The 95,245-nt window shown below is 67.4% G+C and carries 88 protein-coding genes (1 of these 88 running past the window's edge); 40 read left to right on the top strand and 48 right to left on the bottom strand.

What is annotated here, in order from left to right; translation table 11 throughout:
* From M9978_RS04715 to M9978_RS04705, 3 genes are all read left to right on the top strand, one after another.
* Positions 1-303: transposase (locus M9978_RS04715; protein ID WP_254291789.1), on the top strand; the 303-nt coding region annotated here is incomplete at its 5' end.
* Positions 304-940: 637 nt separating this feature from the next.
* The gene (locus M9978_RS04710) at positions 941-1,882 is read left to right on the top strand and encodes an ABC transporter ATP-binding protein (RefSeq protein ID WP_254291787.1); all 942 of its coding nucleotides are present in this window, start codon (positions 941-943) and stop codon (positions 1,880-1,882) included.
* Positions 1,879-2,649 carry an ABC transporter permease gene (locus tag M9978_RS04705; RefSeq protein WP_254291785.1) on the top strand — a complete coding sequence of 257 codons (771 nt, stop codon included), beginning with the start codon at positions 1,879-1,881 and terminating at the stop codon, positions 2,647-2,649. Before M9978_RS04710 ends, M9978_RS04705 begins: the two co-directional genes overlap by 4 nt.
* Here M9978_RS04705 and M9978_RS04700 read toward each other — a convergent pair.
* The 3 genes from M9978_RS04700 to glpX are packed head-to-tail and all read right to left on the bottom strand — an operon-like array spanning position 2,646 to position 6,247.
* On the bottom strand, positions 2,646-4,493 hold the full coding sequence (locus M9978_RS04700; RefSeq protein ID WP_254291782.1) for a CocE/NonD family hydrolase: 1,848 nt from the start codon (positions 4,491-4,493) through the stop codon (positions 2,646-2,648). The two genes, M9978_RS04705 and M9978_RS04700, sit on opposite strands and share 4 nt — an antisense overlap.
* Before the next feature lie 46 nt (positions 4,494-4,539).
* Positions 4,540-5,265 (bottom strand): CPBP family intramembrane glutamic endopeptidase, encoded by a 726-nt coding sequence (locus M9978_RS04695; protein WP_254291780.1) that lies wholly within the window; start codon positions 5,263-5,265, stop codon positions 4,540-4,542.
* Positions 5,266-5,278: 13 nt separating this feature from the next.
* The gene (gene glpX / locus M9978_RS04690; RefSeq protein ID WP_254291777.1) at positions 5,279-6,247 is read right to left on the bottom strand and encodes a class II fructose-bisphosphatase; all 969 of its coding nucleotides are present in this window, start codon (positions 6,245-6,247) and stop codon (positions 5,279-5,281) included.
* 155 nt (positions 6,248-6,402) lie between these two features.
* Between glpX and M9978_RS04685 the strand changes: the two genes are divergently transcribed.
* Entirely contained in the window at positions 6,403-6,732 is a 330-nt protein-coding gene (locus M9978_RS04685; RefSeq protein WP_254291776.1) for a hypothetical protein, read from the top strand.
* A gap of 52 nt (positions 6,733-6,784) precedes the next feature.
* The gene (locus M9978_RS04680) at positions 6,785-7,129 is read left to right on the top strand and encodes a hypothetical protein (RefSeq protein WP_254291774.1); all 345 of its coding nucleotides are present in this window, start codon (positions 6,785-6,787) and stop codon (positions 7,127-7,129) included.
* 4 nt (positions 7,130-7,133) lie between these two features.
* Here M9978_RS04680 and M9978_RS04675 read toward each other — a convergent pair whose 3' ends face one another.
* From M9978_RS04675 to M9978_RS04665, 3 genes are all read right to left on the bottom strand, one after another.
* Positions 7,134-8,426: a homoserine dehydrogenase gene (locus tag M9978_RS04675; protein ID WP_254291772.1), complete on the bottom strand. Its 1,293-nt coding sequence runs from the start codon at positions 8,424-8,426 to the stop codon at positions 7,134-7,136.
* A 136-nt stretch (positions 8,427-8,562) separates the two neighbouring features.
* The gene (locus M9978_RS04670) at positions 8,563-9,513 is read right to left on the bottom strand and encodes an isopenicillin N synthase family dioxygenase (RefSeq protein WP_254291771.1); all 951 of its coding nucleotides are present in this window, start codon (positions 9,511-9,513) and stop codon (positions 8,563-8,565) included.
* A gap of 120 nt (positions 9,514-9,633) precedes the next feature.
* Positions 9,634-10,122, bottom strand: coding sequence for a hypothetical protein (locus tag M9978_RS04665; protein WP_254291769.1), 489 nt, complete (start codon positions 10,120-10,122; stop codon positions 9,634-9,636).
* A gap of 84 nt (positions 10,123-10,206) precedes the next feature.
* Here M9978_RS04665 and M9978_RS04660 point away from each other — a divergent pair, with 84 nt between their 5' ends.
* The 5 genes from M9978_RS04660 (at position 10,207) to M9978_RS04640 (ending at position 13,429) form a co-directional block, all read left to right on the top strand.
* Positions 10,207-11,466: a multidrug effflux MFS transporter gene (locus M9978_RS04660; RefSeq protein ID WP_367305040.1), complete on the top strand. Its 1,260-nt coding sequence runs from the start codon at positions 10,207-10,209 to the stop codon at positions 11,464-11,466.
* A 77-nt stretch (positions 11,467-11,543) separates the two neighbouring features.
* Complete coding sequence (locus M9978_RS04655; RefSeq protein ID WP_254291765.1) at positions 11,544-11,882, top strand: DNA primase; 339 nt, start codon at positions 11,544-11,546, stop codon at positions 11,880-11,882.
* A 55-nt stretch (positions 11,883-11,937) separates the two neighbouring features.
* On the top strand, positions 11,938-12,531 hold the full coding sequence (locus M9978_RS04650) for a YdeI/OmpD-associated family protein (protein ID WP_254291763.1): 594 nt from the start codon (positions 11,938-11,940) through the stop codon (positions 12,529-12,531).
* Positions 12,532-12,587: 56 nt separating this feature from the next.
* On the top strand, positions 12,588-12,995 hold the full coding sequence (locus M9978_RS04645; protein ID WP_254291762.1) for an ExbD/TolR family protein: 408 nt from the start codon (positions 12,588-12,590) through the stop codon (positions 12,993-12,995).
* 38 nt (positions 12,996-13,033) lie between these two features.
* Positions 13,034-13,429, top strand: coding sequence for an acyl-CoA thioesterase (locus tag M9978_RS04640; protein WP_254291760.1), 396 nt, complete (start codon positions 13,034-13,036; stop codon positions 13,427-13,429).
* On the opposite strand, the gene ppc is transcribed toward M9978_RS04640, so the two are convergent.
* From ppc to M9978_RS04620, 4 genes are all read right to left on the bottom strand, one after another.
* The gene (gene ppc, locus M9978_RS04635; RefSeq protein WP_254291758.1) at positions 13,426-16,098 is read right to left on the bottom strand and encodes a phosphoenolpyruvate carboxylase; all 2,673 of its coding nucleotides are present in this window, start codon (positions 16,096-16,098) and stop codon (positions 13,426-13,428) included. The genes M9978_RS04640 and ppc overlap by 4 nt on opposite strands.
* A 279-nt stretch (positions 16,099-16,377) precedes the next feature.
* Entirely contained in the window at positions 16,378-16,758 is a 381-nt protein-coding gene (locus M9978_RS04630; protein ID WP_254291757.1) for a septal ring lytic transglycosylase RlpA family protein, read from the bottom strand.
* Between the two features lie 85 nt (positions 16,759-16,843).
* Positions 16,844-19,396, bottom strand: a complete 2,553-nt coding sequence (gyrB, locus tag M9978_RS04625; RefSeq protein WP_254291755.1) for a DNA topoisomerase (ATP-hydrolyzing) subunit B — start codon at positions 19,394-19,396, stop codon at positions 16,844-16,846.
* An 81-nt stretch (positions 19,397-19,477) separates the two neighbouring features.
* On the bottom strand, positions 19,478-20,158 hold the full coding sequence (locus M9978_RS04620; RefSeq protein WP_254291753.1) for a hypothetical protein: 681 nt from the start codon (positions 20,156-20,158) through the stop codon (positions 19,478-19,480).
* 73 nt (positions 20,159-20,231) lie between these two features.
* Here M9978_RS04620 and M9978_RS04615 point away from each other — a divergent pair, with 73 nt between their 5' ends.
* A complete protein-coding gene (locus M9978_RS04615; RefSeq protein WP_254291751.1) occupies positions 20,232-20,423 on the top strand; it encodes a hypothetical protein in 192 nt (63 codons plus the stop codon).
* On the opposite strand, the gene M9978_RS04610 is transcribed toward M9978_RS04615, so the two are convergent.
* The 5 genes from M9978_RS04610 to M9978_RS04590 form a co-directional block, all read right to left on the bottom strand.
* Entirely contained in the window at positions 20,389-21,135 is a 747-nt protein-coding gene (locus M9978_RS04610) for an OmpA family protein (protein ID WP_254291750.1), read from the bottom strand. The two genes, M9978_RS04615 and M9978_RS04610, sit on opposite strands and share 35 nt — an antisense overlap.
* 85 nt (positions 21,136-21,220) lie before the next feature.
* Positions 21,221-22,282 (bottom strand): DNA replication/repair protein RecF, encoded by a 1,062-nt coding sequence (gene recF / locus M9978_RS04605; RefSeq protein WP_254291748.1) that lies wholly within the window; start codon positions 22,280-22,282, stop codon positions 21,221-21,223.
* A gap of 44 nt (positions 22,283-22,326) precedes the next feature.
* Entirely contained in the window at positions 22,327-23,094 is a 768-nt protein-coding gene (locus M9978_RS04600) for a Coq4 family protein (protein ID WP_254291746.1), read from the bottom strand.
* A gap of 64 nt (positions 23,095-23,158) precedes the next feature.
* A complete protein-coding gene (gene dnaN / locus M9978_RS04595) occupies positions 23,159-24,262 on the bottom strand; it encodes a DNA polymerase III subunit beta (RefSeq protein WP_254291744.1) in 1,104 nt (367 codons plus the stop codon).
* Between the two features lie 143 nt (positions 24,263-24,405).
* Positions 24,406-25,002, bottom strand: a complete 597-nt coding sequence (locus tag M9978_RS04590) for an outer membrane protein (protein ID WP_254291742.1) — start codon at positions 25,000-25,002, stop codon at positions 24,406-24,408.
* Positions 25,003-25,184: 182 nt separating this feature from the next.
* Between M9978_RS04590 and M9978_RS04585 the strand changes: the two genes are divergently transcribed.
* Together M9978_RS04585 and M9978_RS04580 are read left to right on the top strand one after the other, a co-directional pair.
* Complete coding sequence (locus tag M9978_RS04585; RefSeq protein WP_254291740.1) at positions 25,185-25,811, top strand: histidine phosphatase family protein; 627 nt, start codon at positions 25,185-25,187, stop codon at positions 25,809-25,811.
* A complete protein-coding gene (locus tag M9978_RS04580) occupies positions 25,808-26,269 on the top strand; it encodes a hypothetical protein (RefSeq protein ID WP_254291738.1) in 462 nt (153 codons plus the stop codon). The genes M9978_RS04585 and M9978_RS04580 overlap by 4 nt, the downstream gene beginning before the upstream one ends.
* Positions 26,270-26,319: 50 nt before the next feature.
* Here M9978_RS04580 and M9978_RS04575 read toward each other — a convergent pair whose 3' ends face one another.
* On the bottom strand, positions 26,320-26,766 hold the full coding sequence (locus M9978_RS04575) for a DUF4168 domain-containing protein (RefSeq protein ID WP_254291737.1): 447 nt from the start codon (positions 26,764-26,766) through the stop codon (positions 26,320-26,322).
* A gap of 65 nt (positions 26,767-26,831) precedes the next feature.
* Between M9978_RS04575 and rlmN the strand changes: the two genes are divergently transcribed.
* Genes rlmN through M9978_RS04550 form a run of 5 tightly spaced genes read left to right on the top strand, consistent with a single transcriptional unit; the run spans position 26,832 to position 31,579 of the window.
* Positions 26,832-28,040 carry a dual-specificity RNA methyltransferase RlmN gene (gene rlmN, locus M9978_RS04570; protein ID WP_254291735.1) on the top strand — a complete coding sequence of 403 codons (1,209 nt, stop codon included), beginning with the start codon at positions 26,832-26,834 and terminating at the stop codon, positions 28,038-28,040.
* Between the two features lie 46 nt (positions 28,041-28,086).
* Positions 28,087-29,352 carry an SAM-dependent methyltransferase gene (locus M9978_RS04565; protein ID WP_254291733.1) on the top strand — a complete coding sequence of 422 codons (1,266 nt, stop codon included), beginning with the start codon at positions 28,087-28,089 and terminating at the stop codon, positions 29,350-29,352.
* A 1-nt stretch (position 29,353) separates the two neighbouring features.
* The gene (locus tag M9978_RS04560; RefSeq protein ID WP_254291732.1) at positions 29,354-30,109 is read left to right on the top strand and encodes a sulfite exporter TauE/SafE family protein; all 756 of its coding nucleotides are present in this window, start codon (positions 29,354-29,356) and stop codon (positions 30,107-30,109) included.
* Complete coding sequence (locus M9978_RS04555) at positions 30,102-30,833, top strand: cytochrome b/b6 domain-containing protein (RefSeq protein ID WP_254291730.1); 732 nt, start codon at positions 30,102-30,104, stop codon at positions 30,831-30,833. Before M9978_RS04560 ends, M9978_RS04555 begins: the two co-directional genes overlap by 8 nt.
* Positions 30,830-31,579, top strand: coding sequence for a molybdopterin-dependent oxidoreductase (locus tag M9978_RS04550; protein ID WP_254291727.1), 750 nt, complete (start codon positions 30,830-30,832; stop codon positions 31,577-31,579). Before M9978_RS04555 ends, M9978_RS04550 begins: the two co-directional genes overlap by 4 nt.
* A 13-nt stretch (positions 31,580-31,592) precedes the next feature.
* Here the strand turns inward: M9978_RS04550 and M9978_RS04545 are convergent, their stop codons facing one another.
* The 3 genes from M9978_RS04545 to M9978_RS04535 form a co-directional block, all read right to left on the bottom strand.
* Positions 31,593-31,961, bottom strand: coding sequence for an EF-hand domain-containing protein (locus M9978_RS04545; RefSeq protein ID WP_254291725.1), 369 nt, complete (start codon positions 31,959-31,961; stop codon positions 31,593-31,595).
* 27 nt (positions 31,962-31,988) lie between these two features.
* Positions 31,989-32,684: a CDP-alcohol phosphatidyltransferase family protein gene (locus M9978_RS04540; RefSeq protein ID WP_254291723.1), complete on the bottom strand. Its 696-nt coding sequence runs from the start codon at positions 32,682-32,684 to the stop codon at positions 31,989-31,991.
* 68 nt (positions 32,685-32,752) lie between these two features.
* Entirely contained in the window at positions 32,753-33,175 is a 423-nt protein-coding gene (locus M9978_RS04535; RefSeq protein WP_254291721.1) for a DUF1801 domain-containing protein, read from the bottom strand.
* A 48-nt stretch (positions 33,176-33,223) separates the two neighbouring features.
* Here M9978_RS04535 and M9978_RS04530 point away from each other — a divergent pair, with 48 nt between their 5' ends.
* From M9978_RS04530 to M9978_RS04500, 7 genes are all read left to right on the top strand, one after another.
* Complete coding sequence (locus tag M9978_RS04530; protein WP_254291719.1) at positions 33,224-34,564, top strand: MATE family efflux transporter; 1,341 nt, start codon at positions 33,224-33,226, stop codon at positions 34,562-34,564.
* A gap of 33 nt (positions 34,565-34,597) precedes the next feature.
* The gene (locus M9978_RS04525; protein WP_254291717.1) at positions 34,598-35,815 is read left to right on the top strand and encodes an argininosuccinate synthase; all 1,218 of its coding nucleotides are present in this window, start codon (positions 34,598-34,600) and stop codon (positions 35,813-35,815) included.
* A gap of 145 nt (positions 35,816-35,960) precedes the next feature.
* Positions 35,961-36,500 carry a hypothetical protein gene (locus tag M9978_RS04520; protein WP_254291715.1) on the top strand — a complete coding sequence of 180 codons (540 nt, stop codon included), beginning with the start codon at positions 35,961-35,963 and terminating at the stop codon, positions 36,498-36,500.
* 23 nt (positions 36,501-36,523) lie between these two features.
* Positions 36,524-38,242, top strand: coding sequence for a hypothetical protein (locus tag M9978_RS04515; protein ID WP_254291713.1), 1,719 nt, complete (start codon positions 36,524-36,526; stop codon positions 38,240-38,242).
* A complete protein-coding gene (locus tag M9978_RS04510; RefSeq protein ID WP_254291711.1) occupies positions 38,239-39,753 on the top strand; it encodes a hypothetical protein in 1,515 nt (504 codons plus the stop codon). The genes M9978_RS04515 and M9978_RS04510 overlap by 4 nt, the downstream gene beginning before the upstream one ends.
* Positions 39,705-41,276: a hypothetical protein gene (locus M9978_RS04505; protein ID WP_254291709.1), complete on the top strand. Its 1,572-nt coding sequence runs from the start codon at positions 39,705-39,707 to the stop codon at positions 41,274-41,276. The genes M9978_RS04510 and M9978_RS04505 overlap by 49 nt, the downstream gene beginning before the upstream one ends.
* 9 nt (positions 41,277-41,285) lie before the next feature.
* Complete coding sequence (locus tag M9978_RS04500) at positions 41,286-43,004, top strand: hypothetical protein (RefSeq protein ID WP_254291707.1); 1,719 nt, start codon at positions 41,286-41,288, stop codon at positions 43,002-43,004.
* On the opposite strand, the gene M9978_RS04495 is transcribed toward M9978_RS04500, so the two are convergent.
* Genes M9978_RS04495 through sseA form a run of 4 tightly spaced genes read right to left on the bottom strand, consistent with a single transcriptional unit; the run spans position 43,005 to position 47,486 of the window.
* On the bottom strand, positions 43,005-44,138 hold the full coding sequence (locus M9978_RS04495; RefSeq protein ID WP_254291706.1) for a GNAT family N-acetyltransferase: 1,134 nt from the start codon (positions 44,136-44,138) through the stop codon (positions 43,005-43,007).
* 5 nt (positions 44,139-44,143) lie between these two features.
* On the bottom strand, positions 44,144-45,460 hold the full coding sequence (locus M9978_RS04490) for a mechanosensitive ion channel family protein (protein WP_254291705.1): 1,317 nt from the start codon (positions 45,458-45,460) through the stop codon (positions 44,144-44,146).
* Positions 45,457-46,653, bottom strand: a complete 1,197-nt coding sequence (metC, locus tag M9978_RS04485; RefSeq protein WP_254291703.1) for a cystathionine beta-lyase — start codon at positions 46,651-46,653, stop codon at positions 45,457-45,459. Before metC ends, M9978_RS04490 begins: the two co-directional genes overlap by 4 nt.
* On the bottom strand, positions 46,650-47,486 hold the full coding sequence (sseA, locus tag M9978_RS04480) for a 3-mercaptopyruvate sulfurtransferase (protein WP_254291702.1): 837 nt from the start codon (positions 47,484-47,486) through the stop codon (positions 46,650-46,652). The genes metC and sseA overlap by 4 nt, the downstream gene beginning before the upstream one ends.
* A 73-nt stretch (positions 47,487-47,559) precedes the next feature.
* Between sseA and queF the strand changes: the two genes are divergently transcribed.
* The 3 genes from queF (at position 47,560) to M9978_RS04465 (ending at position 51,750) form a co-directional block, all read left to right on the top strand.
* Positions 47,560-48,006 carry a preQ(1) synthase gene (queF, locus tag M9978_RS04475; RefSeq protein WP_254291700.1) on the top strand — a complete coding sequence of 149 codons (447 nt, stop codon included), beginning with the start codon at positions 47,560-47,562 and terminating at the stop codon, positions 48,004-48,006.
* 140 nt (positions 48,007-48,146) lie between these two features.
* A complete protein-coding gene (locus M9978_RS04470; protein ID WP_254291698.1) occupies positions 48,147-50,423 on the top strand; it encodes a glycosyltransferase family 4 protein in 2,277 nt (758 codons plus the stop codon).
* Between the two features lie 46 nt (positions 50,424-50,469).
* On the top strand, positions 50,470-51,750 hold the full coding sequence (locus tag M9978_RS04465; RefSeq protein ID WP_254291697.1) for a glycoside hydrolase family 130 protein: 1,281 nt from the start codon (positions 50,470-50,472) through the stop codon (positions 51,748-51,750).
* A gap of 34 nt (positions 51,751-51,784) precedes the next feature.
* Here the strand turns inward: M9978_RS04465 and M9978_RS04460 are convergent, their stop codons facing one another.
* From M9978_RS04460 to hflK, 4 genes are all read right to left on the bottom strand, one after another.
* Positions 51,785-53,443, bottom strand: coding sequence for a helicase HerA-like domain-containing protein (locus M9978_RS04460; protein WP_254291695.1), 1,659 nt, complete (start codon positions 53,441-53,443; stop codon positions 51,785-51,787).
* Positions 53,444-53,514: 71 nt separating this feature from the next.
* On the bottom strand, positions 53,515-55,032 hold the full coding sequence (locus M9978_RS04455) for a Do family serine endopeptidase (protein ID WP_254291693.1): 1,518 nt from the start codon (positions 55,030-55,032) through the stop codon (positions 53,515-53,517).
* Between the two features lie 130 nt (positions 55,033-55,162).
* Positions 55,163-56,026 (bottom strand): protease modulator HflC, encoded by an 864-nt coding sequence (hflC, locus tag M9978_RS04450; RefSeq protein WP_254291691.1) that lies wholly within the window; start codon positions 56,024-56,026, stop codon positions 55,163-55,165.
* A complete protein-coding gene (hflK, locus tag M9978_RS04445; protein ID WP_254291690.1) occupies positions 56,023-57,180 on the bottom strand; it encodes a protease modulator HflK in 1,158 nt (385 codons plus the stop codon). Before hflK ends, hflC begins: the two co-directional genes overlap by 4 nt.
* A gap of 71 nt (positions 57,181-57,251) precedes the next feature.
* Between hflK and M9978_RS04440 the strand changes: the two genes are divergently transcribed.
* Positions 57,252-58,211, top strand: a complete 960-nt coding sequence (locus M9978_RS04440; RefSeq protein ID WP_254291689.1) for an Mrp/NBP35 family ATP-binding protein — start codon at positions 57,252-57,254, stop codon at positions 58,209-58,211.
* A 2-nt stretch (positions 58,212-58,213) separates the two neighbouring features.
* On the top strand, positions 58,214-58,645 hold the full coding sequence (locus tag M9978_RS04435) for a CoA-binding protein (protein WP_254291687.1): 432 nt from the start codon (positions 58,214-58,216) through the stop codon (positions 58,643-58,645).
* 13 nt (positions 58,646-58,658) lie between these two features.
* On the opposite strand, the gene clpB is transcribed toward M9978_RS04435, so the two are convergent.
* Together clpB and M9978_RS04425 are read right to left on the bottom strand one after the other, a co-directional pair.
* Positions 58,659-61,238, bottom strand: a complete 2,580-nt coding sequence (clpB, locus tag M9978_RS04430) for an ATP-dependent chaperone ClpB (RefSeq protein ID WP_254291685.1) — start codon at positions 61,236-61,238, stop codon at positions 58,659-58,661.
* 74 nt (positions 61,239-61,312) lie between these two features.
* Positions 61,313-62,959 (bottom strand): M28 family metallopeptidase, encoded by a 1,647-nt coding sequence (locus M9978_RS04425; protein WP_254291683.1) that lies wholly within the window; start codon positions 62,957-62,959, stop codon positions 61,313-61,315.
* A 122-nt stretch (positions 62,960-63,081) separates the two neighbouring features.
* Here M9978_RS04425 and M9978_RS04420 point away from each other — a divergent pair, with 122 nt between their 5' ends.
* Positions 63,082-65,901, top strand: a complete 2,820-nt coding sequence (locus M9978_RS04420; protein WP_254291682.1) for a M16 family metallopeptidase — start codon at positions 63,082-63,084, stop codon at positions 65,899-65,901.
* A 16-nt stretch (positions 65,902-65,917) separates the two neighbouring features.
* Positions 65,918-66,217 (top strand): hypothetical protein, encoded by a 300-nt coding sequence (locus tag M9978_RS04415; protein ID WP_254291681.1) that lies wholly within the window; start codon positions 65,918-65,920, stop codon positions 66,215-66,217.
* A 60-nt stretch (positions 66,218-66,277) separates the two neighbouring features.
* Here M9978_RS04415 and M9978_RS04410 read toward each other — a convergent pair whose 3' ends face one another.
* The 3 genes from M9978_RS04410 to purE all read right to left on the bottom strand — a co-directional run bounded on the left by M9978_RS04410 (position 66,278) and on the right by purE (position 68,367).
* Positions 66,278-66,652, bottom strand: coding sequence for a response regulator (locus M9978_RS04410; protein WP_254291680.1), 375 nt, complete (start codon positions 66,650-66,652; stop codon positions 66,278-66,280).
* Between the two features lie 171 nt (positions 66,653-66,823).
* Positions 66,824-67,885: a 5-(carboxyamino)imidazole ribonucleotide synthase gene (locus tag M9978_RS04405; RefSeq protein WP_254291678.1), complete on the bottom strand. Its 1,062-nt coding sequence runs from the start codon at positions 67,883-67,885 to the stop codon at positions 66,824-66,826.
* Positions 67,882-68,367: a 5-(carboxyamino)imidazole ribonucleotide mutase gene (gene purE, locus M9978_RS04400; RefSeq protein ID WP_254291675.1), complete on the bottom strand. Its 486-nt coding sequence runs from the start codon at positions 68,365-68,367 to the stop codon at positions 67,882-67,884. Before purE ends, M9978_RS04405 begins: the two co-directional genes overlap by 4 nt.
* Positions 68,368-68,493: 126 nt before the next feature.
* Between purE and ada the strand changes: the two genes are divergently transcribed.
* On the top strand, positions 68,494-69,528 hold the full coding sequence (ada, locus tag M9978_RS04395; RefSeq protein WP_254291674.1) for a bifunctional DNA-binding transcriptional regulator/O6-methylguanine-DNA methyltransferase Ada: 1,035 nt from the start codon (positions 68,494-68,496) through the stop codon (positions 69,526-69,528).
* A 263-nt stretch (positions 69,529-69,791) separates the two neighbouring features.
* Here ada and M9978_RS04390 read toward each other — a convergent pair whose 3' ends face one another.
* The 3 genes from M9978_RS04390 to M9978_RS04380 form a co-directional block, all read right to left on the bottom strand.
* Entirely contained in the window at positions 69,792-71,306 is a 1,515-nt protein-coding gene (locus tag M9978_RS04390) for a trypsin-like peptidase domain-containing protein (RefSeq protein ID WP_254291673.1), read from the bottom strand.
* Between the two features lie 70 nt (positions 71,307-71,376).
* On the bottom strand, positions 71,377-72,894 hold the full coding sequence (locus tag M9978_RS04385) for a hypothetical protein (RefSeq protein WP_254291671.1): 1,518 nt from the start codon (positions 72,892-72,894) through the stop codon (positions 71,377-71,379).
* 59 nt (positions 72,895-72,953) lie between these two features.
* Positions 72,954-75,119 (bottom strand): primosomal protein N', encoded by a 2,166-nt coding sequence (locus M9978_RS04380; protein WP_254291669.1) that lies wholly within the window; start codon positions 75,117-75,119, stop codon positions 72,954-72,956.
* Positions 75,120-75,187: 68 nt separating this feature from the next.
* Here M9978_RS04380 and M9978_RS04375 point away from each other — a divergent pair, with 68 nt between their 5' ends.
* The gene (locus tag M9978_RS04375; RefSeq protein ID WP_254291667.1) at positions 75,188-75,628 is read left to right on the top strand and encodes a hypothetical protein; all 441 of its coding nucleotides are present in this window, start codon (positions 75,188-75,190) and stop codon (positions 75,626-75,628) included.
* 106 nt (positions 75,629-75,734) lie between these two features.
* Here M9978_RS04375 and M9978_RS04370 read toward each other — a convergent pair whose 3' ends face one another.
* Positions 75,735-76,409 carry a DUF2490 domain-containing protein gene (locus tag M9978_RS04370; RefSeq protein WP_254291665.1) on the bottom strand — a complete coding sequence of 225 codons (675 nt, stop codon included), beginning with the start codon at positions 76,407-76,409 and terminating at the stop codon, positions 75,735-75,737.
* A gap of 115 nt (positions 76,410-76,524) precedes the next feature.
* Here M9978_RS04370 and fsa point away from each other — a divergent pair, with 115 nt between their 5' ends.
* A complete protein-coding gene (fsa, locus tag M9978_RS04365) occupies positions 76,525-77,178 on the top strand; it encodes a fructose-6-phosphate aldolase (protein WP_254291663.1) in 654 nt (217 codons plus the stop codon).
* Here the strand turns inward: fsa and M9978_RS04360 are convergent.
* The gene (locus M9978_RS04360) at positions 77,175-78,575 is read right to left on the bottom strand and encodes a glutamate ligase domain-containing protein (protein ID WP_254291662.1); all 1,401 of its coding nucleotides are present in this window, start codon (positions 78,573-78,575) and stop codon (positions 77,175-77,177) included. The genes fsa and M9978_RS04360 overlap by 4 nt on opposite strands.
* A 152-nt stretch (positions 78,576-78,727) precedes the next feature.
* Between M9978_RS04360 and M9978_RS04355 the strand changes: the two genes are divergently transcribed.
* Positions 78,728-79,543, top strand: a complete 816-nt coding sequence (locus M9978_RS04355) for an LD-carboxypeptidase (protein ID WP_254291660.1) — start codon at positions 78,728-78,730, stop codon at positions 79,541-79,543.
* Between the two features lie 80 nt (positions 79,544-79,623).
* Positions 79,624-81,606: a threonine--tRNA ligase gene (gene thrS / locus M9978_RS04350; RefSeq protein ID WP_254291658.1), complete on the top strand. Its 1,983-nt coding sequence runs from the start codon at positions 79,624-79,626 to the stop codon at positions 81,604-81,606.
* A gap of 10 nt (positions 81,607-81,616) precedes the next feature.
* Here thrS and M9978_RS04345 read toward each other — a convergent pair whose 3' ends face one another.
* A complete protein-coding gene (locus M9978_RS04345) occupies positions 81,617-82,363 on the bottom strand; it encodes a COG4705 family protein (RefSeq protein ID WP_254291657.1) in 747 nt (248 codons plus the stop codon).
* A 282-nt stretch (positions 82,364-82,645) separates the two neighbouring features.
* Between M9978_RS04345 and infC the strand changes: the two genes are divergently transcribed.
* Positions 82,646-83,182: a translation initiation factor IF-3 gene (gene infC / locus M9978_RS04340; protein ID WP_254291655.1), complete on the top strand. Its 537-nt coding sequence runs from the start codon at positions 82,646-82,648 to the stop codon at positions 83,180-83,182.
* Between the two features lie 63 nt (positions 83,183-83,245).
* Here the strand turns inward: infC and M9978_RS04335 are convergent, their stop codons facing one another.
* The 6 genes from M9978_RS04335 to hrcA form a co-directional block, all read right to left on the bottom strand.
* A complete protein-coding gene (locus M9978_RS04335) occupies positions 83,246-83,437 on the bottom strand; it encodes a hypothetical protein (protein WP_254291653.1) in 192 nt (63 codons plus the stop codon).
* Complete coding sequence (locus M9978_RS04330) at positions 83,434-83,820, bottom strand: VOC family protein (RefSeq protein WP_254291651.1); 387 nt, start codon at positions 83,818-83,820, stop codon at positions 83,434-83,436. Before M9978_RS04330 ends, M9978_RS04335 begins: the two co-directional genes overlap by 4 nt.
* A gap of 75 nt (positions 83,821-83,895) precedes the next feature.
* The gene (locus M9978_RS04325; RefSeq protein WP_254291650.1) at positions 83,896-84,918 is read right to left on the bottom strand and encodes an oxidoreductase; all 1,023 of its coding nucleotides are present in this window, start codon (positions 84,916-84,918) and stop codon (positions 83,896-83,898) included.
* A gap of 40 nt (positions 84,919-84,958) precedes the next feature.
* A complete protein-coding gene (locus M9978_RS04320; RefSeq protein ID WP_254291649.1) occupies positions 84,959-87,700 on the bottom strand; it encodes a [protein-PII] uridylyltransferase in 2,742 nt (913 codons plus the stop codon).
* Positions 87,701-87,782: 82 nt separating this feature from the next.
* Entirely contained in the window at positions 87,783-88,331 is a 549-nt protein-coding gene (grpE, locus tag M9978_RS04315) for a nucleotide exchange factor GrpE (protein ID WP_254291647.1), read from the bottom strand.
* Between the two features lie 20 nt (positions 88,332-88,351).
* Positions 88,352-89,395 carry a heat-inducible transcriptional repressor HrcA gene (hrcA, locus tag M9978_RS04310; RefSeq protein WP_254291645.1) on the bottom strand — a complete coding sequence of 348 codons (1,044 nt, stop codon included), beginning with the start codon at positions 89,393-89,395 and terminating at the stop codon, positions 88,352-88,354.
* 106 nt (positions 89,396-89,501) lie between these two features.
* Between hrcA and rph the strand changes: the two genes are divergently transcribed.
* Together rph and rdgB are read left to right on the top strand one after the other, a co-directional pair.
* Entirely contained in the window at positions 89,502-90,218 is a 717-nt protein-coding gene (rph, locus tag M9978_RS04305) for a ribonuclease PH (RefSeq protein ID WP_254291643.1), read from the top strand.
* Positions 90,215-90,844, top strand: coding sequence for an RdgB/HAM1 family non-canonical purine NTP pyrophosphatase (gene rdgB, locus M9978_RS04300; RefSeq protein WP_254291641.1), 630 nt, complete (start codon positions 90,215-90,217; stop codon positions 90,842-90,844). The genes rph and rdgB overlap by 4 nt, the downstream gene beginning before the upstream one ends.
* Before the next feature lie 151 nt (positions 90,845-90,995).
* On the opposite strand, the gene M9978_RS04295 is transcribed toward rdgB, so the two are convergent.
* The 4 genes in view from M9978_RS04295 to M9978_RS04280 are tightly spaced (at most 11 nt apart) and all read right to left on the bottom strand, a layout consistent with a single transcriptional unit that may run on beyond the window.
* Positions 90,996-91,541 carry a cupin domain-containing protein gene (locus M9978_RS04295; protein ID WP_254291639.1) on the bottom strand — a complete coding sequence of 182 codons (546 nt, stop codon included), beginning with the start codon at positions 91,539-91,541 and terminating at the stop codon, positions 90,996-90,998.
* 11 nt (positions 91,542-91,552) lie between these two features.
* The gene (locus M9978_RS04290) at positions 91,553-92,407 is read right to left on the bottom strand and encodes an alpha/beta hydrolase (RefSeq protein ID WP_254291637.1); all 855 of its coding nucleotides are present in this window, start codon (positions 92,405-92,407) and stop codon (positions 91,553-91,555) included.
* The gene (locus M9978_RS04285) at positions 92,404-93,735 is read right to left on the bottom strand and encodes a metal-dependent hydrolase family protein (protein WP_254291635.1); all 1,332 of its coding nucleotides are present in this window, start codon (positions 93,733-93,735) and stop codon (positions 92,404-92,406) included. The genes M9978_RS04290 and M9978_RS04285 overlap by 4 nt, the downstream gene beginning before the upstream one ends.
* On the bottom strand, positions 93,735-95,245 hold the 3' portion of the coding sequence (locus tag M9978_RS04280) for an NAD(P)-binding protein (protein WP_254291633.1). 421 nt of this gene lie beyond the right edge of the window; only the last 1,511 of its 1,932 coding nucleotides appear in the window; its start codon lies off the right edge, out of view; it ends in the stop codon at positions 93,735-93,737. The genes M9978_RS04285 and M9978_RS04280 overlap by 1 nt, the downstream gene beginning before the upstream one ends.

Below are 95,245 nucleotides of genomic sequence, written 5' to 3'. Positions count from 1 at the left end.
CGAAGCCTCTCGGCATGGGTCGGACTGACCCCGCGCCAGAACTCGAGTGGCGGCAAGGAGCGGCTTGGCAGTATAACCAAGGCCGGCAACACCTACCTGCGCGAGTTGCTCGTGGTCGGAGCTATGGCAGTGATTCGGCGCGCAAGGCATGGCAGCGCAAAATGGCCCTGGGTGGGGCAACTGCTGGAGCGTAAGAAGCCCAAGGTTGCCGCTGTTGCGCTGGCCAACAAGAACGCCCGGATCATCTGGGCCATGTTGGCAACCGGCGAGCCTTACCGGGACGCGGAGCTGGCGGCAGCCTGAGAGATCGCGCCCCAGGGCGCCACGCAAGTTGGAAAGGGCAGACTGAACTGACGCAACAAGCCGGTTGAAACCGCCGGAGCAGGATAACCCGAACGACCCCAGCACTTCGAGTGCGTGCAATTGGGAGGGACCTGATCCGCGCGAATGGCATCAGGGCCAGCGGCCATGCAAAGCCGCGCGAACAGGCCGGACACATGGGCGCCTCAACTAGCCAGCGCAGAGCAGAAAACCCCCTTGCCAACGGAGAGCCGTCCACACAGGGGTCGTTTGCGGCCAGTCCGCTTTCGCTCCTTCCAATGTTGGAAATCATCTGTTCTATCCTTGTCGATGGACCGCTGCCGCCACATCGACCACCCGCCACCCGCGCGTAACTGCCGCATCCGTGTCGCCGACATGGCGCGTGCCCGTCGCGCCGATGTCGCGCGATCGTCGCGCAAGTGTCGCGTCGGTGTCGCGTCGGTGTCTCGTATGTGTTGCGTGATGGTCGCGAAGCGGTCACATCCCGTCGCGTCGTCGTCGCAATCGCCCATACACCCCGCAATTGTGTCAACTTCGTCAACCGACGCCGCCGAACCGATCGGCCGCGGTTGCCGTGATGCTCGCCGATACCTACATCCGCGCTCGACAAGGGGCCTTCATGCAACCAATTCTGTCCGTCCGTGGCGTCAGCAAGACCTATGCCTCGGGACATCGGGCGCTCAAGACGGTCGATCTCGAAATCGCCAAGGGCGAGATCTTCGCGCTGCTCGGGCCGAACGGCGCGGGCAAGACGACGCTGATCAGCATCATCTGCGGGATCGTCACGCCGAGCAGCGGCACGATCACCGTCGATGGCCACGACGCGATCGCCGAGCCGCGCGCGGCTCGGATGAAGATCGGGCTGGTGCCGCAGGAATTGTCGGTCGACATGTTCGAAACGGTGCTGGCGACGACACGCTACAGCCGCCGGCTGTTCGGCCGCGCCGGGCATGACGCCTATATCGACGAGGTGCTGCGCGACCTGTCGCTGTGGGACAAGCGCAACTCCAAGATCATGGAGCTGTCCGGCGGCATGAAACGCCGCGTGCTGATCGCCAAGGCGCTGGCGCACGAGCCGGACATATTGTTCCTCGACGAGCCCACCGCGGGCGTCGATGTCTCGCTGCGCCGCGACATGTGGAAGCTGGTCAAGCGGCTGCGCGAGAAGGGCACCACCATCATCCTCACCACCCATTATATCGAAGAGGCCGAGGAGATGGCCGACCGGGTGGGGGTGATCAACAAGGGCGAGCTGCTGCTGGTCGAGGACAAGGCGGCGCTGATGAAGAAGCTCGGCAAGCGCGAGATGGACATCGCGCTGGTCGAGCCGATGGCGACGATCCCGGCCGAGCTCGACGAATGGCATCTGACGCTCACCGACGAGGGCGAGCGGCTGCGCTACACCTTCGACGCGCAGGCCGAGCGCACCGGCATCCCCTCGCTGCTGCGCAAGCTCGGCGAACTGGGGATCGCGTTCAAGGATCTCGATACCTCCAAGTCGAGCCTCGAGGACATCTTCGTCGACCTTGTCGAACGGCGCGACGAGGAGCAGGCGGCATGAAGGGCTTCAACCATCATGGCGTCTGGGCGATTTATCGCTTCGAGATGGCGCGCGCGCTGCGCACGATCTGGCAGAGTCTGGTCACACCCGTGGTCACCACCGCGCTCTATTTCGTCGTGTTCGGCGGCGCGATCGGGTCGCGGATGCAGGCGCTCGACGGCGTCTCCTATGGCAGCTTCATCGTGCCCGGGCTGATCCTGATGGGGACGTTGCAGCTGTCGATCTCCAACGCGTCACTTGGCATCTATTTTCCCAAATTCACCGGCACGATCTACGAACTGCTATCCGCGCCGGTGTCGGCGATGGAGATCGTGGTGGGGTTCGTCGGCGCGGCGGCGACCAAGTCGGTGGTGCTGGGGCTGATCACGCTGATCACCGCGATGATCTTCGTCGATGTGCCGATCGCGCATCCGCTGGTGATGCTGGCGATGCTGGTGCTGACCTCGATCGCCTTTTGTCTGGCCGGCTTCATCATCGGCATCTGGGCCAAGGGGTTCGAGCAGCTCTCGTTCATTCCGAGCCTGATCATCACGCCGCTGACCTTCCTCGGCGGGGCGTTCTACACGATCAACATGCTGCCCGAGCCATGGCGCACGGTGAGCCTGTTCAACCCGATCGTGTATCTCATCAGCGGGTTCCGCTGGAGCTTCTTCGGCAAGGGCGACGTGTCGATCGAAGTCAGCCTGATCGCGCTGGCGGTGTTCCTGGCGGTGTGTTTGGGCGTAGTGGGGTGGATTTTCCGTACCGGGTGGCGGTTGAAGAACTAACCCGCCACCGGCAGGCTGACGAACGATCCGGTACAGACGCGCTGCGTCGCCTTCACATACTCGCTCCGCTGCGCCTTGTAGATGTTGGGGACGAATTTCTGCGGGTTGCGGTCGATCACGGGGAACCAGCTCGACTGGACCTGCACCATGATGCGGTGGCCTTTCTTGAACACATGGTCGCGGTCGTGCAGCGGGACGTCCCAGGCGCGGACCTTGCCCGGGACCAGCGGCTTCGACACTTCATACCCGTCGAGCCAGCGGCCGCGGCGCACCTCCATCGCGACCGGCAACTGATAGCCGTTCAAGGAGCGCGCATAGTCGCCCGGCTTGGGGCTCTCCGGCGGCTTGGCATAATTGTCGGGGAAGACGTCGATCAGCTTGACCACGAAATCGCTGTCGGTGCCGCTGGTCGCGGCCATCAGCGTCGCGGCGACGCGGCCGGTGACGGTGAGGTCGGCGTCGAGCTGCGCGCTGGTCCAGCTCAGCACGTCGGGGCGGCCCTGCAGGAAACGCTGGTCCTCGGTCTCCCACCACGGCCAGTCGGGCGAGCCCCAGGTCGAGGAGATCGGGCGCTGGCGGTAAGGGACGGGATTGGCCGGGTCGGACACATAGTCGCGGCAGGCAGCGCCGGTGGGCGCAGTGAAGGACAATGTGCCGTCGGCGGTGAGGTAGAGCTTGCGCGCCTCCGCACCCTTGGGCGGCCAGCTGGCATAGCGTTTCCACGTCCATGAGCCGGACTGGAACAGCGCCGCCTCGAACGCCGGCTTGTCGCCCTTGCCGTGGAGCCAGTGGCGGAAAAACGGCGCCTCGATCTCCTGCTGGAACTGCGTGCCGCTTTCCGTCCCCATCGGAATGCGGCCGAGCGACTCCGCCTTGCCGCGCCAGCCGCCGTGATTCCACGGCCCGGCGACGATCACGGCGAGGTTCTGCGGGTCGTCCTGCTGCTGCTTGCGGTGGATCTCCCACGGCCCCCACGGGTCCTCCTGATCCCACAGCCCGGCGACGTTGAGCGTCGCCACGGTGGTCTTGCCGAGCCGGGCGGTCCACACCTGCTTCTTCCAGAAGCCGTTATAGTCCGGGTTCTCGATCATCGCCCGGAATAGCGGGACACGGCCCTTGAGATGCTTGCGCTCGATCTCGTCGGGCGACCCGGCGTTCAGGAACCAGTCGTAGCTGTCATAGCCGTCATATTTGGCCGTCTCGTTGGTCTTCTCGGCCTGAAGCAAATGCAGCCAGTCATAGGCATAGGTCAGCCGCATCGCGCCATAGCGGTGCAGGTCGTCATGCATGAAATAGTCGGTCCACGGCGCCTGCGGACTGACCGCTTTCAACGCCGGATGCGGGCGAGCGAGTGCGATCGCCGCGGTAAGGCCGGGATAGGACACGCCCCACATGCCGACGCGGCCGTTGTTGGCGGGGACGTTCTTGAGCAGCCAGTCGATCGTATCATAGGCGTCGCTCGCCTCGTCCGTGCTGCCGTCGCGCAGCTCGGTCGACAGGGTAAACTGCGCCCCCTCCGATCCGAAGCGGCCGCGCATCGACTGGAAGACGAGGATATAGCCGTCCTTCGCCAGCGCGGCCCAGCTGGCCGGCATGGTCGATGGCGCTGCGCCGAACACGCCATAGGGCGTGCGCTGGAGCAGGATCGGGAGCGGGCCGCTGGCATCGCGCGGGGTCAGGATCACCGTCTCGAGCTTCGTCCCGTCGCGCATCGGCACCATCAGCTTCTGATAGGTGAAGGGCGATGTCTGAGCCGCGGGGGCGGCTTGCCGGCTGGCGGCGGGCGCAACGAGGGTGGCAAGCAGCAGGGCGGCAGCGGCGCGGCGCAGGGTCTGGGTTCGCATGATGGCGCGAGTAGAGCCTATCCCGCCCTCGCGACACAACCATCAATCAGGCGCGGGCGGGACCAATCAGCGCGGGGCGGATGACGAGGCCGTTGAGATTGAGCAGCGCGTGGACGAGCATCGTGAACCAGAGCGAGCCGGTGGCGAGGTAGAGGATCGCGAGCAGTCCGCCCGCGATCACTGAAAACGCCATGCCGGTGCGGCCCTGGTAGCGGTGGGCAAAGGCGAACAGTGCAATCGCCAGCGCGAAGCCGAGCTCGGCGCTGCCGCTGGCCAGCGTGGCGAATAGCGGGAGCGCGAGGCGGAAGAACAGCTCCTCGACGATCCCCGCGACGATGGCCAATATCGTCGTCCAGCCAAATTCGCCGGGCGTTTGCGGCAGGATGCGGGTGAGGTTGCCCGCCATCAGCTGGCGCTTGCCGCGATGCTTGCGCCACCAAGCGATCAACAGGCCGAGCAGCACGCCGCCGCCGAAGCCTGCCAGCACCGCAAACTTGAGTGCGGCGATGTCACCGCCGAAGCCGGCGAGATGGCGGGCATGCGCCGCAAGCTGCGCAAATTCATCGGGCAGCGTGGCCAGCGCCTCGAGCCGTCCGCCTGCAAGCAGCGCCGCGAACGACGCGGCGCCGAAGGCCAGCGGGGCGCGGCGCATCCAGCGGCGATAGCGGGCGATGCGCCCCGATCCGGTCGCGACACCGCCGCCGCGAACGTACCAGAAATAGGCGGCGAGCAGCGCTCCGAACAGCAGCCAGGTCAGCAGGTTCGTGCTCAACCCGCCTGGCCCGTCAATCGAGCCGGTGCTCGCCCTTGACCCAGCGCACCGTGCCCGAGCTGGCGCGCATCACGACGCTCTCGGTGGTCATCCGGTCCTTGCGGCGCTTGACGCCCTCGAGCAGCGAGCCGTCGGTCACGCCGGTCGCGGCGAAGATGCAGTCGCCCTTGGCCAGCTCCTTGAGGTCATACTGCTTGTCGAGGTCGGTGATGCCCCATTTGCGCGCACGGCTGCGCTCGTCCTCGTTGCGGAACAGCAGGCGGCCCTTGAACTGGCCGCCGACGCATGCCAGCGCGGCGCACGCCAGCACGCCCTCCGGCGCCCCGCCCGAACCCATATAGACGTCGATCGTGGTGTCGGGATTGGTGGTGGCAATCACGCCGGCAACGTCGCCGTCGCCGATCAGCACCACGCCGCAACCGATCTGGCGCAACTCGGCGATCAGCTTTTCGTGGCGCGGGCGGTCTAGCACGCAGGCGATGATCTCGCTCGGCTTCACGCCCTTCTGCGCGGCGATCGCCTCGATATTCTGGGTCGGGGTCTTGTCGAGATCGATGACGTCGCCGGTATAGCCCGGGCCGACCGCGATCTTGTCCATGTACACGTCGGGCGCGTTGAGCAGCATGCCTTCCTCGGCGATGGCGAGCACGGCGAGGCTGTTGGGGCCGGCCTTGGCGCAGATCGTGGTGCCTTCAAGCGGGTCGAGCGCGATGTCGATCTTCGGGCCCTTGCCGATCGCCGAGCCGACCTTTTCGCCGATATAGAGCATGGGCGCCTCGTCGCGCTCGCCCTCGCCGATCACGACGGTGCCGTCCATGTAGAGTTCGTTGAGCGCGGCGCGCATCGCTTCGACCGCAGCGGCGTCGGCGGCCTTTTCATCGCCGCGGCCGACCAGCGTCGAGGCGGCGATGGCGGCGGCTTCGGTGACGCGCACCATTTCGAGCACGAGGACGCGGTCGAGAACCTTGCTGGCGGTCTGCATGATCGTGGGGAGCCTCTCAAAATTCGCTTTGCCAGCGCCGATAGGATGCGCGCGCGCCGATGTCGATGGTCAGGTGCAGCCAAAAGCGCGGGGAACTGAAACAAAAACGAGGCGGCCAGCGTTCTTAAGTCGAACAGGAATCGAAGGAATTCGTGATGTTGAGTTTGCTGCTGGCGCTGAGCGCCGCGGTCGATACGCCGCGTGTAGTAACATTGCCCAAACGCGCGCGGCCCGCCGCGGTCGTGGTGCGCAAACGGACCGTGCGCAGGGCGCCGGTGAAGCGGATGCGAAGCGCCAAACTATGCGTGACGGGCAAATGCCTGCCCGCGGCCGAATCGCCTTATCGCCTGACCGGGCTCATCGAGCCCAAGTTCAGCGGCAAGCTGGACGCGGTCGCGAAACAGACCAAAATGGCGTGCGGTGTGCAGGGCGCGCCGGTCTGTCCGAGCAAGGGCGCCGAGCTGGTAAGCGCGCCGATCGATTGAACCAATTCGGCCACAAAGCCATGCGAAAGTTGCGGCTCGGAGGTGCCGGGCCATGGTCGTTGCGTTCGCGTTGCTGCTGCAGGCCGCGCCTGCCGACCTGGTGCTGACCGACTATCGCGCGCGCACCACAGCCGCGATCCCGTGCAAGACCACCGCGGCGAAGGACGAGATCGTCGTCTGCGCGCTGCGCGAGGCGGATATCAAATATCGCGTGCCGTTCGTCACTGCGCGTTCGATCGACAACATTCCCTATCAGACCGAGCGCGTGCTGGCCGATGTGATGTTCCAGTGCGGTGTCAGCGGCCCGTTCCTGACACAATGCGACGGAATGGTCGGTGTGACGGTCGGCGTCGGCTTCGACGGCAAGGTCGTGCGTAAGCGCGAGCCCGCGCCTTAGCCCGTCATTCGCCGAGGATGTGCATCCACATCGGCTCGCCCGACAGGCTCTGCGACCCGCGCAGCTTTTCGAGCGCCTGCGCGACGCAACGCTCCGGCCCTTCGTGCGTGACGATGGCGAGCAGCACTTCGCCATCGGCATGCGCGCCGCGCTGGATCAGCGATTCGATCGAGACGCCGGCATCGCGCATCGCGGCGGCGATCTCGGCCAGCACGCCGACCTTGTCGGGCACGGTGAAGCGCAGATAGGCGCGGCTGCGGCGGTCGCCGGTCGAGGCGGCGGGCTCGTTGGCGAGGCTGGTCGCGGGCATCGCATAGGGCGGGCCGAATTCGGTGCGCGCGATGTCGATCAGGTCGGCGACGACGGCTGAAGCAGTCGGGCCGTCGCCTGCGCCTGCGCCCTGGAACAGCAGGCGGCCGACGAAATTGCCCTCGGCGACGACGGCGTTGGTCGGGCCGATCACGTGCGCCAGCGGGTGCGCGAGCGGGACGAGGTGCGGGTGGACGCGCTGGAACAGCCCGTTCGGGCCGAGATCGGCAATGCCGAGCAGGCGCACGCGATAGCCGAGCGCGGCGGCTTCGGCGATATCGGCCGCGAGCAGATGGCGGATGCCGCCGATCGCGACATCGCCGAACGCCGGCTGAGTGCCGAAGGCGATGCTGGCGAGGATCGAGAGCTTGTGCGCGGCGTCCACGCCGTCGATGTCGAAGCTGGGATCGGCTTCGGCGAAGCCCGCGGCCTGCGCTTCGGCAAGGATCTCGGCGAAGTCGCGCCCTTCGGCTTCCATCTTTGAGAGGATGAAATTGCAGGTGCCGTTGAGGATGCCATAGACGCGGTCGATCTGGTTGGCCGCCGCGCCCTCGCGCAGCCCCTTGATCACCGGCACGCCGCCCGCGACCGCCGCCTCGAACTTCATCGGCGTGTCGGTCTTTTCGGCGGCAATGGCGAGTTCGAGCCCGTGATGCGCGATCATCGCCTTGTTCGCAGTGACGAGGCCCTTGCCCGCGGCGAGCGTCGCGCGCGCGAGCGCAAGCGCCGGGCCGTCCGAGCCGCCAATCAGCTCGACCACGACATCGGCTTTTGCGTGATGCGCAAGCTGGGTCATGTCATCGACCCAGTCGAAGCGGGTGATGTCGACGCCGCGGTCCTTGGTGCGGTCGCGTGCCGACACCGCCACGATCTCGATCGGCCGTCCGGCGCGGCGTGCGATCAGGTCGGAGTTGGCGTCGATCAGCCGGATCACCCCGGCGCCAACGGTGCCAAGGCCTGCAAGGGCGACTTTCAACGGCTCGGGCAAAGCTATTCCCCACTCACATCGTCACCCCGGATTCATTCCGGGGTCCACCGGGCGGACAGACTCGCCCGCGCGGCTCTTTGCGGCAGCGTGGACCCCGGAACAAGTCCGGGGTGACGCAGGAATAGTTGGGCGCGGTTTACTTCTTCGTCAGCCCGATCTCGGCGAGGCGCTCGGCGAGATAGTCGTGCGCAGTGATCGGCGGCTCGCGCTCGGGGTTGGAGGCCGTGACGCATTGCGGCAGCGCTTTGATCAGGAAATCCGGCGCGGGATGCAGGAAGAAGGGCATCGAATAGCGCGAATGGCCGCGCCGCTCGGGCGGCGGGTTGACCACGCGGTGGGTGGTCGAGGGCAGGACATGGTTGGTCAGCCGCTGCAGCATGTCGCCGACATTGACGACCATCGCGCCCTCTGGCGGCTTGATCGGCAGCCACTGGCCATCGCGGTCGAGCAGCTGGAGCCCTGCTTCCTCGGCGCCGAGCAGCAACGTGATCAGGTTGATGTCCTCATGCGCGCCGGCGCGGACATTGGGCGCATCCTCGGTCACCGGCGGATAGTGGAGCAGGCGGAGGACCGAGTTGCCGTCCTTGACCGCCCGATCGAACCAGTTCGGCGCGAGGCCGAGATGGCGGGCGATAGCCGAGAGCAATTTGTCGCCTGCGGTGTCGAGCGCGGCGAACAGCTCGAGAAACGTGTCACGGAAGCCCTCCGGGCGCGACGGCCAGACGTTAGGGGCCATGCTGTCGGAGAAGCGATGGCCTTGGGGCAGTTCGCGGCCGATATGCCAGAACTCCTTGAGATCGACATATTCGGCGCCCTTGGCGATCTCGGTCTTGAAGGGCGTGTACCCGCGCGCGCCGCCGCCGCCCGCGACGAAATAGCCGCGCTTCTTGTCCTCGGGCAGCTCGAAGAACGCGCGCGTCTGCGCCCAGGCGCGGGCGATCAGGTCTTCAGGAACGCCATGGCCGCTGACCATGGCGAAGCCGAAACGCTCGAACGAGCCGCCCAGTGCGGCGGCGAACGCGTCGGGGTCGCGCGCCTGATCGGCCATGTCGATCAGCGGGACCTCTGCGAGCAGGGTGTCGGACATAAAAAGTAGCTCCGGATACGATTCTTGATCCGCAGATATACCTTCGCAAGTCGCTAGAACAGGGGCGGGAAGGGCGCGAGTGCCGTGCGGCCTTCCCGCCATCCACCTACGCAGTGGATTTCAGGTGCCGGTAACCGACAGCGTGCCGCGGGACGTGGCGTCGCCGGCCGGGGCCAGCTTTAGCGTGAAGGGACTGCCGTCGCTGGTCTTGCCGGCGAGCACGCCGTCCTTGAGATCGACGGTGAAGCCCGCACTCTGCATCTGCTCGCGGAACCAGTTCTGCACCTGCGCCGCGGCGGCTGGAGCGTCGAACTGGACCTTGACGCTGCCCTCCTTGCCATTGCCGGATTCGACATTGAGGTTGGCGATGGTCGAGCCGGGGTACAGCTTGAGGCCATCGACCTCGAAATTGTCGGCGCCGAATTCGAATTTGGGCAGCTTGAGCGAGCCTTCGAAGCCCGGCGCCTTGATCGCGACGCGGCCGTCCTTGCCGACGCTCGCGACGGTGTTGCCGTCATCACCCTTGATCGAAACCGACGTGCCGTCGCCTTCGTTGCCGCACGCCGCCAGCGCTGCAGCAAGGGGAAGGATCAGCAACGTTCGCTTCATGACAACCTCCAACCGTATTAGTTGGGCAATACACTAAGATCGCAAATGTAAAAGGTCAATGCGTGGGGTGACGAAGAAGCTGCGATGCGGCATGGGCGCGCCATGCATGCGCGAACGACCTCTCATGCGACCGAAGCGCCCAACCGCTCGCCGATCCCGATGGGCGAATTCGTCGCGCTGATCGCCTCGATCATGGCGCTGACTGCGCTGGGTATCGACTCGATGCTGCCGGCGCTGCCCGCGATCGGCGACGAACTGGGCGTGGCGGAACCCAATCATCGGCAATATGTGATCACCGCCTTCATGCTCGGCTTCGCCGTCGCGCAGCTGTTCCACGGGCCGCTCGCCGACCGGTTTGGCCGCAAGCCGGTGATCGTGGCGGCGCTTTTGCTCTACGTGCTGACCAATGCGTGGGCGGCGTTTTCGAGCAGTTTCGAACTGCTGCTGGCCGCGCGCGCGGCCAGCGGCGCGGCGGTTGCCGCGGGGCGGGTGGTCACGGTGGCGCTGGTGCGCGACTGTTTCGCCGGACGCGCGATGGCACGTGTCATGAGCCTCGCCTTCATGACGTTCATGATCGTGCCGGTGCTCGCGCCCGCGTTTGGACAGGCGATGGTGATCATCTTCGGCGACTGGCGGCTGATCTTCGGCGGCGTGGCGGCGGTATCGGCGGGCGTGCTGATCTGGTTCACCCTGCGCATGCCAGAGACGCTGGATCGTGAAGCGCGCGATGCGTTCCACCTGCGCAATGTGTTCAATGGCTATGGCGTGATGGTGCGCGACCGTTGGGCGGTCGGTTACACACTGGCGTCGGCGGCGATTTGGGGCTGCTTCTTCTCGTTCGTCGGCTCGATTCAGCAGATCGTCTATGATGTGTTCAAACGGCCCGAACTGCTGACATTGGTGTTCGGCGCGATAGCGGGGTTCATGGCGGCGGGGGCGTTCCTGAATTCGCGGCTGGTGATGCGGCTGGGCATGCGCTTCCTGTCGCACCTGGCGCTGGTGGCGACGCTAGGGATCTCGGCGTTGCACCTCGCGGTGATCCTGGCGGGCGGCGAGAATCTGTGGGTGTTCATCGCGCTGCAGGCGCCGATGATGGCAGCGATGGGGCTGTGCAACTCCAACTTCTCGGCCATGGCGATGGAGAATATGGGCGATGTCGCGGGCACCGCGTCGAGCTTGCAGGGCTTCGTCCAGACCATGGGCGCCGCGGTGCTGGGGGCGGTGATCGGACAGTCGTTCGACGGCAGCACGGTGCCGCTCTATACCGGCTTCCTGACGCTCGGACTGACCGCGCTGCTGATCATCTTCGTCACCGAGCGCGGACGGCTCTTTCGCCGCAGCTGACTCCATTCGTCGCAAGCGCGCGGAACCGTCGCGCCCCGCCCGCCGTTCGCGCTTGAGTAGAAACATGGAGGGCTGCGATGGGCGGCTATCAGGTGACGGGGCGCGGCCCCGGCGACGACGGCTATGACGAGGACGGCTATGACGAGAGCCAGCGCGCCGAGATCCTCGAGGCGACGCGCGACGGCCCGAGCGACGGCACGATCCTGACGGACCTCAACCCCGATCTGGGCGAGGACCCGGACGAGATGGACGAGGACGACGAACTCGCCATGGCGGCCGACGAGATTGGTGACGAGACCTCCGCCGAAACAGATGACGAAGATGATGAAGAGGACGACGTTCAAGCCGAGTTCGATGCGGATTCGGTCGAGGAAGACGATCTCGGCGATGGCGACGCAGTGGCGCTCAACCCCTAGCCCTTGACGGCGCGAGCCTTCGGACGGAGCAATCCGTCCGAGGGAGGAATGCGTCATGTCCACCGATCCGCGAATCGACGCCTATATCGCAACGCAGGCCGAGTTTGCCCGGCCGATCCTGAGCTGGCTGCGCGCGCGGGTGCATGCCGGATGCCCGGATGTCGAAGAGGGCATCAAGTGGAGCATGCCCGCTTTCTCCTACAAGGGCCGGCCGCTGGCGGGCATGGCTGCGTTCAAGGCGCATACGACGTTCGGCTTCTGGTATCGCGACCAGATGGCGACGGGCAAGGAAGGCGAGGCGATGGGCCAGTTCGGCCGGATCACCTCGCTGAGCGAACTGCCCGGCGACACGGCGATGGAAGCGCAGGTGCGCGCGGTCGTAGCGCTGATCGACTCGGGTGCGTTCGCCAAACGCGAAAACCAGGTGCGCAAGCCCGAGGTCGAGGTGCCGGAGGTGTTGGCGGAAGCGCTGGCGCGCGACCCGGTCGCGGCGGCGAATTTCGATGGCTTTGCCCCCAGCCAGCGCCGCGAATATTGCGAGTGGATCGCCGACGCCAAGCGCGAGGCGACGCGTGACAAAAGGCTGGCCGAAGCGATTGCGTGGATTCGCGAGGGCAAGAAGCGGCACTGGAAGTATGAGGCATGCTGACTTGACGGCCGTGGCTGTATGTGATGATGTAACATCATCATTGCAGGAGGTGCCCTATGAAGCGTGCCGTCATCCTTGCCGAACCGCAGCCCTTGGCCGCGATCAACATCACGCCGCTGATCGACGTGCTGCTGGTGCTGTTGATCATGATGATCCTGACCATCCCCATCGCCTCGCACAAACTGCCGGTGGAGTTGCCGAGCGGACCGCCGACAGGCACACGGCTGGAGGTGCCGCATCGGCTCGAGATCGCCGCCTCCGGGGCTTTGTTGTGGGACGGCCGTGCGATCGGCGACGCCGAGCTGCCGGTTCTGCTCAAGTCGACGGTGGACGCCGGCGGCGTGTTGCATCTCAAGACCGACGAGGCAGCCCGCTATGAGCGGTTCAATTCGGTGCTGGCCGTGGTCAAGCGCGCCGGGGTGAGCAGGCTCGGTTTCGTCGGGAACGAGGCGATGCGCTACTGACGCTTTCGTTCGGGCCCGGCCTGACGTAAACGTCAAGCATGACGCGCTTTACCCAGCAGATCACCGCCCGGCCGGAGGACATTGACGAGCTGGGGCACGTCAACAATGCGGTATGGGTCCAGTGGATTCAGCAAGTTGCGGTCGCACACTGGTATGCGGTCGCGCCGCCGGAGGATCAGGACGCTTACTTCTGGGTCGTGACACGGCATGAGATCGATTACCGCGGCAATGTCGTCGCTGGGGAGACGGTGACCGGGGAGACCTGGGTGCCCGATCCGCCGCGTGGCGCGCGGTTCGACCGGCATATGAGGTTCACTGGGGCGGACGGCAGGGTGAAAGTCGAGGCGGTATCGACCTGGGCAATGATCGAAAAGGCCAGCGGGCGGCCGATGCGTGTGCGGCCGGAGCTGGCGGCGCTGTTCATCGACAGCTAACCCGAATTCCGCAACGCCGTCGCGATGGCGTTGATCGACAGCAGGATGCCCTGTTCGATCTTGGGATCGGTCTCGCCCGCGCGGTGGCGCTTCAACAGCTCGACCTGGAGCAGGTTGAGCGGTTCGATATAGGGCAGGCGCAGCCGGATCGAGGTTTCGAGCGCAGGGTGCTTTTCGAGCAGGCGAGTCTGGCGCGTGATTTCGAGCAGCTGATCGTGCGTGACCTGCCAGCCGTCGCGAATGCGGCCGAAGATCGAATCGGCGAGCGCGCGGTCCTCGACCAGCCCGGCATAGCGTTCGGCGATCGCCATGTCGGACTTGGCGAGGACCATTTCGAGGTTCGCCAGCGTCGAGGCGAAGAGCGGCCAACCCTCGGCCATTTCGCGCAGCAGGCCGCGGTCGGGGAATGCCGACAGCGCATCGCCGACGCCGTACCAGCCCGGCAGCATGACTCGCGCCTGCGCCCAGCTGAACACCCAGGGGATCGCGCGCAGATCCTCGATCGCGTCGGATTTCTTGCGGCTCGCCGGGCGGCTGCCGATCTTCAAGCCCGCAATCTCGGCGATCGGGGTGAGCTGGCGGAAGAAGGTACGAAAGCCATCGGTACCGTAAACGAGACCGCGATAGGCGGTGAAGGCGGTGCCGGAAAGCTGCTCCATCGCGCCCTCGAAGCGCCCGGCATCGGCATCGCTGAGCCGCTGCGGCTCGAGGCTGGCGAGCAACGTCGCCGAGGCCATCGCCTCGAGATTGGTCGCGGCGCTTTCGCGCGTGCCGTATTTCGCCGCGATCACCTCGCCCTGTTCGGTGATGCGGATGCGGCCCTGCACGGTGCCGGCGGGCTGCGCCTGAATCGCCTGGAAGGACGAGCCGCCGCCGCGCCCGACCGCGCCGCCGCGGCCGTGGAACAGCTGCATGCCGATTCCGGCTTCCTCGAACACCGGCTTCAATGCGGTCGAGCCCTTGGACAGGCCCCAAGTCGAGGTGAGGTAGCCGCCGTCCTTGTTCGAATCGGAATAGCCGATCATCACTTCCTGATGGCCGCGCGCCTTGGCGACATGCGCCACCTCGGGCAGCGCGAACCACGCGCGCATGATCGCGGGCGCGGCGTCGAGATCGCCGATCGTCTCGAACAGCGGCACCGCCATGATATGCGCTTCGGGCGTGTCCCCGGGAATGTAGAGTCCCGCTTCCTTGAGCAGCACATGGACTTCGAGCAGGTCCGAGACCGACTGCGCCATCGACACGATATACTGACGGATGGCGGCGCGACCGTAGCTTTGGTGCGCCTCCGCCGCGGCATTGACGATGGCGAGCTCCGACGCGGTTTCGTCCGAATAGCTGGCATAGCGGCTGGTGAGCGGGCGCGGGCTGGCGAGCTCGCGGCGGAGCAGGGCGATGCGGGCGTCCTCGTCGAGTGACGCATAATCGGCCTCGACGCCGGCGACCTTGAGCAGCTCGGCGATCACGCGCTCATGCACCGCGCTGTTCTGGCGCATGTCGAGCGTGGCGAGGTGGAAGCCGAAGATATCGACCGAGCGGATCAGCCGCCCGAGCGCGCCGGACGAGGCCAGCGACGCGCCGCCATGCGCGGCGAGGCCGTGCGCGACGGTGGCGAGATCGGCGCGGAACGCTGCGGGGTCGCGATAGGCTTCGCCCTTGAGCGGGCCGGGGCGCGGGGCGGGCTTGCCGGTGAGGTGGCGATAGGTGGCGGCGAGGCGGGCGTAGATTCCCGACAGCGCGCGGCGATAGGGTTCGTCCGAGCGGCTGGCGGCGTCGTCGCCGCTGGCTTCGGCGAGTGCGGCGATCCCGCCGTCGATCTCGGCGTGGTGGGTTGAGATCGAGAGTTCGGCACCGAGCGCATGGACCGCGTCGAGATAATGGCTGAGCACCGTCTCGGCCGAGCGGGCGAGGGTGAGACGCAGCGAGTCGGCGGTGACGAACGGGTTGCCGTCGCGGTCGCCGCCGATCCAGTTGCCGGGCTTGAGGAAGGGCGGCACGCGCTCGCCGAGTGCGCGGTCCCAGCGGGCGTAGAGCGCGGGCAAAGCGGGGAGAAAGACGTCGCGCAGATAGGACAAAGCGGTCTCGACCTCGTCGGCGACGTACAGCCGCTCGAACCGCAGCACGCGAGTCTGCCACAGCAAGGCGACCTGCCGCGTGATCGCTTCCTCGACCAGATCGCCATCAGGCGTTTCCGCAACTCCGTCGTCGCGCAGCCGCATCAGCTCGGCGATCCGGTTGCGGTGGTCGATCATCGACTTGCGGCGCACCTCGGTCGGGTGTGCGGTGAGCACCGGGGCGACGAGTGCGTTTTCAAGCAGTTGCGCGATCTTGTCGGCGCCGATGCCATGTTCCTTGAGCTTGGCGATGGCGTGTTCGAGATCGGCGCCCGGTTCCGCGGCGATGCCCTGACGGTCCTCGGCGAGGTTGGCGAGCATCGAGAACAGCATGAAGCTGCGCACGAAATCGAGCGTCTCGTCGAGGCTGAGGCTGTCGAGGCCGGGATCGATCGTGTCGGCGCCGGCGACGCCGCGATGGCGGTCGACCGAGGCGGCGCGGATATATTCGATCCGCCGGAACAGCGCCTCGCCGCCATAAGCGCGAATGACGTCGCCGAGCAGCTTGCCCAGAAAGCGGATGTCGGCGTTGTTGGCGATCGGGGTGCTGGCCATGGCGGATTGCTGCACTGCAATATCGGCGGCGTCAATTAGATCGTCACTCATGTGACGACCTCTGGCTGCTCGCGTCGCAGGGGTTACCCAAAATGAGCGAAGTTGACAAAGTTGACACAAAAGCGGGGTTGTCATGCGCGAGGGCGCCGGGCCGTTGCAGGCCCGCCGTCATCGAAATCTGATCGCATGGAATGGGCATCGGCGCGGGTCCCCGGGGACGTGAAGGAAGCGTCTGGGTAAGCCGGAATCGGTGCTGTAGGAAAATGGTTTCGGGGCGCGTCAGTCGTCGAGCAGCGCGAGGCTGACCTTCGCCGTGCCGGTGCGGTGCATGCCGATCTCGCGTGCGGCGGCGTGGCTCAGGTCGATCACGCGGCCGGCGCGGAACGGGCCGCGGTCGTTGATGCGAACGATCACGCTCTGGCCGGTGGACAGGTTGGTGACGCGCACCTTGCTGCCGAACGGCGCGGTGCGATGCGCGGCGGTGAGCGTGTCGGGATCGCAGCGTTCGCCGCTGGCGGTGCGGTTGCCGGCGATCTCGCGGCTGAAATAGCTGGCGGTGCCCTGGCCGAGGTCGGCGCCGATCTCAGCGCCAACATCGAGTTCGTCGGCCGCGACCGGCGCGGCGGCGAGCATCAGCGCGATGGCAATGAATCCCCGCATTCCCCGTCCCCTTTGACCGGGGACGGTGGAGCAGCGCGCGCTTTCAGCCGCAAATGGTCAGCGGCGTAACGAATTGAATCCGCGATCAGACGTCGAGATTGGCGACGCTGAGCGCATTCTGCTGGATGAATTCGCGGCGCGGTTCGACGACGTCGCCCATGAGTCGCGTGAAGATTTCGTCGGCGACGTCGGCCTGATCGACCTGCACCACCAACATCGAGCGATTGGATGGGTCGAGCGTGGTTTCCCACAGCTGTTCGGCGTTCATTTCGCCGAGACCCTTGTAGCGCTGGATCGACAGACCCTTGCGGCCGAAGGCGAGGATCGCGTCGAGCAACTGGCTGGGGCGCGAGACAAGCGTTTCGCCCTTGGCCGCGACGACCGGGGCGGCCTCGGCCTCGTCGCCTTCCGGCGCTTCGGCTTCCGCTTCGGCCTCGGCGGCCTGGGTCGCCCTTGACGAGATCAGCTTCGACGGGACGAGATATTTGTCGGCATGCTCGCTCGCGAGCGCGTGGAGCTTGCGCGCTTCGGCCGAGACGAGGAACGCCGCCTCGACGATGTGATGGTCGGTCACGCCGCGCCACCAGCGCTCGAAATGATAGCCGCCATCCTCGGTGACGCGTGCCGACCAGCGCGCATCGGCATCCGCCGCGTCGAGGCGGGTGACGACCGAGGTGATGCTGCCCGCGCGCTGATCACGCGTGGCGTTGGGATCGAGCCCGTTGCCGAGCGCCAGCGCCTCGATGATCATTGGATCGTAGCGGCGCGGGACGTAGCGGGCGAGCGTGCGCAGGCGGCGGGCATGCTCGACCAACTCGCGCAATTCCTCACCGGTGCGCTGCACGCCGGCGGTGTCGAGCACGGTGCCGCCGACCCCGGCATCGACCAGATACTGGTCGAGCGCGGCATCGTCCTTGAGATAGACCTCGCTACGGCCCTTGGCGGCTTTGTAGAGCGGCGGCTGGGCGATGTAGAGGTGCCCGGCATCGATGATCTCGGGCATCTGGCGGTAGAAGAAGGTCAGCAGCAGCGTGCGGATATGCGCGCCATCGACGTCGGCGTCGGTCATGATGACGATCTTGTGGTAGCGCAGCTTTTCGAGGTTGAAATCGTCGCGGCCGATGCCGGTGCCCATCGCCTGAATGAGCGTGCCGATTTCCTTGGACGAAAGCATGCGGTCGAAGCGCGCGCGCTCGACATTGAGGATCTTGCCGCGCAGCGGGAGGATCGCCTGGAAATGGCGGTCGCGGCCCTGCTTGGCCGAGCCGCCGGCCGAGTCACCCTCGACCAGGAACAGTTCGGACTTGGCGGGGTCGCGCTCCTGACAATCGGCGAGCTTGCCGGGCAGGCTGGCGATGTCCATTACGCCCTTGCGCCGGGTCAGCTCGCGCGCCTTCTTGGCGGCCTCGCGTGCGGCGGCGGCGTCGATCACCTTCTGGATGATCTGGCGGGCGTTCTGTGGGTTCTCTTCGAGCCATTCGGCCATCTTGTCGGCCATCAGGCTTTCGAGCGGCTGGCGCACCTCCGAGCTGACCAGCTTGTCCTTGGTCTGCGACGAGAATTTGGGATCGGGCAGCTTGACCGAGACGATCGCGGTGAGACCCTCGCGCATGTCGTCGCCGGTGAGGGTGACCTTCTCCTTCTTCAGCGCGCCCGACTTGTCGGCATAATTGTTGATCGTGCGCGTCAGCGCGGCGCGGAACGCAGCCAGGTGGGTGCCGCCGTCGCGCTGCGGGATGTTGTTGGTGAAGCAGAGGACGTTTTCGTAATAGCTGTCGTTCCACTCCAGCGCGACGTCGATCGTGACGTCGTCGCGGGTGCCGGCGATCGCCACCGGATCGGGCATCAGCGGGGTCTTGTTGCGGTCGAGATACTTCACGAACGCGGCGATGCCGCCTTCGTAATAGAGTTCGACTTCCTTGATCTCCTCGTGCCGCGCGTCGCGCAGGAACAGCCGCACGCCCGAGTTGAGGAAGGCCAGTTCGCGATAGCGGTGCTCGAGCTTTTCGAAATCATACTCGATCTGGTTCTTGAAGGTGCCGCCGTCGCCCGGCGTCTTTTCGGTCGAGGCGAGGAAGGTCACGCGCGTGCCCTTCTTGCCCTCTGGCGCCGGCCCGACGACCTTGAGCGGTGCGGTGGCGTCGCCATAGGCGAAGCGCATGTAATGCTCCTCGCCGTCGCGCCAGATGTTGAGATCGAGCCACTCGCTGAGCGCGTTGACCACCGAGACGCCGACGCCGTGCAGGCCGCCCGAGACCTTGTAGGCATTGTCGTCCGACGTGTTCTCGAACTTACCGCCGGCGTGAAGCTGGGTCATGATGACCTCGGCCGCGCTGACGCCTTCCTCCGAATGGATGCCGGTGGGGATGCCGCGGCCATTATCCTCGACGCTGACCGATCCGTCGGCGTTGAGCTGGATCACGATCTTGTCGCAATGCCCCGCCAGCGCCTCGTCGATCGCGTTGTCCGAAACCTCGAACACCATGTGGTGGAGACCCGAGCCGTCGTCGGTGTCGCCGATATACATGCCGGGGCGCTTGCGCACCGCGTCGAGGCCCTTGAGGACCTTGATGCTGTCGGCGCCATAGGCGTTCGCGTTGGGGATATTTTCGGGGGTTTTATCGTCTTCGGATGCCATGCCGAGCCTATAGGGTCGGGCGTCACGAAACGGAAGCAAAATGGAGGGCCGGACGACAAGCCCCGGCCCTCCATTTTCGGGTCAGCGCTGGGTGGTGACGGTGGTCTTGGTGCGCTCCGTCACGGCGGCGGCGCGGACCGGTGTCGAGCGCTTGACGGTGCGCACGACCTTGCGCTTGGCCACCGGCTTGCGCGCGGCGGTTCGCGTAACCGTGCGCGGCGCGGTCGCGGCGGTGGTCTTGACGGTTTCGGTGGTGACGGTCACCGGCGCGGCCTGCGCTGCACGCGCGGCGGCGGCTTCGGCCTGCGCCGCGCGGGCCGAGTCCGCGGCGGCCTCGGCGCGGGCGTTGGCCGCTGCGGCATCGGCCTGGGCGCTGGCGGCCGCGCTCTCGGCGTCGGCGCGGCGCGAAGCCTCGACATCGGCGCGCGCGGCGGCCCGGTCAGTCGCCCGCGCCTGGGCGCGCTGCGAGGCGGCGATGGCGAGGTCAGCGAGGCGCGAGGCTTCGTTGGCCGTAGCGATCGCCTGATCCTTGCTCATCCGGGCGAGGTTTTCCTCGGCGGAGCGCAGCGCCGCCTTGGCCTCGACCTGATAGCGCGAGACTTCGCCTTCCGGCGCAAGCTGGGCAGCGGTATCGACGCGGGCGCGCGCCTCGGCGACGGCGGCGCGGGCGCGATCGGCCTTGCCCTGCGCGAACACCGGGGATGAAGTGGCGATCAACGCGGCGGCGGCGACGCCCAGCGGAAGTTTGGTAAAGATACGCATGATACTCTCCTGAACCTTGGGAAGCTGACGTCAAAACGAATTGGGCCAGCCGGATGTTCCGGAGAATGATCGAATGGGGCGTTATCTTCGAATGATTATCAAGTTAATCGAAGATGTTGTCCATGATCTGAAGATGTCGCGACGATATCGCCGAGATCTGAAGCATTTCGGCAGCGATTATCGAGGAAAAGCGGGCCGCGCCATGGACGCGGCCCGCTTCTTCAGCGTTGTCAGAACTCGCTGGCGCGGCGGCCCAGCAGCGTGACTTCGACGCGGCGATTCTGGCGCATGCCCTGCGGCGTGTCGTTGCTCGCGATCGGCTGGCTCTCGCCGAGGCCGCGCACGGTGAAGCGGGCGCGGGTCACGCCCATCTCGTCGAACGCGGCGCGCACCGCATCGGCGCGGCGCAGCGAAAGCGCGTCGTTATGCGCATCGGTGCCGCGCGAATCGGTATGGCCCTCGATCGCGACGCGAACGCCGGGATTGTCGCGCAGATAGGCGGCGAGCGTCTCGAGCTTTGCCGAAGCGCCGGGACGAAGCACCGCACTGTCGGTCGCGAACAGGACCGAGTCCTCCATCCGCATCGTCGCGCCGCGCTCGGTCTGGCGGAAGCCATAAGCGCGCATCGCGCCGCGGTCCCAGCCGCCGGCCCGCGGGCCTGGCCGCTGCCAGCCGCTGTCGCGAGACTCCCAGTCGAAGCGGTCGCGGCGCGGCCCGGCGAAACGCTCGAACGCGCGGTTGGCCGCATCCGCCTCGCGCGGACTGACGAGCCCGTCGCGGTTGCGGTCGAAATTGCGCATGACGAAGGCGCGGCCGCGATTGGTGCGGCTGAGCTGCGGGTGCAGCAGGCGCACGCCGGCGCCCGCGAGGCGATAGTCGCGAGAGCCGGGGCGACCGCCGCTCCAGTCCCAATCCTGTGCCGATGCGGGCGCGATCATCGCGATCCCGAGCGTGGCGGTGAGCAATAGCTTCTTCATGTCATCCTCCGTGTGTCCCCCGACCTGGGACCCGCGATAGGAGGCGGCGCTTGAACCTGTGCTGGCGCGAAACGACAGGCGGCGTTCAGGCTGGAACCACCGCGCCGTCGCGAACGGCGTAGCGCGTGGCTTGGCCCAACCCCGCGAACAGGGCGGCCTCGGTGCCGGTCATCCACACCTGGCCGCGCCCGGCGAGGCGATCGAAGAGGGCGACGCGGCGGCTGGGGTCGAGGTGCGCGGCGACCTCGTCGAGCAGCAGGATCGGCGCGCGGCCGGTGCGGTCGGCGACGAGTTCGGCATGGGCGAGGACGATGCCGAGCAGCAGCGCCTTCTGCTCGCCGGTCGAACAGAGATGCGCGGGCTGGTCCTTGCCGAGATGAGTGACGTGGAGATCGTCGCGGTGCGGGCCGGCGAGCGTGCGGCCGGCGGCGGCGTCGCGCGTGCGGCCGGCGCGGAGCTGCGCCGCGAGGTCGGCGGCGGGCGCGCCGTCGAGATGGAGGCCGGCGCGGGCGAAGGCGCCTTCGGGCTGGCCGGCGAGGCGGTCGGCCAGCGCTTCGACCGCGGTGCGGCGAGCGGTGTCGATCGCCGCGCCATGCTCGGCCATGCGCGCCTCGAGCGCGGTGAGCCAGTCGGGGTCGGCGGGTTCGTCGCCGGCGAGCAGGCGATTACGCTCGCGCATCGCGGCTTCGTAGCGCGCAGTGTGGTGGGCGTGGCCCGGGGCGAGCGCGAGGGTCAGCCGGTCGAGGAAGCGGCGGCGCTCGCTCGCCGGCTCGACGAACAGCCGGTCCATTGCCGGGGTCAGCCACAATATGGTGAGCCATTCCGCGAGGGTCGTGGCCGCCGCGGCGGCGCCGTTGATGCGGACGATGCGGCGTTCGGGCGCGGCGGGTTGGGTGCCGGTGCCGATCTCGGCGCCTTCAGCCAATGTGGTCGCCACCCCGAACCCGCCCTTGCCGCCCTGCCGCGCCATTTCCGACAGCGGCGCGCGGCGCAGACCGCGGCCGGGGGCGAGCAGCGAAACGGCTTCGAGCACGTTGGTCTTGCCCGCGCCATTGTCGCCGGTCAGCACGACGAAGCCGCTGCCGGGCGTCAGCACGGCGTCGGCGTGGTTACGGAAATCGGTCAGGACGAGGCGGGTGAGGGCCATTCGTCCGGCTGTAGCGGCGCGCCATGCTCGCCGCCACCATTGCGTCAGATGCCCGCCAGCCCCGCGTCGGCAAGCTCGCGCTGCGCCTGGCGGTAGATCACCGGCTCCGCGATGTTCAGGCGGCGGCGTGCGGCGTCGAGCGGCTCGGTCATCAGCGCCTCATAATCCTCGGCCGACAGCCAGGCGGCGCGCTTGCCGCGGCGATAACCCTCGATCACCGCGCGCAGGAAGGTGCGCTTGCCGGTGATGCGCAGGCTCTTGAGCGCGGCGCCGGCGCCGATGAACGCCCAGCCAAGACCGCCGGTCTGCGCATAGGAGAAGCCGACCAGGCACGCTTCGCCGAGCGGTTCGTCGGCCTGATAGCCGGTGAGGATGTGCCAGATGTCGTGGATGTCGCGCTCGCGCCGGCCGAACCAGGCGTGCGGATGCTCGACCGACTGGGCGATTCCTTCGGCGGTGCTGAGATCGACCAGACCTTGGGCGGAATAGCCCGTCCGGTCGAGAAACTCTCGATAGGCGGCGGCGACCGTGCCAGCCGGGAGCGAATCGATCCACGCGCGATCCGAGAAACGCTGCGCCAGCTCGACCCGTTGATAGGCAAGCCGTCCGCCCTCCGGCACCGTCAGCAGCTTGCGGTAGTTGCGTCCGGCGATGTCGCCGTTCAGCGCGCGCATGATGCGGAACACCTGGGCGGTGTCGTCCGCATCGCGCAACAAGCGGATCAGTGCACGGAGCGCCGTGCCCCAGTCGCGGGGTTGCGGCTGAACCCAGTTGATTGGGGCCTGTTCGACTGGTTGCGCTCGCGTCGCCATATTCTGCCGCCTTTACTGACAGAGATGTCAATAAGTGCTTGTCGCGTTCAAATCAAGGGAGCGATCACACCCGCATCGGCATCAGGACGTAAAGCGCGGGCGACTTGTCGTTCTCGCGAATCAGCGTCGGGGCGGCGGCGTCGGCCAGATGCACCTCGACCAGATCGCCTTCGACCTGACCCAGAATGTCCATCAGATAGCGCGAGTTGAAGCCGATCTCGAACGGCTGCGCGGCATATTCGCCGGGGACTTCCTCGGCGGCGGTGCCGTTGTCGGGGCTGCTGACCGACAGCGTGATGCGGTCGCGGTCGAGCGCCATCTTGACCGCGCGGGTCTTTTCGGTGGCGATCGTCGAGACGCGGTCGACGCCCTGCATGAAGCTGCGCGGATCGATCTTGAGGATCTTGTCATTGCCCTGCGGGATGACGCGCGAATAATCGGGGAAGGTGCCGTCGATCAGCTTCGAGGTGAGAATCGCGGCGCCGAGGTCGAAGCGAATCTTCGAGCCCGACAGCGACACGCCGACCGAGCCGTCGACCTCGTCGAGCAGCTTGCGCAGCTCGGCGACGCATTTGCGCGGCACGATCACGTCGGGCATCGCCTCGGCGCCATCGGGGCGCGCGACGGTGACGCGGGCAAGGCGGTGGCCGTCGGTGGCCGCGGCCTTGAGCACATCGTCGGCGACATGCAGGAAGATGCCGTTGAGATAATAGCGCGTCTCTTCGGTCGAGATCGCGAAGCGGGTCTTGTCGATGATCTGCTTGAGCGTTTCGGCGGGCAGTTCGAATACCGTCGGCAGCTCACCCTCGGCGATCACCGGGAAATCGTCGCGCGGGAGCGTGCCGAGCTCGAACTTGGCGCGGCCGGCGTTGATCTTGATCTTGCCCTCGGCCGCGGTCAGCTCGACCTGCGACCCCTCGGGCAGCTTGCGCGCGATGTCGAACAGCGTGTGCGCCGACACGGTGGTGGCGCCGGCCTGGTCGACCGCGGCGGGCACGGTCTCGTCGATCTGCAGGTCGAGGTCCGTGGCCATCAGGCGAATCGAACCCTCCAGCGAGGCCTCGATCAGCACGTTGGACAGGATCGGAATGGTATTGCGCCGCTCGACCACCGATTGGACGTGGCTGAGACCGCGGAGCAAAGTTGCGCGTTCGATCGTCGCTTTCATGTGTATTCCAAACCCCCGGGGCGGACGCCCTGCTCTGACGGCCATGGGTTAGCCGCCCGAAGTTCGAGATATCCTTAACGTGAAAAAGGGCCGGAGCAAGCGCCCCGGCCCCTCATGAAATATAGTTGTGGAAGAATCGGCTATCAGAAGCGGATGCCGATGCCCGCGGCGACCTGATGCCGGTCGACATCGATGTCGTAACCGCCGAGATCGCCATAGTTGGAATAGCGATACTCGCCCTTCACATACATGTTGCCGCCGAGCTTCTTCTCGATGCCGGCGCCGACGCGGAAGCCGTCCATATTCTCGCCCACGCGAGTCGTGGTGGTCGCGGTGCGGTATTCGGTATCGACGCGGGCGTTGGTGTAGCCGCCCTTGGCGTAGAGCAACGTGCCCGAGCCGACCACGCCGCCGATGCGTCCGCCGACATAGAGGTCGCGGCCCATATCGACGGTCAGCCGGTCGCCCGCGGCGAGCAGGCTGTCGGCGCGCGTGTCGGTGGTCGATCCGGTGAGTTCGCCCTCGACGCCGAACACCGCACCGCCGGCCTGCACGTCATAGCCGATCGCGCCGCCATAGCTGACGCCGTCGCTGGTGCCGGCGTCCTGCCCGGTGCCGTCGCCGACCCGGTCATAGCCGACCACACCCTCGGCGCGGAGGCCGGTGAAGCTGTCGTCCTGCGCGAAGGCGGGGGCCGCGAACGCGCTCGCGGCGAGCGCGGCAAGAACCAGTTTACGCATACAAAACTCCTGTAATCACGCCCCGATACGCTGGGGCAGGGTTCAAATAGGTGGGCTGGCGCGGGGTTGCATGAACCCCGGATAAACGCGGCGGCCCGTTGTATTCGGGCAACACACCGTGGCGGCTTTGTGGCGAACGAAAGCACTTGCCTTGTTGCTGCCCGCAATGGGACAGCGGCGTGATGCGCAAGGGACGGGACTTCATCGCGCGGCATGGCGAGACCGTGTTCAACGCCGCCGGCCGGCTGCAGGGCGAGCATCCGCACACGCCGCTGACGCGCGCCGGATTCGCGCAGGCGGACGAGATGGGGCGGGCGCTGCGCGCGCTGCTGGGTGTGAAGCCGAAGCTGACGCTATGGGCGTCGAACACCGGGCGGGCGTTGCAGACGCTGGCGGTGATCGCCGAGCATCTGGAACTCGACTGGCATGACGCGAGGCACGATGTGCGGCTGGCCGAGATCGGCATGGGGATCTGGGGCGGACGTTATTATGCCGAGCTGGTGCCCGAATTCGGCGAGGTGATCGCGGCCGGCGGGTTGTTGCGGCCTGCGCCGGAGGGCGAGATCTACCCGCAGATCGCCGCGCGCGTGTCGGCATGGCTGGCCGACACCGATGACGATCCGGGCGACCGGCTGGTGATCATGCACGGCATCTCCAGCCGCGTGCTGCGCGGGGTGATGACCGGGCAGGACGCGCATGCCGAGTTCGCCGCGCCGATCGCGCCGGGCCTGCCGCAGGGATCGGTGGTGAAGGTCGAGCGTGGTGCCGAATCGGTGGCGCATATCGGCACGGGACGCGCGCCGGCATGATCGCGACGCTGATGCTGCTCGCCATGCTTCAGGGGCAGGGCCGCGAATCGCTCGGCGTGTTCGACAGCTGGGGGGCGTTCCGCGATGCCGCGCCGGCGCGCTGCTTCGCGATCGGGCAGCCGGTGCAGGGCGGGCGCGCAGCGTTCGCCAGCGTCGCCAACTGGCCGCGATCGGGCGCGCGCAACCAGCTGTATATTCGCCTGAGCCGCGCACGCGATCCGCGGGCGAAGGTGACGCTGTCGGTCGGCGAACGGCGCTTCGAACTGATCGCGGGGGCGAGCGACGCCTGGGCGCCCGATGCGCGCACCGATCTTGCGATCGTCACGGCGATGCGGTCGAGCCGCAGCATGAGCGTCGAATCGCTGGCGCGGGGTGGCGGGGCGTTCGCCGATGTCTATGCGCTCAAGGGCGCGGCCACGGCGATCGATGCCGCCGCGATGGGGTGTGCCCGGCGCTGATGAAGGGTTGGGGCTGCACCCGCTGACGCGAATGCAGCCCCGGGGGATACTTATTTGGCCGGCGCGGGGGCTGTGCCCTGTTCCGCGACGATCGCGTCCTGAATGCGCTTTTGCAGGGCCGTGTCGGCACCCGACGCATTGGCGATCTCGTTGAAGCGCTCGGGCTTAAGCCCGGCGGTGGTCACCACCTCGGCGAGCTTCTTGCCCTTGTCAGCGGCGGGAACGCCTGCGTCCTTATTGACCTTGTCGACCGCGATCGCGGCCTTGGCGAAGCTCTTGACCTCGGCGTCGGTGATCGCGGCAGCGGCAGCCGGCGCGGCTGGCTTTGCGGCAGGTGCCGGGGCGTCCTGTGCCAGCGCGGGCGCGGCGATCAGCGCGGCGCCAATGGCCAGAACGTTGCGAAACTTGATCATTCTCATACTCCAGAACACGAAAAACAGGTGCCCCCGCGCCAAGGCTTCCAGCCGGGTGCCGCGCCCGCAACCACGCAGCGACATGCCGTGGCGGGGGCGGGACGGGCCGGGGAGTGGAAAAGGCCCGCGATTTCGCCTATATGCGCGCCATGCAGACAGCTTCGGCCCCGCTCATGCCCATCCCCGGGCACATCGATCCCGTGCCCGTCCCGCGCGCATTCAAGCCGCGCGCCGACGGGCGAATCGACTTGCTCGGCCTGTCCAAGGCCGACCTGCGCATGGCGCTGGAGACGGCGCAGCTGGAGCCGAAACAGGCCAAGTTGCGCGCCAAGCAGCTGTGGCACTGGATCTACAATCGCGGCGTCACCGACTTTTCGCTGATGACCGACATCTCCAAGTCGATGCAGCCCTGGCTGGAGCAGCGCTTCACCATCTCGCGCCCGCAGGTGATCGAGGCGCAGGTGTCGACCGACGGGACGCGCAAATGGCTGCTGCGATCGGACGACGGCCAGGATTACGAGATGGTGTTCATCCCCGACGCCGATCGGGGGACCCTGTGCGTATCGAGCCAGGTCGGCTGCACGCTCAACTGCCGCTTCTGCCACACCGGCACGATGCGGCTGGTGCGCAACCTCGAGCCGGGCGAGATCGTCGGACAGGTCATGCTGGCGCGCGACGCGCTGGGCGAATGGCCGAGCCAGCCCGAGGGCCGGATGCTGACCAACATCGTGATGATGGGGATGGGCGAGCCGCTCTATAATTTCGAGAATGTCCGCGATGCGCTGAAGATCGTGATGGACGGCGACGGGCTGGCGCTGAGCAAGCGCCGCATCACGCTGTCGACCAGCGGCGTGGTGCCGATGATGGCGCGTGCGGGCGAGGAGATCGGGGTCAACCTCGCGGTCTCGCTGCACGCGGTGACCAAGGAAGTGCGCGACGAGATCGTGCCCTTGAACCGCAAGTTCGGGATCGAGGAGCTGTTGCAGGCGTGCGCCGACTATCCCGGTGCGAACAATGCGCGGCGGATCACCTTCGAATATGTGATGCTGCGCGACAAGAACGACAGCGACGCCGACGCGCGCGAGCTGGTCCGGCTGATCAAGAAGTACAAGCTGCCGGCCAAGGTCAATCTGATCCCGTTCAACCCCTGGCCGGGCGCGCCTTATGAATGTTCGACGCCCGAGCGGATTCGCGCGTTCCAGGAGATCGTGTTCGGCGCGGGCATCTCGGCCCCGGCGCGCACCCCGCGTGGGCGCGACATCGATGCGGCATGCGGCCAGCTCAAGACGGCGTCGGAAAAGAAGTCGCGCGCGGAACTGGACCGACTGGCTGAAGAGAAACAGGCTGCATTGGGCTGAAATCACGCCATTGCGTTGAAATACTGCGCCCTTATGGTTCCAGCCTATGTGGCTGCTGGACAAGATGCTCCGCCAGCTCGTCAAACAGGGCGAGCTTACCGTCGTCGATCATGACGGCACCCGACACAGCTATGGCGCGCCCGATTCGCGCCATGGGCCGGTGACGATCCGATTCACCGACGCCAAGGTCGGCGCGGACATCGTCAAGGACCCGCGGCTGGGGCTGGGCGAAGCCTATATGGACGGGCGGATGGTCGTCGAGCAGGGCGACGTGCGCGAACTGATCCTGCTCGCGCACATGAACGGGCCGTTCGAGGTGCCGGGGCATTTCCAGCCCAAGGGTCCCTGGCGCAAGGCGCTCGACACGATCATGGGGCAGATCGACCAGATCAACTGGAAGGCGCGCTCGCGCCGCAATGCCGAGCATACCTACAACCTCACCCGGCGGCTGTACGAGCTGTTCCTCGACGCCGACCGGCAATATACCATGGCCTATTACCGCGACACGTCGAACAGCCTGGAACAGGCGCAGCTCGACAAGAAGGCGCATCTCGCGGCCAAATTATATCTCAAACCCGGCATGAAGGTGCTCGACATCGGCTGCGGCTGGGGCGGGCTCGCGCTGTATCTGCACCGCATGTACGACGTCGATGTCGTCGGGATCGCGCTGGCGCCCGACCAGATCGCCTTCTGCAAGGAACGCGCCGAGGCCGAGGGCGTGGCCGACCGCGTCAAGTTCGAGCTGATGGACTATCGCGACCTGACCGGCGAGTTCGACCGGATCGTCAATGTGGGCCTCATCGAGCATCTCGGCACACCGCATTATCCGGGTTTCTTCGCGCATGTCCGGCGGCTGCTGAAGCCCGACGGGATCATGGTGTCGCACTGCTGCGGCCGCGCCGGCGGGCCGGGGACGACTGATGCCTGGACGCGCAAATACATCTTCCCCGGCGGCTATATCCCCGCGCTATCGGAACTGGTGAGCGAGAGCCAGCGCCACCGCCTGATCGTCACCGATGTCGAGGCGATGCGCTATCACTACGCGCACACGCTGCACGAATGGTACAAGCGCACCAACGCCGCGGAGGACGAGATCGTCGCGATGTACGACCGGCGCTTCTTCCGCATGTGGCAATTCTACCTCGCGGGGGCGGAGGCGGCGTTCCGCTATGGCGGGCTGGTCAACTGGCAGGTGCAGTTCGTCAAGCGCCGCGACGCGATCCCGATGACGCGCGACTATATGTATGAGGAGGAAGCGCGGCTGCGCGAGCGCGAGTCCGCGCCCGAATGGCATCTCGCGGCGGCGGAATGAGGTGACGCCGCTCGAACTGGCGTTCGCCGCCGCCGCCGGGTTCGTCGGCGGCGCGATGAACGGGCTGGCGGGCGGCGGTTCCTTCGCGACGCTGCCCGCGCTGATCGCGCTCGGCCTGCCCGCCAATATCGCCAACGCCACGTCCAACGTCGCGCTGATGCCGGCGGCAGCGGCGAGCGCATGGGAGTTCCGCCGCGAGCTAGGGCCGGTGGCGGGGATGTCGGTGGCGCTGCTGGCCGGAATCACCTTCGTCGCCGGGCTGGCGGGCAGCCTGCTGCTGGTGCTGACCCCGACCGACACTTTCGACGCGATGATTCCGTGGCTGCTGCTGTTCGCTTTCGTGGTGATGCTGTTCGGCCGCAGTGCCGCCGACTGGCTGCATTCGCGCGTCACGATCGGACGGCCGGCGCTGGTCGCCGCGCAGTCCCTGCTCGGCATTTATGGCGGCTATTTCGGCGGCGGCGTGGGGCTGATCACCACCGCGGTCTATGGCCTGCTCGCCAATATCCAGCCGCGCGAGCTGTTCGCGATCCGCACGCTGATGCTGTTCACCGCCAATGTCGCCGCGACGATCATCTTCATCGCCTTTGCACTGGTGGCGTGGGTCGCGTGCCTCGCGATGCTGACCGGGTCGGTGCTCGGCGGCTGGGCGGGGGCGTGGATCGGCAAGCGCATGTCGGCCCGGCAGGTGCGGCTTTGGACCTTGCTTGTCACCGGCGGAACGACGATCATCTTCTTCCTGCGCGCCTATGGATAAGGTGAATGCTCCGCCGTCGCCCCGGGCGATCCACCGCCATGCGCTGACCACGCGCATCTGGCACTGGATCACGGCGGTCAGCGTGATCGTGCTGCTCGGCAGCGGCCTGATGATCCTCAACGCGCATGGCCAGCTCTATTGGGGCGAATATGGCGCGAATTTCGATCGTCCATGGTTCAAGCTGATCTGGCTGTTCGACAGCGCGCGGGTGCCGGGCTGGCTGACGATACCCTCGACCTACAACCTCGCGCTGGCGCGGCGCTGGCATTTGTTCTTCGCGCTGGTGCTGGCGTTCGCGCTGCTGGCGTACATGATCGTCAGCCTGATCAGCGGGCATTTCCAGAGCGACCTGCGGATTCGGGCGCGGGAACTGAAGGCGGCGCATCTGATCGCCGACGCGAAGGCGCATGCGCGGCTGGAATTCCATGATCCGGCGAACCCGCGCGCCTACAACATCTTCCAGAAGATGAGCTATGCGGGCGTGATCTTCGTGGCGCTGCCGCTGGCGATTTTCACGGGGCTGGCGATGTCGCCGGGGATGAATGCGGCGTGGCCGTGGCTGCTCGATGTGTTCGGGGGGCGGCAGAGCGCGCGGTCGATTCACTTCATCGTGGCGATGCTGCTGGCCGGGTTCATCATCGTGCATCTCGCGCTGGTGATTCTCGCGGGGCCGGTCAACGAGGTGCGGTCGATGATCACCGGCAAGTGGCGGGTGCCGCGATGACGCTGATCACGCGCCGCACTTTGCTGGTAACCGGGGCCGGGGGGCTGCTCGCCGGGTGCGACGCGATCGGCAAGAGCCAGCCGGGCCGCGACATCCTGTTCAAGGCCGAGGCGGTCAACCGCAGCCTCCAGCGCGTGCTGACCGACCGCAACGCGCTCGCCCGCGAATATTCGGACGCCGAAATGTCGCCGCGCTTTCGCTCGAACGGCACCAGCAGGCCGGGCGGCGAAGCCTATCGCGCGCTGATGGCGGGCAATTTCGCCGACTGGCGGCTGCGTGTCGACGGGCTGGTGCAGCGGCCGCTCAGTCTGTCGCTGGCGGACATCCGGGCGATGCCGCAGCGCGTGCAGATCACCCGGCACGATTGCGTCGAGGGGTGGAGCGCGATCGGCAAATGGCATGGGCCGCAACTGTGGACGCTGCTCGACCTTGCGGGATTACGCGATGCGGCGCGCTATCTCGTCTTCCACTGCGCCGACACGTTGCTCGGGCGGCCCTATTATGAATCGATCGACCTGATCGACGCCTTTCACCCGCAGACGATCCTCGCCTGGGCGATGAACAACCGCACGCTGCCGGTGGCGCACGGTGCGCCGCTGCGGCTGCGGGTCGAGCGGCAGCTCGGCTACAAGCACGCCAAATATGTCATGCGGATCGAGGCGGTGGCCGCGCTCGACGGCATCCATGGCGGCAAGGGCGGGCTGTGGGAGGATGTGTCGGGCTATGAATGGTATGGCGGGATCTAGCGCCATCCCCGCGCTATTGCGGGGGTAGCTGCTCGATATCGGCGCCCATCACGGCGCTCAGTTCGGCGCGGGTGACCTTGCCGTCCTTGTCCTTGTCCGCCCCGGAGAACCACGCATCGGCGCGGGCGTGCGCGGGGAGGCGCGAGGCGATCGGCGCGCGCGGATCGGTCGCCTTCTTCGCCTTTTGCGCGGCGGTGAAGGTGGCGTCGGTGCTGGCGTCGAAATCGAAGCGCGCGCGTGCCTCGTCGCGCTCGATCACGCCATCCTCGTTGAGGTCGAGATCGGCGAAGCGTTCGGCGACGCGGCGGTCGGCCTCGGCCTTGGGCAGCGGGCCGGGAGCGACGCCGGCGGCCTGAGCCGCGAACAGGAGTGTGATGATCATCGCGGGACTATGGCCGGGTGCGGATGACTAGCCGTTGAACGGGGGCCGTGCTTCCGCCGCCGCCAGCTTGCGCCCGGTGATCAGCGTCTGGCCGACAAACAGCAGGATCAGCGTCCCGCCGATCGCGCCGACCAGAATGTCGAAGCCGGACCAGCTGCCGAACAGGCCGCGCCCGGACCCCAGCACCATCATCATCACCGTCATGCCGATCAGCACCAGCCTGAGCTCGGTTGGTCCCGCCGCGAGATAGGACAGGCGCAGCTCGCCCACGACGCGCGCCGAGAGGAAGGCGTGAATGGACATTAGCAGATAGCCGGCCAGTGCGATCATCGCGATGTCCATCGTCACGAACGGGCTCAACCCCATGCCCGCGACGATCAGCAGATTGGCGAGGCCGTCGCAGCTGTGATCGATGAAATAGCCATAGGATGGCCGCTCGATCCGGCGGAACCGCGCAAGGCTGCCGTCGAGCGAGTCGCCGAACCACTGGACGCCATAGCCGACAATCGCGAGCAGCAGCCATTCGGGCGAGAGGTTGCTGGCGACATAGCCGGCGAAGATCATGACCGCGCCGACCATGCCGATTATGGTCAGCTTGTCGGGCGTCACCGATGCCGGCATGCGCGCGCAAAGCCAGTTGAGGATCTGCCGTTCGCCCACTGCCAGCCAATTTTGCTGGATACGCGCCAGCGCCGCCGGCGGCGCCTGTCTTACGTCTGTCATAATCCCCTATCTACCAACGCGCGCTCCGGAGCAATGGCGGGCGTGGACAGGGCGTGCCGATCGCGCGGTCAGGCGGAGGGATATCTGGCGTTCATGTCGTCCAGCGCGTGGCGGGCGATTTCCTCGAGCACGGCCATGTCCACATCGGCGAGCTTGTTGATGTAGAGGCACGACTTGCCGATCTTGTGCTTGCCGAGCCGGGCGAGCCGCTCCGCCTCCCCGTCCGCGCCGGTCAGCACATAGAGCACCAGCTGCGCCTTGCGCGGCGAGAAGCCGAGCCGGCACATCGTCCCTTCATGGCCGCTGTCATATTTGTAGTGATAGCTGCCGAAGCCGATGATCGACGGCCCCCACATGCGCGGTTCCTCGCCGGTGATCGTCTGGAGCAGCGCGCAGACGACCTTGCCGTCCTCGCGCCGCGCGGGGCTTTCGACCGAATCGAGGAAGCTGGCTGGCGTGACTTGCGTCGGTTTGGTCTTGATCTCGGCCATCGGCGCGCTCCGCTGGATTTCGGCCGAGCATATGCGCAAGGAGGCGCCATGCAACCGCCCGCGCAACCTCTGCTTCTGACCCGCCGGTCGATCTTCGCGCAGGCCTGGCCGATCATGCTCGGCCAGACGACGGTGCCGCTGGTCGGGCTGGTCGACACCGCGGTGATCGGCTGGACCGGCGACGCGGCGGCGCTGGCCGGGGTGGCGCTGGGCGTCGCGATCATCAACTTCATCTTCTGGGCCTTCGGCTTCCTGCGCATGGGGATGACCGGGCTGACCGCGCAGGCGCATGGCCGCGGCGACCGGCCGGAGGTCAATGCATTGCTCGCGCGGGGCGTCGTGGCGGGGCTGGCGATCGGGGCGGCGCTGGTGGCGCTGCAGCTGCTGATCGTGCCGGTCGCGCTCGCCGCGCTGGCCGGCGGGGGCAGTTTGGACGCGGCGGCGCGCGAGTTTGTGAGTGCTCGGTTTCTGGGCGCACCGGCGGCGCTCGGCTTCTATGCGATCAATGGCTGGCTCTATGGGCTGGGGCGGACGCGCGACACGCTGTGGCTGCAAGTCGCGATGAACGCCGTCAACGTCGCGTTCGACCTGCTGTTCGTGTGGCATTTCGGCATGGGGGCGCGCGGCGTCGGGCTGGGCACGGCGCTGGCCGAGTGGGTGGCGCTGGGGCTGGGCGTGTTCGCGGTGCTGCGGATCGCCGGGCCGGGGGCGTTGGCGGGACAGCGCGCCGGCTTCTTCGAGGCGGCGGCGTGGAAACGGCTGTTCGCGGTCAATGCCGACATCATGATCCGCACCGTGGCGCTGCTGGCGCTATTCCTGTGGCTGGCCAATGCCGGCGCGCGGCTGGGGACGGTGCAGCTCGCCGCCAACCATGTGCTGATGCAGCTGGTCGGCATCTTCGCCTTCGTGCTCGACGGTTTCGCCTTCACCGCCGAGTCGCGCGTGGGGATTGCGGTGGGGTCGGGCTCGCGGGCGGACCTGAAGCGGGCGATGCGGCTGACGGGGGAGTTCTCGCTGGGGTTCGGGTTGCTCGCGACGATCGTGTCGGTCGCGCTGGGCGGTCATCTGATCGACCTGCTCACCACCAACGATGCGGTGCGTGCGGCGGCGCGCGAAGTGCTGCCGCTCGCCGCGCTGGCCGCGACCGTGGGCGTGCCGGCATGGCTGCTCGACGGCGTGTTCATCGGGGCGACGCAGGGACGGGCGCTGCGCAACGCGGCGATCCTGGCGACGTTGCTCTATGTCGGCACCGACTTGCTGTTGCGGCCGCTGGGGGCAGCGGGGGTGTGGCTGGCGCTGCTCGCGAGCTATTTCTATCGCGCGGTGACGCTGGGCGCGCATCTGCCGCGGCTGTTCGCCAGTGTTGCGGAACCGCCCCCGCGGCCCTAGAGGCCACGCGACTTTTCCTCTGGAGCTGAAGCGATGTCCGACAAGATCAACCGGGTTGTCCTCGCCTATTCGGGCGGCCTCGACACCAGCGTGATCCTGAAATGGCTTCAGCAGGAATATCAGTGCGAGGTGGTGACCTTCACCGCCGACCTTGGCCAGGGCGAGGAGCTCGAGCCCGCGCGCCAGAAGGCGCTCAACGCAGGCGTCAAGCCCGAGCACATCTTCATCGACGACCTCAAGGAAGAGTTCGTCCGCGACTTCGTCTTTCCGATGATGCGCGCCAATGCGCTGTACGAGGGGCTGTACCTGCTCGGCACGTCGATCGCGCGGCCGCTGATCTCCAAGCGGCTGATCGAAATCGCCAAGGAAGTGAACGCCGATGCAGTCAGCCATGGCGCGACCGGCAAGGGCAACGATCAGGTGCGCTTCGAGCTCTCGGCCTATGCGCTCAACCCGGACATCAAGGTCATCGCGCCGTGGCGCGAATGGGACCTGACCAGCCGCACCAAGCTGATCGAATTCGCCGAGCAGCACCAGATCCAGGTGACCAAGGACAAGCGCGGCGAGTCGCCCTTCTCGACCGACGCGAACCTGCTGCACACCTCGTCCGAGGGCAAGGTGCTCGAGGATCCGTGGGATGAGACCCCCGACTATGTCTATTCGCGCACGGTGAACCCGGAGGACGCGCCCGACACGCCCGAATATATCACGGTCGATTTCGAGAAGGGCGACGGCATCGCGCTCAATGGCGAGGCGATGTCGCCCGCGACGCTGCTGGCGGCGCTCAACGAGCTTGGCCGCAAGCATGGCATCGGGCGGCTCGATCTGGTCGAGAACCGCTTCGTCGGCATGAAGTCGCGCGGCATGTACGAGACGCCGGGCGGGACCATCTATCACCTCGCGCATCGCGGGATCGAATCGATCACGCTCGACCGCGGCGCCGCGCATCTCAAGGACGAATGGGCGCCGCGCTATGCCGAGATGGTCTATAACGGCTTCTGGTTCGCGCCCGAGCGCGAGATGATGCAGGCGGCGATCGACCATTCGCAGCAGAAGGTCGCCGGCACCGTGCGGCTCAAGCTCTACAAGGGCAGCGCCAGCGTGGTCGGGCGCAAGTCGCCCTATTCGCTGTACAGCGAGAAGGTCGTGACGTTCGAGGACGATCAGGGCGCGTATGACCAGCGTGACGCGGCGGGCTTCATCAAGCTGAACGCGCTGCGGTTGCGGCTGCTGGGGCGGCGCGAGGACTGAGCGAAACGGAACTCGCGGCGGCGCGGCGCGTCGTCACGGCATGCGTATCCTGTTTCTGAGCCCGGCCGTCATGCTTGCGGCATGCGGCTCCCAGCCATCGACCGGACCCCAGCCGTCCGCCAGCCCATCCACATCGCCGGTCGCAGTGGCAGCTCGGCCGACGCCTGCGCCCTCGCCGATCGCGACACCGTCGCCCGCCGCGCCGCGCTTCATCGCGGCGGACCTGATCCGGCGGCAATGGGCCAAGGCGGAGAACCGCGCGGGCTGCGCGCCGGTCGCGTTCACCGATGAGGGCGGCGGAGGCGGCACGCCGCGTCCGGCGACGTTCAGCGGCGGCTGGGCCGTGGCGTTCGACGTGCCGGGGACGCGCAGCGCCTATGGCGTGGCGGGGCCGGGGCTGCTCTCCGCCGACCGCGGCCCGCCCTACGCCCAGACGCGGCGGCTGGCGCGGCAATGGCCCTATTTCATGGAACTGGACCAGCTCGAGCGGCCGTCCTTCGCCGGGTTCGGGCTCGAGGGCGCACGGCCGTATCGGGCGGACAATCCCGAGGGGCGCGGCGAAAACTCGCTCGCTTATGTCCGCATTCACCGTCAGCATTGCACCTACAATGTGTGGAGCCGGCTCGGCCGCGCGCATCTCGAAGTGCTGCTCGGCGGGCTGCAATTGCTGCCTGTAGAAAATTAACCATGATCGGCTAGCGCGGTCGCATGACGGCTGCGCTCTCCGGACGGTGGCGTGACGCCGCGATTGCCATGGCGGTCGCGGCGCTGCTGACGCTCGCCTGGACGATCGCCGACTGGGCGCGGCTCTCGGCGCTGATCCTGCCCGACCCCGACGACATGATGCGGCTCATGCAGATTCGCGACTGGATCGGCGGACAGGCGTTTTCGGATTTGAGCCAGTATCAGCTGGGCGGAGGGCTGGCGATGCACTGGTCGCGGCTGCCCGATCTGGTGCCGGCGGCGCTGATCGTGCTGCTGGAGCCGCTCGCCGGACGGCATGGCGCCGAGCTGGTTGCGGTGATCCTATGGCCGGCGGTGCTGTTCGCGGCGACACTGGCGTTGCTGGCGAGCCTGGCGCGGCGGTTGTCGGGCGGGGCAGGGGCGGGCCTGATCGCGCTGCTGCTCGGCGCGCTCGCTTATCCCGCCACGGGGTTCTTCACGCCCGGCCGAATCGACCATCATGGATTGCAGCTGCTGCTGTTGCTTGCGGGGGGACGAGCGATGCTCGCGGCGCCCTCGGCGCGGGCGGGTGCAGTTGCGGGGGTGGCCATCGCCGCCAGCATTGCCATCGGCCTCGAAAGTGCGCCGCTATGCGCGCTGGTGCTGGCGGCGATCGCGCTGCGCTGGGTGGTAGAGGGTAAGGACCGTGCCGCGATGCTGGCGGCCACCGGCATGGGCCTGAGCGGCGGTATGGCGCTGGCCGCGTTGCTGCTCGCGCCGCGGATCTGGCCGTCCGCCTTGTGCGATGCGTTCACGCCGCCGGTGGCTTGGATGGCGATTCTTGCCGGCGTGCTGCTCGCCATGGTTGGCGTCGTGCCAGGGCTGGACACGAGGGTGCGCCGGGTCGGCGCGCTGGCTCTGGCCGGGGCCATGCTGATCGCCGCGGTTCCATTTCTCGCACCCGCCTGTCTTGCCGGGCCTTATGGCGCGGTGCCGCCGCTGCTGCGCACATTGTGGCTCGATCACGTGGCCGAGGCGCAGCCGCTGTTCGGGACGCCGGTCGCGGTGGTGATCGGCTATGCCGGGCTGATGCTCGCCGGGCTGGCGGCAGTGGTGGTGCAGGTGGCGCGCAACCGAAGCGACGCCGGCTTGCTGAGCTGGCTCGCGCTGCTGCTCGGTGCGGTGGTGCTGAGCGGCATCCAGCTTCGGCTGGCGCCATTCGGCGCGGCGCTGGCCGTGCCCGTGCTCGCGGCGATGATCGTGCGGGTTCGAGCGCGCGGGCGGCCGCTTGCAACGGTGGCCGCATGGGCCGGTTCGGCCGGTATCCTCTATCCGCTGGCCGCGGGCGCGCTCCCGGTTTCGCGGCCCGCCGAGCAGCCTCGCGCACCATGCCTGACCCCGGCCAATCTCCAGCGCATCGCCGTGCTGGGGCCGGGGATGATCGCGGTGCCGCTCGACATGGGCGCCTATGTGCTCGAAACGCCGGGGCAGGCGGTGCTGGCGGCGCCCTATCACCGCAACGGCGCGGCGAATCTGGCGCATTACCGGCTGTTCCTCGGCAAGCCCGAGACCGCGGCGGCCGAGGCGCAGTGGTGGAAACTGCGCGCCATCGCCTATTGTCCGGGCTGGGTTGACGATCTCGACCTCGCGGGTGTCGCGGCGCCGGGATCGATCGTGGCGCTGGCCAGGCAAGGCCGGACGCCCGGCTGGACGAAACCGGTCGCGGGGCCTGACGGTGTCATAATCCTGGTGCCGCGCCCGTGAACCGTGACGTTCACTGGTGGCAGCGGCGCGGGGCGGTGGGGTTGGCGGTGCTGCTGTCGATTGTGCCGCTGCTGTGGCCGGCGATCCCGCCGCTGACCGACCTGCCCGGGCATATCGGGCGCTATCGCGTGATGCTGGGCACCGATGCCGATGTGCTGGCGCAATGGTATCGCTTCGAGTGGCGGCTGGTCGGTAATCTGGGCGTCGACCTGCTGGTGTATGCGCTGGCGCCGCTGGTCGGGCTGGAGCCGGCGGTCAAGGCCGCCGTGATTGCGACGGCCGCGCTGATGGCATCCGGCATCTTGTGGGTCACGCGCGAGGTGCATGGGCGGATCACGCCGTTCGCGTGGTTCGCGCTGCCGCTGGCGTACAGCTTTCCGCTGCAATTCGGGTTCGTGAATTATGCGCTGGCGGTGGCCCTGGCGTTCAACGCCTTCGCGCTGTGGTTGCGGCTGGCGGGGCAAACGAAGTTGCGCGCGGCGCTGTTCGTGCCGCTCGCCTGCATCGTGTGGCTGGCGCATGTGATGGGCTGGGGTGCGCTGGGGCTGATGGCGTTCGGGGCGGAGCTGGCGCGGCAGCGGGAGACGGGGCGCGGGTTGGTCGGCGGGGCTGTGCGGGCCGCGATCGGCTGCCTGCCGCTGGCGGTGCCGCTGCTGCTGCTGGTGCTGTGGCGCGTGGACAGCGGCGGCGGGATGACGGGCGAATTTCTTCAGCACAAGCTGCAATGGCTGGCGACGATCCTGCGCGACCGCTGGATGGCGTGGGACCTCGCCAGCGTGCTGCTGCTGTGGGCGCTGGTCTATCTCGGCTTTCGTGACCGGCGGATTGCACGGTCGGGGATGCTGACCGGCGTCGCGGCGCTGTTCGCGCTGGCCTATCTGGCGCTGCCCTACATTCTGTTCGACTCGACCTTCGCCGACATGCGGCTGGCGCCGCTGGTGCTGTTGTTCGCGCTGATCGCTATGCGGCCGGGCGAGGCGATGAGCGCGCGCTGGCAGCAGCGGCTAGCGCTGGCGGGGCTGCTCTTCTTCGCCGCGCGGACGGCGGGGACGGCGATCAGCTTCTGGCAATATGACCGCAGCTGGACGCGCGAGCTGGCGGCGCTCGATCACGTTCCGCGCGGGGCGCGGCTGGTGACGTTGGTGGGGGAACAGTGTCTCAAGCCATGGGGGCGCAGCCGGCTGGTGCATCTGCCGGGCATCGCGCTGGCGCGGCGCGCGGCGTTCGCCAACGACCAGTGGCCGCTGAGCGGGTCGGCGCTGCTGAGCGTGACCGCGAAGGACATGGGCGCGTTCGCCACCGACCCTTCGCAAATGGTGCTGTCCGGCCCGTGCGAGATCGAATCGCAGCTGAAGCCGGTGGACGTTGCGCTGAAGACGATCCCGCGCGGGACGTTCGACCATCTCTGGCTGGTCGATCCGCCGGCATATGATCCCAGGCTGCTCGCCGGCATGACACCGTTATGGCGCGACGGGACGAGCGGGCTGTACCGCATCGAGCGGTCGCGCTGATGCGCTGGTGGCAGACGCGCTGGTTTGCGCTGGTGGCGATGTTGCTGGCCGCCGTGCCGTTGCTGTGGCCGGCGGTGCCGCCGCTGATCGACCTGCCCGGGCATATCGGGCGCTATCGCGTGATGCTCGGCGACGAGGCGGCGGTGCTGGGCCAGTGGTTCGAGTTTCGCTGGCGTCCGGTGGGCAATCTCGGCGTGGACCTGCTCGTCGCGGCGCTCGGGCCGTGGCTTGGGCTGGAAACGGCGGTGAAGGCGGTGGTGATCGCCATTCCGGTGCTGACCGTGGGCGGGGCGCTGTGGCTCAGCCGCGAGTTGCATGGCCGCGTGAGCCCCTGGGCGCTGTTCGCCTTGCCGCTCGCCTACAACTACCCGTTGCATTTCGGCTTCGTGAATTATGCGCTGGCGATGGCGCTGATGCTGCCCGGCTGGGCCTTGTGGCTGCGGCTGGGGCCGTCGCGTCTGCGGTTCGCGCTGTTCGTCGCGATCGGGCTGGTGGTGTGGACCGCGCATATCGTCGGCTGGGCGATGCTGTGCCTGTTCGTGTTCGGCGGTGAGTGGGCCGTGCGGCGCTCAAGGGGTGACAGGCTGATCCCGGCGGCGCTGCGGGCGGGCATTGCCAGCCTGCCGCTGGCGCCGCCGGCGTTGCTGCTGTTCGTCTGGCGCAGCGGGGGGAGCGGGGGGATCACCGAGCGCTGGTTCGACCTGATGACCAAGCTCGAGGGCGTGTCGATCGTGCTGCGCGACCGCTGGTTCCTGCTCGACGTGGCGTCGGTCGCGCTGCTGCTGATCCTGATCTATGCCGCCGCACGTGGACGGATCGGACGGATCGAACCGCGTGCGGCGGCGGCAGCGGCGCTCGCGAGCATCGCCTTCCTGTTGCTGCCGTTCACGCTGATGGGGTCGGCCTATGCCGATATGCGGCTGCTGCCTTATGCGATGCTGGTGGCGCTGGCGGGGATCGCGCCGGTCGCGAGCGCGAACGTCCAGCGGATCGCGCTGGCGGGACTCGCCTTCTTTCTTCTCCGCATCGCCGCCAATACCGCCAGCCTGGCGATCTACGACCGCGACTGGACGCGCGAGCTGGCCGCGCTCGATCATGTTCCGCGTGGGGCTCGCGTGCTGGCGCTGACTGGCGACACCTGCGAGCAGCCCTGGGCGCACCGCCGTATCTCGCATCTGCCCGGCCTCGCCATCGCGCGGCGGGCAGCGTTCGCCAACGACCAGTGGCTGCTGGCGGGGGCGCCGCTGTTGACCGTGAAACTCGACGGGGCTGGCTTCTTCGCGCAGGACCCGTCGCAGGTGGTGCTCCCGGCGCCATGCCCCAACGACCCCAATCTGCTGCCGCAAAAAACCGCGCTCGCCGCCTTCCCGCGTGCGCCGTTCACGCATCTGTGGCTCGTTCGTCCGCATCCGTTCGCGCCCGGTCAGCTGTCGGGCATGACGATGATCTGGCGCGACGGATCGAGCATGCTGCTCGAAATCAACCATAAGCCGCGCTTGCGGGAGTCACGCCCCCTCGAATAGAAGCGCGCGATGCAAGGGGGCCTCAGCGCACATTCGGAATCGCCGCGCTGGTGGCAGACGCGCTGGTTCGTGCTGTTCGCGGCGCTCATGGCGGCGGTGCCGTTGCTGTGGCCCGACGTGCCGCCGCTGGTCGACCTGCCCGGGCATATGGCGCGGTTCCGCGTGCAGCTGTCGCATCACGAAGTGCCGTGGCTCAACGAATGGTACAAGTTCGAGTGGAGCCTGATCGGCAATCTCGGGCTCGACCTGCTGATCATTCCGTTGGAGCCGATCTTCGGGCTCGAGCTGGCGGTGAAGCTGCTGGTGATCGCGATCCCCGTGCTGACCGTCACCGGCCTGCTGTGGATCGCGCGCGAGGTGCATGGACGCATCCCGGCAACTGCGCTGTTCGCGTTGCCGCTCGCCTACAATTACGCCTTCCACTTCGGCTTCGTGAATTTCGGCCTGTCGATGGCGCTCGCGCTCAACGCCTTCGCCTTGTGGCTGCGCATGGCGCGGCTCGGCAAGACGGGTCTTCGCGCACTCGTGTTCGTGCCGATCGGCCTCGTCATCTGGGTCACCCACACCTTTGGCTGGGGCATGCTCGGGGTGCTGTGCTTCGCCGCCGAGCTGATCCGCCAGCACGACAAGCGCGGCCCGCGCACCGGGCCGTGGCACGCCAATTTCGTCGAGCGCTGGGTGGTGCCGTGGATCGTGGCGGGGGTGCACTGCCTCGTGCTGCTGCCGCCTGCGCTGCTGATGCTGGCGTGGCGCAGCGGCGGGCATGTCGGCGGGACGACCGGCGACTGGTTCAACTGGCGCGCCAAGATCTGGTGGGTGCTCATGGTCATGCGTGACCGCTGGCAGCTGTTCGACATCGCCTGCATGGGCGTGGTCTATCTGATCCTGCTCAAGGGCGTGCGCGATCCGAATATCCAATATTCGCGGCATCTGGGGCTGTCGGCGTTCTTCCTGATCGCGGTGTTCCTGCTGCTGCCGCGCGTGGTGTTCGGATCGGCCTATGCCGATATGCGGCTCGCGCCCTACATGATCGCGATCGCGCTGATTGGCCTCAGGCCGAAGCCCGGCCTGTCGATCCGGGGCGAGCGGGCGCTGGCGGTGGCTGGCCTGGTCTTCTTCCTGGTGCGCATCGGCGCGACGACGTGGAGCTATGCGCTCTACGACAAGTCCTATGACCGCGAGTTGAAGGCGTTGAACCACGTCCCGGTCGGCGCCAAGCTGCTGAGCTTCGTCGGCGAGACCTGCTACAACGAATGGACGATGACGCGCCTCCAGCACGTCCCGGGCCTCGCGATGGTAAGGCGCTTCGCCTATACCAACGATCAATGGTCGATGGCGGGCGGGCAGTTGCTGACGGTGCGCTACAAGCAGGCGCGCGGGTTCAGCCATGACCCGTCGCAGATCGTCACCGACACCAAATGCCCGCGCGAATGGTGGCGGCCGGTGGCGGTCAGCCTCGCGCGCTTCCCGCGCCATGCCTATGACTATCTATGGGTGATCAGCCCGCCGCCCTATGACAAGCGGCTCGAACGCGGCCTGATCCCGGTGTGGCGCGACCCCACGACCGGCAGCGCGCTGTTCAAGATCGATCATGACGTGCCGGCGGTGCAGCTCAATCCGGGCGATCTGGGGCCGTATCACGAGCAGATCGAGAAGATTCGCGACTTCCTCAAGCGCGACAAGGAAAAGCAGATGGAAGCGTGGGAAGCGGCGCAGAAAAAGGCTTAGCTACCCGCGTTTGAACGGCGTGAGTTCGCCGAGATAGTCCTGCTCGTGCGCCACCGCGCCCTTTTCGCGTTCGAGATATTCAGCCACCGCACGGCGGAAATTGGGGTCGGGCAGGTAATGCGCCGACCATGTCGTCACCGGGACATAGCCGCGCGCGAGCTTGTGTTCGCCCTGTGCCCCGGCTTCGACGCGCGACAGCCCGCGCGCGATGGCAGCCTCGATCGCCTGATAATAGCAGAGTTCGAAATGGAGGAAGGGGACGTCCTCGACGCAGCCCCAATAGCGGCCATAGAGCGCGTCGGCGCCGATCAGGTTGAGCGCGCCGGCGATCGGCCGGCCGTCGCGTTCCGCCAGCATGAGCAGCACTTGGTCGCCCATGCTTTCACCGATCATCGAGAAGAACGCACGGGTGAGGTAGGGGTGGCCCCATTTGCGGCTGCCGGTGTCCTGATAGAAGGCCCAGAAGGCGTCCCAATGCGCTTCGGTGATCTCCGCGCCGGTCAGATGGCGGATCGTCAGGCCTTCGACCGCGCGCTCACGTTCGCGGCGGATCGCCTTGCGCTTGCGCGAGGACAAGGCGGCGAGGAAGTCGTCGAAGCTGGCATAGCCATGATTGTGCCAGTGGAATTGCGTGCCCGCGCGGATCAGCCAGCCAGCCCGCTCGAACAGCGGCAGCTGTGCGTCATCGATGAAGGTGACGTGCGCGGAGGAGAGCCGGTTCTGGTCGGCGACCGCCTCGATCCCCGCGATCAGCGCCGGGCCGAGCGCGCCGTCGCGCAGCAGCAGGCGGGGACCCGGCACCGGGGTGAAGGGCGCGGCGATCTGGAGCTTGGGGTAATAGCGCCCGCCAGCGCGCTCCCACGCATCGGCCCAGCCATGGTCGAACACATATTCGCCCTGGCTGTGGCTCTTGCCATAGGCCGGCGCGATCGCGGCGGGCGCGCCATCGGCGCCGTCGATCACGATCGGCAGCGGCTGCCACCCGGTTTCCGCCGTGGCCGAGCCGGAGGCTTCGAGCGCGGACAGGAAGGCGTGGCTGACGAACGGATTGCCGGTGCCTGCACAGGCGTCCCACTGCGCCGCCGGGATCGACGCGACTCCTTGCGCGATGCGGGCGGTAACGGGGGCGGGCACGCTGTCTATTTAGGCGGCTCGGGCGCGTTTTGAACCGGCGGCGTGCTGCCCGCTGGCCAGCTTCGCACCATGATCTCGCGCCGAGGCACCGGGATCTCGATGCCGTTGTCCTTAAACAGCACCCACAGCCGGTTGAGCACGTCGGACTTCACATTGCCGACGCCGCCCTCGGGATCGCTGATCCAGGCGAGGATCTCATGCTCGACGGCATAGTCGCCGAAACTGGTCAGCCAGACATTGGGCTTGGGGCTGACCAGCACGCGCGGGCTGTCGATCGCGGCTTGCAGCATCAGCTGCTGCGCGAGCTTGAGATCAGTCTCGTAACCGACCCCGACCGGGATGCGGACGCGCACGTTGCGGTCGGAGAAGGACCAGTTCTCGACCTCCTGAGTCATCAGATTCTCGTTGGGAATCAGATGCTCCTTGCCGTCGCGCGTGATCACGCTGACCGCGCGCACCCCGATCTTGTTGACCCAGCCGAAGCTGTCGCCGACGACGATCACGTCGCCCGGCTTGATCGAACGGTCCATCAACAGGATGATCCCGGCGATCAGATTGCCCACGGTCTTCTGCAAGCCGAAGCCGACCGCGAGGCCGAGCGCGCCGGAGAACACCGCGAAGCTGGTCAGGTCGATGCCGAGCAGGTCGATGCCGAAGAAGAAGGCGATCACCACGACCGCGATGCTGGCGAGCTTCTGCACCAGCAATTTCTGCGTCGGGTCGAAGCCGCGAGCCTGTGCGACCGAATGCGCGATCACGCGGTTGGCGAGCCGCGCGGCGGCGTAGAGCGCGACCGCGGTGACCAGCAAGGTGACGATGGCGAGCAGCGAGATGCGCCGCCTTCCGACATCCATGCCGATCCGGTCGAGCGTCGAGGTGATGACGTTGAACCCGCCGATCGCGCCGCTGAGGATCGCGACGAACACCGTCAGCGCGGCGAGCCACGCCATCCAGCGCGGCAGATGCAGCCCGCGCAGAAAGGCCAGCGCGCACATCGCGGTCGCCGCGCCCAGCGCGATGCCCAGCAGCAGCGACGCGAACGGGCTCCACGGCCAGACATTGACGAGGATCGCCAGTAGCAGCGCCGCCACGCCGTGCCGCACGATGCCGTGCATGCGCTGCGCCAGACCCTCGCCATGATTGCCGACATGGTCGTGCCAGAAGTCGGCAAGGCGCGGCGCGGCATAGCGGCCCGCGAGCAGGCCCGCGATCAGCATCACGATTGCGAGGCTGCCCGCGACCGCGCTTTCGAACAGTTCGGGCGTGCCCGGCACATGCACCCCGTTCGCGGTGAGCCAGCGGGCGAGGCCGGGCGGAATCATTTGGCCGCCCGGAAGCGGTCGAGCCCGGCGGCAAGATCGGCGATCAGGTCGGCGGGGTCTTCGAGGCCGATCTGGAGGCGTACCGCGGGGCCTTCGACCTGCCACGGCGTGATCGTGCGGATACGCTCGGGATCGACGGGGATGGCGAGGCTTTCGAACCCGCCCCAGCTATAGCCGATGCCGAACAGGTCGAGTCCGTCGATCAGCGCGGCGCGCGCCGCCTCGCCGCCGCCGCGCAGGATGAAGGTGAAGAGGCCGCTCGGTCCCTTGAAGTCGCGGACGAACAGCGCATGGCCGGGGCAGCCGGGCAAAGCGGGATGCAGCACGCGTGCGACTTCGGGCCGCGTCTCCAGCCAGCGCGCGATCGCCAGCGCTGCCTCGCCATGATGTTTGAGCCGCAGCGCCATCGTGCGAAGCCCGCGCGAGCCCAGCCAGGCGTCATCAGGACTGGCGACCTGGCCGAGCTGGAAGCTGGTGGCGCGGAGCTTCTCCCAATGGCTGGGAGCGGCGGTGACGCTGCCGAGCATCGCGTCGCTGTGGCCGACGACATATTTGGTGCAGGCGAGGATCGAGAGGTCGATGCCCTTTTCGATCGCCGGGAACAGCAATGGCGTCGCCCAGGTGTTGTCGAGCAGGGTGGTCACGCCACGCGCCTTGGCCACGGCGACGATCGCGGGGACGTCCTGCACCTCGAAGGTCAGGCTGCCGGGACTTTCGATGAAGATCGCGCGAGTCCGGTCGCTGATCATCTCGGCGATGCCGCCGCCGATCAGCGGGTCGTAGAAGCGCGTGGTGACGCCGAAGCGCTTGAGGAAGGTCTGCGCGAAGCTGCGGGTCGGATCATAGACGCTGTCGGCGAGCAGCAGCTCATCGCCGGGCGAGAGCACCGACAACAACGCCGCCGACACCGCTGCCACACCCGAGGGATAGAGGAAGGTCGCCGCCGCGCCCGGCTCGAGCTCGGTCAGCGCTTCGGCGAGGCTCCATTGCGTCGGCGTGCCGCGGCGGCCGTAGAACAGCCGGTGGTGGGTGTCGCGCCCGGCATTGGCGCGCAGGTCCGCGATATCGTCGTAGAGGATGGTCGAGGCGCGCCAGACGGGCGTGTTGACGATGCCCTGAGTCCATTCCTTGCGCCGGCCCGCGCCGACGACGCGGGTGCCGTCCCCCTTTTTTGGGTCGCCATCGCCGCTCATGCCGCGCCGGTCGCCTTGCGCGTATCGGGATCGGCGCCCCATTCGACCCAGCTGCCGTCATAGAGCGCGGCGGGATGCCCGAGCAGGTGCAGCGCGAATACGATCACCGCGGCGCTGATCCCCGATCCGCAGGTCGCGATCACCGGGCGCTCGACCTCGACGCCTTCGTCCTCCAGCACGAGGCGGAGCGAGGTCGGATGCTTCCACGTCCCGTCCGGGTTGAAGAAGCTGGAATAGGGCACGTTGGCGCTGCCCGGGATATGCCCGCTGGCGAGGCCGGGGCGGGTCTCGGTCTCCTGCCCGGTGAAACGGGCGGGCGAGCGCGCATCGACCAGCTGCTCCTGATGGCCGCCGAGACCGGCGCGGACCTGATCGAGCGAGCGCACCAGCGCGTGGTTCGGCCTGACGGTGATCCGGCCGGGGTCCACCGGCTGCGTACCGCGTTCGAGCGGGCGGCCCTCGGCCTTCCATTTGGCGAGCCCGCCGTCGAGCAGCGCCGCGTCGATGCCGAAGCTCTGCAGCATCCACCAGGCGCGCGCCGCGGTGTGATGCGGCGCGTCGTCATAGAGGACGACGCGGTCGCCGTCGCTCACGCCCAGCGCGCCGAGCTGCGCGGCGAACTGGTCCGCCGGCGGGAGCATCGTCGGCAGCGGCGAGGTCTTGTCCGAGATCAGGTTGATGTCGAAGAACATCGCGCCGGGGATGTGCCCGCCCTCGAACTCGCCGCGCGCGTCGCGCGGCTCGCCCGGCAGGAACCAGGTCGCGTCGAGGATGCGCAGATCGGGCTTGCCCAGTTCGCCCGCAAGCCATTCGGTGGTCACCAGCGCATCCATATCCGCCTCCGTAATGATCAACCATGCAACCGTCGAGTTTCCAGATCGCTCCGCAACCCCTAAATGAACGCGCATGACCCCAAAGCATCTCGGCCAGCACAGCGCGCTTCCCGCCACCCCCGAAGCAGCGGTGCTCGACTATGTCCCCAATCCGCGCCCGGGCAGCGACTATCTGGTCCGCTTCGCCGCGCCGGAGTTCACCTCGCTCTGCCCGATCACCGGGGCGCCCGATTTCGCGCATCTCGTGATCGACTATGTGCCGGGCGAGACGATCGTCGAATCCAAGTCGCTCAAGCTGTTCCTCGGCGCGTTCCGCAACCACGGCGCCTTCCACGAGGATTGCACCGTCGGCATCGGCCAGCGGCTGTTCGAGGAGATGAAACCCAAATGGCTGCGAATCGGCGGCTATTGGTATCCGCGCGGCGGTATCCCGATCGACGTGTTCTGGCAGTCGGGCGAGCCGCCGAAGAGCGTGTGGATTCCGGCGCAGGACGTCCCCGGCTACCGCGGGCGCGGCTGAACGCCGGATTAATAACGGCTCGTCGCAGAGTCTTTGTGTTGCATTGCAGCATGAGTGCAACCATATTGAAACCTCGTCGTTAGGAGACGTGAAGGCGGACTCGCCGCTTGATCCATGTTGCTTTTGCGAAGGAATCGAGAATGACGCGTCGCGAAGTAATACCGGCTCAAATCGAACACCTCGCGCTGATCGGGAACTTCCTGCCGCGCAAATGCGGATTGGCGACGTTCACCACCGATACGTTCAATGCGCTCAAGGCGCGTTTCCCCGAAGCCCGGGTCGACGTGTACGCGATGGACGACCATCCGGGCCGTTATGATTATCCCGCCGAGGTCACCGGCACGATCCCGCAGCACGAGCGCGCTGCCTATCTCGACACCGCTCGGGCGATCGAGGCGTCGGGCGCGCAGGCGATCTGGGTCCAGCACGAATATGGCATCTATGGCGGCGCGGCCGGCGAACATCTGATCGCGCTGCTCGACCGCACGACGCTGCCGGTGATCGCGACGCTGCACACCGTGCTCGAAAGCCCCAATGCCGACGAGCGACGGGTGATGGAGGCGCTGTTGCGCCGGGCGTCGCGCGTGATCGTGATGGCCGAGAAGGGCCGCCAGATCCTGCGCCGCGTGCATGGCGTCGATGATCGCAAGGTGGTGACGATCCCGCATGGCGTGCCCGACCGCGCGCTGGCCGACACCGCCCTGTTCAAGCCGCGCTTCGGCTGGCAGGGGCGGCAGGTGGTCCTGACCTTCGGCCTGCTCGCGCCGAGCAAGGGGATCGAGACGGTGATCCGCGCGATGCCGGCCGTGGCGGCGCGGCATCCCGATGCGCTCTATGTCGTGCTGGGTGCGACTCATCCCAATCTGGTGGCGCATGAAGGCGAAGCCTATCGCGAGCGGCTGCACGCGCTGACCGCCGAGCTCGGCATCGCGCAGAATGTCCAGTTCATCGACAGCTTCGTCGAACAGGACGAGTTGCTCGACTATCTCCAGGCCGCCGACATCTATGCCACGCCTTATCCTGGCGCGGCGCAGATCACCTCGGGCACGCTGTCCTACGCCGTGGCGATGGGCAAGCCCGTGATCTCGACGCCCTATGTCCATGCGACCGAGATACTCGCCGACGGGCATGGCGTGCTGGTCGACTTCGGCGACAGCGCCGGTTTCGCGCGTGAGATCAACGCGTTGCTCGACTGCGACGCGCGGCGCGACGAATTGTCGGCGCGCGCCTATGCACGCGGCCGCACGATGCTGTGGGAGCGCGCGGCCGAGGCGGCGATGCGCGAATTCGGCGCGGTTCGCGACGTGCGCCCGCACCGCATCGTGTCCACGCGGGCGAACGCGCTCGAACCGCTGACGCCCGATTTCCGTGCGGTCGAGCGGATGAGCGATGCCACCGGCATGCTCCAGCATTCGATCTATGCCGTGCCCGACCGGCGCCACGGCTATTGCATCGACGACAATGCCCGCGCGCTGATCCTGATGCATCGCATCGATCCGCTGGACGCCGGCGAACGCGACAAATGGACGAGCATCTATGCCGCCTTCGTCCAGTTCGCCTGGAACCCCGACCAGCGCCGCTTCCGCAACTTCATGCGCTTCGATCGGAGCTGGTGCGAGGATGTCGGCTCGGAGGATTCGAACGGCCGCGCGCTGTGGGCGCTCGGCGTCACCGCATCCGAAGCGCGCGACCGCAAATATCGCGACTGGGGCCGCGTGCTGTTCGACGAGACCGCGGCGATCAGCTTCGAATTCGGGTCCCCGCGCGCGATGGGATTCGCCATGCTCGGCGCGGCGGCGATGCTGGAGGCGCATCCCGGCCATGCCGCGTCGGTTCAGATCCTCGAGCGGTTCGGCGCCGAACTGGTAAGCCTGCTCGAAGAGGCGCGCCGGCCCGAATGGGAATGGTTCGAGATCGTGCTCGCCTATGACAATGCCCGGCTGCCCGAAGCGCTGCTGCGCGCCGGCCGCGCGCTCGGCCGCGACGATTTCACCGCCTGCGGGCTCAAGACGCTGGAGTGGATCGTCGCGCAGCAGACTTCGCCCGAGGGCAAGTTCCGCGCGGTGGGGTCGGAAAGCTTCGGCCGCGCCTATGCCGAGCCGATGCAGTTCGACCAGCAGCCGCTGGAGGCGCAGGCGACGATCGACGCGTGCGTCGCCGCCTTCGACGTCACCGGCGACGAGCGCTGGGCGGCGGAAGCGGAGCGCGCTTATCGCTGGTATCTCGGCCAGAACGACCTCAGCCTGCCGCTCGCCAGCGCGCAGGATGGCGGTTGCTTCGACGGACTGACGCCGGCCGGATTGAACCGCAATCAGGGCGCCGAGTCGATCCTGGCGCTCCAGCTGGCGAATTGCGCCATTTCCGCTCTTTCAAAGCGCGCGCAAATCGTGGCAGGACCGAAACGGGCCGTCGCTTAGCGTCAAGCGGTGGGACGGCCGGATTTCACGCCTAGCCGGGGGCCGAATGATCGACCTGTTCCACCACCCGTTGCGGCTGCATGCCGATCCCTCGCGCGTGGTGGTCCGTCCGTTCCACATTGCCTGGCAAGCGGTGAACGGCATGCCGAGCCGTACCGAGCGTCTGGTCAAGGGCGTGCTCGGCCTGTCGAACGCGGAAACCCGCTCGCAGCTCGAGCTGGTGCTCAAGGATTTCGAGGCGCGCCACTGGCAGACGCGGCGCGTGTTCATGACCCGCTATGACGAGATCGAGGCGCAGCTCGGCCTCGACGGTGGCGAGATCGGCGACGAGAAGCGCCAGCTGATCGGCGCCTATTTCTGCCACGAATACAGCTATGCCGCCGCGGCGCTGATGAACCCCAGCGCGGTACCGCATTACGACCAGAGCGGGATGCCGCCGGGCAGCATGCGTATCCTGATGTCGCTGCGCGCTGTCGGCGAGGGGCACATCTCGTCGGTGGCGTTCCGCGAGGGCATCATCACCGACAAGCAGGAACTGACGCTGGCGCCCGAGCCGCCCTTCTGCACCGCCGCCGACGCGATCGGCGACGAGCTCGAGGCGCCCGAGGGCATTGTCACCGTCTATCGCCACCGTGATTCGACGCTGTCGGGAACGTTGCTGTTCCCGATCACCAAGGCGCAGTCGAACGGGCTGGAGGACATGCGCCTCACGCATTTCACGCACGACGACGGTAGCGAGGAATGGCTCGGTACCTACACCGCCTATAACGGCTCTGTGATCCAGTCGGAGATGCTGCGCACGCGCGACTGGCGTGAGTTCGATCTGGTGCCGATGACCGGTAGCGCGGCGCGCAACAAGGGCATGGGGCTGTTCCCGCGCAAGGTAAACGGCAAGTATATGATGATCGGGCGGCAGGACGGCGAGAACATCTTCCTGATCGAATCCGACACGCTGACGCATTGGGACGAGGGCGTGAAGCTGATCACGCCCAAATTCCCGTGGGAGCTGGTGCAGATGGGCAATTGCGGCCCGCCGATCGAACTCGACGAGGGCTGGCTGATGCTGACGCACGGGGTCGGGGCGATGCGCAAATATTCGATCGGCGCGGCACTGCTCGACAAGAACGATCCGTCGAAGGTGATCGGCCGCACGCCCGAGCCGATCCTGGCCGCGGCGAGCGAGGACCGCGAGGGCTATGTCCCCAATGTTGTCTATTCGTGCGGCGCGCTGCGGCACGGGGACAATGTGTTTATCCCCTATGGCGTGGCGGACAGCTCCGTGGCGTTCGCGTTCGTGTCGATCAAGTCGCTGCTGGATGTGATGTAGGCCGGGGTGACGGATTGGGGGTGGGCGGTAGCGTTTACCCCTTGAACAATCCGCCCAAAATCCCGCGCACGATCCCGCCGACCATGCTCGCGCCGACACCGCTCTTCTTGCCGAAGATCGCCTTCGACACTTCGCCTGCGACGGCACGACCCGCCGCTGACGAAGCGGATCGGGTCGCGCCCTTGATCGCCTGGTTCCACGGGCTGGCTGCCGCCTCGCGCTCGGCCTGGCGCTGCGCCTGTGCCTCCAGCCGCGCCTGACGGTCGGACTCGCGCTGCGCGGCGAGGCGCTGGCGTTCGGCTTCCTTGGCGAGCCGGGCTTCCTCCTTGGCCTGCGTCGCCGCGGCCTTCTCGGCCTCGGTCGCGGCCTTGGCTTCGGCGGCGGCGGCGGCGGCTTCGCCGGCCTTGGCGTTGAGCAGTTCCTCGGCGGATTCGCGGTCGAGCAAAGTGTCGTATTTCGAGCCGACCGCGTCGGTCTCGATCAGCACCTTGCGCTCCTCCGGCGAGACCGGGCCGACGCGCGAACAGGGCGGCTTGATCAATGTACGCTCGACCGGCGAGGGCGAGCCGTCGGCTTGCAGGATCGACACCAGCGCCTCACCGACCTTCAATTCGGTGATCGCGGTCTCGACATTGACGCCGGGATTGGCGCGGAAGGTTTCTGCGGCGGACTTGATCGCCTTCTGCTCGCGCGGGGTGAAGGCGCGCAGCGCGTGCTGGACGCGGTTGCCGAGCTGGCCGGCGACATCCTCGGGAATGTCGATCGGGTTCTGCGTCACGAAATAGACGCCGACGCCCTTCGAGCGGATCAGCCGGACGACCTGTTCGACCTTGTCGAGCAAAGCCTTGGGCGCTTCCTCGAACAGCAGATGCGCCTCGTCGAAGAAGAAGACGAGCTTGGGCTTGTCGGGGTCGCCGATCTCGGGGAGCGTCTCGAACAGTTCGGACAGCAGCCACAGCAGGAAGGTCGCGTAGAGCTGCGGTGAGGCCATCAGCTTGTCGGCGGCGAGCACGTTGACGATGCCGCGGCCATTTTCGTCGGTCTGGATGAAATCGTGGATGTCGAGCGCGGGCTCGCCGAAGAAATGCGTGCCGCCCTGGCTGCGCAGCTGGAGCAATTGCCGCTGGATCGCGCCGACGCTGGTCTTGGCGACATTGCCGTAGCGCGCGGTCAGTTCGTCGGCGCGCTCGCTGCAATGCGCGAGCATCGCCTGAAGGTCGTCGAGATCGAGCAGCAGCAGGCCATCGTCGTCGGCGACCTGAAAGGCGATCGCCAGCACGCCCTCCTGCACGTCGTTGAGGCCGAGCAGGCGGGCGAGGAGGAGCGGGCCCATCTCCGAGACGGTGGTGCGGATCGGATGGCCCTGTTCGCCGAACAGGTCCCAGAATTGCACCGGGGCGGCTGCGTATTTCCACTCGCTGTCGCCGACCTCGGCTGCGCGGGCGGCGAAGATGTCGTGCATCTTGGCGGTCGGCGAGCCGGGCATGCCGAGGCCTGACAGGTCGCCTTTCACATCGGCCGCGAACACCGGCACGCCCGCGCGGCTGAAGCTTTCGGCGAGACCCTGAAGCGTCACCGTCTTACCGGTGCCGGTCGCGCCCGCGATCAGCCCGTGGCGGTTGGCGCGCTTGAGCACCAGGGCCTGCCGCTGCCCGCCGCCAAGGCCGATGAAGAGGTCCGTCTCGCCCGTCATGCTACGCTCCTGCAACTCAGGACCGCAGCATAACGGGCGATACGTCTATGTCAGCGCAAAATCAGTGGGCATTACTGGGCCAGATCGACCGCAACATAGCCGCCGACGCCGCCGCGGCGCAGCACGTAGAGCACGACCTGCTCCGCGCGCGAGCGCTTGGCGTTCGCCACCGCGGCGTTGAATTCGGCCGGGGTGGTCACCGGCACGCGATCAACCGAGGCGATCACGAAGCCGCGTGCGATCTGCTTGGCCGCAGCGTCGCTCGACGGATCGACGCCGATGACGACCACGCCCTTGGTCGCCGGATCGACACCGATGGTGCGGGCGATCTGCGGGGTCAGCGCGGCGACGCTGATGCCGACCGACGCGGCCGGCGCGCCCTGCTCCTGACCGCCCGGCGCGCCCTCTTCGGCGTCCGGATCGAAGCCGGCGATCTGATCCTCCGGCGGCCGCGTGCCCATCGTCAGCTGCACCGTCAGCGGCTTGCCGTCGCGGATCAGCTCCACCGGCACACGCTGACCCGGGCGCAGGTTGGCGGCGAGGTAGGACAAGGTCTGGTCCGGCGTCACATCCCTGCCGTCGATGCGGACGATGATGTCGCCCTGCTTGATCCCGGCCTTGCCTGCGGCCTCGCCGGGCTCGACGCGCGAAATCAGCTCGCCGCGGCCCTTGGGCACGCCGAACGAGCGCGCGAGATCGTCGGTCAGCGGCTGGATGCCCACGCCGAGATAGCCGCGCTGCACCGCGGTGCCCTTCATCAGCGTGTCGATGATCGGCTTGGCCTCGGTCGAGGGAATCGCGAGGCCGATGCCGACATTGCCGCCGGTGGGCGAGAGGATCTGCGAGTTGATCCCGATGACGTTGCCGTTCAGGTCGAACAGCGGGCCGCCCGAATTACCACGGTTGATCGAGGCGTCGGTCTGGATGAAGCGATCGAACGCACCACCCTGGCCGGTCACGCGGTGCAGCGCCGAGATGATGCCGGCGGTCACCGAGCCGCCAAGGCCGAACGGGTTGCCGATCGCGACCACCCAGTCGCCGACGCGCGAGCGGTCCGAATCGCCGAGCCGCACGAACGGCAGGTTCGCACCCTCGATCTTCAGCACGGCGAGGTCGGAGGCGACGTCGCGGCCGATCAGCTTCGCCGTATATTCGCGGCGGTCCGACAGGATCACCTTGATCGATTCGACCACCGCGCCGCGCTGGCCGGCCGAGATGACGTGATTGTTGGTGACGACATAGCCATCAGCAGAGATGATGAAGCCCGAACCCAATGATTCGGCCTGGCGTGTCACCGGGCGGCCGCCTTGCTGGCCCTGCTGCCCGCCGAACAGGTCACCGAACGGCGTGCCCGCGAACGGGTTGCTCGACACCTGCACGCGCTGTGTGGTGGAGATGTTGACGACCGCCGGCTGAAGCTTGGCGACCATGTCGGCAAAGCTCATCGGCGCGCCGCCGCGGGGCGCCGCGGCCTGGATCGCGCCCGGCTCGTTCTGGGCGGTCTGTGCATCGGCGGGGTTCTGCAGCACGAGTGCGGCGCTCGCACCGCCGACCAGCAGCGCGGAGGTGATCGCATAGGCGTAACGCACGGGGGTTTTTCCTTTGGTCATGGAACCTTTGCCGGAAGGAGGATCGAGTTTCAGTGTATTACTCACCTAGAGTAGCTGAACGGCGATTGAATATGAACGAAGCGACAGGCTGCTTGTATCCAGTCAAAAACTAACGGCTTTTTCCGCGGAATTCGCGCAGATAGTCATTGTCCGGCGACAGGATGATCGACGTGTCGCCCTGCTTCTGGCTGGGATCGCCGATGAAGGTCGTGCGGTACGACTGCATCGCGCGCCAGAAGTCGTAGAATTGCGCATCCTTGTTGAAGCTGGTCGCATAGATTTGCGCGGCGCGGGCGTCGGCTTCGGCGCGGATGATCTGCGCGTCCTTCTGGCCGTTGGCGCGGATCGTGGTCGCTTCCTGCTGACGCGCGGTCGCCATCCGGTCGAGCGCCGATTGCAGCGGGCTGCCGTCGGGCAGGTCGGCATGCTTGATGCGAACATCGACAATCTGCACGCCATATTGGCTGGCGTAGCGCTGCAAACCCGACTGGATATTCTCCATCACTGCAGATCGCTCGGGGCTGAGCAGCGAGGCGAAGGAGCGCTTGCCGAGTTCGGCCCGCAAAGCCGAGCCGAACAGCGGGCGCAACTGCTCGGCGACCCGCGTCTCGGTGCCCGCGGTCACCACCATCTTGAGCGGATCGACCACGCGGAAGCGCGCAAAGGCGTCGACCTCGAGCCGCAACTGGTCGGTCGAGAGCACCGGCTGGTTCTCCAGATCGATGTCGAGCACGCGCTTGTCGACCCACACGATGCGCTGGATGAAGGGCACCTTGGCGATCAGACCGGCGCCGGTGGTGCGGCCGAACTGCTCGCCGCGTTGCCACTGGTTGATCGTCTTCACCGGCTGTTCGAGCTGCAGGATCACCGCCTGCTTGGTCTCGGGCACGATCGAGACCGTGTTGAGCAGCAGGAACAGCACCAGCAATGCGAGCCCGCCGAACAGGACGGGGCGGGAGATCACGCCGTTCATTGCCCGCCTCCCTGCGGCGGGGCAGGCTGGGCCTGAGTCTGCGGTTGAGCGGGCGCCTGCGGATTGCCGCGCGCGACCGGCAGCGGCAGGTAGGATGTCACGCCGGGCGTCTCCACGATCGTCTTGTTCGATTTGGCCAGCACCGCCTCCATCGTCTCGTAATAGATACGGCGGCGGGTGACGTCGGGGGCGAGCTTGTACTGTTCGTAAATCTTGTCGAACTGTGCGGCCTCGCCCTGCGCCAGCGCGATGATCTGCTGGGCATAGGCCTGCGCCTGGTTGCGCGCGGCCTGCGCGCCCTGCTGCGCGGCGGTGACCTGCTTGAACGCCTCGTCCACCGCGCTCGGCGCCGACGCGTTGCGGATCGCGACGCTCTGGATGCGGATGCCCGAATTATATTCGTCGAGGATTTCCTGAGTCGCCTGCTGCACCTGCGCCTCGATCACCGTGCGGCCCGGGCCGATCGCCTGGTTGAGCGTGACGCCGGCCACCGCGGCGCGCATCGCGCTTTCAGCCGTGGCGCGGACGGTCTGCTCGGGATTGGCGATCTGGAACACGAAATCCTCGGGGTTCGCGATGTCCCAGCGCACCGAATAAGCGAGGTCGACGATGTTCTGATCCTGGGTGAGCATCAGATTCTCGCCCGCCGCCGCCGGAAATTCCTCGGTACGGATCGCTTGCACGTCGATCTTCTTCACGCTGGCGATCGGGGCGGGCAGGGTGAAGCGCACGCCGGGCTCCATCGTGCTCGAATATTTGCCGAAAAAGGCGACGACGCCGCGCTGCTCGGGCGCGATCACATGGAAGCTGGTGAAGGCGATCCAGATCAGCGCCAGAATAGCGAGGCCGGCGATGATGACCGGCTTGCCCGGCATCCCGCCGGGCAGACCGCCGCCGAACCCGCCGCCACCGCCGCCCTTGCGGGCGCGCTTGAGGAAATCGTCGAGGCTGGTCACCGAGCCCTTGCCGCCGCGGCGGCCCTCGGGCGGGAATGCCCACGGGTTACGTGGGCCGCCATTGCCGCCCTTATCGCCATCGTTGCCGCCCTTGTCGCTGCCGCCTTTATCGCCGCCGCCCCAAGGACCCTTGTTCTCGTTCCACAGCACGCTCCCCAGTCCGGGAAGGCGCGCGATCCAGCCATTCAGTCTCGCCATATCCGTCTTTATAGGGGCCGCGCGGCGGATTTACAGTGGCGTGGCGCGAAACCTGCCCTATCTGGCCCGCCATGACCGATAAAGCTGCGATCGAAGCCCTGCTCGCCCCCATTGCCGCCGGCCGCGCCAGCGTTCGTGTGGACGGCAGCCGTGCCAGCATCATTCTCGACGTCACCGGCCTTCCGCCCGCCGCGCAGGACGCGCTGGAGGCGGATATCCGCGCGGCCTCGCTTCCCGGCATCGACGAGGTCCGCATCGCGCGCACCGCGCAGCGGATCGAGCGCAAGCTGATCGCGGTGGCGAGCGGCAAGGGCGGGGTGGGCAAGTCGACCGTTTCGGCGAACCTCGCCATCGCGCTGGCGCGAGCGGGGCGGCGCGTCGGGCTGGTCGATGCCGACATCTACGGCCCGTCGCAGCCCAAGCTGATGGGGATCGAGGGCAAGCGCCCCGAGGCGCATGACAGCAAGCTCGTGCCGCTGGCGACGGCTTATGGCGTGCCGCTGCTGTCGATGGGCGGGCTGGTCGAGCCGGGGCAGGCGATCGCCTGGCGCGGGCCGATGGCGGCGGGTGCGCTGGGGCAGCTGGTCGATGCAAACTGGGGCGCGGCGGAGACGCTCGTGCTCGATCTGCCGCCCGGCACCGGCGATGTGCAGCTGACGATGATCCAGAAGCATCGCCCGGCCGGTGCCGTGATTGTCTCGACGCCGCAGGACCTCGCGCTGATCGATGCGACGCGCGCGATCGACCTGTTCACCAAGGCCGGCATTCCGATCATCGGCGTGATCGAGAATATGGCGGGCTATGCCTGCCCGCATTGCGGCGAGGTGTCGGACCCGTTCGGGCAGGGCGGCGCGCAGGCGGCGGCGGGCGTTCTGGGCGTGCCGTTCCTCGGCCGGATCGCGCTCGACATCGCGATCCGCACCGCGTCCGACGCGGGCACGCCGCCGGCCGCGGGGAACGGGCCGGAGGGCGCGGCGTTCATTGAGATCGGGCGCCAGGTAGACGAGTGGCTGCGCGCGAACGGAGGTTGATGATGCCGCTGACGCGCGGAGAGGATATCAAGGCGCTGCTCGAAGGCGCGCGGACGATCGCGCTGGTCGGCGCGTCAGACCGGCCGGATCGGCCGAGCTATGGCGTGATGCGGTTTCTTCAGGACCATGGCTATCGCGTGATCCCGGTCAATCCGCAGATCACCGGCGAGCATGTCCATGGCGAGTTCGTCTTCCGTGACCTGAGCCAGATCGGCGAGCCGATCGACATCGTCGATATCTTCCGCCGGCCGCAGGCTGCGGGCGAGGCGGTGGATGAGGCGATCGCGGTCGGCGCGAAAGCGGTGTGGATGCAGCTTGGCGTAATCAACGCGGAGGCCGCCGCGCGCGCCGAGGCCGCCGGGCTCACGGTCGTGATGGACCGCTGCCCGGCGATCGATATTCCGCGGTTGGGTGTGGCGCCGATCGCGAATTAGGCTTGAGTACGGTTTAACCCGCGCTCAACGTCAGCGCGCCGTCGCCTTCGCCGACCTTCACCACCGCGCCATCCTTCACGTCGCCGCGCAGGATCGCGTCGGCCAGCGGGTCCTGCAGATAGCGCTGCACCGCGCGCTTCAACGGCCGTGCGCCGTACACCGGATCATAGCCGACACGCCCCAGCCAGTCGCGCGCCTCGGGCGTCAGTTCCAGCCGGATCTTGCGGTCGGCCAGCAGCTTGCCCAGCCGCGCGACCTGAATGTCGACGATCGGCGCCATCTCGTCGCGGCCGAGCCGGTGGAACAGCACGATCTCGTCGAGCCGGTTGAGGAACTCGGGCCGGAAATGGCCTCGCACGATCTCCATCACCTGCGGCTCGACGGCGGACACATCCTGCCCGTCCTCCAGCTGGGTGAGGAACTGGCTGCCGAGGTTCGAGGTCAACACGATGATCGTGTTGGTGAAGTCCACCGTGCGGCCCTGCCCATCGGTCAGCCGCCCGTCGTCGAGCACCTGCAACAGGATGTTGAAGACGTCGCCATGCGCCTTTTCGACCTCGTCGAACAGCACGACCTGATAGGGCCGCCGCCGCACCGCCTCGGTCAGCACGCCGCCTTCCTCATAGCCGACATAGCCCGGCGGCGCGCCGATCAGGCGGGCGACCGAGTGCTTCTCCATGAACTCGCTCATGTCGATCCGCACCATCGCGGCATCGTCGTCGAACAGGAATCCGGCGAGCGCCTTGGTCAGCTCGGTCTTGCCGACGCCGGTGGGGCCGAGGAACAGGAACGAGCCCAGCGGCCGGTTGGGGTCCTGCAAGCCCGCGCGCGAACGCCGCACCGCGGTCGCCACGGCCTTCACCGCCGCCTGCTGGCCGATCACCCGCTTGCCGATCGCGCCTTCCATGTTGAGCAATTTCTCGCGCTCGCCTTCGAGCATGCGGTCGACCGGAATGCCGGTCCAGCGGCTGACCACCCCGGCGATATCGTCGGCGGTGACTTCCTCGCGCAGCATCGCCGGGCCGGACGCGGCTTGCGCTTCCTCGAGCTGCTTGGTCAGCGAAGGGATGGTGCCGTAATTGAGTTCGGCCATCTTCGCGAGGTCGCCCGCGCGCTGCGCCTGCTCGAGCTCGAGCCGGGCATGGTCGAGCTGTTCCTTGATCTTGGCCTCGCCCGCGATCTTGTCCTTTTCGGCCTGCCAGCGCTGGGTCAGCTCGGCCGACTGCTGCTGGAGGTTGGCGAGTTCGGCTTCGAGCGTGGCCAGCCGGTCCTTCGACGCCTGATCCGTCTCCTTGCGCAGCGCCTCGCGCTCGATCTGGAGCTGCATGATGCGGCGGTCGAGATTTTCGATTTCCTCAGGCTTGCTCTCCACCTCCATGCGGATGCGGCTCGCCGCCTCGTCCATCAGGTCGATCGCCTTGTCGGGCAGGAAGCGGTCGGAAATATAACGGTTCGACAGCGTCGCCGCCGATACCAACGCGCCGTCGGTGATCCGCACGCCATGGTGCAGCTCGTACCGGTCCTTGAGCCCGCGCAGGATCGAGATCGTGTCCTCGACCGTCGGCTCGCCGACGAACACCGGCTGGAAGCGCCGCTGCAACGCCGGGTCCTTCTCGACATGCTTGCGATATTCGTCGAGCGTCGTCGCGCCGATGCAGTGCAGCTCGCCGCGCGCCAAAGCGGGCTTCAGCAAATTGCCCGCGTCCATCGCACCTTCGCTTTTGCCCGCGCCGATCAGCGTGTGCATCTCGTCGATGAACAGGATGATATGGCCCTCAGCGCCCTTCACCTCGTCGAGCACGCCTTTGAGCCGCTCTTCGAATTCACCACGATATTTCGCGCCTGCGATCAGGCTGCCCATGTCGAGCGACATCAGCGCGCGGTCCTTGAGCGTGTCGGGCACGTCGCCATTGGCGATGCGCAGCGCGAGGCCCTCGGCGATGGCGGTCTTGCCGACGCCGGGGTCGCCGATCAGCACGGGGTTGTTCTTGGTGCGCCGCGCGAGGATCTGGATCGTGCGGCGGATCTCCTCGTCGCGGCCAATGACGGGATCGAGCTTGCCGGCCCTTGCCGCCTCGGTCAGGTCGCGCGCGAATTTCTTGAGCGCGTCGTAGCGGTCCTCGGCGCCAGCGGTGTCGGCAGTGCGCCCGCCGCGCAGTTGATTGATTGCGGCGTTGATCGCCTCGGCCTTGACCCCCGCCGCCGCCAGCGCGCGACCGGCATTGCTGGTGCTCGCCAGCGTCAGCGCCAGCAGCAGCCGCTCGACCGTGACGAAGCTGTCGCCTGATTTGGTCGCGATCTGCTCGGCCGAATCGAGCAGGCGCACGCTGTCATTGTCGAGCCCCGGCGCCTGCTGTGCGCCGCCGCCAGAGACGGCGGGAATCTTGGCGAGCACGGCATCGGTCTCGGCCAGCGCCCGTTTGGCGTCGCCGCCCGCGGCCTGAATCAGCCCGCTCGCCATGCCCTGCTCATCTTCGAGCAAGGCCTTGAGCAGATGCTCGGGCGCGATCCGCTGGTGGCTCAGCCGGATCGCGACGGTCTGTGCCGACTGGAGGAAGCCCTTGGCGCGGTCGGTGAATTTCTCGAGGTTCATGACTGTCCCTGTAATTCGTTGGCAGGGAGATAGTGTTGCATATTGGCAACACAAGGGCCTCCATAAGATTGAGGCTATTTGCCCTTCGGCTTGGACGCGGCGGGCGCCGGCGCCTTGGGTGCGCCCTTGGCAAAGGTCTCGCCGAAGAAATTGCCCGCATACCAGCGCGGCGCCTCCGCCGCGTCGGCGATCTCGCGCGCGATCAGATAGTTGATCCGCGCGAATTTCGCCCCGGCCTTCCAGTCGAAGTCCTGGCTGAGGTCGTCGCTCGGCTTGTGGTAGCGGTTCTTGAGGAAGCTCATGAACTTGTCGCGGCCCTCGCCGGCAAAGCCGGTCGCGAGCATGATCGAGGGCACACCCTCGACCACGAAGCTGTAATGGTCCGATCGCGTGAACACGCCCTCCTCGGGCATCGGATCGGGCGACACCTTGACCCCGGCGCTCGCCAGCGCGCGGTCGGCGATCGGCCCCAGCGTCGAATGCTCGCCGCCGAACGCGATCACGTCGGTGAAGTCATAGGTCAGCACCGGCATGTCGAGATTGACCACGCCGACCAGCCGGTCGCCCTTGGGCATCGGTGCATGCTTGGCGAGATATTGCGAACCGAGCAGGCCGTCCTCCTCCGCCGTCACCGCCGCGAAGACGACGGTCCGCTTCGGCCGCTTGCCGACCTCGGTAAACGCTCGCGCGACTTCCAGCATCGTCGCAATGCCGGCGGCATTGTCCATCGCGCCGTTATAGAGCTTGTCGCCCTCACGCTTGGAATCGATCCCGTCATGGTCGAGATGCGCGGTGAGCAGCACGACCTCGTGCTTCAGGACGGGGTCGGAGCCGGGAATCAGGCCGATCACATTGGAGCTGTCCATCCGCTCGGCGACGCTGTGCCGCTCCAGTCGCACCGCCGGCTTGAGCGCGAAGCCGCGCGGCATCGCGCCCTTTTTCGACGCGGCATCGAGCACGGTTTTCAGGGATGCGCGCGATCCGGCGAACAGCGCTTCCGCCGCGGCGCCATTGACCTGCGCGCCGATCCGCGCGCCGGGCGCGGAGGACCAGGGCTTGCCGTCCGGCCCGATCCACACATAGCGCGACATCTTCGCATAGCCTTGCACGCGCGACCATGGCGTCTTCGCCAGCGCGGCGCGCGTGGGTATTGTGATCGTCGCGATCGCGCCGCGCCGCTCGGCCATCTTGATCTTCTGGCCGCTCAGATGCGCGGCGATCTCGCTCGGCGTGCCGCGCTCGGGCAGGCCCGACAGCATCACCGCCACCTTGCCGCGCACATCGAGTCCCGAATAATCGTCATAGCCATGGCCGGGCGCGTCGAGCCCATAGCCGACGAAGACCGCACCGGCTTCGATCATCTGGTCGAGCTCGCGCGCATTGCCCAGCATTGCCACGTCCCCGCCATTGGCGAACACTTTGCCGCCGACGGTCAGCGTCGCCGGGGCGCCGTCCCTGAGCCGGGCGCGGGCGAAGCCGATCGGCTGGTACCAGCCCCTGGTCCCGCCCGGGATCAGCCCGAGCCCTTCGAAACGCGACGCGACATACAGTGCGGCGAGGTCATAGCCGCGCGTGCCCGCATCGCGCCCTTCGAGCAGATCGTCGGCGAGGAACTCGACATCAGCGCGGACTCGGTCGGGCGAGAAGTCAGGCTCGGCATCGCGGGCGGAAAGCGGTGTCGCAGCCGCGAGCAATAGCCCCGCGGCGATCATCAAACGCATCGGTCAAATCCCCTATGAACCCGTCAGCCTAGCGCTTGACGGTCATGTGACAAGTCCGTTGCATGCGTGACCATCCGACCTATGCTGTTTCGGTCGTAACCAGTCCGGAATCAGCCCCTCCCATGAAATTCACCTTTGCCAGCCTGACCGCGCTCGCGGTCGCGCTCGCCGCGCCCGCCTTTGCCCAGACGGCGCCCGTGCCGGTCGCCGATCTCGTCAAGCGGGTCGATATTCCCTATGAGGAGTTCCGCCTCGCCAACGGCCTGCGCGTCATCGTCCACACCGACCGCAAGGCGCCAATCGTCGGCGTCGCCGTGTGGTATGACGTCGGGTCTAAGCACGAGCCGAAGGGCAAGACCGGCTTCGCGCATCTGTTCGAGCATCTGATGTTCAACGGCAGCGAAAACTCGCCCGGCGAGTTTTTCGAGCCGCTCAAGGAAGTTGGCGCGACCGACTATAACGGCACCACCAATGCCGACCGCACCAACTACTTCCAGACCGTGCCGCGCGCCGCGCTGGAGCGCGCGCTGTTTCTCGAGAGCGACCGCATGGGCTATCTGCTCGGCGCGGTGACGCAAGCCAAGCTCGACGAGCAGCGCGGCGTGGTCCAGAACGAGAAGCGCCAGGGCGACAATCAGCCCTATGGCCTGCTGCGCTACAAGCTGACCGAGGGGCTGTTTCCGGAAGGTCATCCCTATCGCCACTCGACGATCGGCTCGATGGCCGATCTCGACGCCGCCAGTCTCGAAGACGTCAAGAACTGGTTCCGCCAATATTACGGCCCAAACAATGCCGTGCTGGTGCTCGCCGGCGATATCGACGCCGCAGCCGCCAGGCCGCTGGTCGAGAAATATTTCGGTGCGATCAAAAAGGGACCGCAGACCGTCGCGCCCAAGGTGACGGTGCCGACGCTCGCTGCTGCGAAGGCGGAGGTGATGAAGGACCGGGTGGCGGTCACGCGGCTTTACCGCATGTGGGCGGTGCCCGGCATGGGCGATGCGGACTCGACCGTGCTCGACGCCTCGATGGGTGTGCTCGGCGGGCTCGCCAGCTCGCGGCTCGACAATGCGCTGGTGCGCAAGGAGAAGCTGGCGGTCAGCGTCGGCGCGTTCAACCAGAGCCTCGCTCAGGCCGGCATGCTGGTGCTGAGCGTCGATGTCCGCCCCGACGTCGATCCGGTGGTGGCGGGCAAGCGGCTCGACGAAATCGTCGCCGATTATCTGAAGAACGGCCCGACGCAGGACGAGCTGGAGCGCTACAAGACGCGCACGGCAGCCTCGCGTATCCGCGGGCTCGAATCGGTCGGCGGCTTCGGTGGCAAGGCGGTGACGCTGGCTTCGGGCGCGCTCTACATGAACGATCCGGGCTTCTATAAGAAGGACCTCGCCCGCCTCGCCGCGGTGACGCCGGCCCAGGCGCTCACCGTCACCGCCAAATGGCTGTCGCGCCCGGTCTATTCGCTGACGATCGAGCCCGGCCAGCGCGCCGCTTATGCCGAGGCGGCCGCCGCCGTAAAGAAGCCGGCTGCCGAGGATACGCCGGTCAAGGGCACGCGCGGCGCGTTGCCCGCCGTGGCTGAGGTCAAGGATATCGACTTCCCGGCCGTCACCCGCACGCGGCTCAGCAACGGCATCGAACTGGTCTATGCCCAGCGTGACGCGGTGCCGGTGACTCAGGCGGTGATCAGCTTCGACGCCGGCATCGCGTCCGACGTGCCCACCGCGCTCGGCACCGAGGGCATGGCGCTATCGCTGATGGAGGAAGGGACCAGGACCCGCGATTCGATCGCCATCGCCGAGGCGCAGGAACGGCTCGGCGCCGGAGTCGGCACCGGCAGCAGCGCCGACCGCGCCTATGTCTCGATGCAGACGCCGAGCCCCAATCTCGCCGGCTCGCTCGAACTGATGGCCGACATCACCCGCAACCCGGCCTTCGCGCCGGCCGATTTGGAGCGCGTGCGCGGCCAGGTGCTGGCGCAGATCGCGCAGGTGAAGTCCAACCCCACCGGCCTCGCGCTGATGGCGATGCCGCCTTTGCTCTACGGCAAGGAGTCGCCCTATGCGAAGACCGCCGCGATCGGCGGCGACGAGGCGGCGGTGAAGCGGCTGACGCGCGACGACCTGTCGGCTTACTACAAGGCGTGGATCCGGCCTGAAAAGGCGAAGATCTTCGTCGTGTCGGATCGCCCGTTGGCGGAAATCAAGGCCGCGTTCGAAGGCCGCTTCGGCGACTGGAAGGGTGAGGGGGCTGCCGGGACGAAGGCGTTCGCCGCAAAGGCCACGCAGGCGGCGCCCAAGATCCTGCTGATCGACCGCCCGGATTCGCCGCAGTCGATCATCTATGCCGCGCAGATGACCCCGGTCGATCCGTTCGCCGATCCGGTCGCGCTCGGCACCGCCAGCGAAGTGCTCGGCGGCGACTTCCTGTCGCGGCTCAACATGGACCTGCGCGAGGCGAAGAGCTGGTCCTATGGCGTGCGCGGCGGCATCAGCCGGATGGAGCATGCGGTGCCGTTCACGATCACCGCGCCGGTGCAGGCGGACAAGACCGGCCCCGCCATCGAGGCGATCCGGCTGCAGGTGCGCGACTATCTGTCCAGCCGCGGCGTGACCCGGACCGAGTTTGACCGCTCGACCGTCAGCGCGATCCGCAAGATGTCGGGCCAGTATGAGACGGCGGGCGCGGTGCTCGGCGCGATGCAGTCGAACGACTTCATGCGCCGTCCCGACGACTGGCAGGACGGGCTCGCGAAAAAATATCGTGCGCTGACGACCGGGCAGGTTGACGCTGCGGCACGCGGGGCGATCGACCCGAACCGCTTCATCTGGGTGGTGGTCGGCGACGCGTCGAAGGTGCGGCCGCAGCTTGACAGTCTCGGCCTGCCTGTCGAGGTGGTGCCGGCAGCGCCTGCCGCGGGCGCCGCGAAGACCGCAGCGAACTGATCCGGGAGAGACGAAGATGGCGAATGTCGATGGCAGCTGGGATACCGTCGCGCACACCCCGATGGGCGACCAGCAGGCGACGCTGACCGTGACCAGCGCGGGCGACAGCTTCACCGGCACCTATTCGGGTGCGCTCGGCACCACCGAGATCCAGAATGGCAAGGTCGACGGCGACAAGCTGCTCTGGTCGCTCGACATCACCGTGCCGATGCCGATGACGCTGACCTGTGAGGCGACTGTCGACGGCGACAGCATCAAGGGCACCGTCACGGCGGGCGCGTTCGGCAGCTTCCCGCTGGAGGGCAAGCGCGCCTGAACATAGCATCAGGTGTATGAACAGGCCCGCGTCCGGCGACGGAAGCGGGCCTTTTCGTTGCTACCGCGCCGGGTTGTCCAGCTCCAGCCGCCGGTCGATCGCCTCGACCACCACGCGTGTCTGCGCCGGCTTCATGATCACCGGCAAGTCGGGATGAATCCGCGCCAGCGCCTCGGGCAGGCCGGTGCCGGTATAGATCACGAACGGCGTGCCCTTCTCGATCAGTGCGAGCGCCAGCTGGGTGATGTCACAATCCTCGAGATTGGCGTCGAGGATCGCGGCGGCGGGCGAGTCGCTGTCGGCCAGCGACAGCCCTTCCTGCACGGTGGGCACTGGCCCGCACACCACGCCGCCCTGTCCCTCGACCATTGCGGCGAGGTCGAACGCGACGAGCGGCTCGTCCTCAACGATCAGGATGGTCCGGCCGTTCAGCATCGCGCATCCTTTGGCTCAGCCGGAGAAATTCACGGCAAATCACACTCTTGCACGAACCATGTTGATCGAGGTTAGTTCCTCCGATTGTCGAATTTGCAGGCACTTATCGGACGAACTTGCGTCGTAGCGCTGAAGGATCTGCGCCTCTCGAGCGCGAAAGCAACGCCCGTCCTATCGCCGGACGCGCGTCACATGCCCCATCTTGCGGCCCGGCCGCGCCTCGTGCTTGCCATAGAGGTGGAGATGCGCGCCATTCTCGGCCAGCAGCGCGCGCCACGCATCGGCCTCGTCGCCGATCAGATTTTCCATCTCGGCTGAAATGCCGGTGAGCGCCGTCGATCCCAGCGGCAGGCCGAGCACGGCGCGGACATGGTTCTCGAACTGCGAGGTTGCCGCGCCCTCGATCGTCCAATGCCCGCTGTTGTGGACGCGCGGCGCCATCTCGTTGAACACCGGGCCGTCGGGCGTGGCAAAGAACTCGCAGGTCAGCAGCCCGACATGGCCGAGCTTGTCGGCCAGCTTCGTCGCGAGCGCGGTGGCGGCCTCGGCCTGTGCGGCAATTGTTTCGGGTGCCGGCACGCTGGACCGCGCAAGGATGCCGTCGCGATGCTCGTTGTGTGGGGGCGGATAGGCGACGCTCGTGCTGTCCCCGCCGCGCACCAGCAGGATCGAGAATTCGTGCGTGAAGGACACCATGCCCTCCAGCACGCACTCGCGTCCGCCGACCGTTGCCCACGCCGCTTCGGCCTCGTCGGGGGACTTCAGCCGGACCTGCCCCTTGCCGTCATAGCCTTCGGTCGCAGTCTTGAGGATCGCCGGCGTGCCGATCCCGGCCAGCGCGGCATCGAGTTCGGCGCGGGTGGTGACATGCCGCCACGGCGCCGGCCGTCCGCCGCATGCCTCGGCGAGGCGCTTTTCCTTCGCGCGGTGTGCCGCGGTTTCGAGCGAAGCCCGCCCCGGTGCAACGGGCGCATGCGCCGCTACCGCGTCGATCGCGGCGACATCGATATTCTCGAACTCGTAGGTGACCGCCGCGCAGCCCCTGGCGAACTCGCCCAGCGCCGCCGCATCGTGATAAGCGCCGCGCGTGAACGCCGCCGCGACGTCGCATGCCGGACCACTCTCGGGCGCATAGATATGACAGCGATAGCCCAGTTGCGCCGCCGCGACGGCGAGCATCCGGCCGAGCTGGCCGCTGCCAAGAATGCCGAGAGTGCTGCCGGGCGGAATCATTCCGGCTCGTTCGCCACGCTTTCGGTCTGCCGCGCGCGCCATGCCTTTAGCCGCCCGGTCAGCGCGTCGTCGCAGGTGGCGAGGATCGCCGCGGCGAGCAGGCCGGCATTGGTCGCGCCGGCCTTGCCGATCGCCAGCGTGCCGACGGGAATACCGCCGGGCATCTGTACGATCGAAAGCAGGCTGTCCTGTCCCTTGAGCGCCTTGGACTCGACCGGCACGCCGAGCACCGGCAGATGCGTCATCGACGCCGCCATCCCGGGCAGATGCGCCGCGCCGCCGGCGCCGGCGATGATGACCTTGAGACCGCGATCCGCCGCGCCGGTGGCATAATCGTACAGACGCTGTGGCGTGCGGTGCGCGGAGACGACCCGGGTCTCGTGCGCTACGCCCAGCTCGGCGAGTATGTCGGCGGCGCAGCGCATCGTCTCCCAGTCGGAGGTGCTACCCATGATGATGCCGACCAGAGGTGCGTCCGCCATTTTGCTGTCCCGATCCCGCGGAAGTAGCGTCCCCTAAAGAGCGGCGGGCCGCGCATCAAGCGCAGCAAGGCTTTTGACCGCAAAAGCCGGGAAGCGGGACGCGCGCGAACCGCCTATATCCACGCCATGACCGATGCGATTTCAGACGAGGAAGCCTGGGCAGCGTTCGAGCGCCGCGACCGCGCCTATGACGGGCGCGTGATCGCCGGCGTGCTGACCACCGGCATCTATTGCAAGCCGAGCTGCCCGGCGCGGCACCCGAAGCGCGAAAATGTCGTGTTCTTCCCTGATGCTGACAGCGCCCGTGCGACCGGTCTGCGCGCCTGCCTGCGCTGCAAGCCCGGCGAGATCGGCCGCGAGCGGATCGCGGTGGCGAAGGCCGTGGCGATGCTCGAAGGGGCCGAAGCGCCTGTGACGCTCGATGAGCTGGCCGCGCAGGTCGGCTATGCGCCGCATCATTTCCAGCGGCTGTTCAAGCGTGCCACGGGGGTGACGCCCGCCGCCTATGCCCGCGGCCTGCGCGCCACACGGGCCGCAGCCGCCCTGACCGAGGAGAGCAATGTGACCGATGCGATCTACGAGGCGGGCTATTCAGCGCCCAGCCGCTTCTATGAGACGAGCAACGCCCGGCTCGGCATGACGCCCAGCGCGTGGCGCAATGGCGGGGCAGGGGTGACGATCCGCTGGACGGTGGCCGACACCAGCCTCGGCGCGCTGCTGATCGCGGCGACCGACAAGGGGCTGTGCCGTGTCGCGTTCGACGAGGACAGTCTGAGCCTCGCCCAGCGCTTCCCCTGCGCCGAGATCGTGCCCGGCGGGGCAGCGCTGGCCGAGCTGGCGGCGCAGGTCGTGGCCGAGGTCGAGCAGCCCGGCCGTCACACCGACCTCCCGCTCGACGTGCGCGGCACCGCGTTTCAGGAGGCGGTGTGGCAGGCGCTGCGCTCGATCCCTCCGGGCGAGACGCGGACCTACACTCAGCTCGCCATCGCCGCGGGCAATCCGCGCGCGGTGCGCGCGGCGGGTACGGCGTGCGGCGCCAATCAGGTCGCGATCGCTATCCCCTGCCACCGCGCCCAGCGCAGCGACGGGACGATGGGCGGCTATGCCTATGGTGTCGACCGCAAGGTGGTGCTGCGCAAGCGCGAGGGCGTGGAGGACTAGGGTCTGAACTCACTTGGAACGAGGTCGGGACGGAGCGGAATTTGGTGTTGGGCTAGGAGCAAGGAAGGAGCGATGCGGCGCATCGTGACCGACGCGCGACGACGCCCGGCGCCAAATTCCGCCCGCCGCTGCGCGGTCGTGTCTGGAAGGCCGCCGAGCTGCGTCGCTTGCTTGCGCGTAGCTCTGCTACGCGGCTGCGCTGCGCTCCTTGTCGGCGGCCTTCCAGACACGATCTCGATCCTCGTTCCAAGTGAGTTCAGACCCTAACTCCCCGGCCTGCAGCGATAGACCAGCCGCTCGTTGAACACCTGTGGCAGGGCGGTGCGGATTGCCTGCTGCTTCGACGCGAGGTCGGCGCGCGCGGCCTGATCGGTCGAGCACGCCTTGATCTTCACCGCGGCGCGAAGCTTGCGGGCGTCGGCCATCTGCGCGGCGGAGAGCAGGTAGCGCGTGGTCGAATAGAGCCGCGTCGCCGGGGCGTATTCGAGCACCGACACGGTCTGCTCCTCGTTGGGCACCAGGATGCGCTGCCAGTTCTGGCCGGTCTCGGCATATTGCGTGCGGCCGTTGACGCAGCCGTCGGGGCTGACGTCGATCCGCGTGTCCTGCGTGCTGGAAACGGTGACGCGTGAGTGAGCCGGGTCGATCGTGCAGACCATCTTGCCAAGGCCGCCTGGTTCTGCGGCAGGCGGCGGCACGGCGACACGCGCCGCGCCCTCGATCGCGGCGGGGTCGAAGGCGGGGCGCGTGAAGAAGGTGACCAACGCCGCGACCATCAGAACGCCGCCGCCGCCCGCGGCCCACAGCGTCTCGCGTTTCTGCCCGCGCGTATGGAACAGCCCGCCAGCGCCCAGCCCCAGCGCGCCGAGCACCAGCAGCAGCGCCGCCGCACCGAGATAATTTTCGCGCATCGCGAAATTGTCGACCAGCGCCTGGTCGAGCGCATTCTCGCGCTCGGACGCCGCTTTCGCCGCGGCTTCGCGCTGACGCGCTTCCTCGGCGGTGCGCGCCTGTTCGGCCTCGCTGCGGTCCTGCGCCAGCCGGTCGGCGATGCTGGTGCAGGCCACGCCGTTGACGGGCATCGGCTGCTTGGCCTCGCGCAGGAAGGCGGCGACCTCGTCATTGCCGATCGCAAAGCCGAAGCTGGCGTCGCCGTCGTCGGCGCGCGTGACGGCCGAGTTGACGCCGAGCACGCGGCCGCACGGATCGAGCAAAGGTCCGCCCGAATTGCCGCGCGCGATCCCGGCGGTGTGCAGCAGCACGCTCACCCCCTGCAGATTGCGCCCGCCCGAGAACACGCCCTGCGAGCGCACCGGCGAGAGCGGGGTGATGAAGTCCGCGGCCGAGCGCGCGGTGGCGAGATCGACATTGCCGGGATAGCCGAGCGCGATCATCGAATCGCCCTCGCTCACCGGTCCGTTGTAGAAGGTGAGCGCGGGCAGGCGGATGCCGCTGAACTCGATCAGCGCGAGGTCGCGGTCGGCATCCACCGCGATCAGTCGGCCCTGATAGCTCTTGTCGCCCTCCGACGGCACGATGCCGATCACGACGTTGCCGGGATAGCGCTCCGCCGCCTCGACGACATGCGCGTTGGTGAGCACACGGTTGGGCGCGACCGCGAGGCCGCTGCCGTGACCGAAGCCAACGACTTCTCCTTCGACGATGGCAATGGTGACGATGCGAACGACGCCGCGGCCCGAAGCGGAAATGTCGTCGGCGCGCGCGGGGAGGAGCCCGGCAAGAACGGCCGCAACCAGCACCAGGAGCCAACGCGTCACGATCAACCCTCCACCCAAACCGCCCTTCAATCGCGGAAGCGTGGGCCCGGTTCAAGCGGCGCGTGCGCGATCACTCTCCGTCATCCTTCGTATCAGCCGCCGGCTGCATCGCCAGGATCTTGTCCGGCGTGTCGCCATTGTCGATCGCCGCAACCATGGTGCGTGCGAACTCGGCTCGCGTCGCGCCGTGCGGGTTGAACGCGATGAGCCGCAACGCCTCGCGCGCTTCGGTGCGGTTGCCGTCCATCAGGAACATGCGCGCGGCATCCATCCGCAGGCCCATGTCCGACGGCGCGATGTCATACGCCTTCGCGAAGCCGAGCTTGGCGGCCTCGGTCGGTGCCTGCCCCGCTGCGATGAAGCTGCGATAGAACAGGATCAGCGGGCGTGGGTCCTCCGGATCTGCGCGGTTGGCGGCGACGATCGCGCGGCGCACGCTCGACCAGTCGGGCTTGTCCGCCGCCTCCGCGAGCGCGAGCTTGGACATTGCGCGATAGACCAGCGCGTCGCTCATCGTCGGAGCGGCTGTGATCGCACGGCCGGAGGCTTCGTCGGCGAGCGCGTAGTTGCCAGCATCATATTCGGCCTCGGCCAGCGCGACCTGCGCACCGGGATCATTCGGATAAGGCGCTGCCGCTTTGCGTGCCTTGATCAGCACCTGCTTGGCCTCATCCGGTGTCACGCCAGCGCGCGATTCGATCCGCACCTTCATCGTCGCGACTTCACCCGGCGTGAGCTTGCGCAGCTTGACCGGCGCGGTGGCGAGCGTTTCAGCGCTGAGCGTTGTGGCCGGCAATGTGCGGCGGTTGAGATATTTCTCGAGCTCGCGGCCGAGAGCTTTGAGATCTCCAAAGGCTTCGGCTGCCTTTGTCGGCGCCTGGCCTTCATTCAACGCGGCGATGTATTTGCCCAGCAGCTTCTGCCGCGCCGGATCGCTCATCAAGTAATGCGTGAGCAGCCAGCCCCGGCCATAGATTGCCTCGAGTTGTTCGGGATTGAGCCTACGGCTGGTCATCGTCACGAGTTGCTCGACCGGCAGCGGGTTGCCGCTCATCAGCCCCCAGCCACGGTGCGACGGGGCGATGCCGATCGTCGCGCCGCCATCTTTCTCGAACCGCACCGTCGACCAGAATTCGGCAAACCCCTCGCTGAACCACATCGGGAATACCGCGGGAGCGGCGGTGTACATGAAGTGATGCGCATATTCGTGGCGCAGCACCGCGATGCCTGACAGCTCATAACGGTCGGCCTTGGCGACCGGCGGTACGAAGGCGACGTTGCCGCCCGCACGGGGAATGTAGAAGCCGCGCACGAAACCACTGCCTGCCAGCTTGGCGATCCCGTCCGATGCCGACACCACAAACACGGTGACGCGATTGGCCGGCCCTTCGGCGGGCTTGCGCACGTTGCGGTAGAAGGCGCGCATCGCCTTGTTGAACTTTTCGAGTTCGTCCGCGAATTTGCTGATCGTTTCGGGCTTGCTGTCGGCATAGACGACAAAATGTTCAGTGCTGGCCTCGTGCCACTCGGCGCGAGCGGCGGCGGGCGCCAGCAGCGCCAGCGCGAGAGCGGCAAACCGCACGATCATGCGAAACCCCCAAATTTCAATGCCGTGAAGCTAGCCCCAGCGGCGATGCACTTTCAAGGTCACAGGAAGTTATATGGATCCACATCGACAACAACTCTGACCCTGGCCGGCCATTCGAGCGCGCCGAGCCACTCGCGGATCACATCCTGCACGTCGAGCGCGCGGCGGGCGTGGACGAGCAGGCGGAAGCGGTGGCGGCCGCGCAGCATCGCGAGCGGGGCGGGGGCGGGGCCGAACACCTGCATCGCCTCGACCTGCGGCGCGGCGCGGCCGACCGCTCGGGCGGTTTCGAGCGCGGCGTCCTTGTCCTCGCTCGACACGATGATCGCGGCGAAGCGGCCGAACGGTGGGGCGCCAGCTTCGCGCCGCGCTTCGGTTTCGGCGGCGTAGAAGCTGTCGGCGTCGCCGCTGACCAGCGCGCGCATCACCGGCGCCTTGGGGCTGTGCGTCTGGATGAGGACGGTGCCGGGCTTCTCGCCGCGCCCGGCACGCCCCGCGACCTGGCAGATCTGCTGGAAGCTGCGTTCCGCCGCGCGCAGGTCGCCCCCCTCGAGGCCGAGATCGGCATCGACCACGCCGACCAATGTCAGGTTGGGGAAGTGATAGCCCTTGGTGACGAGCTGCGTGCCCACGACGATGTCGATGTCGCCCGCCTCCATGCGGTTGACGAACTCGGCCGCCTTGGCCGGCGACCAGATCGTGTCGGAGGTGACGACGGCGGTCTTCGCCTCGGGGAACAGCGCTGCGACCTCGTCGGCGATGCGCTCGACGCCGGGGCCGCAGGCGACCAGGCTGTCCTCGCTATCGCATTCGGGGCAGGCGCGCGGCGTCGGCAACGTGTGGCCGCAATGGTGGCAGGCGAGGCGGGCAATCAGCCGGTGCTCGACCATCCAGGCGGTGCAATTGGGGCATTGGAAGCGGTGGCCGCAGGTGCGGCACAGCGTCAGCGGGGCGTAGCCGCGGCGGTTGAGGAACAGCAACGCCTGTTCCTTGCGTTCAAGCGTCGCCTCGATCGCCTTGACCAGTCGCGGCGCGAGCCAGCGGCCGCGTGGGGGTTGTTCGGCGAGCAGGTCGATCGCCTCGATCGCAGGCATTTCGGCGGCGCCGTAGCGGGCGGGAAGCTTGAGTTCCTCGTAGCGGCCGAGCGCGACTTGCTGGCGCGTCTCGATCGCGGGCGTCGCGCTGGCGAGAATCACCGGGCAGCGTTCGAAACGGCCCCGCATCACCGCGACGTCGCGCGCGTGATAATGAACGCCTTCTTCCTGCTTGAAGCTGGTTTCGTGCGCCTCGTCGATCACGATCAGCCCCAGCTTCGGATAGGGCAAAAATAGCGAAGATCGCGCACCGACGGTGACCAGCGCCTCGCCGCTGGCGATGGCGCGCCAGGCGCGGCGGCGTTGGGACTGGCGCAGGCCCGAGTGCCAGGGAATCGGTTCGGTACCGAAACGAGCATGGAAGCGTTTGAGGAAGGGTTCGGTCAGAGCGATCTCTGGTAGTAACACTAGAGACTGTTTGCCCGCCGCTAGCGCCGCGGCGACCGCTTCGAAATAGACTTCGGTCTTGCCCGAGCCAGTGACGCCGTCGAGGAGGAAGGGCTGGAACGCCTCGGCGCCGATCGCCTGGCGCAGGATCGAGGCGACGTCGGCTTGCACGCTGGAGAGATCGGGCGGCGCGAAATTGGGGTCGGGGACGGGGTAGGGGGTGTCGAGATCGACCGACACGCCCTCGATCGCGCCCACCTTGACCAGCCCGCGGATGACGCCGTCCGAGACGTCGGCGATCGCCGCCAGTTCGCGGATCAGGCCCTGACGGTCGCCGATTCGGTCGAGCGCCTGCTCGCGCTGGGGAGTCAGCCGTCCGGGCACCTCGCCGGTGGCGCGATATTCGATGATCGTCTTGCCGCCCTCCAGCGCCGAGGTGGAGGACAGTGCCATGCGCAGCACCGAGGCGAGCGGCGCGAGATAATAGTCCGCGGTCCATTCGATAAGCCGACGCAGCGGCGCGGGGATCGGCGGGGCGTCGGCGACGGCCATCAGGTTGCGCAGCCGGTTGTCGCCGACTTCCTCGGTGGCGAGGCGGTCGGCCTCCCACACCACGCCGATCAGCTGGCGCGGGCCGAGCGGGGCGACGACGATCGACCCCGGTTCGACCGCCATGCCGTGCGGCACGCGATAGTCGAGCGGGCCGAGTGCGGAATTGAGGACGATGACGCGGGCGCGGGACATTGCCGCCCATATCGGCATTCCCGAGTCGCTAGGAAAGCAGTATCGCGACGGCAAAGGAGTCGATGCCGATGTTTCTTGCCGCCCTCATGCTGCTTCAGGCCGCGCCGCAATGTGCCTCGACCGATGTGGCGCTGCCCGCCCCGCTCGCCGGGTGGACCGCGACGGGGACGGCGCTGGAATCGGGCAAGGCGGTGACCGCGCCGGCCGGCGATGTGGCGCAGCTGGCGGGCGTGCCCGCGGGCGCGAAGCCGGGCGGGGCGGCGGTCGTGCGCTTCACGGTCGCCAGGGCAGGCCGTTATGGCGTCGCGCTCGACCAGCCCGGCTGGATCGACGTGGTGCCGGGCGCCTCGGGCGGCGCGGCGCTCAAGTCGGCCGCACACGGCCATGGGCCGCAATGCTCGACGATCCGCAAGATCGTGCGCTTCGATCTGCAGCCGGGCACCTACCGCGTTTACGCCACCGGCCTGCAGAAGCCGGCGGCGAAGCTGATGCTGGTCGCGCCCGAGTAGTTTCTCCCGTCACCTGGACTCGACCGGGGGACATGCTGTCTTGAGGGGCGGAATTGAAGCGGGACCCCGGCTCAAGGCCGGGGTGACGATTATTTTGGATAACGCCCTAGAAGCTGAGGATCGCGCTGAGCGAAAGCGCGTGGTCCATCACGTCGCGCGCCGGGGCGGGGCGGAAATTATACTGGTTCATATAGCCGGCCTCGATCCCGATCAGCTTGGTCGCCTTCCAGTTGACGCCGGCGAAGTTGCGCATCCGCTCATGCCCGGCGCGCTGGCGCCAGTCGGTGTCGTTGAGCGGAATGAAGCTTTCATGGCTGGCGACCAGGCTGAACGGGCTTTTCTTGCCGAGCGGCAGCGTCGCCTTGAGCTGCGGGCGCAGGCGGTAGCCCGTATCATCGCCATCGGAGCGGAAACGGACTTCGAGCCGCACCCGGCCCGACAGCTTCACCGGCCCGACCGTGGTGGCATAGCCGACATGTGCGCGTAGCCGGTCCTCGGTGCTCGTCACATTGCCGCGCGAATAGTTGATGTTGCGGACATAGCCGCCGGCGATGTTGAGGCCGCCGCCCAGTTCCTGGACGACCTGGGTGTTGATCTCGACCTCGTACAGCCCGCCGGCGTCGTTGCCGAATCGGGTGACCGTGTCGAATTCGAACTTGGTCTGGTCTCCCAGCTTCGCGCCGAAGCCGCCGGTGAGCCAGAGTTCCTGATCCTGATCCTGCGCGAGCGCGGGCGTGGCGGTGCAGAGCGCGGCGAGTGCGCAGAGAGCAATATGGTTCATCGGGCCTTCCAGGCTATCGGCCATGCCCCCTTGGTGTTAGAGGGCGGGCCTAAGGTCCGGGCGGGCGCCTAGCACCCCGTCATCGACTTGTCACAATCAGAAAGGCTTTCCGCCGATGAAGTTCTTCGCCGACACCGCCGACACCAACGACATTCGCGAGCTGGCGGAGGCGGGGCTGCTCGACGGCGTCACCACCAACCCGTCGCTGATCCACAAGGCGGGCCGCGACTTCCTCGAAGTGGTGGCGGAAATCTGCAAGATCGTGCCGGGACCGGTGTCGGCCGAAGTGGTCGCGCTCGACCACGCCGGGATGATGCGCGAGGCGGAGATCGTGCGGAAGATCGCCGACAATGTCGCGGTCAAGGTGCCGCTGACGATCGATGGCCTGAAGACCTGCAAGGCGCTGACCGACGACGGGACGATGGTCAACGTCACGCTCTGCTTCTCGGCGAATCAGGCGCTGCTGGCGGCGAAGGCGGGGGCGACGTTCGTTTCGCCGTTCGTCGGGCGGCATGACGACAATGGCTTTGACGGGATGCAGCTGATCAGCGACATCCGGCTGATCTATGACAATTACGACTTCGCGACCGAGATCCTGGTCGCAAGCGTGCGCCACCCGATCCATGTGCTGGAGAGCGCCAAGCTCGGCGCCGACGTGATGACCGCGCCGCCTTCGGTGATCCGTCAGCTGGTCAGGCACCCGCTGACCGACAAGGGCATCGAAGGCTTCCTCGCCGACTGGGCGAAGACCGGCCAGAAGATCGGCTAGTCTCGCGCGGCGAGATCGTCGACCATCTGGGTCGCGAGCAGGCTCAGCGTATCATCACGCGCGCCCATGATGACGATGCGGTCGCCGGGCCGCGCCTGAGCGACGAGGTGCGCGGCGGCGGCGGCGCGGTCGGGGATGTGACGCGCGGCGCGGCCTGAGGCGGCGATGTCGGCGACGATGTCGGCGCTGGTGACGTCGCGGCTGACGGTGCCGCCCTGATAGACCGGGTCGGGCAGGACGAGCAGGTCGTCGGGGGCGAGCTTTTCGACGAACATCTCGACCAGTTCGCGGCGCATGACCTTGAGCGGACCGTAGCCGTGCGGCTGGAACAGTGCGAGGACGCGGCCGGGAAAGGCGTGGAGCGTGTCGAGCGTCGCGCCGATCTTGTCGGGGTTGTGGCCGAAATCATCGATCACCGCGACGCCGTTCGCTTCGCCGACCAGCTCGAAGCGGCGGCGCAGGCCGGTGAAGCCCTCGACCGCCCTTGCGGCATCGGCGAGCGGGATGCCGGTGGCGGCCACCGCGCCGAGCGCGGCGAGGGCGTTGGCGACATTGTGGCGGCCGGGAACGGCGAGGCGGACGGGCAGCGTGACGTCTGATGTGACGAGGTCGAAGCGACAAGCGAAGGCTTCGGGTTTGAGGTTGCGGGCCGACAGGTCGGCGTCGGCCTCGACCGCGAAGGTCGTGGTGCGGCTGCGGTCCAGCGCCATCGCCAGCGCGGCGCTCTCGGCGTCGCCGACATTGACCACAGTGGTGCGCGCCTTGGCGGCGAAGTCGCCGAACAGCTGGCGCAGCTCCTCGAGGCTCTTATGGTCGAGGCTGACATTGTTGAGCACCGCGATATGCGGCGAATAGAGCGCGATCGAGCCGTCGCTCTCGTCCACCTCACTGACATAGATGCCGTTGCCCCCGACCAGCGCGCTGGCGAACGGCGCGTCGGGGGTGGCGAAATTCTTCATTACTGCGCCGTTCATCACCGTGGGGTCGCGGCCGAGGCTGTGCAGGATCCACGCGATCATGCCGGTGACGGTCGACTTGCCGCTGGTGCCGGCGATGCCGATCGAGATCTGCGCGGCGTTGAACAGCCAAGCGTTCAATTCGGCGCGGGTCAGGCGCGCGCAGCCGAGTTCCGCCGCGCGGACCATATCGGGGACGGTCGCCTCGACCGCGGCGGAGGCGATCACGGTCTGGTCTGGCGAAGTGATGCCGCTGCCGTCCTGCGGGAACAGCCCGATGCCGAGGGCCTTCAACGCATCGAACTTGGTGGGCAGGCGGCCGGAGTCGAGACTGCGGTCCGAACCTGAGACCTTCGCGCCTTGTCCGGCGAGGATCATCGCCAGCGGCATCATGCCGCTGCCGCCCACGCCGACGAAAAAATGGGATTTGCCGTTATGCATGGGTGCGGGCTATCGACGTTCGATTGCGGTTCGGCAAGCCGAACCGGTTGCGGCACCGGCCCGCTCCCCCACCCGGCCACCCATAGAATACACTGGCGTGGGTGGCCGGGTGGGGGAGCGGGCCGGTGCCGCCCAACGGAGCAAGCCAAGGCATGCGGATCGGCGTCGTCGCACCGGCACGGACAGTCAGCGAAGAATCGGCGGCGCGGATGCAGGCGTTCATGGCGCTGACCTGGCCCAAGCACGAGATCGTGTTCCACCCGCAATGCTTCCTGACCGAAGGCCATTTCGCCGGGCCGGACGAAATCCGCGGCGCGGCGTTCCTCGAATTCGCCAACGATCCGGCGTTCGACGCGATCTGGTTTGCGCGGGGCGGTTACGGGTCGAACCGCATCCTCGACGCGGTAATGCCGCAACTGGGGCCGGCGGCGAAGCACAAGACCTATATCGGCTATTCCGACATGGGGTTCATGCTCGGCGCGCTCTATGCGCGTCGGATCGGGCGGCAGGCGCACGGGTCGATGGCGAGCGCGATGGGCCGCGACGACAAGGGCGTCGATGCCGGCTGGGTGCTCGGCTGGCTGATCGACGGGCGGCGCGACGGACTGGAGCCGACGCTGGATGGGCGCCCGGCGGCGGCGTTCAACCTCGCCATCCTGACGTCGATGATCGGCACGCCGTGGCTGCCCGACCTGACCGACCATGTGCTGCATATCGAGGAGGTCGGCGAGCCGCTGTACCGGATCGACCGGATGCTGTTCCAGATGGCGCATGCCACGCAGTTGCAGGGCATTGCCGGCGTGCGGCTGGGCGCGGTGACCGATGTGGTCGACAATGACGTGCCGTTCGGCGAATCGGTCGAGCAGATCATCATTCGCTGGTGCCGCGAGATGGGCGTGCCGTATCTGGGGCGGTCGGGGATCGGGCATATCGCGCTCAATCATGTGGTGCCGTTCGGGGTCGCCTGAACAGCCCGCCTTGCCTATATCGCGCGGCGCGGCATAAGCCGCTGCGTTCAACTTCAAGCGAAAGTCCACCCGTGTCCGAGATGTTCCGCATTACGCTGCCCGACGGTTCCGTCCGTGAGGTCGCGCCCGGAACGACCCCGGCGGACATTGCCGCGGCGATCGGGCCGGGGCTGGCCAAGGCGGCGATTGCGGCGCGGGTCGATGGCGAGCTGCGCGATATCGGGCGGGCGTTCGAGGGTGACGCGCAACTGGCGCTGGTGACGAGCCGCGACGAGGCGGATGCGCTGGAGCTGGCTCGGCATGACTATGCGCATGTGCTGGCGGAGGCGGTGCAGTCGCTGTTTCCGGGGACTCAGATCACCTTCGGGCCGTCGACCGACGATGGCTTTTATTATGACTTCGCGCCCAAGGACCGCCCCTTCACCGAGGAAGACCTGCCGGCGATCGAGGAGGCGATGCGCAAGATCATCGCCGCCGACAAGCCGTTGAAGCGTTCGGTGGTGGCGCGGGACAGACTGATCGCCGACTGGGCGGCGGCGGGCGAGACGTTCAAGGCGCAATGGGCGGCGGAACTGCCCGAGGGCGAGGAGCTGACGGTCTATTCGTCGGGCGACGACTGGTACGATATGTGCCGGGGGCCGCATCTGGCCTCGACCGGCAAGCTCGATCCGGCGGCGTTCAAGCTGACGCGCGTGTCGGGCGCCTATTGGCGCGGCGACCAGAACAACGCGATGCTGAGCCGCGTCTATGGCACGGGCTGGCTCAACAAGAAGCAACTCGACGCGCATCTGTTCAAGCTGGAGGAAGCGGCCAAGCGCGACCACCGCAAGCTTGGCAACGAGATGGACCTGTTCCACCTGCAGCAGGAAGCGCACGGGTCGGTCTTCTGGCACCCCAAGGGCTATATGATCTGGCGCGAGCTGGAGGCCTATATGCGCCGCGCGATCGATGCTGCGGGCTATCGCGAAGTCAAGACGCCGCAGGTGATGGACGCGCGCCAGTGGGAGCAGTCGGGCCATTGGGGAAAATATCGCGAGAATATGTTCGTGATCCCCGACGAGGTGCCGAACGTCGAGGACGAAGGCCCGATCGTCAGCAACGACGCCGAGTGGATGGCGCTGAAGCCGATGAACTGCCCGGCGCATGTGCTGATCTTCCGTCAGGGGATCAAGTCGTATCGCGACCTGCCGCTGCGGCTGTACGAAAATGGCTGCTGCCACCGCAACGAGCCGCATGGCGCGCTGCACGGGCTGATGCGCGTGCGCCAGTTCACGCAGGACGATGCGCATATCTTCTGCCGCGAGGACCAGATCGTCGCAGAGGTGCAGGCGTTCTGTGCGCTGGCCGACCGAATCTACAAGGATTTCGGGTTCAGCTACTCGATCAAGCTGGCGCTGCGGCCCGAGAAGCGCTTCGGCACCGAGGAAATGTGGGACAAGGCCGAGAACGAACTGCGTGACGCGGTGGCGAAGGCCGGGTTGAACACGCCGGAATATGGCTGGGAAGAGCTGCCCGGCGAGGGGGCATTTTATGCGCCCAAGCTGGAATGGCATCTGACCGATGCGATCGGGCGGACCTGGCAGGTGGGCACGATCCAGTCGGACCGCGTGCTGCCCGATCGTCTGGATGCGAGCTATGTCGGCGAGGATGGCGAGCGGCATCGGCCGGTGATGCTGCACCGTGCGATCTTCGGATCGTATGAGCGCTTCATCGGCATTTTGATCGAGCATTTCGCGGGCAAGCTGCCGATGTGGCTGGCGCCGGTGCAGGCGGTGGTGGCGACGATCGTGTCCGACGCCGACGGCTATGCGAACGAGGCGGTGGCGAAGCTGAAGGCGGCGGGCATCCGCACCGAGAGCGACCTGCGCAACGAGAAGATCAACTACAAGGTGCGCGAGCATTCGCTGGCCAAGGTCCCGCACCTGCTGGTGGTGGGCAAGCGCGAGGCCGAGGAGGGCACGGTCGCGGTGCGGTCGCTCGGCGGCGAAGGGCAGAAGGTGATGCCACTCGACGAAGCAATCGAGTGGCTGCGCGGCGAGGCGCTGCCACCCGATCTTTGCTGAACGCCCGGCGTCAGGTGGTCGCGACGCGCAGCGGTCTGGCGCCGCCGCCGCGCCACACCGCCAGCAGCGCGATGAAGGCGGCCCCGGTGATGATCGTCGAGACCGGCAGGCCGATATGGAGCGTCGGATCCTCGGCCAGGAAATCACCGGCGGCGGTGCCGAAGGTGCGTGCGATGGCGACGACCAGCCAGTAGAGCCAGAAACGGTGGCCGCGGAGCCCGGCCCACAGTCCGACCGCGCCCAGCACGACGATGCCGAGGACGAGCGACGCCGGTCCCATGCCGATCGTGTGCAGCGTGACGTCGCCGAAAAAGGTGCCGAACACGCCGGCACTGAGCATGGCGCACCAGTAAGCGAGGCCAGCCTGCGGCATACCGTGGCGCTCGGCTTCGATCTCTTCCGCGGTGCCGCTGTTGAGGCTCTGCAGCGACCAGATCGCGGTGCCGATCATGACCGCGATCAGGATGCCGCCGAATACCGGCCAGGCGATGATCTTCTTGAAATAGTCGGCGATATTGGTCGCGCCGGTGCGGATGATGGCGATCACCAGCCAGTAATAGAGCTCACGTGGCGCGCGGTCGCGCTTCTCGAGCGTAAAGACAATGGCCGCCAGAATCGCCAGCGGGATCAGTCCGACCAGCTTGTTGAGGCCGCTGTTATGTGCCCACAGGTCGCCGAGATTGGTACCGAACAGGCTGGCCATGGCGATCGCGCACCAGTAGCGCGCGTTCACATTCGGGATATGGATGCTTTTCATGAGACCCCTTTGCTTGCGCCGCCGGAATTCGGGCGCCTGCGGAGGCGATCTAGCGATATGCGGCTGATCCACGGCTGACGGCAGAGGCAGGGTAAAAATCAGATTCGCCCGCTCGCCGCGCTTGCCATGACGGCGCACGCGCCCGATATACAATCGTAACCCGCACGCCACACCGTGTGGCTTTTTCGTCAGGCAACGCGTAGCGGGGCTGTCCCCGGTCGCGTTCCTGCGTTATCGTAAGTCGTCGAAATTATAACAGGAGCTGTTCCTATACGTCCTCCCATGTCCCGGCGCGGTTTCGCGCCCCCGGTGCCGACCGGCCCGCGGTTCAACGAATTCATCCAGTCGCCCAAGGTCCGCGTGATCGACCATGAGGGCGAGAATCTGGGCGTGATGTACACGCGCGAAGCGATGGAGCAGGCGCAGGGGCTCGGCCTCGACCTCGTCGAAGTGTCGCCCAATGCCGATCCGCCCGTCGCCAAGTTCCTCGACGTCGGCAAGTACAAGTACGAGGCCCAGAAAAAGGCCAATCTTGCCCGCAAGAGCCAGAAGACGCAGGAGATCAAGGAGATCAAGATGCGTCCGAACATCGACGATCATGACTATGATACGAAGATGAAGGCGGTGCACAAGTTCATCGGCGAGGGCGACAAGGTGAAGATCACCCTGCGCTTCCGCGGCCGCGAACTGAGCCACGGCCAGCTCGGCATGGCATTGCTCCAGCGCGTCCAGCAGGATTGCGCGGAGGATGCGAAGGTGGAGAGCTATCCCCGGATGGAAGGCCGCCAGATGCTGATGGTGCTGTCGCCGAAGAACTGAGCGATGTGAGTTAGGGACGGGACCGGTTGCCGCAGGGTGGCCGGTCCCGTTTTCGTTGTGGCGTCAGCCGCCGCCACCGCCATCGCCGCCGCAGTCGCCACCGCCGTCCGCGCTGCAACCGGACGAATCGCTTCCGTTGCCCGAATCGCTGGTCCCGCCGCCGCCGTCCGCCTTCGCTTTCTGCGCGTTGGACGCGGCGATGACGGTGACGACGCAGATGCCGGCGGCGAGCAGGGCGATCCAGACCGCGCTCATGCGGCCGGCGGCTCCCACAATTCGATGGCATTGCCCTCGGGATCGTGGATGCGCGCGAACTTGCCGATCCCGCCTTCGTCCCATTCGGGTTTGGTGATGATCGCGATGCCCGCGGCGTTGAGCTGTTCGAGAAGCCCTTCGAGATCGCGCACGCGCAGGTTGATCATGAACTGCTTGTCGGCGGCGAAATAGTCGGTGGTCGCCTTGAACGGCGAGAACACCATCGGGCCGCCGAGCGTCTGCCACACCCATTCGTTGGGCGGATCGGCGGCGTCCTCCGCCGCGCAGCCGCCGCCGACGCCGAGATGCTCGCGATACCAAGTGCTCAAGGCTTCCGGGTCCTGCGCCCGGAAGAACAGTCCGCCCATGCCCACTACGCCCATCGCCCGCTCCTCGCGATTGAAGGCTTCAGTCTAGGCAGGAACGGTGCGCGTGGCTAGGCGCGCGCCATCGTGCCTTCAAAGCGCGACGGTGCGGCCCTGCCCGGCGCTGCGCAAGGCGGCGTCGAGGATTTCGATGACCTCGAGCGCTTCGGACGCAGGCACCGGATTGGGACCGTCGCCGGACAGCGCGGATGCCAATGCTCGCCAGAATTGCGCATAGTCGCCACGCGCATTGTCCACCGGCCGCGGCGCTGCCGGATCGCCGGTGGTCAACATGCCGGGCCGCGGATCGAGTCCGAAATCGGCACCCGCAAGGTCCGCGCCCGCGAGAATCGCCGGTTCCTGGGTGTCGAGACCGTGCTTGATCCAGCTGCCGCCGGTGCCGTGCACCGCGAAACGCAGGCCATGATCGGCGGCGAGCTTGCTCGAATGGAGGATCACCCGGCGGCGCGGATAATGGAGCAGGACGTGGAACCAGTCGGGCGCGGGCGCATCGTCGCGCAGTGTCGCGATGTCGGCGGTGACGGCGTCGGGCCGGCCAAACAGGCACAGTGCCTGATCGACGAGATGCGGGCCGAGATCGAACCACGAGCCGCCCTCGCGGGCTTCCTTCCAGACCTTGGCAGGATCGGGCCGCCAGCGGTCGAAATGGCTTTCGAAATGGACGATCTCGCCAAGCTGCCCTTCGGCGATCAGGCGGCGCAGGGTCAGGAAATCGGCGTCCCAGCGCCGGTTCTGGAAGATCGTCAGCTGGACGCCAGCGCGCTCGCCCGCCGCCGCGACCTGGCGGGCGTCGGCGAGGCTGGTGGCGAACGGCTTGTCGACCAGCACATGCTTGCCCGCGCCGATCGCGGCCAGCGCGTGTTCGGCGTGGAATGCGTCCGGGCTGGACACGACGACCAGATCGATATCCGGCCGGGCGAGCAGCGTCGCGACGTCGGGAACGACCGGCACGCCGGGGATGTCGGCATGGACCTTGGCCGGGTCACGGCTGACGACGGCGCGAAGTTCGAGGCCGTCCGTGGCGCTGACGAAGGGCGCGTGAAAGACGCGTCCGCCCAAGCCATAGCCGATCAGGCCGACACCGATCATGCTCATCGAATCCTCCTGCGCAAATGGATGGGATTGGCGACCAGTCTCACGCCGCCGTGGCGAATTCGCCCATGCCCGCCGCCGCGTCGAGCATGCGGCGTTCGAGCGATTTCAGCCGCAGCACGGCGGTAATCTTGTCGCCGGTGAGGTCGGTCACATAGAAGGTATCGACCGCGCGCTCGCCATAGGTCGCGACGTGCGCCGAGTGGATCGTCACCTTCGACTGGAACAGCGCGTAAGCGAGGTGGTGGAGCAGCGCGGGGCGGTCGCGTGCATTGACCTCGATCACGGTGAAGCGGTTCGAGGCCTTGTTGTCGATCAGCACCGCGGGTTCGATCGCAAAGGCGTCGGCGCGCAGGCGCGGGAGCGGCTTGGCGGCGAGGCGTTCGGTCAGCTTGGCGCGGTTGGCGAGCGCCTCCGCGATGCCGGTCTCGATCCGCGCGAGCTGGCCGGAATCGTCGAACGGGCGGCCGAGCGGGTCCTGCACCAGGAAATTGTCGATCGCCATGCCGTCGCGCGTCGTATGGATGCGCGCGTCAATGATGTTGCCGCCGGCAGCGTGGATCGCGCCGGCGATGCGGTAGAACAGACCGGCATGGTCGGCGGCATAGACGGTGACGAGCGTCGCGCCGCGGTCGGGATAGACGGTCGCCTCGACGCTGAGCTGGGCGTTGCCGACACGGTCGATCAGCCGCGCGTTGCGCTCGATCACATCGTCGGGCTCGGCGACCCAATAGGCCTCGGGCAGGCGCTTGACGAAGCCGGCGATGTCGCGGCCGAGCGAGCGGGCGAGCAGCGCCTGCTTGGCCTCGATCCGCTCGCTGCGGCCCTTCTGCTTGTGGCCGAGGCGCAGCACTTCCTCGGCGCTCTCGTAGAGATTGCCGAGCAGCTGGCGCTTCCACCCGTTCCACACGCCGGGGCCGACCGCGCGGATATCGACGATGGTGAGGACGAGCAGCATCATCAAGCGCTGCGGCGACTGCACCGCTTCGGCGAAATCGAGGATGGTCTTGAAGTCGCTGAGGTCGCGCTTGAACGCGGTCGCCGACATCAGCAGGTGCCAGCGCACCAGCCAGGCGACGGTCTCGGTTTCCGCCGCGCTGAGGCCGAGCCGCGGGCACAGCCGTTGCGCGACTTCGGCGCCGAGCACGCTGTGATCGCCGCCGCGGCCCTTGGCGATGTCGTGCAGCAACACCGAGACATAGAGCGCGCGGCGCGAGGCGATCTGGTCGAGGATGCCGCTGGCGAGCGGGTGATCCTCGCGCTTCTCGCCCTTTTCGATCGCGGCGAGCAGGCCGACCGCGCGGATGGTGTGCTCGTCCACCGTGAAATGGTGGTACATGTCGAACTGCATCTGCGCGACGACACGGCCGAAATCGGGCACGAAGCGGCCGAACACGCCGGCCTCGTTCATCCAGCGCAACACCGTCTCGGGATCGCGTGGGCTCGTCAGCACATCCATGAACAGCGCGTTGGCGCGCGGATCGGTGCGCCGGTCGTCGATCAGCTTGGCGTCGCGCGCGGCGCTGCGCATCGCCAGCGGATGGATCTCGAGCTCGTGCAGGTCGGCGAGCGCGAAGATTTCGAGCAGCCGTACCGGGTCTTCGGCGAAGAAGTCGTCGCGCGGCAGCGCGAGGCGGCCGCGGTCGAGCACGAAGCCCTTGAGCTTGGCCGGCGAGCGGCGGATGCGCGGCAGGCCGAAACGGCTGCCACGCGCGGCGAACTTCTCGTCGAGATGCGCGAGGAAGACGCCGGTGAGGTCGCCGACCATCTTCGCCTGCAGGAAGTAGAAGTGCATGAAGCGCTCGACCTTCGACTTGCCCGGACGGTCGGCGTAGCGCATGCGCTCGGCGATCTCGCGCTGGACGTCGAAGGTGAGGCGGTCTTCGGCGCGGTTGGCGATGGTGTGCAGGTGGCAGCGCACCGCCCACAGGAAATTCTCGGCGCGGCGGAACTGGCGGTATTCGAGCTTGGTCAAGAGGCCCGCATCGACCAGCTCGGCCGGCTCGCGCACGCTATGGGCGTATTTGCCGATCCAGAACAGCGTGTGGAGATCGCGCAGCCCGCCCTTGCCCTCCTTGATGTTGGGCTCGACGACGTAGCGGCTGTCGCCCATCTTGCGGTGGCGTTCGTTGCGCTCGTTGAGCTTCTGCGCGATGAACTGGCGCGCGCTGTCCTTCTGCACTTCGTTGCGGAAGCGCAGCGCGGCCTCGTCATAGAGCGCTGTGTCGCCCCACACGTAGCGCCCCTCGAGCAAGGCGGTGCGGACGGTGACGTCGGCCTTCGCCTCGCGCACCATCTCGTCGAGCGTGCGCGAGCTGTGGCCGACCTTGAGCCCCATGTCCCACAGCGAATAGAGCATCGATTCGATGACCTGCTCGCTCCAGCTGGTCTGCTTCCAGGGCGTGATGAAGGCGATGTCGACGTCGCTGAACGGCGCCATCTCGCCGCGGCCGTAACCGCCGACCGCGACCAGCACCATGCGCTCGGCGGCGCTGGGGTTATTGTTGGGGTAGAGCCGGGCGAGCGTGAAGTCCCACAGTACGCGCAGCAGCTGGTCCATCAGGAACGCGCCGCTCGCCGCGCTTTCGTGCCCGCGCGCGGGATGTTCGAGCAGGCGCCGGGCGATTTCGGCGCGGCCGGCCTCCAGCGCCTTCTTGAGGTGCAGCGCCGCCGCCTGACGCAGCCGCATCGTGTCGGGCGCGTCGAGCGCGGCCAGTTCATCGGCGAGCGCACGGCGATCGACGATCGCGCGGCGATTGGGAATGGACTCGAAGCGCGCGGTCATGGCGCGGGAGATAGGGCAAGCGCGCGGCGGGCGCTAGCGATTGAAAACCTCCCCCTGGCGGGGGAGGTGGCGCGCGAACGGCTCAATCCGCCTTCTTGGCGACGCCGACCAGCGCGGGGCGCAGCAGGCGGTCCTTGATCATGTAGCCCGACTGGATCTCCTGCACGATCGTGCCGGGCTCGGCATCGGCCGAGGGCACTTCCATCATCGCCTGGTGGCGGTTGGGGTCGAGCGATTCGCCGAGTGCGACGATCTTCGAGATGCCGTGGCGCGCGAACACCGAATCGAGCTCGCGGCCGGTCGCTTCGAGGCCGGTGACGAGGCCCTTGAGCTTCTCGTCGCCGCGCAGTTCCTCGGGGATGGCCGAGAGCGCGCGGGCGAGATTGTCGGCGACGGACAGGATGTCGCGCGCGAAGCCGGTCGCGGCATAGGCGCGGGCGTCCTCGGCCTCCTTCTGCGCGCGGCGGAGCAGATTCTGCCCTTCGGCGCGGGCGTAGAGCGTCGCCGACTGGGCTTCGGCGAGCTGGGCTTCGAGCTCGGCAACGCGGTCGTGCTCGGCGACTTCGGGGGCTTCGTCGGCGGTTTCCTGGCGAAGATCTTCGGTCGTCGCGGTCTTTTCTTCTTCGATCATGGTCCCTGTTTTCTGCTGGTTCAGGTCAATAGCCTGGCGAGTGTAGCTGCCGTGAAATCCACCATGGGCACGACGCGGGCATAGTTCAACCGTGTCGGGCCGATCACGCCGACCACGCCGACCACGCGGCCGTCGAGCGCGCGGACCGGCTTGGCGATCACCGACGAGCCCGACAGCGCGAACAATTTATTCTCCGATCCGATGAAGATGCGGGTCGCCTCGCCCTCGCGCGCGCTGTCGAGCAGGCGGGCGATCTCTTCCTTGCCCTCGAGCTCGTCGAGCAACTGGCTGACGCGGTCGAGATCGTCGGCTGCGGCGGTGTCGATCAGCCGCGCCTGACCGCGCACGATCAGCACCGGGCGGTCGCCGCCATCCTGCGACCACACCGCGAGGCCGCGCTCGACCAGCGCGCGCGCGGCGGCGTCGAGCGCGGCGCGTTCGTCGCGAAGCTGGCGTTCGAGCCGCAAGCGCGCCTCGCTGAGGGTCAGGCCGCCGAGCGTTGCGGTGAGGTAGTTGGCGGCCTGATCGAGCGTGCCGGCGGGCATGCCGGGGGGCAGATCGACCACGCGGTTCTCGACCGATCCATCGTCGCCGACCAGCACCGCGAGCGCACGGTCGTGGCCGAGCGGGACGAAACCGAACTGGCGCAGCACACGCTCTGCCTTTGGTACGAGCACGAGACCGGCACAGGCGGAGAGGCCGGAGAGCGCGGCGGTGGTGCTGGCGAGCGCTTCCTCGACCGGGCCGTGCTGGCCGGCGCGCGATTCGATCGCGGCGCGTTCCTCGGCCGAGGGTTCCGACGCCTGCATCATGCCGTCGACGAACAGGCGCAGGCCGATCTCGGTCGGCATCCGGCCGGCGCTGGTGTGCGGCGAGGCGAGCAGGCCGAGTTCCTCGAGGTCCTGCATGACGTTGCGGATCGAGGCGGGGGAAAGGTTGAGCGTCGAGACTCGCGAGATGGTGCGCGAGCCGACCGGCTGGCCGGCCTCGAGATAGGATTCGACGACGATGCGGAAGATGTCGCGCGCGCGGTCGGTCAGTTCGGTGATCGGCGGGGTGGTCACGGAACACGATGTAGCGTGATTGCGGGCGACCTCAAGGCTGGCGAGGCTGGCGCACCGGCTTTGGGCGGTCTAGGTGCGCTTGCGACAGCCTCAGGAGATTCCGATTATGCGCCCCAGCGGCCGCGCCCCCGACCAGATGCGCCCCATCAGCATCGAACCCAATTTCACCGTCCATGCCGAAGGATCGGTGCTGATCGGCTTTGGCGACACCAAGGTGCTGGTAACCGCCAGCGTGGAAGAGCGCGTGCCGCCGTTCCTGCGCGGCAAGGGGCAGGGCTGGGTGACGGCGGAATATGGCATGCTGCCGCGCGCGACGCATACGCGTGGGAGCCGTGAAGCCGCCAAGGGCAAGCAGTCGGGGCGGACGCAGGAGATTCAGCGGCTGATCGGGCGCAGCCTGCGCGCTGTGACCGACCTGACCGCGCTCGGCGAGCGGCAGATCACGCTCGATTGCGACGTGATCCAGGCCGATGGCGGCACGCGCACCGCGTCGATCAGTGGCGCGTGGGTCGCGCTGCGGCTGGCGGTGGACAAGCTACTCGCCTCGGGCGCGCTGACCAGCGATCCGATCATCCAGCAGGTCGCGGCGGTGAGCTGCGGCATCTACAAGGGCACGCCGGTGCTCGACCTCGACTATCCCGAGGACAGCGATGCCGATGCCGACGCCAATTTCGTGCTGCTCTCGGACGGCAAGATCGCCGAGGCGCAGGCGACCGCGGAAGGCGCGTGTTACGACGAGGAAGGGCTGCTGCGGCTGCTGCGGCTGGCGCGGATCGGGTGCAACGACATCTTCGCGGCGCAGTTGAAGGCGGTCGGGCGGTGAGCGGGGAGGGCGAGGTCCCGCAGGCGATCCGCAAGCTCGCGCCGGGCAAGCTGGTGATCGCCAGCCATAACGAGGGCAAGGTGCGCGAGATCAGGGCGCTGCTCGCGCCGTTCGGCGTCGAACCGGTGTCGGCGGCCTCGCTCGACCTGCCCGAGCCGGACGAGACGGGGACGACCTTCGTCGCCAATGCCGAGCTGAAGGCGCTGCAGGCGGCGGACCTGTCGGGGCTGCCGGCGCTGGCGGACGATTCGGGGTTGTGCGTCGAGGCGCTGGGCGGCGAGCCGGGGATCTTTTCGGCGCGCTGGGCGGGGCCGTCCAAGGATTTCGGGCTGGCGATGGCGCTGGTCGAGAAGAATATCGCCGAAAAGGGGCCGGACGTGCCGCGCGACGCGCATTTCGTGTGTGCGCTGGCGCTGGCGTGGCCCGATGGGCATGTCGAGTGGTTCGAGGGGCGTGTCGACGGGACGTTGGTGTGGCCGCCGCGTGGGGGCAACGGGTTCGGCTACGACGCGATGTTTCTGCCGAACGGGCATGAGCAGACGTTCGGCGAGATGGCGCCCGAGGCCAAGCATGCGATGAGCCATCGGGCGGATGCGTTCGGGCAGCTGGTGGCGGCGGTGTTTTGAGGCCTGACGCGAATTAACTCACAACCGTCATCCCGGCCTCGTGCCGGGATCCACTGTGCCCCAGCTCTGTGTTTTGAACCTCTCGCTCATCGCTTGCCTCCCGGTGGATCCCGGCACAAGGCCGGGATGACGATGGGAGGGTGGTGAGGGATTACCCCATCTTCGGCTTTTCGCCCGGCAGCGGATAGGGCTTCCCCGCGCGGGCGATGAAGGTCAGGAACACGCGCAGGCGTTCGGTGGGGTGGGTGTTCTCGACGCCGTGCGCGACCTCGAGCGGGGTGTGGATGTGGTCGCCGGCCTTCACCGGCACGACTTTGCCGTCGATCTCCATCTGGCCCGATCCGGACATGATGTAATAATATTCGTCGAACGCGCCTTCCTTGTTGTGGTCGTCGAGGAAGTGGGTGTGGACGCCTTCGCTGGCGCCCGGTTCGAGGTCGTAGATCATGAAATGTGCGGGCCAGGGTTCGTTGGCGAAGCGGAACCACTTGATCTTGCCGGCACCCTTGCCCTGGTGGATGCCCTTGACCTCCTTGAGGCCCTCGATCTCGCTGTCCTTGGTCCAGGTGGGCTTGAGCGGACGGGGTGCGGTCACCACCGTCTCGGCCGCGAGCGCGCGCTGGCTCAGCATCGCGAAACAGGTGCCGGCGGCGGCAAGCGCGCCGCGGCGGCTGAGCTTGGTCGGCTGGTCGGTCATTACGCGTTCACTCACCTTTGTTCGAATACGAAGCGCAGAACGTCGGTTACCGAGCGCGCCGGCACCGACATGTGCCCTTCCACCGCATAGCTGCGATAACGCGTGCGCAGGCCGTAGCTCGAGAGTTGCTCCATCCGCGCCGCAAGCGCGCGCGCCGGTTCGGGATCGTCGTCCACGTCGCGCTCGCCTACAATCACCATCAGGCGGCTCGTCTTGCCGACCTTACCACTGGTCAGGCGTGCGGTAAAATCGCGCTCGTCGCGTAGCACGCCCTCGTCGAGCTCGAGCGAGGGGCTGGCGACGATCAGCGAATGGAAGGCTTGCGGCCGGGTGTAGAGCGCGTGGAGCGCGAACAGCCCGCCGAACGAGTGGCCGAACAGCGACTGGCGGTCGGGATTGGTCTTGTAGCGGGTGGCGATTTCGGCGCGCAGCCTGCCGGTCAGGAAATCGAGAAATTCGTCGCGTCCGGTCTTGCCGCCGGTCCGGCCCAGCCGCTTGCCGGGCGGGGGCTTGTCCATCACGATGAAGTCTTCGTTGCGCGCTTCGGCATAGGGCTGGTCGGTCGGGTAGCCGACGCCGACGACGATCGCCTTGCCGACCTGCTGCCATTCCTGCACGCGCCGCGTCTCGGCAAAGGCGGCGAAGCTGGCATTGCCGTCGAGGACGTAGAGCACCGGGAAGCCGGACGCCGGTGCTTCGGTTTCCGGATAGGAGACCATGATGCGGTAGGTCTTGCCGGTGTCGGACTTCATGTCCCAGACATGCGTGGCGGGCATGGCGTAGCGCGGTGGGGCTGGTGCGGCCTGTTGCGCGGTGGCGCTACCCGTAGCGGCGAGGGCAGCGAACAGGGAAGCGAGGCGTTTCACGCGCTCATCACGTTCTTGTGCACCACGCCGTCCTTGACGATCACCAGCAGGTTGCGGGCGTAGTCTTCGAGCAGGCGCAGGTCGTCCAGCGGGTTGCCGCGCACCAGCAGCATGTCGGCCCATGCGCCTTCCTTGACGACGCCCAGCGGCGCGGCGCGGTAGGTCGAGCGCTTGCCGCTGCGGGCGAACAATTCGCAATTGCCGGAGGTGGCCATGCGCAGCACTTCGGCGTTGGGGAAGAAGGCGCCGAGGCGCGGGAGCATGGCGTTTTCGGTGCGCGATTCGCGCGTGCGGGCGAACAGGTCGGTGCCGAAGGCGATGCGGACGCCGTGCTTTTTCGCGAGCCGCGTGCTGGCCTGCCAGCCGCCCGCGCCGATTGATTCCTCGGCCTTGGCGCGCTGTTCCTCGGTCAGGATGTTGTCGCCGCGCTCGAACGGTTGAGTCGAGAGCCAGGCGCCCTTGGCGGCCATCAGCGCGGCGGTGGCGTCGTCGAGCGAATGGCCATGCTCGATCGAGATGACGCCGGCTTCGAGGCAGCGGCGGATCGCGGCGGGGGTATAGGCATGGGCGCAGGCATAGGTGCCCCAGTCGGTCGCCGCCTGGACGATCGCGCGCAATTCCTCGGGCGTGTACTGGACCACGTCGATCGGGTCGTAATCGGTGGTGACGCCGCCGCCGGCCATGATCTTGATCTGGCTCGCGCCGCGCTTGAGCTGGAGCCGCGTCGCGGCGAGCACGGCGGGGACGCCGTCGGCCACCGCCGTCATGCCGCGCATCGCCAGCGCCGAGGGCTCGCCGCCGAGCGCCACCGGGATCTCGCTGGCGGGATGCGTATCGGCATGGCCCGAGGTCTGCGAGATCGCCGCGCCGCTGGGGAAACAGCGCGGGCCGGGCATGATGCCGCGATCGATCGCCGCCTTGATCCCGAACACGGCCCCGGCGGTGTCGCGGACGGTGGTGAAGCCGCGCATTAGCTGGAATTCGGCGTCCTTGAAGATGGTGGCGATGCCGACCGCGTCGTCGGTGCCCATCCACGGCACGCCCTTGACCGCGCCCATATGCCAGTGCGCGTCGGTCAGGCCGGGAATCAGCGTGTTGCCGGCGCCGTCGATCACCGTGGCGCCGGCGGGGATTGCGATGTCGCCGGATGAGACGGCGTCGATCCTGTTGCCGGTGACGCGGACGTTGCGCGGCTGGCGCGGGCTGCCGGTGCCGTCGAACAGGTGTACGTTGCGGATGAGGAGCGTGGGCGGCGGGGCGGCTTGCGGTTGCGCGGCGCCGATGAGGGGCAAGCTGCCGAGGCCGGCGAGGACGTTGCGGCGGTCCATCAGATCATCCCCAGCGCCTGGCCGGCGCCGCGATGCGCCTCGTGCATGCCGTAGGCCGCGCTCATCAGCCCCTGCAATTCGGAATGGGCGAAGACGATGCGGCCATGCGGCTTGCGCAGCACTTCGGGCGGCGGCGGGTTGCCGTCGCGGCCCTTGAAGAAGCCGGGCTGCGGCGCGCAAAAAGCATGGCCCCAGCGGTTGAGCACGATGCCGGCGATGTCGCGCTTCGCGTCGAAGCCGGTACCGCCGAACATCTCGGTCATCTGCGTGCGGATCTGCGTTTCGAAATCGGCATAGCTGGTGGCGAACAGTTGCTGCCGTGCCGCCGGACCCTGCTGCGCGGCGGGCAGATGGGTGTGGAGGAACGGGATGTAGAGCGTGAGCACGGTGGGGTCGTCGGGCGTCAGCGGCGTGGTGCTGCCGAACGCGACGTTGCGGCGGACGCAGGCGTGCCAGCCGAGTCCCTGGAACCAGCGGACATTGGTGAAGCCCAATTTGTCGAAGAAGCGCCAGTGCCGCAGCGCGATGTTGGCGACCATCACCGGGCCGTGCCGGAACTCGGCATAAGCGGCGCGGTGGGTGTCGCTGAGGTCGGAACAGATGTTGCGGTTGACCCAGCCGCCCGAGGCCATGACCACCGATTTGGCGCGCACGCGGCGGATGTTGCCGTCGCGGACATAGCTGACGATGACGGTTTCGGCCTTGGCCGGGTCGCCGTCGTGACGCACGTCGATCGCGATCGAGCCGAGGCGGATGCGCAAGGGCGCGCCGGGGCGGTCGAGTTTGGTGAAGTCGATCGGCTGTTGCGCGACATCGGCGATCTTGCCGTCGCCCTTGATCGCGCCGGGGATCGCCTTTGCGACCATCGTGCGCAGGATCGCGCTGTTGCCGCCGGGGAAGGAGACGAGGCCGATATCGGTCGCGGGCCGGGGCTTGTCGCGCTTGTTCCGGGTGCCGGGCAACCACAGCCGCTTGGCGGCATAGGCCGACACGCCGCTCCCGCCGACGCCGAAATTGGCGACCGCCATATAGGGGTCGATGTAGTCGCGGACTTGCTTGCCGTAACCGAGCTTGTCGCACAGGTCGTAATAAGTGACGGTGTCGAGCCACGCTTCGGCGCCGTCCATGTCGGACAGCACGTCGCGACGGTTGTGGACGAAATCGTCGAGTTCCTTCTGGACGTTGGCGGGCCAGGGTGTGCCGGCGAAACCGTCCTTGGTCGGGTCCTTGACCCAGCCCTTGCCGGCGAAGTGATAGCCGGTCTGATAGGCTTTCTCATAGGCCGGGGCCATCGGGGAGAAGTGATAGTCGGGGAGATTGTATTTCTCGGCGCCGCCGGCGAGCGGTTCCATCTCGTATTTTCCGGGCAGGCCGAACTCGGCGTAGTAATCGGTATAGACGTCGTAGAGGCCGTCGTTGAAGCTGCCTCTCACATAATTGGGGCCGGGAATGATCTGGCCGTTCGAGCCCTGCGGTGCGGTGAGGTGGCGGCCGTCGACGTCGAACTCGT

The organism is Sphingomonas tagetis, from assembly GCF_024211275.1.
GTDB classification, from domain to species: Bacteria; Pseudomonadota; Alphaproteobacteria; order Sphingomonadales; family Sphingomonadaceae; genus Sphingomonas; species Sphingomonas tagetis.
Note: the sequence above shows the minus strand (reverse complement) of the source record. Positions and strands in the feature narration are given on the sequence as shown.

Bases quoted from the DNA above. Each gene is read 5' to 3' on its own strand.
- M9978_RS04580 (WP_254291738.1), top strand. From the start codon at position 25,808: ATGATCGCGACGCTGATGCTGCTCGCCATGCTTCAGGGGCAGGGCCGC.
- M9978_RS04555 (WP_254291730.1), top strand. From the start codon at position 30,102: ATGGATAAGGTGAATGCTCCGCCGTCGCCCCGGGCGATCCACCGCCAT.
- M9978_RS04700 (WP_254291782.1), bottom strand. From the start codon at position 4,493: ATGCGAACCCAGACCCTGCGCCGCGCCGCTGCCGCCCTGCTGCTTGCC.
- M9978_RS04355 (WP_254291660.1), top strand. From the start codon at position 78,728: ATGCGGATCGGCGTCGTCGCACCGGCACGGACAGTCAGCGAAGAATCG.
- M9978_RS04525 (WP_254291717.1), top strand. From the start codon at position 34,598: ATGTCCGACAAGATCAACCGGGTTGTCCTCGCCTATTCGGGCGGCCTC.
- M9978_RS04615 (WP_254291751.1), top strand. From the start codon at position 20,232: ATGGGGCGTTATCTTCGAATGATTATCAAGTTAATCGAAGATGTTGTC.
- grpE (WP_254291647.1), bottom strand. From the start codon at position 88,331: ATGATCGAAGAAGAAAAGACCGCGACGACCGAAGATCTTCGCCAGGAA.
- M9978_RS04655 (WP_254291765.1), top strand. From the start codon at position 11,544: ATGGGCGGCTATCAGGTGACGGGGCGCGGCCCCGGCGACGACGGCTAT.
- M9978_RS04385 (WP_254291671.1), bottom strand. From the start codon at position 72,894: ATGATCGTGCGGTTTGCCGCTCTCGCGCTGGCGCTGCTGGCGCCCGCC.
- M9978_RS04630 (WP_254291757.1), bottom strand. From the start codon at position 16,758: ATGCGGGGATTCATTGCCATCGCGCTGATGCTCGCCGCCGCGCCGGTC.
- M9978_RS04330 (WP_254291651.1), bottom strand. From the start codon at position 83,820: ATGGGCGTAGTGGGCATGGGCGGACTGTTCTTCCGGGCGCAGGACCCG.
- M9978_RS04565 (WP_254291733.1), top strand. From the start codon at position 28,087: ATGTGGCTGCTGGACAAGATGCTCCGCCAGCTCGTCAAACAGGGCGAG.
- M9978_RS04710 (WP_254291787.1), top strand. From the start codon at position 941: ATGCAACCAATTCTGTCCGTCCGTGGCGTCAGCAAGACCTATGCCTCG.
- M9978_RS04665 (WP_254291769.1), bottom strand. From the start codon at position 10,122: ATGAAGCGAACGTTGCTGATCCTTCCCCTTGCTGCAGCGCTGGCGGCG.
- M9978_RS04370 (WP_254291665.1), bottom strand. From the start codon at position 76,409: ATGAACCATATTGCTCTCTGCGCACTCGCCGCGCTCTGCACCGCCACG.
- M9978_RS04500 (WP_254291707.1), top strand. From the start codon at position 41,286: ATGCAAGGGGGCCTCAGCGCACATTCGGAATCGCCGCGCTGGTGGCAG.
- M9978_RS04360 (WP_254291662.1), bottom strand. From the start codon at position 78,575: ATGCATAACGGCAAATCCCATTTTTTCGTCGGCGTGGGCGGCAGCGGC.
- purE (WP_254291675.1), bottom strand. From the start codon at position 68,367: ATGGCGGACGCACCTCTGGTCGGCATCATCATGGGTAGCACCTCCGAC.
- M9978_RS04640 (WP_254291760.1), top strand. From the start codon at position 13,034: ATGACGCGCTTTACCCAGCAGATCACCGCCCGGCCGGAGGACATTGAC.
- ppc (WP_254291758.1), bottom strand. From the start codon at position 16,098: ATGGCCAGCACCCCGATCGCCAACAACGCCGACATCCGCTTTCTGGGC.
- M9978_RS04375 (WP_254291667.1), top strand. From the start codon at position 75,188: ATGTTTCTTGCCGCCCTCATGCTGCTTCAGGCCGCGCCGCAATGTGCC.
- rlmN (WP_254291735.1), top strand. From the start codon at position 26,832: ATGCAGACAGCTTCGGCCCCGCTCATGCCCATCCCCGGGCACATCGAT.
- M9978_RS04425 (WP_254291683.1), bottom strand. From the start codon at position 62,959: ATGCGTTTGATGATCGCCGCGGGGCTATTGCTCGCGGCTGCGACACCG.
- M9978_RS04320 (WP_254291649.1), bottom strand. From the start codon at position 87,700: ATGACCGCGCGCTTCGAGTCCATTCCCAATCGCCGCGCGATCGTCGAT.
- M9978_RS04685 (WP_254291776.1), top strand. From the start codon at position 6,403: ATGTTGAGTTTGCTGCTGGCGCTGAGCGCCGCGGTCGATACGCCGCGT.
- sseA (WP_254291702.1), bottom strand. From the start codon at position 47,486: ATGGATGCGCTGGTGACCACCGAATGGCTTGCGGGCGAACTGGGCAAG.
- M9978_RS04670 (WP_254291771.1), bottom strand. From the start codon at position 9,513: ATGTCCGACACCCTGCTCGCAGAGGTCCCGCTGATCGACATGGCCGAT.
- M9978_RS04325 (WP_254291650.1), bottom strand. From the start codon at position 84,918: ATGAGCATGATCGGTGTCGGCCTGATCGGCTATGGCTTGGGCGGACGC.
- M9978_RS04470 (WP_254291698.1), top strand. From the start codon at position 48,147: ATGACGCGTCGCGAAGTAATACCGGCTCAAATCGAACACCTCGCGCTG.
- M9978_RS04550 (WP_254291727.1), top strand. From the start codon at position 30,830: ATGACGCTGATCACGCGCCGCACTTTGCTGGTAACCGGGGCCGGGGGG.
- recF (WP_254291748.1), bottom strand. From the start codon at position 22,282: ATGGCCCTCACCCGCCTCGTCCTGACCGATTTCCGTAACCACGCCGAC.
- glpX (WP_254291777.1), bottom strand. From the start codon at position 6,247: ATGCAGACCGCCAGCAAGGTTCTCGACCGCGTCCTCGTGCTCGAAATG.
- M9978_RS04285 (WP_254291635.1), bottom strand. From the start codon at position 93,735: ATGGACCGCCGCAACGTCCTCGCCGGCCTCGGCAGCTTGCCCCTCATC.
- M9978_RS04620 (WP_254291753.1), bottom strand. From the start codon at position 20,158: ATGCGTATCTTTACCAAACTTCCGCTGGGCGTCGCCGCCGCCGCGTTG.
- M9978_RS04410 (WP_254291680.1), bottom strand. From the start codon at position 66,652: ATGCTGAACGGCCGGACCATCCTGATCGTTGAGGACGAGCCGCTCGTC.
- M9978_RS04295 (WP_254291639.1), bottom strand. From the start codon at position 91,541: ATGACCGACCAGCCGACCAAGCTCAGCCGCCGCGGCGCGCTTGCCGCC.
- hflK (WP_254291690.1), bottom strand. From the start codon at position 57,180: ATGGCGAGACTGAATGGCTGGATCGCGCGCCTTCCCGGACTGGGGAGC.
- M9978_RS04650 (WP_254291763.1), top strand. From the start codon at position 11,938: ATGTCCACCGATCCGCGAATCGACGCCTATATCGCAACGCAGGCCGAG.
- M9978_RS04460 (WP_254291695.1), bottom strand. From the start codon at position 53,443: ATGACGGGCGAGACGGACCTCTTCATCGGCCTTGGCGGCGGGCAGCGG.
- M9978_RS04435 (WP_254291687.1), top strand. From the start codon at position 58,214: ATGCCGCTGACGCGCGGAGAGGATATCAAGGCGCTGCTCGAAGGCGCG.
- fsa (WP_254291663.1), top strand. From the start codon at position 76,525: ATGAAGTTCTTCGCCGACACCGCCGACACCAACGACATTCGCGAGCTG.
- hflC (WP_254291691.1), bottom strand. From the start codon at position 56,026: ATGAACGGCGTGATCTCCCGCCCCGTCCTGTTCGGCGGGCTCGCATTG.
- M9978_RS04490 (WP_254291705.1), bottom strand. From the start codon at position 45,460: ATGATTCCGCCCGGCCTCGCCCGCTGGCTCACCGCGAACGGGGTGCAT.
- dnaN (WP_254291744.1), bottom strand. From the start codon at position 24,262: ATGAAAGCGACGATCGAACGCGCAACTTTGCTCCGCGGTCTCAGCCAC.
- M9978_RS04405 (WP_254291678.1), bottom strand. From the start codon at position 67,885: ATGATTCCGCCCGGCAGCACTCTCGGCATTCTTGGCAGCGGCCAGCTC.
- clpB (WP_254291685.1), bottom strand. From the start codon at position 61,238: ATGAACCTCGAGAAATTCACCGACCGCGCCAAGGGCTTCCTCCAGTCG.
- M9978_RS04515 (WP_254291713.1), top strand. From the start codon at position 36,524: ATGACGGCTGCGCTCTCCGGACGGTGGCGTGACGCCGCGATTGCCATG.
- rph (WP_254291643.1), top strand. From the start codon at position 89,502: ATGCGCCCCAGCGGCCGCGCCCCCGACCAGATGCGCCCCATCAGCATC.
- M9978_RS04420 (WP_254291682.1), top strand. From the start codon at position 63,082: ATGAAATTCACCTTTGCCAGCCTGACCGCGCTCGCGGTCGCGCTCGCC.
- M9978_RS04440 (WP_254291689.1), top strand. From the start codon at position 57,252: ATGACCGATAAAGCTGCGATCGAAGCCCTGCTCGCCCCCATTGCCGCC.
- M9978_RS04590 (WP_254291742.1), bottom strand. From the start codon at position 25,002: ATGCGTAAACTGGTTCTTGCCGCGCTCGCCGCGAGCGCGTTCGCGGCC.
- M9978_RS04465 (WP_254291697.1), top strand. From the start codon at position 50,470: ATGATCGACCTGTTCCACCACCCGTTGCGGCTGCATGCCGATCCCTCG.
- M9978_RS04380 (WP_254291669.1), bottom strand. From the start codon at position 75,119: ATGTCCCGCGCCCGCGTCATCGTCCTCAATTCCGCACTCGGCCCGCTC.
- ada (WP_254291674.1), top strand. From the start codon at position 68,494: ATGACCGATGCGATTTCAGACGAGGAAGCCTGGGCAGCGTTCGAGCGC.
- queF (WP_254291700.1), top strand. From the start codon at position 47,560: ATGACCCCAAAGCATCTCGGCCAGCACAGCGCGCTTCCCGCCACCCCC.
- M9978_RS04645 (WP_254291762.1), top strand. From the start codon at position 12,588: ATGAAGCGTGCCGTCATCCTTGCCGAACCGCAGCCCTTGGCCGCGATC.
- M9978_RS04345 (WP_254291657.1), bottom strand. From the start codon at position 82,363: ATGAAAAGCATCCATATCCCGAATGTGAACGCGCGCTACTGGTGCGCG.
- M9978_RS04705 (WP_254291785.1), top strand. From the start codon at position 1,879: ATGAAGGGCTTCAACCATCATGGCGTCTGGGCGATTTATCGCTTCGAG.
- M9978_RS04610 (WP_254291750.1), bottom strand. From the start codon at position 21,135: ATGAAGAAGCTATTGCTCACCGCCACGCTCGGGATCGCGATGATCGCG.
- M9978_RS04415 (WP_254291681.1), top strand. From the start codon at position 65,918: ATGGCGAATGTCGATGGCAGCTGGGATACCGTCGCGCACACCCCGATG.
- M9978_RS04335 (WP_254291653.1), bottom strand. From the start codon at position 83,437: ATGAGCGCGGTCTGGATCGCCCTGCTCGCCGCCGGCATCTGCGTCGTC.
- M9978_RS04505 (WP_254291709.1), top strand. From the start codon at position 39,705: ATGGCGCGACGGGACGAGCGGGCTGTACCGCATCGAGCGGTCGCGCTG.
- infC (WP_254291655.1), top strand. From the start codon at position 82,646: ATGTCCCGGCGCGGTTTCGCGCCCCCGGTGCCGACCGGCCCGCGGTTC.
- gyrB (WP_254291755.1), bottom strand. From the start codon at position 19,396: ATGGCATCCGAAGACGATAAAACCCCCGAAAATATCCCCAACGCGAAC.
- M9978_RS04585 (WP_254291740.1), top strand. From the start codon at position 25,185: ATGCGCAAGGGACGGGACTTCATCGCGCGGCATGGCGAGACCGTGTTC.
- thrS (WP_254291658.1), top strand. From the start codon at position 79,624: ATGTTCCGCATTACGCTGCCCGACGGTTCCGTCCGTGAGGTCGCGCCC.
- M9978_RS04600 (WP_254291746.1), bottom strand. From the start codon at position 23,094: ATGGCGACGCGAGCGCAACCAGTCGAACAGGCCCCAATCAACTGGGTT.
- M9978_RS04660 (WP_367305040.1), top strand. From the start codon at position 10,207: ATGCGGCATGGGCGCGCCATGCATGCGCGAACGACCTCTCATGCGACC.
- M9978_RS04680 (WP_254291774.1), top strand. From the start codon at position 6,785: ATGGTCGTTGCGTTCGCGTTGCTGCTGCAGGCCGCGCCTGCCGACCTG.
- M9978_RS04535 (WP_254291721.1), bottom strand. From the start codon at position 33,175: ATGGCCGAGATCAAGACCAAACCGACGCAAGTCACGCCAGCCAGCTTC.
- M9978_RS04575 (WP_254291737.1), bottom strand. From the start codon at position 26,766: ATGTCGCTGCGTGGTTGCGGGCGCGGCACCCGGCTGGAAGCCTTGGCG.
- metC (WP_254291703.1), bottom strand. From the start codon at position 46,653: ATGAGCGGCGATGGCGACCCAAAAAAGGGGGACGGCACCCGCGTCGTC.
- M9978_RS04545 (WP_254291725.1), bottom strand. From the start codon at position 31,961: ATGATCATCACACTCCTGTTCGCGGCTCAGGCCGCCGGCGTCGCTCCC.
- M9978_RS04530 (WP_254291719.1), top strand. From the start codon at position 33,224: ATGCAACCGCCCGCGCAACCTCTGCTTCTGACCCGCCGGTCGATCTTC.
- M9978_RS04540 (WP_254291723.1), bottom strand. From the start codon at position 32,684: ATGACAGACGTAAGACAGGCGCCGCCGGCGGCGCTGGCGCGTATCCAG.